This is a genomic window from Pannonibacter carbonis (assembly GCF_003012935.1).
Taxonomy (GTDB): Bacteria; Pseudomonadota; Alphaproteobacteria; order Rhizobiales; family Stappiaceae; genus Pannonibacter; species Pannonibacter carbonis.
In genome coordinates this window covers 1-115,343 of sequence record NZ_PUDR01000010.1, presented here as the reverse complement: position 1 = coordinate 115,343, position 115,343 = coordinate 1, and the positions used below count along the sequence as shown (strand labels likewise).

Sequence of the window (115,343 nt, the reverse complement as noted above, 5' to 3'; positions counted from 1 at the left end):
TTTCGCTGCACTGTCGACGGCTATCTTTTGCGCAATCTCATTTTCGCTGATTTGGAAAGCAGATTATTTATTCTTTGCGGTTGTAGTCGCTACATATTTTCCGATTAGCTTGATTGGTTGGTACTTAATGGCACGGAAGGTCAAGTCACAACAATAAATGTACGGGCTGCCGTGACGCTTGACTAATCCGCCCCTTCAATGAACGCGCCATAGCGCGCTCGGAAGTTGCCGCGCTGCTTGTCGGAGACGCGGACGGTCAGCTCGATGCCCTCGTCCCCGTCCTCGCGCGCCAGAACCTCGGAGATCTGGTAGAGGCCGGCCAGCAGGTGACCGTCGGTGACGGGCAGAACGAGATCGAACCGGTCATCGCCAAGGGCAACGAAATTCTCGATCCGCTCCAGCAAGGCGTCGACACCGTCGCCGGTGAGGGCTGACAGGGCGATGGCGCCCTCAGGGCCATTGGCGGCGAGGAGCTTGTCGCGCCGCTCACCGTCCAGGCAGTCGATCTTGTTCCAGACCTCGACGATGGGCGCGCCAGTCTGCGGGCTGACGCCAAGGGCCTCCAGCGTCCGCGAGACGTCGACGGCCTGCGCCTCGGTGTCGAGATGGCTGATGTCGCGGACATGCAGGATGAGATCGGCTTCCAGTACCTCTTCCAGCGTCGCGCGGAAGGCGGCGACCAGATGGGTCGGCAGTTCCGAGATGAAGCCCACGGTGTCGGAGAGGATGACCTCGCGGCCATGCGGCAACTTGATCCGGCGCAGGGTCGGGTCAAGGGTTGCGAACAGCAGGTCCTTGGCAAAGACCTCGGACGAGGTCAGCCGGTTGAACAGCGTCGACTTGCCGGCATTGGTGTAGCCGACGAGCGCCACCACGGGCTGGGGGATCTTCTTGCGCTTCTTGCGATGCAGGTCGCGGGTGCGGCGCACCTGCTCCAGTTCGCGCTCCAGCCGCAGGATCTTGTCCTGGATCTGGCGGCGGTCGGCCTCGATCTGGGTTTCGCCCGGGCCGCCCATGAAGCCGACACCACCGCGCTGGCGTTCAAGGTGGGTCCAGGAGCGCACGAGCCGGCTTTTCTGCCAGCTGAGATGGGCCAGATCGACCTGCAGCCTGCCTTCCTTGGTGCGGGCACGATCACCGAAGATTTCCAGGATCAGACCGGTCCGGTCGATCACCTTGGTCTTCAGCTCCTTTTCCAGGTTGCGTTGCTGGATCGGCGTCAGCGCGTGGTCGACGACGACCACATCGACCTCATGCGCCTCGACCAGGGCCGCGATCTCCTCGACCTTACCTGTGCCGAGCAGGGTTGCCGGGCGGCGCTTGGGGATCTTGACGATGAGGGCGTCGACGATCTCGAGTTCAATGGCCGCGCACAGGCCAACCGCTTCCTCGAGCCGAGCTTCCGGCGTGCGGACGGCAGAGGCATCGGTCTCGCTGCCGCGTGCCGTCTTGTCGGCCGTGATCGGCTCGATCACGAGGGTGCGGGAAATCGGCGTGCGCCGGTCCATGTCCGGCCCACGTTCGCCCGGCGCAGTCTCGCCGCGCCGGCGTTCGCCCGATGGGCCCTCAGATCTGGGAGTTTGCGTCAATCAGGCGCCCGCTTTGTCGGAGCCTTCTTCGCCCGGCTCGAACAGCTGAACCGGACCATTGGGCATGATCGTCGAAATTGCGTGCTTGTAGACCAGCTGCGAATGTCCGTCACGGCGCAGCAGGACGCAGAAATTGTCGAACCAGGTCACAACACCCTGCAACTTGACACCGTTGATCAGGAAGATTGTAAGCGGGATCTTCTGCTTGCGAAGATGATTGAGGAAGGTGTCTTGGAGATTCTGCGCACGCTCAGCCATGAGTCTTCTTATCCTGTATCTGCCACATGCGGCCGGGGCATCTGGCAATTGCTTTTTTTACGCAGGGGAGCGAGGCCTTGAACACAAACGCTGCCGCCTCTCCCGGCTGCACCGGGTCCGCCTTGAGACTATATCAAGTCAGCTATGCTGCCCCACTACTATTTCACACGTTTAGCGGATTTCTTCCAGATGGCTCGCGGTGTGAAACGCCTGCCGCAAGCCGGTCGCAACGCTGCCCGGATGCCCGTTGCCGATTGGCCGGCCATCCAGTTGAACAACCGGCATCACAAGCGTGGACGCTGCCGTGACAAAGGCCTCCCGCGCCTCGAATGCCTCATCGAGCGTAAAGGCCCGTTCCTCGAAGCGGATGCCCTCGCGCGCGACCAGATCCAGCACCACCGCCCGGGTGATCCCTTTGAGGATGCCGCTCTCGGCCGGCCGAGTCACCAATACGCCGTCCTTCGTCACGATCCAGGCATTGGTCGAACCGCCCTCGGTGACATGACCGGTTGCATCCACATACCAGGCCTCCTTCGCGCCCTGTTCCCGCGCGTATTGCTTGGCCAATACGTTGGGGAGCAGGCCGACAGTCTTGATGTCGACACGCGGCCAGCGGTTTTCCGGATGGCTTACAACAGCAATCCCGGTCTCGGCCTGCTTGTCGCCCGCGCGGGGGTTGGTCGACTTCGATGTAATCACAAGCGATGGCGCGACATCATCGGCCGGGAAGAAGTGATCGCGCCGGGCCACACCGCGGGTCACCTGCATGTAGACAAGGCCATGACGGACCCGGTTGCGCCGGATCACTTCCTTCATGACAAAGGTCAGCGCGCGTCGCGACATCGGCATGGCGATGCGCAATTCCCGCAAGGACCGCTCAAGGCGGTCCAGATGGCGCGGGCCATCGACCAGATTGCCCTGCCAGACCTCGCAGACCTCATAGACACCGTCGGCAAACTGATAGCCACGGTCCTCGATATGCACTGAAGCGGAAGCGTGGGCGGCGTATTCGCCGTTCACATAAGCAATTCGGCTCATGATCTTGTCCCTGAAACACTCTGAAAGGGGCGAGCCTTGCGGCTCAGAAAAACTCGAGGCTGACGCGGAACATCTGTTCGACCTGGCGCACGCGATTGGCCATGGCAAAGATGACGATCCGGTCGCGCGCCTGGATCTGCATCCCGCCATTCGGCATCAGCACCTTGCCGGCGCGGAACACCGCACCGATCCTGATCCCGTCCGGAAGGTCGATGTCGCGCAACGGCCGGCCGACCAGCGGCGAGGTCTCAAGCGCCTCGGCCTCGATCACCTCAGCCGCACCATTCTGCAGTGAATGCACGCCGCGAATACGGCCGCGCCGGACATGCTGCAGGATGCGCGAGATCGTGACCGTGCGCGGGCTGATATAGGCATCAATTCCGAGCGCATTGGCAAAGGCCGGATAGCTCGGGTTGTTGAGCAGCGACAGATTGCGCCGGCAGCCCATCTTTTTAGCCATGACGCAGGACAGGATGTTGACCTCGTCATCATTGGTCAGGGCCACCATTGTATCGGCGGCCGAAACGTCGGCTTCCTCGAGGATGGCCTGGTCAAGGGCCGAGCCATGCAGGATGACCGAACGCTTCAGCTCGTTGGCGATGCCGACTGCCCGTTCACGCGAGGATTCGATCACCTTGATGCGTGTCTTCGACTGTCGCTGTTCCAGCGCCTTGGCAACATAAAGGCCGATGTTGCCGCCGCCGGCGATGACGACACGATTGGCCTCAGGCTCCTCGTGCCCGAAAATACCAAGGGTCCGGCGCACCTGATCGCGCCGGGCGACCACATAGGCAAGGTCATCGACGAGAAGCTGGTCGGAACTCTTGGGAACGAACAACTTGCCGCTACGAAACACGCCGACAACGACCGCGCCAAGGTCCGGGAACAGGTCGGTAAGTTGCTGCAGAGGTGTATCGACCACGGGGCAGTCTTCCTGGCAGACGATGCCCACCATAACCACCTGGTCATCGGCGAAACGCACGGTTTCCGCAGCGCCCGGCAGGGCCAGACGGCGCAGCACCATGTCCCCCACCTCGATTTCCGGCGAGATGATGACGTCGATCGGCAGATGCTCACGGGCGAACAGGTTGCTCCAGCGGCCCTGCAGGTAGCTCTGGGCGCGCACGCGGGCGACCTTGGTCGGCACGTTGAACAGGGAATGGGCCACCTGGCAGGCGACCATGTTCACCTCGTCATAGAGAGTGACGGCGATGATCATGTCGGCCTGGTCGGCACCGGCCTGCGCCAGCACGTCCGGATGGGCACCGTTGCCGACAAAGCCGCGCACATCGAGCTGGTCACTGATGGCGTTGACGAGCTTGGGCGAGGAATCGATCACCGAGACATCGTTCTGCTCAGCCGCCAGACGCTCCGCAATGCCGTAACCGACCTGCCCTGCCCCGCAAATAACGACCTTCATCGGACTGAACTCCGGATAGACTCACCGCGCCAAGACGCGCTTCACGATAGCCCTAGCGACTTCAGCTTGCGATGCAAGGCCGATCGTTCCATTCCAACGAATTCGGCCGTGCGCGAAATGTTGCCGCCAAAGCGCTTGATCTGCGCCTGCAGATAGTCCCGCTCGAAGATTTCCCGCGCCTCGCGCAGGGGCACGGACATCAGGTGATCCCCGCCACCATTCGACGGCAGGTTGGGCAACATCGCACCCACTTCCGCTGGCAACAGATCGGCCGTGATGACCGCAGCCGGATCGGCGCGGGTCAGGATCATCAGTCGTTCGACATTGTTACGCAACTGGCGGATGTTGCCCGGCCAGTCGTGGGTCTGCAGCACGGCCATGGCGTCCTCGCCGATCCGGCGCATCGGCAGGCCGGCGCTGGAGGATATCTGTTCCATGAAATGCCGCACCAGCACGGGCACGTCCTCGCGCCGTTCGGCAAGGCCCGGCACCCGGAGCGGCACGACACCGAGACGGTGATACAGGTCCTCGCGGAACGCGCCGTTGGCGATCTCATGTTCGAGATTGCGCGCAGTCGATGACAGGATGCGGATGTCAACCTGGACGCGGGTGGCCCCGCCGACACGGGTAAAGGTCTGGTCCACGAGCACGCGCAGGATCTTGCCCTGGGTCTCGCGTGGCATGTCGGCGACCTCGTCGAGGTAGAGCGTGCCGCCATGCGCTTCTTCCAGCGCGCCAACCTTGCGCAGGTTGCCCTTGTCATCCTCGATGCCGAACAGCTCTTCTTCCATGCGCTCGGCCGTGATGGTGGCGGCGTTGAGGGCGACGAAGGGGCCTTTCGCGCGCGGTGACAGGTCATGGATCATGCGCGCCGCAAGCTCCTTGCCCGCGCCCGACGGTCCGGAAATCAGGATGCGGCTGTTGGTGCCGGCAATGCGCTCAATGGTCTGCCGCAACTGATGAATGGCATGGGACTCGCCGATCAGCTTGGCTGTATCGCCGGAGCGCTGCTTCAGGTCGCGGATTTCCCGGCGCAGGTTCGAGGCCTCGAGCGCCCGCTCGGTGATGAGGAGCAGACGGTCGGCCTTGAACGGCTTCTCGATATAGTCGTAAGCGCCGCGCTTGATCGCTGAAACGGCCGTCTCGACATTGCCGTGGCCGGAGATGATGACGACCGGCAGATCCTTGTCCTGCGCCTTGATCTCGTCGAGGAGCGCCAGTCCGTCCAGCCGGCTGCCCTGAAGCCAGATGTCGAGGACCACCAGGGACGGACGGCGGTCCTTGATGGCGGCAAGCGCCGTGTCGCTATCGGAGGCCGTCCGCGTTCCGTAGCCTTCGTCGTCGAGGATGCCCGCGATCATCTCGCGGATGTCCGTCTCGTCGTCCACGATCAGGATGTCATAGGCCATGGCCGGTCACTTCTTCTTTTCTGATGTCCTGGTTTGGCGAACTGGCAGGCCCCTCAACTGCCAGTTCCTGCGGTCCGATGATCAACCGGACCAATGCCCCGCTTTCGCCCTCGCTGGTGCCCGGCGCATCGAGCAGTTCGATGCCACCCCCGTGGTCTTCCATGATCTTGCGCACGATCGCAAGTCCGAGCCCGGTGCCCTTTTCCCGGGTCGTCATGTAAGGCTCCAGGAGCCGCTGGCGATTTTCTGTCGGCAGGCCGACACCATTGTCGATCACGTCGATCACCTGCCGGTCGCCCTCGGCCCGCAGAACGATGCGGATCCGGCCCTTGGGCAGGTTCTCCCCGGTACGGCCCGTGACGGCTTCGGCTGCATTCTTGATCACGTTGGTGAGCGCCTGCCCGATCAGGCGCTGGTCGACAAAGCCCTCGATCGGACCTTCGGGAAGCTCGGTACGGATCTCGATCTCCGGGTTGCCGACCGTCTGCAGGAAGGCGGCCTCGCGCACCATGTTGCGCAGATCCGCCCGGGCCTTGGCCGGCTTGCGCATGCGGGCGAAGGACGAAAACTCGTCGACCATTTGCCCAATGTCACCGACCTGTCGGATGATCGTGTCGATGCACTGGTCAAAGACGGAACGGTCGTCCTCGACCTTCTTGCCATAGCGGCGCCGGATACGTTCGGCCGATAACTGGATCGGCGTCAGCGGGTTCTTGATTTCATGCGCAATGCGGCGGGCCACGTCCGCCCAGGCCGAATTGCGCTGCGCCGAGACAAGGTCCGTAATGTCGTCGAGCGTCACCACATAGCCATGCTCGCGGCGGGTCGACTGCTCGGTGGTAATGCGCACATTGACAGTGCGCTCGCGGCCGCCACGCACCAGCGTGATCTGGGTTTCCTTGAAACGCTCGGTCTCCTTGTGGATCGCGACGGCGACGCACTCGGCCAGCTCCGGAATGACCTCGGCAATGGGCAGGTCGAGCGCATCGCTCTCCTCGATCTGCAACAGGGCACGTGCTGAGCGATTGACCAGCGTGATCGCCCCCTCGTCGTCTATGCCGATGACAGACGCCGTCACGCCGGACAGCACGGCCTCGGTAAAGCGGCGGCGGCGGTCGATCTGTTCGTTTGCGGCCAGAAGCGCATCGCGCTGGCCGCGCAACTGCCCCGTCATGTTGTTGAAGGTTGATCCGAGATTGGCCAGATCGCCTTCAGATTTTTCGGTTACGACCTCGACATAGAGATTGCCCTTGGAGACCTGGTCGGCGGCCGAGATAAGCCGGCGGATCGGTGCGACCAGACGGCTGGAGAAGCCGAAGCCGATCCAGATGGCCGACAAAAGCAGGATCAGGGCGACACCAAGATAGATCAGTGCAAAGGCCACCTGCGCCCCGAAGCGTGTCTCTTCCATCTTGCTGTATTCGGTCGCCCCTTCTTCGGCGAGGCGCAGATACTCAGTGACCCGCGGATCCATGCCACGCGTCACATAGAGATACATGCCCTCAAAGGACTCCAGTTTCATCACACCGCCGACCAGGTTGGAGGTGCCCGGCGCAATCAGGATCGGCTCGCCATCGGTCGCCTTGGCGTAAATGTCCTTGGGGGGCAGCAGGATGTTGGCGCGCGGATCCAGCACGACACGGGTCACCACCGTGCCGTCTTCCTTCATCACGAAGGCCGCAAGCAGGCCACGCACCTGGGCCTGGGCCGTGAAGAACGAATCAAACCGGGTCGGTTCGTAGTCATAGATGCCTCGGGCCCTGTCGACATCGCTGACCATCGCGGTCAGGTCGGCTCGCAGCACATGGGCATGTTCCTGAAGATAGGCCTGGGCCACAGTCAGCGCGTTGTCGATGATCTGGCGGGTGCGCTGTTCGAACCATCGATCCAGCCCCTGGTCCAGGGTAATCGTGGCAACGACGGCCATCAGCAGCGCAGGGACTGCGGCGATCAGGCTGAACATTGCGACGATGCGCACATGCAGCCGGGCGGCCGCCCTGCCCTTGCGCCGCGCCTGCAGCAATTTGTAGATCTCGAGAAGAATGGCGGCAACCAGCCCGCTGGCGAGCAGGCCATTGACCAGCATCGACAACTTGACGACCTGCTGTGTCGGCTCGATCGGAGTTGCACCGGTGAGCACCATGAAGGTGATGCCGATCGAGGCCAGCGACAGGATCATCACCGCCAGACCGATCCGCCGCCCGATCCGGCCACGCCGGCTTTGATCCACATCCGCGCGCGGATCACGTTCCAGTATCATCCGTCCTCATCGCGTTTCGGCTGAAGGGTCATCGGGTGGCGAGACCGGGGCAATTGCGGCGCCAGCAAGTCAATCTGACGCGGGCAAGCCACCGGAAGCGACATGGTTACCACACCTTGTTGCCAAATTGCGACAGGATTGCGACCAGACACCCGGCAAGGACCGCCATGATCCGCAGCACTACGGAGGGTATGTTGCATTGCAAGCTGTTAGCACCCGCCGCATAACTCTCCAAGGAGATCCTGAGGTTGAGGGGCAGACAAGATGACCGCACGCGGACGGATTTTAGCTCTGGTGGCACTGGTTCTCATCGCCGGAGCAGCTGGCGGGTGGTGGTGGTGGCAGGGCCGTTCGACCTTGCCGGAGAGCATTGCCACGGCGAATGGACGAATCGAGGCGGAAACCGTCCAGATCGCGACCCGCACCGGTGGTCGCGTGATGGAGGTGATGGTTGCCGAAGGCGATCTGGTTGCGGCCGGTCAGGTCCTCGCCCGGGTCGATACGTCGGAACTGGACGCCATGCGGCGCGGGGCAATGGCACAGGAGGCGGCATCACGTGAGGCCGTGAACACGGTTCTGGCCCAGATCATCCAGCGCGAAAGCGAACTGAAATACGCAGACCAGGCGCTGGAACGCGCCCGCACGCTGCTCGGCAATGGCCATATTTCGCAGCAGGAAGTGGACCAGCGCCAGACCGCCCGCGAAACAGCTACTGCTGCCCTTACGGCCGTCAAGGCCCAGCTTGCCAATGCCGAAAACACCGTACTTGCGGCGGCAGCGGAAGTTGGCCGGATTACGACCCTGATCAACGACAGCACGCTGACCGCCCCGATTGCCGGACGCGTTCAGTACCGGCTGGCAGAACCGGGGGAAGTGGTCGCGGCCGGTGGACGGGTGTTGACGCTGCTCAACCTTGGCGATGTCTACATGACCGTCTTCCTACCGACCGGCAGCGTCGGGCGTGTGCTGATCGGAGCCGAGGCGCGGATCGTGCTGGATGCGGCCCCTGAATTCGTCATCCCGGCCTCTGTGTCCTTCGTTGCCGCCGATGCGCAGTTCACCCCGCGCGAGGTGGAGACGCGGTCCGAACGGGACAAGCTGATGTTCCGCGTCAAGCTGAAGATCGATCCGGCCCTGCTCGCCCAGCATATCGACAAGGTCCGCACCGGCCTGCCCGGTGAGGCCTATGTCATGATGGCGCCGCCCGTACCGTGGCCGTCGACGCTCGAAGTTCGCTTGCCGCAATAGCCGTGAGGCAACCATGACCCCGTTCACGGACACCCCTGCCCCGGTTCTTGTCGCCCAGCTGATCGATGTCACCCATCGTTATGGCAAGGTTCTGGCCCTCGACGCCGTATCGCTTGATGTGCCAGCCGGTCAGACCATCGGACTGATCGGACCCGATGGCGTCGGCAAGTCGACCTTGCTGGCATTGCTGTCAGGTGCGCGCAAATGCCAGGGTGGCAAGGTCCAGGCACTTGGCGCCGACCTGTCGCAATCGCGCGCGCGCCGCAAGGTGCTGCCGCGTATTGCCTACATGCCGCAAGGCCTCGGCAAGAACCTCTACATGGACCTGACGGCGGCCGAAAACCTGGAGTTTTTCGGGCGCCTGTTCGGACAGGACCGGGCCGAGCGGCAACGCCGGATTGCCGATCTGACCCGGGCGACTGGATTGTTATCCTTTCTGGACCGACCGGCAGGAAAACTCTCCGGGGGCATGAAGCAGAAGCTCGGGCTGTGCTGCGCCCTGATCCATGACCCCGATCTCCTGATCATGGACGAGCCGACCACCGGCGTCGATCCGCTGTCACGCCGCCAGTTCTGGACGCTGATCGAGACCATCCGCGCGGATCGGCCGGGCATGACCGTGATCGTCGCCACCGCCTATATGGACGAGGCCGAAGGGTTCGAGCATCTGGTGGCCATGCATGCCGGACGGATCCTGGCTGAGGGCACGGCAGCGGAGCTGAAGGCGCAAGGCCAGGGGGCAACGCTCGAGGAAGCCTTCGTCAACCTCCTGCCGGAGCGCGCCGGCCGGCCGCATGAGGCACTGATCGTGCCGCCCTTTACCGGCACTGCCGACAAGCCGGCCATCGTTGCCCGGGATCTGGTGCAGCGTTTCGGGACCTTCACAGCCGTCGATCACGTCAGCTTCGAGATCCGCAAGGGCGAGATTTTCGGGTTCCTGGGGTCGAATGGCTGCGGCAAGTCAACAACGATGAAGATGCTGACGGGCCTTCTGCCGCCGACGGAGGGCGAGGCTTTCCTGTTCGGCGAAAAGGTCAACGCGGCCAACCTGGAGAGCCGAAAACGGGTCGGCTACATGTCGCAGGCCTTCTCGCTCTATGGCGAACTGACCGTGCGCCAGAACCTGACGCTGCACGCGCAGCTCTTCCACATGCCGGCCGCCGACGTGATGACCCGTGTCAGTGAGTTGCTCGACCGTTTTCGCCTCGCTGAACATGCGGACACGCTGCCCGATGCGCTGCCGCTTGGCGTGCGCCAGCGCCTGTCGCTGGCGGTGGCCATCGTGCACCGTCCGGATGTGCTGATCCTTGACGAGCCGACGTCGGGCGTCGATCCGGTGGCGCGCGATGAATTCTGGCAGCTGCTCATCACCCTGGCCCGGCAGGACCAGGTGACGATCTTCCTGTCGACGCATTTCATGAATGAAGGCGAACGCTGCGACCGCATTTCGCTGATGCATGCCGGCAGGGTCCTCGCCTGTGACACGCCGCAGAACCTGATCCGAGACCATGGTGCCGCCAATCTGGAGGATGCCTTCATCGCCTGCCTTGAGGCGGCAAGCCCGGAGGAACCGGCAGCCGAGGCAGCGAGGGCCGGTGCGGTTCCGCCTGCCACAACTACGGCGTCAACGCCCGCAACGGCCACCGCCCCTGCCCGCAAACGCCGGGCGCCGTTTTCGTTTCTGTCGCGCCGCCGCCTGATGGCCTATTCGCTGCGCGAGGCCAAGGAACTGCGCCGCGATCCCGTCCGGCTGGCGGTCGCCCTCATGGGAACTATGCTGCTGATGCTGGTGTTCGGCTATGGCATCACCACCGATGTCAACGAGCTGACCTATGCCGTTCTGGATCAGGACCAGACGCGCGAGAGCCGGCAATATGCCGAGAGCTTTTCCGGCTCACGCTATTTTGCCGAACAGGCGCCGATCCGGTCCGAGGCGGAGATCCTGCCGCGCCTCAGATCCGGCGGCATCTCGCTCGCCATCGAGATCCCGCCCGGCTTCGGTAAGGCCCTGCTCAGGGGCGAAACACCGCAGGTCGCGGCGACCATCGACGGGGCCATGCCGTTCCGGGCCGAGACGATTGCCGGCTATGTCGAGGGGCTGAACCGGGCCTATCTGGTCGACCAGTACCGGCAACAGCAAGGCGAAGCCCCGCCGCTCGGGGTTGCGACCATCGAACCCCGGTTCCTCTACAATCAGGATTTCAAGAGCATCAACGCCATGGCACCCTCCGTCATGGCGCTGCTCCTGGTCTTCATACCGGCGATCCTGACTGCCGTCAGCGTGGTGCGCGAGAAAGAGCTGGGCTCGATCACCAATCTCTATGTCACGCCGGTGACGAGCCTTGAGTTCCTGATCGGCAAACAGGCACCCTATGTTCTTGTGGCGCTGATCAATTTCGTGCTGATGACGCTGATCGCCGTGTTCGTGTTCGGCGTGCCGATCAAGGGCAGCCTCGCAGCGCTCACGCTCGGCGCGGTGCTCTACATCCTCGCCACGACGTCCATCGGCCTCCTGTTCTCGACCTTTACCTCGACACAGGTCGCCGCAATCTTTGGCACGGCCATCGGTACGGTTCTGCCGGCGGTGCAATTCTCCGGAATGATGCAGCCGGTGTCGTCGCTTGACGGAGCCGGGGCTTTCATCGGCGCGATCTATCCGACAGCGCATTTCATGACCATCGCGGTCGGCACCTTCACCAAGGGACTGGGCTTTGCGGAGCTGTCAGCGAGCTTCCTGGCGCTGCTGCCGGCAGCCCCCTTGCTGCTTATTGCCTGCGTCCTCCTGCTGCCGAAACAGGAGCGCTGAGCCATGCGCCGTCTTGCCACCATCTACCGGCTGGGCCTCAAGGAAATCCTGTCGCTGTGGCGCGATCCGGTGCTGCTGATCCTGATCCTCTGGGCCTTTACTGGCGGCGTCTATATGGCCGCCGAGGGCATGAAGAGCGATCTCAACAACGTCTCCATCGCAGTGGTGGACGAGGACCGCTCACAGCTGTCCCTGCGGCTCGTGGAGGCGCTGCGACCGCCAGAGTTCCTGCCGCCGGAGCGGATCTCCTATGGCGACATCGACGCAGCGCTCGACAGCGAGACCTACTCTTTCGTGCTGGTGATCCCGTCGCGCTTCGAGGCGGATGTGCGGGCCGGAAAGACGCCGGCAATCCAGCTCGACATCGATGCCACCGCCATGATGCAGGCCGGGATCGGGGCCAATTTCATTGCCAATGCGCTGGGGCAGGAGTTGAACCGCTTTGCGGGCAGCCTCGGCCTGGCGCAGGACATGCCGCTCGACCTGGTGCTGCGCTATGCCTTCAACCCCAACCTGACCGGCGCCTGGTTTTCCTCGGTGATGGAGATCATCAACAACGTTACCATGCTGACCGTGGTGCTCACCGGCGCGGCAGTCATCCGCGAGCGCGAGCATGGCACGCTGGAACACCTCCTGGCGATGCCGCTAACGCCCTTCGAGATCATGATGGCCAAGGTCTGGGCCAACGGGCTGGTGATCGTCGCCGTCGTCGCCTTTTCACTCTGGATTGTCGTCGAGGGGCTGTTGAAGGTGCCGGTGGCGGGCTCGATCCCGTTGTTTCTTGCCGGAACCGTGCTCTACCTGTTCTTCGCTTCGGCCCTCGGCATCCTGCTTGGCACGCTGGCCCGAACCATGCCGCAGTTCGGCCTCCTGTTCATCCTCATCGTGCTGCCGATGAACCTCCTGTCCGGTGGCGAGACCCCGCTCGAAAGCCAGCCGGAGGCCTTGCAGATGGTCATGAGCCTGGTGCCCTCGACCCAGTTCGTGGCGATGGCACAGGCGGTGCTCTACCGGGGTGCGGGCGCTGCCATCATCTGGCCGAAGCTGGTGATGATCACCATCGTCGGCCTGACGCTGTTCACCCTCGCCGCCGCCCGCTTCCGCCGCTCCATCGCCGCTGCGCGGTGAACCATCGCAGCGGCAGGAAGCGTTGCCGGGATCAGCGGCTTGAGCGAAGCACCTGGACGTCGAGGTCGCGGATTTTTTTGCGCAGCGTGTTGCGGTTGACGCCGAGGAGTTCTGCCGCCTTGATCTGGTTGCCGCGCGTGGCCGCCAGAGCGGCGCCGATCAAGGGATACTCGATCTCGCGCAGGATGCGGTGATAGAGCCCCGGAGGCGGCAGTGCATCGCCGTAATTGGCGAAATAGCCGTTGAGGTAACGCTCGACCGCCTGGCTGAGGTTGATCTCGCCGGACTGTTCCTCGGAGGCCTGCGACACGACTGGCGTCGACAGTTCCTGCTCGAGCAGCCCTTCGCCGATCACGTCCTGCGGGTAGAGCGCTGCCAGCCGGCGAACGAGGTTTTCCAGCTCGCGCACGTTGCCCGGCCAGCGGTAGCGGCGCAACAGGTTCATCGCGGCGGCGTCGATCTGCTTGGCCGGCAGGCCTTCCTTCTCGGCCAGCGCGAAGAAGTGGCGCACCAGATCCGGAATGTCCTCGACGCGCTCGCGCAGTGGCGGAAGGCGGATCGGCACCACGTTCAGACGGAAGAACAGGTCTTCGCGGAACAGGCCCTGGTTGATCGCCTGGCGCAGGTCCTTATGGGTGGCAGCGATGATGCGCACGTCGGTCTTGATCGGGGTGCGACCGCCGACGGTGGTGTATTCGCCCTGCTGCAGCACGCGCAAGAGCCGGGTCTGCGCCTCCATCGGCATGTCGCCGATTTCGTCGAGGAACAGCGTGCCGCCGTCCGCCTGCTCGAACCGCCCCGAGGAGCGGGCCTGCGCGCCGGTGAAGGCGCCCTTCTCGTGGCCGAACAGCTCGGCCTCGATCAGGTCGCGCGGGATCGCGGCCATGTTGATGGCGACGAACGGCCCGTTGCGGCGCTTGCCATAGTCATGCAGCGCGCGGGCGACCAGCTCCTTGCCAGTGCCGCTCTCGCCGTTGATCATGACGGTCAGGTCCGTCTGCATCAGGCGGGCCAGCACCCGGTAGATCTCCTGCATGGCCGGCGAGCGGCCGACCAGCGGGATGTTCTCGCCCATGTCCTCGGTCTCGACAGGGCGGCGCTGCTTGGGCTCCTCCAGCGCGCGGGCGATGATGCTGGTGAGTTCCTTCAGGTCGAAGGGCTTGGGAAGATATTCATAAGCCCCCTTCTCCGACGCCCGGATGGCGGTCATGAAAGTGTTCTGCGCGCTCATGACGATGACCGGCAGGTCAGGTCGGAGCTTCTTGATGCGCGGCAGAACGTCGAAGATGTTCTCGTCCGGCATGACCACGTCGGTGACGACGAGATCGCCGTCGCCGGAACTGACCCAGCGCCACAGGGTGGCAGCGTTGGAGGTGAGGCGCACCGTGTAGCCGGCCCGGGACAGGGCCTGGTTCAGCACCGTGCGGATTGCTGCATCGTCGTCAGCAACAAGAATGGTCCCGGTCGGCATGGTCAGGCGGTCCTGTCGATGAAGGGGGTTTCGGGTTCAATGAAGGCAGGCATGAGGATGCGGAACACCGTGCGGCGCGGCACGCTTTCGCATTCGATCACCCCGCCATGATCGCTGATCATCTTGGCCACCAGCGCCAGACCGAGGCCCGAGCCGTTGGTCTTGGTGGTGATGAAGGGCTCGAAAATATGCGGCATCAGGTCGTCCGGCACGCCGGGGCCGTTGTCCTTGACGCAGAACTCTAGCGGCAGGCTGACCTTGTCGCTGGTGCCGGGCACCGACAGGCGCACACCTGGCCGGAAGGCAGTGGTGATGCGGATCTCGCCGTCCGGATCATTGCCGATGGCTTCGCTGGCGTTCTTGACGAGGTTCAGGAACACCTGCACCAGCTGGTCGCGGTTGGCATAGACGAAGGGCAGCGAGGGATCGTAATCCTCGACGATGCGCTTGCCGCGGGCAAAGCCGCTGTCGGCGAGCCGCTTCACGTGGTCGAGCACCACATGGATGTTGACCGGCTCGCGCTCGATCGGCCGTTCGTCCGAGAAGATCTCCATCCGGTCGACAAGTTTTACGATCCGGTCGGTCTCGTCCATGATCAGACGGGTCAGCGCGCGGTCGTCCTCGCTGGCGGACTGCTCCAGGAGCTGCGCTGCGCCTCGAATGCCGGAGAGCGGGTTCTTGATCTCATGCGCCAGCATGGCGGCAAGGCCCGTGACGGTGCGCGCCGCGCCGCGCGAGGTAAGCTGGCGGTCGATCTTCTCCGCCATGGTGCGTTCCTGGAACATCAGCACCACCGCACCCGGCCGGTCAGACACGGGCGCGGCATGGATGTCGACGACCCGGTCGGAGCCGATGCGCGGCGAGCCGATGTCCACCTTGTATTCGTTCACGGGCGCGCCGCGCTCGCGCACCTGCTCGATCAATGTGAGCAGCGGGCTGCCGAAGGGCACGAAATAGTCGATCGGATGCCGGCGCAGCACCGAGACGGAGGAGCGCAGGAAAATCTCGGCCGCCATGTTGGCCGCCTCGATCACCCCGTCCGGGGCCACCAGCAGCACCGGATGCGGCAGGGCATCGAGAATGGTCGGGCCATCCGTGGTCAGGGCGGCCGTCCGGCCGTCCTGGGATCTGGGCGCAGGCGTCGTCATGCGGCGCTCCTTGAGGGCTGCGAGGAAAACCAGGACCGCGCCAGATCCCGCACCAGGGCCGGACTGTCGCTGGTCATCATCTCGGCGCGCAGGGCGCCGGGCACGTTGTCGGTCTGGTCGAGATACCAGCCCAGATGCTTGCGGGCGATGCGCCGGCCGAGCTCCAGTCCGTAGAGCGAGAGCAGCGCGTCATAATGCTCGAGCGCGAGGTCCGCGAGCGCGGCCCCCTCGGGAGCCGATGGCACAGGCGTGCCGTTGAGATGGGCACCGATCTGACCGGGCAGCCAGGGCCGGCCATAGGAGCCGCGCCCGACCATCACGCCGGCAGCCCCTGATTGCGCCAGCATGTCCTCCGCGGCAGCGATGGACACGCAGTCGCCGTTCGCGATCACAGGAATGGTGACGGCCTCGACGACGGCGCGGATCGCCTTCCAGTCCGCCTCGCCCTTGTAAAACTGGTTGCGCGTGCGGCCGTGCACCGTGACGAGCTGGACGCCGGCATTCTCGGCCCGGCGGGCAAGATCGGGTGCGTTCAGGCAGTCCCGGTCCCAGCCCAGCCGCATCTTCAGCGTCACCGGCACCTTGACCGCCTGCACGGTTGCCTCGATCAGCGTCAGGGCATGGTCGAGATCGCGCATCAACGCCGAGCCGGAATAGCCGGTGGTCACGCGCTTGGCCGGGCAGCCCATGTTGATGTCGATGATGTCGGCCCCGGCGTCCTCGGCGATGCGGGCCGCCTCGCCCATCCAGTGGGCCTCGCGGCCGGCAAGCTGCACGACATGCAGGTCAAGGCCATCGCCCTCGGCGCGCGTCCGGGTTTCGGCATCGCCTTCGACAAGGCTCTCGCAGGCGACCATTTCCGAGACGACGACGCCAGCGCCAAAGCGGGCGGCGAGCCGGCGGAACGGCAGGTCGGAGACGCCGGACATCGGCGCAAGAAACGCCCGATTCGCCAGGCGATGCGATCCGATGACCAAGGGGTCAGTTGGGGAAAAGGCGCTGATCGTGCTCATATCGTGTGCAAGTTTCATTCTGCCTACAGAGTAGTCATTTTTTGCGCTGCGGCAAGCGTCATGTTTCCGGTAGAGCGGAAGTGCGGCAAATAACCGGTTGAGCGCTCCGGGTGAAAGCCTTTATCTGCAGGCAGTTCACTGCAACCCCGCAGCTTTGCCTCTCTTCCTGGACAAAAACGCCATGACAAGCCCTCCCCTCGTCGATGCGCTCGTCGTTGCTGCAGGCCGCGGCACACGGCTTAAGCTTGCCGACGACAGCGCCCCGAAACAGTACCTGCCGCTTGCAGGCCGACCGGTTCTGACCTGGACGCTGGAGGCGCTGTGTGCGTGCCCGGAAATTCACCGTGTCCAGGTGGTGATCCATGTGGATGACGATGCGCTCTACGATGAGGCTCGCAGGGCGTTGTCTCCAGGAGCAGCCGCGCGCCTGCTACCGGCTGCAACTGGCGGCGACACCCGCCAGGCGTCGGTACGTCTGGGGCTGGAGGCGATGACCGCCGGTCGTGATGATGTTCGCCACGTGCTCATCCACGATGCGGCGCGGCCATTCTTGCCGGCCGAGGTGGTGGCGCGGCTGGTGGCCGCGCTGCGGGCAGGCGACCTTGCCGTGCTTGCCGCCCTCCCCGTCCACGACACGCTGAAACGGGCCGGACCGGACGGCTTTGCCACCGGCACAGTTGACCGCAGCGGATTGTGGGCAGCGCAGACACCGCAGGGCTTTGGCCTTGCAGAGATTGTCTCCGCCCACCGCGCGGCCCTTGCCGCAGGCGAAACCGCCTTTACCGATGACACATCGCTTGCCGAATGGGCCGGCCTGAAAGTGAGGCTGGTGGAAGGCGCCGCCGAGACTTACAAGATCACCACGAGAGCCGATCTGGACCGGGCCCGCATGGATGTGGACCGGTTCGCGGCAACACTGAACAGGAACGCCCCCGCATGACCGACTGGTCCAACTACCCCGATATCCGTGTGGCCACCGGCTATGACGTGCATGCCTTTGAAGCCGGTGATGCGGTCATCCTTGGCGGGATCGCCGTGCCGCATGAGCGCAAGCTCGCCGGCCACTCCGATGCCGATGTGGTGCTGCATGCGCTGACCGATGCCATCCTGGGTGCAATTGCAGACCGCGACATCGGAGCCCATTTCCCGCCCTCCAATCCGAAATGGAAGGGCGCGGCCTCGGACCAGTTCCTGATCCACGCCATGGATCTCGTGGCCGCGCGGGGCGGCAAGGTCGCTCACCTCGATGTGACCATCGTCTGCGAGGCCCCCAAGATCGGGCCTGTGCGTGATGCGATGCGCGAAAGGATTGCCGAGATCTGCGCCCTGCCGCTTGGCCGGGTCTCGGTCAAGGCAACCACCTCGGAGCGTCTGGGATTTACCGGGCGCAAGGAGGGCATCGCCGCCCTCGCCACCGCAACCGTGCGTCTGCCCGCCGGGCAGGACGAGGCCTGATCCATCCCCCGCAAGCAGGAGCCCTGGAATGACAGAACTTGATCCCCTGCTGGCGGAGACCGCCGACCTGGTGAAGTGCATGGCCGAGGCCGGTTTGAAACTGGCAACGGCCGAATCCTGCACCGGCGGTCTCGTTGCCGGGCTGGTGACCGAGGTTCCGGGATCTTCGGCCGTGCTGGACCGAGGTTTCGTGACCTATTCCAACGAGGCCAAGGCCGAGATGCTCGGCGTGCCGATAGCACTGATCGCGGAGCATGGGGCGGTCAGCCGGCCGGTTGCCATCGCCATGGCAGAAGGCGCGCTCGCCCGCTCAAGGGCCGATATTGCGGTTGCCATCACCGGAATTGCCGGCCCGGGCGGTGGCTCGGCGGCAAAGCCGGTCGGAACCGTGCATTTCGCCTGTGCCGCACGAGGCCAGGACACGGTTGCAGAGATGCACCAGTTCCCGGACACCGGCCGGGCGGCGATCCGTGCCGAGGCGGTCCGCGTCGCCGTTCGGCTTGTTTCAAATTTTACCGATGTTCTGAAGGCATCTTCAAACAGTTGCCCGTAAAACCGTAGCCTTGTGCGAGGCTGTGTGAGGCTTCGCACCGGATACAGAGGGTACCATGCGCGCAATGATTGCGTCGCTCTGGCTGGCCATATTCGGTCAGACCGTATGGGCAGATGAACTGCCGGTCGAGGGAGAGTACTTCCTCATTGCCCGTCAGAATGACGGCAGCTTTTCCGGGAGCCACAAGGTTCTGGACAAGCCCGGAGAGGGCTATGTCGAGGCAACCTATTGCGGCCGCGTATTCTGGGTCCGGCCGACGACCGTTGCCTGGACGCAGATGGAAGTCTCCGAATATCGCCGCCGTGTCGCGCTGGAGTTCAACGCCGGCCGCGGTTGGCGTCCGCTGTGCCAGGAGGCGCACAAGGAAGTCCAGCTGGCAGATATTGGCATCACGGAGGAGGACTTCGTCGTTGCCAATGGCGGCGACTACTCCCGTCCGACCAGTGAGAGCCGCTTCAAGGCCATCAGCGACCGCTTCAACACGAAGCGCGGCCCCTCGCACAAGAGCAGCAGCTATCATCAGAATTGACGGGCCCACGCCCTCCTGTACCCACGCCTTTCCGCGACGCTCATATTTTATTAAATATTGAGCGCCGATACTCATTCTTAAGAAACAGTTATTGTTCACACTGGCATCGATCAGTACCGACTGACAGACGGTTGGCCGGGCAACTCGATGGGATCCTGTCGTGAAGTGGTATGTCGTCCTGATGATCGCCTTGGGCCTGGTTGCGCCGCCATCGGCTGCAGAGGCTTATCGCTATCCCGAAGAGTTTCACATCATATCCCGGGACAACATGAACCGGTTCCGGGGCAGCCATCAGCTGTTGCGGCGTGCCCAGGACGGCTTTGCCGCCGTGATCTACTGTGACACCACCTACTGGGTCCGCCCACGCACGGTTGCCTGGACCGAACAGGAAGCCGAGCGCGGCTATACGCTTGCCATCGAGACTAACAGCGGCAGTGGCTGGGCGCAGGTCTGCCTCAATCCACAAAACCAGGTCCGGCTGCAGGATCTCGAACTGAACCGCCAGGAAGAGCGGGCTGCCACCTCCGAGCCCGCGCCGCGCAAGTTTCGCTTCCAGGAAATCAGACGCGCCTTTGAATCGCGCTGACGTTCAGGCCGGAGTCATGCCGGAGTCATGCCGGAGTCAGGCCGGTGTCGCCGGGCCGTAGACGTCATCCGCCCGCGCCTCGAAGGCGCCGGCAAACTTGCGGAAGGCCATGTCGAACATGGCCCCCATCAGCGATGCAAGGGTCCGGCTCTTGAAGTCATAGGTGATGAAGAACTTCACCTTGCAGCGCCGGTCATCGACGGCGGCAAAGCTCCAGCGGTTTTCCAGATGCCGGAATGGCCCGTCGAGATACTCGACGAGGATCTCGTTCTTTTCCCGGTCGAGGGTGACCTTGCTGGTGAAGGTCTCGCGGAACAGCTTGTAGGCCACCGTCATGTCGGCGATCAGCACTTCCCGTGCCGCATCGAGCTCCTTGCGTCCGCGCACGACCAGATTCTGGCACAGCGGCACGAACTGCGGATACTTTTCCACATCAGCCACGAGATTGAACATGTCGTCCGCAGAGTGGCCGACATCCCGGGTCGTATCAAAGGACGGCATCGTTTCCTGTCCAGCTCCAGTCCGCTTGCAAGGCCCGCGTCAGTGACCGAGCTTGGCCGCGCGCGCCGCACGCAGGTCCGCGAAATCTTCACCCGCATGGTGTGAAGACCGCGTCAACGGGCTTGCGGAAACCTTGAGGAAGCCCTTCGCATAGGCAATCTTCTCATAGGCCTTGAACTCCTCCGGCGTGACGAAGGACAGCACCGGGTGGTGCTTTTTCGAGGGCTGGAGATACTGGCCGATGGTGAGGAAGTCGACGTCGGCGGTGCGCAGGTCGTCCATGAGCTGCAGCACTTCGTTCCGCTCCTCGCCGAGACCCACCATGATGCCCGACTTGGTGAACATGGTCGGGTCGAGTTCCTTGACCCGCTGCAGCAGGCGGATGGAGTGGAAGTAGCGCGCACCGGGGCGCACCTTCAGATACTTCGAGGGCACGGTTTCCAGATTGTGATTGAACACATCCGGCTTGGCGCGAACGACGATCTCCAGCGCGCCTTCCTTGCGCAGGAAGTCGGGCGTCAGAACCTCGATGGTGGTCTTCGGCGCCTTGGCGCGGATCGCGGCAATGACGTCAGCGAAATGGTTCGCGCCGCCATCGTCCAGATCATCCCGGTCCACGGAGGTGATGACCACATGCTCGAGGCCCATGGTGGCGACGGCCGTGGCAATGCCCTCGGGCTCATGCGGGTCGACGGCGGTGGGCATGCCGGTGCGCACGTTGCAGAAGGCGCAGGCGCGGGTGCAGGTGTCGCCGAGGATCATGAAGCTGGCATGCTTCTTCGACCAGCACTCGCCGATGTTCGGGCAGCCCGCTTCCTCGCAGACGGTGACGAGCTTGTTCTCGCGCACCACCTGATGCGTCTCCCGGTAGACGGGCGACGTCGGCGCCTTGACGCGGATCCACGCCGGTTTGCGCGCGACCGGATTGTCCGGGCGATGCGCCTTTTCCGGATGGCGGGGTTTCTGGGCGTCAGTGTCCGGCTGCGGCCGGTTCAGGGTGTCGAGGATCGTGACCATGTGCACCAGATGTAGCGGTTCTGCGCGAAGGTCAAGAGCTGCCTTCGCCGCGGGCCTATGCGTTGTCGTTTGAACTGATGAGCTGCGTCAGCCGCGCGACGGCGGTTGGAGACAAGGGACATGACTTGCGTGTCGTCTCGTCCATCTGGACGATGACGGAAACGGCGCGCGCGGCGCAAACGTCATTCTGGAAAACGGCCTGTTCGAGCGTCATCGAGCTGGTGCCGATCTTCAGGACACGCGTGCCGATGGCAACTTCGCCGGGCCAACGGATCTCGGCCATAAAGTCCAGCTCAAGACGGGCGATGACGAAGGCGGCCCCTGCATCTGCCAGATCGATACCCGTGCCAGACGCCGCGCCGAACAGCGCCTCGACCCGGCCGGTCTCCAGAAACGTCGCAAAGACCGCGTTGTTCACATGGCCCTGACGATCGGTGTCGCCGTAGCGCAGCTTGTCACGGGCGACGCTCGGGTAGTCTTCCAATCTGACGGCCTTGGCGTCCACGCCCCTCTCCCCTGCCGGCAAGAACGCGGCTCAGCGCCCGCGGATCTTGCGCCAGAGAAACAGGAACAGGATTGCCCCGACAGTTGCCACCACCAACTGGTCGAGTATCCCGCCCGTAATGTTGAGCTTCAGCATTTCGGACAGCTTGCCACCGACAAGTGCGCCGATGAGCCCCACGATGAGCGAGCCAAGAAACCCGCCCCGGCTGTCGAGCACCCGGTGGGCGACGGCACCGGCGATCAAACCGATGATGATCCAGTAGAGAAAGCCCATGCCGTCTTCCTTCAGTTCGTGTCTCAGGCCAGCATCCGCGCGATCAGCACGACGACAATCGCACCAATTGCCGCCACCAGGATTTCATTGACCAGCGGATGGCCGATATTGATGGAAATCCCTGTCGCCTTGACCAGGAAGCCACCAACGAAAGCTCCGATCAACCCGGTCAGCAGGTATCGGAACAGACCGCCGCCGCCGACAATGAAACTTGCAATCCAGCCTGCCAGCAGACCGATGATGCACCAGATGACAATCGCCTTGACGTCCATGACAACACCTCAACCTTCAATGAAACAAAAATGAAAGCCGCCGCCCGGGACGACGGCTTTCCGATCAAGCATTGAGGGCGCGGCCATAGGCGTCAAGCACACTTTCCTTCATCATCTCGGAAAGCGTCGGATGCGGGAAGATCGTGTGCATCAGGTCTTCCTCGGTCGTCTCCAGGTTCATGGCGACGACGAAGCCCTGGATCAGCTCGGTCACTTCCGTGCCGACCATGTGCGCGCCGATCAGCTCGCCGGTCTTCTTGTCGAAGATCGTCTTGATGAGGCCGTTGTCCTCACCCAGCGCAATCGCCTTGCCGTTGGCGCCGAAGGAGAAACGGCCGACGCGGATGTCGCGGCCGAGTTCCTTGGCCTTGGCTTCCGTCAGACCAACAGAGGCAACCTGCGGGTTGCAATAGGTGCAGCCCGGGATCTTGCCCTTGTCCATGGGGTGGACATTCGGCAGGCCGGCGATCTTCTCGATGCAGATGACGCCTTCATGCTCTGCCTTGTGGGCGAGCATCGGAGGACCGGCCACATCGCCAATGGCGTAGAGACCAGGCACATTGGTGCGGCCATAGCCGTCGATCACGACGCAGCCGCGATCGGTCTTCACGCCGAGGGCCTCAAGGCCGAGGTTCTCGATGTTGCCCTGCACGCCGACAGCCGAGATCAGGCGGTCAGCGGTGATCTCGGTCACCTTGCCGTCCTTGGTTTCCACATGGGCGGTGATGGAGTTGGCCCCCTTCACCACCTTGGCAACCTTGGCCTCGGTCATGATCTTCAGGCCGCGCTTTTCCAGCGCCTTGCGGGCGATCGCCGAAATCTCGGCATCTTCCACCGGCATCACCTGCGGCATGACCTCGACCACGGTCACGTCCACGCCCATCGAGCGGTAGAAGGACGCGAACTCGATGCCGATGGCGCCAGAGCCCATGACGACCAGCGACTTCGGCATGAAGTCCGGCTTCATCGCCTCGAAATAGGTCCAGATCAGCTTGCCATCCGGCTCGATGCCCGGCAGCGCGCGCGGGCGGGCGCCGGTGGCGATGATGATGTGCTTGGCCGTGTAGGTGCCTTCACCCTTCACACCCTTGGGTGCGGGGTGCTGCGGCTCGACGGCGGGTTTGGACGACTTGCCGACGACGATTTCACCTGGCTTGGTGAGCTTGGCTTCACCCCAGATGACGTCGATCTTGTTCTTCTTCATCAGGAAGCCGACGCCGCCGTTGAGGCGGGCCGAAACGCCGCGCGAACGGGCGACCACGTCCTTGATGTCAGCCGTCATCTTGCCTTCCAGCTTCAGCCCGTAGGACTTGGCATGGTTGGCGTGATCGAGAATTTCAGCGGAGCGCAGCAGCGCCTTGGTCGGAATGCAGCCCCAGTTGAGGCAGATGCCGCCCAGATGCTCGCGCTCGACAATGGCAGTCTTGAAGCCGAGCTGGGCCGCACGGATCGCGGTGACATAACCGCCCGGGCCCGAACCGATGATGAGGACGTCATAGCTGTCGGCCATGGAAGTTCCCTCGCCTGTTTCGCAGGAATTTTGCGTGTGCCAAAAAGGAAGAAAGGCCCCGGACCAGCCGGGGCCTCGCTGAGGTCACTCAGACCAGCATGCTCATCGGGTTCTCGATGTAGCCCCGGAAGGCTCCGAGAAGTTCTGCGCCGAGTGCGCCGTCGACGCAGCGGTGGTCGGTCGAAAGCGTGACAGTCATGACGGTGGCAACCGCCAGGGCGCCGTTCTTGACGACAGGACGCTGTTCACCCGCGCCGACGGCCAGAATGGTCGCATGCGGCGGGTTGACGACGGCCGAGAAGCTCTTCACGCCCATCATGCCCATGTTGGACACGGCGGTGGTGCCGCCCTGGTACTCTTCCGGCTTCAGCTTGCGGTCCTTGGCGCGCTGGCCCAGGTCCTTCATCTCGTTGGAGATGGTGGACAGGGCCTTCTGCTCGGCGCTGCGGATGATCGGGGTGATCAGGCCGCCCGGGATCGACACGGCGACGCCGACATCGGCGTGCTTGTGCTTGACCATGGCATCGTCCGTCCAGGAGACGTTCGCATCCGGCACATCGCGCAGGGCCAGAGCCATGGCCTTGATGACCATGTCATTGACCGAGAGCTTGTAGGCCGGCTTGCCGTCCTTGGACTTCGGAGCTGCGTCGTTGAGCTGGGTGCGCAGGGCCAGGAGCGCGTCGAGTTCGCAGTCGACCGACACGTAGAAGTGCGGGATCGTCTGCTTGGACTCGGTGAGACGCTTGGCAATGGTCTTGCGCATGCCGTCATGCGGCACGAGCTCGTAGGAGCCTTCGGCGAAGAGCTTGAGCACCTGGTCCTTCGACGGACCGGTGGCCAGCGCCGGTGCCGGGGCAGCAGCAGCCGGTGCGGGCGCAGCAGCCGGGGCAGCGGCAGGAGCCGCCTTGCCGGTGCCCGACTTCAGGGCCGCTTCGATGTCGCGCTGGACGACACGGCCATGCGGGCCGGAGCCGGCGATGGCCTTGAGGTCGAGCCCGTTCTGGGCCGCAAGACGCCGGGCGAGCGGCGAGGCGAAGACCCGTGCCCCACTGGACGCCGGCGCTGCGGCGGGAGCAGCAGCGGCCGGAGCGGCGGCGGCAACCGGTGCTACAGCCGGGGCAGCAGGTGCTGGAGCAGCAGCCGGAGTTGCAACGGGTGCAGCCGAAGCCTTGGACGCATCCTCGCCGTCAGCGGCCAGCACGGCGATCACTGTGTTGACCTTGACGCCCTGGGATCCGGCCGGAACCAGGATCTTGGCGATGGTGCCTTCGTCGACGGCTTCCACTTCCATGGTCGCCTTGTCGGTCTCGATCTCGGCGATCACGTCGCCGGAGGAAACCTTGTCGCCTTCCTTGACCAGCCACTTGGCCAGATTGCCCTCTTCCATGGTGGGAGAGAGGGCCGGCATGGTGATGTTGATCGGCATCTGTGCCTCCCTCGCCTCAGGCCTTGTAGGTGACGGCTTTCACCGCATCGATGACTTCCTTGACCGTCGGCAGCGCCAGCTTTTCAAGGTTGGCGGCGTAAGGCATCGGAACGTCCTTGCCCGTGACGCGCAGGATCGGGGCGTCGAGGTAGTCGAAGGCCTTTTCCTGGACCTGGTAGCCGATTTCCGAGGAAACGGAGCAGACCGGGAAGGCTTCCTCGACGGTGATGCAGCGGCCGGTCTTGCGGACCGAGGCCAGAACCGTGTCGATGTCGAGCGGGCGGATGGTGCGCAGGTTCACGACTTCCGCCGAGATGCCCTGGGCTGCCAGTTCGTCCACGGCCTTCATGACATAGGTCATGCCGATGCCCCAGGAAACGATGGTCACGTCCGTGCCGGCACGCTCGATCTTGGCCTTGCCGATCGGCAGGACAAAATCGTCGACCTTCGGCACTTCGAAGGACTGACCGTAGAGGATCTCGTTTTCCAGGAAGACGACCGGGTTCGGATCGCGGATGGCAGCCTTCAGCAGGCCCTTCGCATCGGCGGCCGACCACGGCTGGATCACCTTCAGGCCCGGGATATGGGCATACCAGGAGGCATAGTCCTGGCTGTGCTGGGCGCCGACGCGGGCGGCAGCGCCGTTCGGACCGCGGAAGACAATCGGAGCACCCATCTGGCCGCCGGACATGTAGAGCGTCTTGGCAGCGGAGTTGATGATGTGGTCGATCGCCTGCATGGCGAAGTTGAACGTCATGAACTCGACGATCGGCTTCAGGCCAGCCATCGCAGCGCCGACGCCGAGACCGGCAAAGCCGTGCTCGGTGATCGGGGTGTCGATGACGCGGCGGGCGCCGAATTCATCCAGCAGGCCCTGCGTGATCTTGTAGGCACCCTGGTATTCGGCCACTTCCTCGCCCATGACGAAGACGCGGTCATCGGCGCGCATTTCCTCGGCCATCGCGTCGCGCAGGGCTTCGCGGACGGTCATGGTGACCATCTCGGTGCCAGCCGGTGCGTCGCTGTCGGCAGACCCGGAGGTAACGGGAGCAGCCGGAACCGGAGCTGCAGCAGCGACCGGCGCAGGCACGGCAGCCGGGGCCGGGGCAGCGGCGGGCGCCGCTGCGGGTGCAGCGGTTGCTGCGGAGGCATCTTCGCCTTCAGCCAGGAGAATGGCGATGGCGGTGTTCACCTTCACGTTCTCGGAGCCTTCGGCGATCAGGATCTTGCCCAGCACGCCCTCGTCGACGGCTTCCACTTCCATGGTTGCCTTGTCAGTCTCGATCTCGGCGATCACGTCGCCGGCCTTGATGGTGTCGCCCTCGGCCTTCAGCCACTTGGCGAGCTTGCCCTCTTCCATGGTCGGAGAGAGAGCCGGCATCAGAATGTTGATCGGCATGGTATCCCCCGGCCTTAGAGCAGAATGTCGGTGTAGAGCTCGGACACATCCGGCTCCGGATCGTTCTGGGCGAATTCGGCCGCCTCGGCGACAATCGCACGCACATCGCGGTCGATGGTCTTGAGATCGTCATCCGATGCCCAGCCATTCTCGATCAGACGCGCGCGGACCTGCTCGATCGGATCGTGCTCGGTGCGCATCTTCTGCACTTCGTCCTTGGAGCGATACTTCGCCGGGTCGGACATGGAGTGACCACGATAACGATAGGTGATCATTTCCAGGATGTACGGGCCCTTGCCTTCGCGGCACCAGGCCAGCGCCCGGTCGGAGGCTGCCTTCACGGCGCGCACGTCCATGCCGTCAACCTGCTCGCCCGGGATGCCGAAGGACAGGCCGCGCTGGGACAGGTCGGTCATGGCGGAGGCGCGCTCGACGCTGGTGCCCATGCCGTACTTGTTGTTTTCGATCACGTAAATGACCGGCAGCTTCCACAGCTCGGCCATGTTGAAGCTCTCGTAGACCTGGCCCTGGTTGGACGCGCCGTCGCCGAAGAAGGCCATCGAGACGTTGCCGTTGCCGGTGTACTTGTTGGCAAAGCCGATGCCGGTGCCAAGCGCGACCTGCGCGCCGACGATGCCGTGGCCGCCGTAGAAGTGCTTCTCCTTGGAGAACATGTGCATGGAGCCGCCCTTGCCCTTCGACAGGCCGCCCCGGCGACCGGTCAGCTCGGCCATGACGCCCTTTGGGTCAAGGTCCATGGCCAGCATGTGGCCGTGGTCGCGATAGCCGGTGATCATCTGGTCACCGTCCTTCTTGGCCATCTGCATGCCGACGACGACAGCTTCCTGACCAATGTAAAGGTGGCAGAAACCGCCGATGAGGCCCATGCCATAGAGCTGTCCCGCCTTCTCCTCGAAGCGGCGGATCAGAAGCATTTCGCGATAGGCATGGAGTTCGTCCTCTTTGGAGAACTCTGCGATGGCGGGCGCGGCCGTATTGGCGGCGCCGCTGGACCGGGTGGCGCCTTTCGCGCGCGTACCGGCGGAAGACTTGTTCGTTGCGGCCATGACCCTCGTCTCTGCGTGACGTTTCCCCTAGGAAAGCAAGCGGAAGGTAACCCGCGATCCTTGTCAATCCAAGAGGAGGTGCGTTGGGAAGGAAAATCGGATAACTAATTGAATTAAATGAAAAAAAAGAAATAAACTAATATATGGTTATTTCGGCAAAATGAACTGATTTTCGGTTACTTTTTCATCTTGCAGCCGGACGCAGGATGGCAAGTTCATTGACATGAACAACATTGAGATTTGCCCGGGCCCGCTCGTCCACCATGTCCGGATCAAGGCTCTCGGGACGCAGCAGGCTGACACGGGTGGCGATGTGTTCACGCTCGTCCGTCAGCACGCGCAGTTCCGCTTCGAGCGCAGCAACCTGATGTTCGATCCGCTCGCGGCCAGCCATCCCGAATTCGCCATTCACCGCATGATAGGCGAAATAGGCCAGCACGGCGCTGGCCGCGACCGGAATAATGAAACGGCGAAGGACTGACTTCTTGCGCTGACGGGTGGTAGCAGACACGCGGGACGACCTACACGGGACAATGGGCCTTTGAGATCAACTGTGCCCGATCTGCCTTAACAGACCCTTTCACCTGATATGAACACGGCGGGAAAAAGCCTTGAATATCAGGTGCCGGTTCGGCGAAGCGCGTCCGTCAGGCAGCCTTGAGGGGGGCCGCCAGACGGGCCAGTTTCGTCATGATGGTCGCCGTGCCCTTGAGCCGGTCGTCCGCCTTGTCCCAGTCGCGCGACAGCACGACCTTCTGGTCCGGCCTGATCTTTGCGAGGGAGCCCTGCTCCGCGATATAGGCGACAAGCCCCGCCGGATTGGCGAATTGCTGCCCCCGGAACGTGATGACGATGCCCTTCGGCCCCGAATCGACCTTTTCCACATTCGCCTTGCGGCAGAGGCCCTTGATGTAGACGATCTTCAGGAGATGCCCGACCTCTTCCGGCAGCGGGCCGAACCGGTCGATCATCTCCGCGCCGAAGGCATCGATCTCCTGGGCTTCCGTCAGATCCGCCAGACGGCGGTACAGCGACAGGCGCAGCTGCAGGTCCGGAACATAGCTTTCGGGAATCAGCACGGGCGTGCCGACATTGATCTGCGGCGACCACTGGTCCTCGCCGATCTCGTCGCCGCCATCCTTGAGCTGGGCAACCGCCTCTTCCAGCATCTGCTGATAGAGTTCGTAGCCGACTTCCTTGATATGGCCGGACTGTTCCTCGCCCAGCAGATTGCCGGCCCCGCGAATGTCGAGGTCGTGGCTGGCGAGCTGGAAGCCGGCGCCCAGATTTTCGAGCGACTGCAACACCTTGAGCCGCCGTTCGGCGGTTGCTGTCATCGGCTTGTTGGCCGGAACGGTGAAGAGCGCATAGGCCCGGGTCTTTGACCGGCCAACGCGGCCGCGCAGCTGGTACATCTGGGCAAGGCCGAACACGTCGGCCCGGTGCACGATCAGCGTATTGGCGGTCGGGATGTCGAGACCTGATTCGACGATTGTGGTCGACAGCAGCACGTCATATTTGCCCTCATAGAAGGCGTTCATCACGTCCTCGAGCTGGCCCGGCGCCATCTGGCCGTGGGCTGTGGCCACCTTCACTTCCGGCACGCTGGCGGCCAGGAACTCTGCCTGTTCGGCGAGATCCGAAACGCGCGGGCAGACATAGAAGCTCTGGCCACCGCGATAATGCTCGCGCAGCAAGGCCTCACGCACGACCAGCGGATCAAAGGGCGAGACGAAAGTGCGCACGGCAAGCCGGTCAACCGGCGGCGTGGCGATCAGTGACAGTTCGCGCAGGCCCGTCAATGCCTGCTGCAAGGTGCGCGGGATCGGCGTTGCCGACAGGGTCAGCACATGCACGTCCGACTTCAGTTCCTTCAGCCGTTCCTTGTGCTTGACGCCGAAATGCTGCTCCTCGTCGATGATGAGCAGGCCAAGGTCGCGGAACTTGACGCCGGCACCCAGCAGGGCATGGGTGCCGACGACGATATCGACGGAACCGTCCTCGACGCCCTTCTTGGCCGCCGACAGCTCTTTCGGGCTGACGAGGCGCGAGGCATGGGCAACATTGATCGGCAGGCCATGGAAGCGGGTGGCGAAGGTGCGATAGTGCTGGCGCGCCAGCAGCGTTGTCGGGACCACCACGGCCACCTGGCGCCCCGACATGGCGGCAACAAAAGCGGCGCGCAGCGCCACTTCCGTCTTACCGAAACCGACGTCGCCGCAGACCAGCCGGTCCATCGGCCGGCCGGCCGCCAGATCCTGGAACACCGCATCGATGGCGGTCAGCTGGTCTTCCGTCTCCTCGTAGGGGAAACGGGTCGAGAATTCATCGTAGACCCCTTCCGGCACCTCGACCACCGGCGCGGTCTTCAGCGCACGGGCAGCGGCGGTCTTGATCAGGCCGTCGGCGATCTCGAGGATGCGCTTCTTCATGCGCGCCTTGCGCGCCTGCCAGGCCCCACCGCCCAGCTTGTCGAGCATGACGTCGGTGTCTTCCGAACCGAAGCGCGTCAGCAGCTCGATGTTCTCGACCGGCAGGTAGAGCTTGTCGCCGCCCTGATACTGCAGCTCCAGGCAGTCATGCGGCGCGCCGAGCGCCTCGATGGTCTTGAGGCCGATGAAGCGGCCGATGCCGTGATCGACGTGGACGACGAGGTCGCCTTCCGAGAGGCTGGTTGCCTCGGTCAGGACATTGGCGCCCTTGGCCTTGCGCCGGCCCTTGCGCACCAGACGGTCGCCCAGGATGTCCTGCTCGGAGATGAAAACCAGCCGGTCGACCTCGAAGCCCTGCTCGAGGCCGAGAATGCTGAGCGCCGTGGCGCGCGGCGGCAAGGCGTCGAGATCAGCAACCCGTTCGGCCGGCATCGGCAGGTCGAGCCCGTGATCGCCGAGGATCTGGCCGAGACGGTCGCGCGAGCCCTCGCTCCAGCAGGCGATGACCACCCGGCGCTGGTCCTTGTGCAGCGCCCGGACGTGTTTCACCAGCGCGTCGAAGATGTTCACATCGCCCGCCGCGCGCTCGGCGGCAAAGCTGCGGCCCTGACGGCCGCCGAAGTCGATCACCGTCCGGCCAGACCCCGGCGGCGGCGTGAAGGGATCGATCTGGCAGCTGGCACTGTCGGCAAGCCGGACGGTCCATTCCGTCCCGACCGGATAGAGCGCCTGCGGCTCCACCGGCATGTAGGGCACCGCGCCGGCCAGGTGGCCGTTTTCAAGCGCGTCCTTGCGGGCCGCGTGGTGCTCGGTGATCTGGTCGAGGCGCTCGCGGATGGCATCGCCCGACATGGCATCAAGCACCACCGGTGCGTCGCCGATATAGTCGAACAGGGTTTCGAGGTGTTCGTGGAACAGCGGCAGCCAGTGCTCCATGCCGGCATAACGGCGGCCGTCGCTGACAGACTGATACAGGACATCCTCGCGCCGGGCCGCGCCGAAGCGGGCGAGATAGTTGCGGCGGAAGCGCGAGATCGCCTCCTCGCTCAGCACCACCTCGCTCATCGGCACCAGCTCCAGCCGCTTCAGCTGCTTGGTCGTGCGCTGGCTTTCGGTATCGAAGGCGCGGATCGATTCCAGCGTGTCGCCAAAGAAGTCCAGACGGACCGGATCTTCTGCGCCGGGGGCATAGAGATCGATGATGCCGCCGCGCACAGCATACTCACCGGTCTCTCGGACCGTTGGCGTGCGCGAGAAGCCGTTGAGTTCCAGCCAGGCGGCAATCTTCGTCAGGTCGATGCGGTTGCCAGGCGCCATGGAGAAGGTCTGGGCGGCGACCCAGGCCCGTTCCGGCAGGCGCTGCAGCGCCGCGTTGACCGTTGTCACCAGAACCTTCTGGCCAGACCCAGCAGGAATGCCCCGCGCCAGCTGCCCAAGCACAAGGAGGCGGCGGGCGCTGATCGCCGGGTTCGGCGAGACGCGGTCATAGGGAAGGCAGTCCCAGGCCGGCAGGGACAGCGCCTCGACGTCGGGCGCAAAATAGCTCAGCGCCTCGATGACGCCCTGCGCCCGGCCAGCGTCCCGTGCGACGAAGACGGCAGCCAGCCCGTCCTTCGGTGCCTGCCCCAGGATGCGCGCGAGCGCCAGTGCCTCGGCTCCGTCCGGCACGCTGGCAAGGGTGATGTTGGCACGGTCGCGGAAGAGCGTCTCGAACACGGCTTGGGTTCCCGGGCGGTTTTGACTGGATCAGCGCAGAGTGATGTTGTGGAAGGCCAGCATCTTGCGGAACAGCGGCCGGTTCCATTCCTCCGGCAGCGGCTTGCGGCCCGTGATCCAGGCGTAGAGATCCTGATCGTTGATCGGAATGATCTCTTCCAGCTCGTCCAGCTCCGCCTCGCTCAGCCGCGCGATCTCGGCCTTGGTGAAGCCGCCGAGCAGCATGTCCATTTCCTTCATGCCCCGATGCAAGGTGCGGAACAGGATGCGCTTGCGGCGGGTGTCGAGTTCACCATCGCCGGAGGGATCGGCGGGAGCGTTGGAGCTGTCGGTCATGGCGGATCCTGACGAATCGAGCGGGTGCCGGATGCGGGTTGCATGCCGGAGCGGAGAATGTCTGAGGGCTTATAGCGCCGCGCCAACGAGAAGTCAGTCCCGAACACTTGACTGATTGCCGGAGGTACGGCTTGGCCGGGTGGACCGGACTGACCTTCCCGCGTTGCAAGGCTGCGGTAAAGGGTGCAGAACGCTGGTCTGACCCATCGCGACCGACTGAAGACAGATCCTCGCCCATGCGCCCGTCCCTGCTCGATCCCCTGTTTGCTCCTGTCTCGGTGCTGCCCGGCATCGGGCCGAAGATCGCCAAGCTGCTGGAAACGCTGCTGGGGACAGCGCCGGGACGGGAGGCCACCGTGCTGGACCTTGCCTTTCACCTGCCCCATGCCGTCATCGACCGCAGCCGCCGTCCGGGGATTGCCTATTCCGAGAACGGCGACACGGTAACCCTGGACGTGCGTGTCGAACGCCACATGCCCACCCCGCGTGGCAGCCGGGCGCCTTACAAGGTGATTGCCGCGGATGCGACCGGGAGCATTGCGCTGGTGTTCTTCCATCCGCGGCAGGACTGGCTGGAAAAGGTGTTGCCCGTGGGCGGCCGGCGGATCATTTCCGGCAAGGTCGAATGGTTCTCCGAGCGGCCGCAGATGGTCCATCCAGACTATGTGCTGACGCCGGAAGAAGCCGAGACCATGCCGGCCATCGAGCCGGTCTATCCGATGACCGCAGGGCTTGCGCAGCGCACCTTGCTGAAAGGCATCGCCGGCGCGCTGGATCGTCTGCCGGTGTTTCCGGACTGGCTCGATCCGGAGTTCCGCGCCCGCCAATCCTGGCCCGATTTCGATGAAGCTCTGAAGCGCGTGCACCGGCCGGAAGGCGCGCGCGATCTTGATCCCGCCTCCCCGGCCCTGTCGCGCCTTGCCTATGACGAGTATCTCGCCAACCAGCTGGCGCTCGCGCTTGTCCGCGCGACCATGCGCAAGCTGGATGGCGAACCGCGCGTGACGACCGGTGAGCTGAAGGCCCGGATCCTTGCGGCCCTGCCCTATCAGCTGACCGGCGGCCAGGCCCAGGCAGTCGCAGAAATCGAGGCCGATCTGCGCAGCCCGCAGCGCATGCTTCGCCTGCTGCAGGGAGACGTCGGCGCGGGCAAGACCATCGTCGGCCTGCTCGCCATGGCCGCCGTGATCGAGTCCGGCGCACAGGCGGCAATGATGGCACCGACCGAAATTCTCGCGCGCCAGCATTTTGCCTCGATGGCGCCACTGTGCGAGGCTGCCGGCATCCGGATTGCGCTCCTGACCGGACGGGACACGCCGAAGCAGCGGCGCGAGACCCAGGCAGCGCTGTCGAACGGCGAAATCGACCTTGCCGTCGGCACCCACGCCCTGTTCCAGGGCGCGGTCGAGTTCGCGAATCTTGGCATTGCCGTGGTCGACGAGCAGCACCGCTTCGGCGTGCATCAGCGCCTGGCGCTGTCCTCCAAGGGCAAGGGCGTCGACGTGCTGGTGATGACCGCAACTCCGATCCCGCGCACGCTGGTGCTGACCTATTTCGGCGACATGGACGTCTCCCGCCTGACCGACAAGCCGAAGGGGCGCAAGCCGATCACCACGGTCTCGGTGTCGCTCGACCGGATGGGCGAGATGGTCTCCCGCATCAAGGCCGCGGTTGCCGAAGGCCAGAAGGTCTACTGGGTCTGCCCGCTTGTCGAGGAGAGCGAGAAGATCGACCTTGCCGCCGTCGAGGACCGGCATCGTCACCTGTCCCAGGAGCTGAAGGTTCCGGTCGCCCTCGTTCACGGCCGGATGAGCGGCGAGGACAAGGACACGGCAATGATGGCCTTCAAGGAGGGCCATGCCCGGGTGCTGGTGGCCACCACTGTCATCGAAGTTGGCGTTGATGTGCCCGATGCCACGATCATCGTCATCGAGCACGCCGAGCGGTTTGGCCTTGCCCAGCTGCATCAGCTGCGCGGCCGGGTCGGGCGCGGCGACAAGCCGTCCTCCTGCGTGCTGCTCTACAAGGGACCGTTGGGCGAGACCTCGGCGGCGCGCCTTGCCGTGATGCGCGAGACCAACGACGGCTTCGTCATCGCCGAGGAAGACCTGCGCCTGCGCGGCGAGGGAGAAATCCTCGGCACGCGCCAGTCCGGCGCCCCCGGGTTCCGTCTGGCACGCGGCGATGCCCGCACCGACCTGATGGAAATCGCCCGCGACGACGCAAGGCTCATCTTGGAAATGGACCCCGAACTGAAGGGCCCGCGTGGTCCAGCCTTGCGGACGCTGCTCTACCTTTTCAGCCGCGACGAGGCCATCCGCCTGCTTCGCGCAGGGTGATTTTTTACATTAGATATTTTATATAAACAATTGATTTTGAACAATAAATTGACACCCTTAAAGTACTTTATTAGCTTTCAGGCCTCCGCACCATGATGCAATTTGTCGCCGGGGCTGCGGCGCTTTGGACAGCGCGGAGCAAATCGGCTATGCCAACAGGAAACCGCTGCATCGCAGCGGTGTGAACCGGCGGCGTCCCTCCCAGACCCGCCGCCCAGTGGAGCCCAGCACGTGCGACGGACCGCCTACAAGCTCGCGGGCCTGGCCTTTGTCGCCACCGGCCTTGTCGGTGCAGTGCTGCCGCTGCTCCCCTCGACGATTTTCTTCATCCTCGCCGCCGCCATGTTCGCCCGCTCCTCGCCGGAGCTCGAAGCCCGGATCCTTGCCCATCCTGTGGTCGGGCCGCAGGTGATCGCCTGGCGCGATCACGGCGTGATCCCGCCGCGCGCCAAGGCTCTCGCCCTCGGTGGCATGGCAGTTGGATATGGGGTGTTTCTGGCCACAAGCGGGGCCGGGCTTGTACTTGCGCTGATCGTGGCAGGCATCATGATCGGATGCGCCGCCTATGTCCTGACGCGGCCATCGCGGCCGCAGGCCTGATCAGATTTACGCTCGATTTCGGCCCGACCAGGCGCGCGCTTACGTGTCCGGGATGAGCCGTTTGCCAAGCGAGATCACGTCGTCCTGCGCATAGCCGATACGGTCGTAGAACGCCTTCACCGGAAGGTTGGAACTGCGAACCAGCAGGTTGAGTTTGGGGCAGCCACGGGCGAGCAGCAGTGCTTCACAATGATCCATCAGGCGGCGGGCGTGGCCTTGCCCCTGATGGTCCGGGTGAACGCAGAGATAGTACAGCGAGCCGCGATGACCGTCATAGCCCAGCATGGCGGATCCGATGATGCCATTGCCCTGGCGCAGCACAAGAAAGCCCCAGGGGCTGTCGGCCATCTTGCGGTCAATGTCCTTGTCCGGATCGTTCCAGGGCCGCGTCAGGCCGCAGTCGGTCCAAAGGCGCACGACCCGGTGCCGGTCGCCTTCGGTGAACGTATCGATGACGGTCTCGAAGATCAGGCTCATTCCACGGTCACCGACTTGGCGAGGTTGCGCGGCTGGTCCACATCCGTGCCCATGAAGACGGCCGTGTGATAGGCAATCATCTGGATCGGGATCGAATAGACGATCGGCGCGACGATATCGGCAACGGCCGGCATGATCACCCGGTCCTTGTCGGTGAGACCTGAGGCCTCGGCGCCCTGCGCGTCGGTGATCAAGAGGATGCGCCCGCCGCGCGCAGCCACTTCCTGCATGTTCGACACGGTCTTCTCGTAGACGCTGTCATGCGGCGCGATGACGATCACCGGCAGGTTCTCGTCGATCAGCGCGATCGGTCCATGCTTCAGCTCTCCGGCTGCATAGCCTTCGGCGTGGATGTAGGACAGTTCCTTGAGCTTCAGCGCGCCTTCCAGGGCAAGCGGGTAATTGGTGCTGCGGCCGAGATAGAGCACATCCGAGGCCCGCGACAGGCTGGGGGCGAGCTTCTCGATGCGCGGCTCAAGCGCTAGCGCGGTCAGGGCAAGACCCGGCGCCTCGGCCAGCGCCTTGACCAGTTCTGCTTCCTGGGCTTCGGACAGGACGCCGCGCTGGCGACCGGCCAGAATGGCGAGAGAGGCCAGCACCGCCAGCTGGCAGGTGAAGGCCTTGGTGGAGGCAACGCCGATTTCCGGACCGGCGATGGTCTGGAACACCACGTCGGATTCCCGGGCGATGGTCGATTCCGGGACGTTGACGACGGCGCCAATCGTCAGGCCCTGCGCCTTGCAGTAGCGCAGCGAGGCCAGCGTGTCGGCCGTCTCGCCGGACTGCGAGATGAACAGCGCCATCTCGCCCGCATTGACGGGTAGTTCGCGGTAACGAAACTCGGACGCGACATCGATCTCGACCGGCAGGCGCGCGTATTTCTCGAACCAGTATTTGCCAACGAGACCGGCGTAATAGGCCGTGCCGCAGGCCGACATGACAAGGCGCGTCAGCTTGGAGAAATCAGCGCTCGCGCCTTCCGGCAGCTTGGCGCGGTGGTTGGCCAGATCCAGATAGCGCGACAGCGTGTGGCCAATGACCTCCGGCTGCTCGTGGATCTCCTTGGCCATGTAATGGCGGTAGTTTCCCTTGTCCATCATGGCCGCGCCGACGCTGGAGCGGCTTTCCGGCCGGACGACTTCGCGGTTCGCGCTGTCGCGGATGCTGCAGCCCTTGCGGCTGATGACGGCCCAGTCGCCTTCCTCGAGATAGGTGATCCGGTCAGTGAAGGGGGACAGGGCAATGGCATCGGAGCCGAGGAACATTTCGCCCTCGCCGTGACCGACGGCAAGCGGCGAGCCCTTGCGGGCACCGATCAGCAGATCGTCCTCGCCCTCGAACAGGAACACCAGCGAGAACGCGCCCTTGAGGCGCGGCAGAACAGCGGCAACCGCGTCCGCCGGGCTCTTGCCGGAGCGCAGTTCAAGGTCGGTCAGGAGCGCGACCACTTCCGTGTCCGTATCGGTCACCGGGGACAGGCCTGCCGCAACGGCCTCGGCGCGCAGGGCGAGATAGTTCTCGATGATGCCGTTGTGAACGACGCAGACGCGGCCACTCTGGTGCGGATGGGCGTTGGTGACCGTCGGCGCGCCATGGGTGGCCCAGCGGGTGTGTCCGATGCCAATGGCCCCACTGAGCGGGCTACCATCCAGGACCGCTTCGAGGTTGCGCAGCTTGCCGCTGGCCCGGCGCCGGGTGAGGACGCCTGCCTCCAGGGTGGCGACACCGGCGGAATCATAGCCGCGGTACTCAAGGCGCTTCAGCGCGTCCACAAGCTGCGGCGCAACGCCCGACTTCCCGACAATCCCGATGATGCCGCACATCTCCATCCATCCCTTGTAATGAAACTCGCCTGCCTCCCTTAGACGACGCAGGCTGGCGGATTGAAATAAAACCTTGTTTCAGACCGTGACAGGGAAATGCCCGGTCACGACTTTTCCGCCTTGCGCGCCGCGAACCGCGCCCGCAATTCCTTGGCGCGCTCGGGCTTCACCGACTGATGTGCCCGGCCGATGGCCAGCGCATCCACCGGCACGGCTTCAGTGACCGTGCTGCCAGCCGCGATATAGGCGCCATCGCCAATCTGGATCGGCGCCACCAGTGTGCTGTTGGAGCCGATGAAACAGCCCTCGCCGATCTCGGTCTTGTACTTGCCGTAGCCGTCATAATTGCAGGTGATGGTGCCCGCGCCGATGTTGGAGCGCGCGCCAATGCTGGCATCGCCAATGTAGCTGAGGTGATTGACCTTGGCCCCTGCCCCGACCTTGGCGTTCTTGATCTCGACGAAATTGCCCACATGCGTGTCGGCGGCAAGGTCTGCGCCGGGACGCAGGCGCGCATAGGGACCGATAAGCGATCCGGCCCCCACATAGGCCCCCTCCAGATGGCTGAAGGCCCGGATCCGCGCCCCTGCCTCGACCGTGACACCCGGCCCGAACACCACATTCGGCTCAACCGTGACATCAACGCCCAGTACCGTGTCATGCGAAAAGAACACGGTCTCCGGTGCCTGCAGCGTCACTCCGGACAGCATGACGTCCTGCCGCATCCGCTTCTGGAAAATTGCTTCACATTCAGACAGTTGCGCGCGATTATTGATGCCGCGCACATCGTTCTCGCTGGCCGAAACGGCGATGACCTTGAGCCCGCGCGCATTGGCAAGTTCGGCCGCGTCCGTGAGGTAATATTCGCCCTTGGCATTGGTGTTGCCGATGGCCGAGATCAGCTCAAGCGCGATGGCGCCGCGAAAGCCCATGATGCCGGAATTGCAGAAGGTGATCGCCCGCTCAGCCTCGGTCGCGTCCTTCTCCTCGCGAATGGCGAGGAGCGCGTCGCCCTTCATCACCAGACGGCCGTAGCCGAACGGATTGACGGCCTCGAACCCCAGCACGACCACATCAGCCCCAGAAGCCAGTCCGTCGCGGACCCGGTCAACTGCGGCGTTGCTGACGAGTGGCGTATCGCCGAAGAGGACAAGCACGTCGTCCTTCGGTTCCTTGAGAACATCGCGTGCAGCCAGCACGGCATGGGCGGTGCCAAGGCGGTCGACCTGCTCATGGCAGCTCGCTCCCGGAGCCAGCTTGCCGACCAGCTTGACCAGCTCCGGCATCTGCGGCCCGACGACAACGGCGATCCCTGCCCCATCGTAGCGCTGCACGCGCTTCAGCACATGCCCGACCATTGGCAGATTGCCGATCTCATGCATGACCTTCGGGGCGGCGGACCGCATCCGTGTGCCAAGCCCGGCGGCCAGAACGATTGCCTGCAGGGTACGATCGGACATCAGCTTAACCTCTTCACTCGGTCGGCGCTTGCGCCATGTCCGGGACATAGCCCGCACGGCGTCTGTTCAGGCCGGCACTGTTTCGATCCGCGCGCCGGCACGCAAGAGGGGTTTCACGCGGAGATCCACAGGTCAATAGCCTACACATCCATGCGTCAGTTCGGGTTTCTTGTTCGTTAACCATATTTGCGCTGTGATGACAGCGTCGCGATACCAGATTCGTTTCAGGGCAGGACACAACCGCCGTGCGCAGCCGTCAGAAGGACGCCGAGATGCCGGAGGCCGGAGCATCCTTGCTCCGGTCGCGCTATCTTCTGGCCGGCTGGTCCTTTGCGGCCGTGTTGTTTGGTGTCGTGGGGGTGTCAGCCGTCCACTTTGCTCCAACGCCGGATATCGAGCGCAACAGCCGCACCTTCGCCGGATTGCCGCTTCCGTCGGGAGGAGCCGACCGTGTCGGCCCGACTGGCAGCATCGTGGCTGACGACGAGACCGTGACCATGGGCGTGTTGCCCTCCGCCGGCGGCATGGCCAATGCCGAGGCCATGCGGTTGATGGAAGCACAGGTGGACACGCTGCGGCGAGAACTTGTTGCCCTGCGCCGCCGCTCCGAGATGCTCGCGGAACAGAACAGGGCCCAATCCGACCGGATCGCAGCACTGGAAAAGTTGGGAGCGACCGTCCCGGCAGAGGTCGAACGCACACCGCGCCCTGCTGTCCCCCAGTCCCAACCTGACGCAAAGGCGGTCGATACACCCAAGCCGGAGAAGAAGGTCAGCGCTGTCCCTGCTCCGCGGCCAGTTCCGGTCGAAACCATGCCGGCGCCCGAGACACGCGCCGGTATCGAGCCTCCGGTTGTCGCTGTGCACGACCGCGGCAACCCTGAGGCGATGACAGCGGAGCCTGTCAAAGTCGCCCGCACACCGGCAACACCGGTCCGGATCGTTGATCTGCCGAAATCCGGCGCGGCCGAACCTGTAGCGACGGGATCCATTCCGCAGACCGAATCTAGCCCCCAGGCGCTCACCCGCGATCTGGCCGCTGCCATGATCATTCGCCCAGCCAACCCGTCCGGTCGAACCCTTGGCTCCAGCACGGCGATTGGCCGCAGCGATTTTGCCATCGAGATCGGGCGCTACGTCAGCCGCGCCGAGGCTGACGCCGCCTGGACCGGTTTCCGTGATGTGCATCAGGACCGGATGGCTGACCTGCGGGCGTTGACGGCCCCGGTCGAGGGCGCAGACGGCGTGCGGCTTCTGGCCGGCCCTTTTGCCAATGCCGCGCTGGCTGCCGTTGCCTGTCTTCGCCTCAGTGAAGATGGCAGCACGGGCTGCAAGCCGACCTTCTTCGTTGGTGAGCCGCTGGACGACCAGTAGGCTCAGCCGATCTGGCTAAACACCGGGAATGTATCGAGGAGCCAGAATGAGGCCTGCTGCATCCAGCCCCCGAGAAACAGGATCCCGGTCAGGATCATCACCACGCCCATTGCCTGTTCCACTCGGCTGATATGCCGGCGGAACCGCGTCATGAAGCGGAGGAACGGTCCGGCAAACAGCGCTGCTCCGAGAAACGGAATGCCCAAGCCAAGGGCATAGGCGGACAGCAGCAATGCCCCTTGCGCAGCCGTATCCTCGGCCCCCGCAACAAACAGGATTGCCGCTAAGATCGGCCCGATGCAGGGCGTCCAGCCAAAGGCAAAGGCAAGGCCGAGCACATAGGCTCCCGGCAACCCGGCCGGCTTGCGCTCCACCTGCACCCGCGCCTCCCGGTACAGCAAGGCAATGCGGAACACGCCGAGGAAATGCAGCCCCATAACGATGATTACGATGCCCGCAATGGTGCTGAGGATACCGACATATTGCGAGACCGCCTGTCCGATCAGCGAGGCACTTGCCCCCAGCGCCACAAACACCGTCGAAAAACCCGCAACAAAGGCAAGCGACGTCTGGAACACCCGGCGGCTGGCGTCCGATGGAGCGCTGCCATCGGCCACTTCCTCAAGACTGGTTCCGGCGAGATAGCCCAGATACGGCGGCACGAGCGGCAGGACACAGGGCGAGACGAAGGAAAGAAGGCCGGCAAAGACGGCTCCAACGAGCGTTACGTCCTGCATCATTGTGTTGGAATTCCCTGGCTGTGCGTGCGGATCGGCGACGTCGCCGAGAAAAGGTCCACCTCTTTTACCGGCATTGCGGTGAAAGCTAAAGGTGCCGCCGTGTCACAGGTTCGGCACCAAACACAGGCACGCCGTGAAGCGAAAGCCATCCCGGACGAGCGAGCAAGGAATTGAGGTAGGTCGAAAAGACAACTCTTATGTCAGGCGTCGTTCTTGAGACCGCCCCTGACGACTTCAAAGACACGGCGGTTCAGCTGTGCCACATCATGCCCGTCGCGCAGGCCCTGGCGCCATTGTTCCAGCACGGTGCGCAAAGCCAGTGTCTGGCGATTATGCGGCAGCTGGTGCATGAAGCCGGCAAAAAAACTGTCCAGCGCGACCCTGTCCACCGCGCCCTGATCGATCAGCGCATGGATCAGCGTCATGGTCGCTGCGATGTGCCCCTTCAGGAAGTCGAACTCCGCGCCAAGGGCGGCATGATCTGCAGTTGCGTCCAGCATGTCCTCAACCCATCTGCCGGCCATCCCGGCCAATTGGCACCACGCCTGTCTACCGAAGCTGACACATCTTCCTTTACGTCCGGTATCTCACGCCGCAGCTCGATCTAGGTACATTTCCTAGCAAAGACCCACTAGTTTGCCGAACTGTACACAATCCGACCGGATTTGAAATGGAATTGATGTCCGTCTTTCCCCGAAGTTGCAGAAGCGGCCGACTTGTGCGTTGCCACTGCAGGGCGTCAAGCTGACCTTCGGCCAGCGCTCTGGTCTGCAACAAGACTTCCCTCGGCCAACAGGTAGCGAGAGATACCGGTTACCCGGTCCGTGCCCAGAACACACAAATGCCCAGACCAGATTGGCCTGGGCGTCGTCGTCAAAAAGGGAAGGGAATGGTGAGCGAGCGGGGGCTCGAACCCCGGACCAACTGATTAAAAGTCAGTTGCTCTACCAACTGAGCTACTCGCTCCCACTTAAGGGACCGCAGAGCCAGGCTCTGCGTTGGCGGTGTGTTTATGTCCAAGTTGCGCAAGGCGCAACCCAGAAAATGACAGACAGGACAAGCTATCCACGATCCATACCCTGACATGCAAGCCATGAAGAGCCCGTAAACCGGCTGCGTCACCGGCTTGCGGGCTCCGATCTTCTCAAGTTGGGTCGAGGATCAGGCCAAGGCCGAAATTGTCGGTCGCAGAAATGACCTTGCGCGTGCGGATTGACGGCCCAGCCAGGCGCACAGCGGCAATGCAGGGCAAGGTGCCAGCCCCGTCGACCTTCATCCCGTACAGCCCTTCAAAGGCGACCGGCGACAGGATGGTGATCAGGCCGCGCGCAGTCCGGCATTCAATGCCCAGACTGGTCGAACGCAATTCACGCACGCCTGTGAAGGCCTCCAGGAACACATGATGATCGGCCGGATCCCGCGCCACCAGAATCACTTCCGCCAGATCCACCGCGCCGTTTGCATGCGCCTGGTACTCTGGCTTCCAGAAATTCTCCGGATAGCGGTTGCGGCAGGTGAAGAAACCGATGCCCGGCGCATCCGGGTCGGCGGTAAAGGTCAGATCGAACCCGACCTTGCGGGCACTGCCGTCCGGGGCTGTCGCTGTCCGCTCGAACCCGAAGGGCTCGAAAAGGCTCAACCCGGCAGTGGCAAGGACGGCCCGGTCCGCCTCTGGATCGACGCTGTCCAGAACCAGCATCGAAGCCCCCTCGCCGCGGGCGAGAAAGTCCCGGTTGAACGCACCGAAGGAAAACACCCCCTGACCTGGAACCGCGAGTTCGACACCGGCGGGAACCGTCAGCAACTCAAGGAAGGCCCCCTGGAGCTGGACCAGACGGTTCTCGGTGCCCCAGGGATGCCGGGCCTTCGGCGTGACGGTAAAGCCCAGTGCTTCATAATGTGCCGCAGCCTGATCAAGATCACGCACGGCCACAACGACATGATCGAGACCCCGGATCATGCGTCCCTCCCCGCCCGGCTTAGACAAGCCGGCTGCGCTTGACGGCGGCGCCAATGAAGGACGCAAACAGCGGATGCGGCTCGAACGGACGCGACTTCAGTTCCGGATGATACTGCACACCGATGAACCACGGATGATCCGCGATCTCGACCGTCTCCGGCAGCACGCCGTCCGGAGAAGTGCCGGCAAAGCTAAGGCCGCAGTTCTCCAGCGTCGGGCGATAAGCGATGTTCACCTCGTAGCGGTGACGATGGCGTTCCGAAATCGTCGTAGAGCCATAGATCTCGGCAATGCGTGAGCCCGGCTTCAGCGCGGCCTGATAGGCACCGAGGCGCATGGTGCCGCCAAGGTCGTCGCCCTCGTTCCGTGTCTCGGTCTCGTTGCCACGCACCCACTCGGTCATCAGGCCGACGACGGGCTCCGACGAAGGGCCAAACTCGGTCGAACTGGCCTTGGCAATACCGGCGAGATTGCGGGCAGCTTCGAGGACGGCCATCTGCATGCCGAAGCAGATGCCGAAATACGGCACCTTGCGCGTGCGGGCGAAATGCGCCGCAGCGATCTTGCCTTCGGCACCGCGCTCGCCGAAACCACCCGGAACCAGGATACCGGCGACACCCTCGAGATAGAGACCTGGATCTTCCTTCTCGAAGGTCTCCGATTCGATCCATTCGAGGTTGACCTTGACGTTGTTGGCGATGCCGCCATGCACCAGCGCCTCGATCAGCGACTTGTAGGCGTCCTTCAGCACCGTGTACTTGCCGACGACGGCAATGGTCACCTCGCCTTCCGGATTGGCGATCCGGCGCGAAATTTCCTCCCAGCCTTCCAGCTTCGGTGCCGGCGCTCCGGTGATGCCGAAGGCCTTCAGCACTTCCTCGTCGAGGCCTTCCTTGTGGTAGGCGATCGGCACGTCATAGATCGAGGAGACGTCATAGGCCGGAATGACCGCGCTTTCCCGCACGTTGCAGAACAGCGACAGCTTGCGCCGTTCGGTGTCCGGAATCTTGCGGTCGCAGCGGATCATGAGAATGTCCGGCTGGATGCCGATGGAGCGCAGTTCCTTGACCGAGTGCTGCGTCGGCTTGGTCTTCATCTCGCCGGCGCTCGGGATATACGGCATCAGGGTGAGATGGATGTAGATCACCTGGCCGCGCGGCAGGTCGTTGCCGAGCTGACGAATCGCCTCGAAGAACGGCAGCCCCTCGATGTCGCCAACCGTGCCGCCGATCTCGACCAGCACGAAGTCGACGTCCTCGTTGCCGTCCAGAACGAAGGCCTTGATGGCATCCGTCACATGGGGAATCACCTGCACCGTGCCGCCGAGATAGTCGCCGCGGCGCTCCTTGGCGATGATGTCCTGATAGATGCGGCCGGTGGTGATGTTGTCCTGCTTGGTCGCCGGACGGCCGGTGAAGCGCTCGTAGTGGCCCAGATCAAGGTCGGCTTCAGCGCCGTCGTCGGTGACGAAGCACTCGCCATGCTGATAGGGGCTCATCGTGCCCGGATCGACATTGAGATAGGGATCGAGCTTGCGAAGGCGGACGGAATAACCGCGCGCCTGCAGGAGTGCGCCGAGGGCTGCCGAGGCAAGGCCTTTGCCGAGGGAGGAAACCACGCCGCCAGTGATGAAAATGTATCGCGCCATGGAGCAACACCTTAACGGGACCTGGGCCGGGTCGGCCACACGGGTCTTGCGGTTAGACACAATAAAAATGCCCTGCGATTGGTGCCGCAGGGCAAATTCAGACTGATGAGCCGGCTGGGCCGGGGCGCATTACTGCGCCGCCGGAACCTGCGGACCGGTCGGTTGCGGGCTCTGCTGCTTCAGCGCATCCAGAACGCCACCGCCCGTAGCCGGCGCATCGCCGCCCAGCGGCGCCGCAGGGGACTGCGAGGTCGGCAGGCTGTCGAGCACCGAGGCCGGGCTGTCATTCATCTTGGCGATGAGGGTAAGCGAGATGGACGTGACGAAGAAGGCCACGGCGAGCAGCGAGGTCGCGCGGGTCAGCACATTGGCCGTGCCACGTGCGGTCATGAAGCCGCCGCCACCGCCGCCGCCCATGCCAAGCGCGCCGCCTTCGGAGCGCTGCAGAAGGACGACCAGCACCAGGGCCAGCACGACCATCAGATGAATGACGATGACCACCGTTTCCATTTGGGACCGAAACTCTGTTGTACGATTGGCGCCTTCTACACCACTCGTGTCTGGCTTTCCACCCTTGATGCAAAAGAGCTGCCCTGCGCCTGTGGCAAAGCAGCCCTCCGCTCACGGATCAGCGATAGGCTGCAATAATGCCGAGGAAATCCGCCGCTTTCAGGCTGGCGCCGCCAACAAGCGCGCCGTTGACATTGGGAACAGCCATCAACTCGGCGGCATTAGCCGGCTTCACAGAGCCACCGTAGAGAAGCCGCATCGCGGCTCCTTCCGCGCCAAAGCGGGCACCAAGCCGGGCCCGCAAGTCGCCGTGAACCTCTGCAACATCATCGATGGTCGGCGTCAGACCCGAGCCGATGGCCCAGACCGGTTCATAAGCGATGACCGTGTTGGCCGCCGTCGCGCCATCGGGAATGGACCCGGCAATCTGGCCGGCGACGATCTCAATCGTCTTGCCCGCCTTGCGTTCCGCTTCGGTCTCACCGACACAGATGATTGCAATGAGGCCGGCGCGCCAGGCGGCTTCCGCCTTTGCGCGAACCGCAGCATCACTCTCGCCATGATCAGCCCGCCGCTCCGAATGGCCGACGATCACCGCTGTGGCTCCGGCATCCTTCAGCATTTCAGCCGAAATATCACCGGTGTGGGCGCCCTTGGCATTGGCATGGCAGTCCTGGCCACCCATGGCGATCTTTGTCGATGCCGCATCAGCCACCAGAGGCGCCAGCAGCGTTGCCGGGGGGCAGATCATGACATCGACCTTCTGGGTCAACGAGGGATAAAGCGCTGCAGCAAGCGCCTTGAACTCGGCGCGGTTGGCGTTCAGGCCGTTCATCTTCCAGTTTCCGGCGACGAGCGGACGGATCGGATGTGGGTTTGCTGCGGTCATATTGCGCTCCTCCGGTCTGCCAACTGGGGCAAGTCAAGCTGCTTTGCCGTCTTGGCTAGCGGGGTGCGGGAGAAAGCGCAAGAGCTGCAGCGGTGACAGCTTGTCCCTTGCCCCTATTGTCCGCTGCCCTGCAACGGGCTATGCAGGGGAAATCGCCCGGCGGCAACGCCAGGCCGCATGCATATTGACCAGTGGAGACAACATGCTCGACGCGCTGCGCAAGGGCGCCGGCACCTGGGTTGCCAAGATTTTCCTCGTCCTCCTCGTCCTCAGCTTTGCAGCCTGGGGCATTGCGGACGTCTTCCGTGGCTTCCAGACGACGACCGCTGCCAAGGTCGGCGATGCCGAAGTATCCCTGATCGACTTCGAGCGAAGCTATCGCCAGGAGCTCGACCGGATTGGCCGCCAGATCGGACGTCCGCTGTCGACGACCGAAGGCGCGCAGTTCGGCATCCCGCAACAGGTGCTGGCACGCCTCATCGCCGATGCTGCGATGAATGACGAAGCCAGGGCCATGAACATCGGCCTCTCGAAAGAGGAACTGGCCAAGGCGATCCAGGCCAACCCGGCCTTTCAGCGCGGCGGCAAATACGACCGCAACCTGCTGCTGGAACTGCTGCGCAGCAACGGCATCCGCGAGGAGCAGTTCGTGACTGACCAACAGCTCACGTTCCAGCGCATGCAGATCGCAGAGGGCATTTCCGGTGGCATGAGCGCGCCGAAGACGATGCTTGAAGCGGTCAACGCCTATCAGAATGAAAGCCGTAGCGCGCGCTATCTCGTTCTGACGCCGCAGAGCGTCGGCGTTCTGGCGGATCCGGATGAGGCCGCCCTCACCGCGTTCTATGACGAACGCAAGACTGACTTCCGGGCTCCGGAACTGCGTGCCCTCACGGTTCTGGAATTGACCCCCGAGAACATGGCCAAGGCCGAGACCATCACGGACGAGGCCGCGCGCACCGAGTATGAGCGCACGATCAACCGGTACCGCACGGATGAGCGACGGCGCGTCCGGCAGATCCCCTTCACCGATCCGGCTGAAGCGGAAGCGGCGGCGGCGGATATGGCTGCCGGAAAGACGTTTGCCGACCTGATGGCGGCGCGCAATCTCAAAGAAACCGATGTTGACCTCGGCCTGCTCGCGCGGGACAAGTTCCTCGATCCGGCCATTGCAGAGGCGGCTTTCTCCGCCGCCCAGGGTATCGTTGCGCAGCCGGTCAAGGGACGTTTCAGCACAGTGATTCTTGAGGTCGCCGAGATATCGCCGGCGGCGACCCGGCCGTTCGAGGACGTTCGGGACGAGATCAAGGCATCGCTGGCACTCGCTGCCGCAGAAAAAGATGTCATGGACCTGCATGACGAGATCGAGGATGCCCGTGCCGGCGGTACGACGCTCGCGGAGATCGGGACCCGCTTCAATCTTTCGCCGCTCACGATTGCCGCTGTCGACAGCACCGGCAAGGACGCAAACGGCAATGCCGTCACCCTCCCCGGCACCGGCGACCTGCTCGCCAAGGCCTTCGACAGCGATGTCGGCGTGGAAAACGACGTACTGGCTTCCGGCCAGCGCGGCTATCTGTGGTTCGAGGTGGCCAGCGTGACCCCTGCCCGCGACCGGGACCTGTCGGAAGTGCGTCCCGCCGTCGTGACGGCGTGGCTTGCAGCCGAACGCGAGAAGAAGCTCGCGGACCTGGCCCTGGCTACCGCAGAGCGTCTGCGCAAGGGCGAGACACTGGAGGCGGTTGCCACGGAACTCGGTCTCGAAATCAAGACGGATCCGGCCCTGAAGCGCAACCTTGCCACCGCAGACCTTCCTGCGACCACCGCGAATGAGGCCTTTACCGGCCCCGTTGGCACCGTGGTGGAAGCTGCCGGAACCGCTGGCAACCGGGTGGTTCTCGTCGTCGACAGCATTGCAACCCCGGCCTTCTTCCTTGAAGCCGAGGAAATCAAGCCGATCGACGAGCAGATCACGCGCCAGCTGCAGGATTCGCTGCTGAACCAGCTGATCTCGCAGGTCGAGAAGGACAAGGGCGTCGAGATCAACCAGGCCGGGATCGCCCAGATCATCGGAACCAGCCGGACCCAGTAGCCGCCTTGTAACGGCAGCGCGCGCCCCTCCCCCGCGAAGAGACAACCCATGAGCAACTTCAAGGCCTATATCGCCAGGATCGCCGACGGGGAGCCGCTTTCCCGCGAGGACGCCCGCGCTGCCTTCGACATCATTTTGTCGGGCGAGGCCACGCCGTCGCAGCTCGGCGGGTTCCTGATGGGCCTCAGGATGCGCGGTGAGACCATCGACGAGGTCACCGGGGCGGTCGCGTCCATGCGCGCCCGCATGCTGCCGGTCGCGGCTCCAGACGATGCCATCGACATCGTCGGCACCGGCGGCGATGCCACCGGCAGCTACAACATCTCCACCTGCGCCGCGCTCGTCGTCGCCGGCTGCGGCGTGAAAGTGGCCAAGCACGGCAACCGCTCGCTCTCCTCCAAGTCCGGCTCGTCGGAAGCCCTCGCCCAGCTCGGCGTCAACATCGATATAGGCCCGGAGCGGATCTCGGCCTGCGTCGCGGAGGCCGGCATCGGCTTCATGTTCGCCCCGCTGCACCATGCAGCCATGAAGCATGTGGGGCCGACCCGCATCGAGCTGGGCACGCGCACCATTTTCAACCTGCTCGGCCCCCTCTCCAATCCGGCTGGCGTGAAGCGCCAGATGACGGGGGTCTTCGACGGCCGCTGGGTCGAGCCGATAGCCCATGTGCTAAAAAACCTCGGCTCCGAGCATGTCTGGATCGTGCATGGTTCCGACGGCATGGACGAGATCACCACGACGGGCCCGACTGAGGTGGCCGAGCTGAAGGACGGCGTGGTCCGGACCTTCACCATCTCCCCGGCCGATGCCGGCCTGCCGACCGCCCGCTTCGAGGACCTCAAGGGTGGCACGCCGGAGGAAAACGCGGCAGCGCTTCGCGCCGTGCTCGCCGGGGCCAGAAACCCCTACCGCGATGTGGTGCTCATCAACGCCGCCGCCTCGCTGATCGTTGCCGGCAAGGTCGCGACCCTGCCCGAAGGCGTGGCGCTGGCCGCCCGCTCGCTCGACAGCGGCGACGCGCTCGACCGGCTTGAGCGGCTCGTTGCCGTCTCCAACGGATAAGATCCCATGGCCGATATTCTGACCCGCATCGAAGCCTACAAGCGCGAGGAAATCGCCGCCGCCAAGGCTGTCCGCCCTTTGAGCGATGTTCTAATGGCGGCAAAGGCCCAGTCGGCGCCACGCGGCTTTGCCAATGCAATCCGGGCGAAACATGCGGCAGGCGACTATGCCCTGATCGCCGAGATCAAGAAGGCAAGCCCGTCGAAAGGCCTGATCCGTGCCGACTTCGATCCCCCAGCCCTCGCCCGCGCCTATGAGGCCGGCGGCGCGGCCTGTCTCTCGGTGCTCACCGACACGCCCTCCTTCCAGGGCCACCCGGACTTTCTCACCGCTGCCCGGGCTGCCGTGACCCTGCCGGCGCTGCGCAAGGATTTTCTCTACGACACCTATCAGGTGGCCGAGGCCCGCGCCTGGGGTGCCGACTGCATCCTGATCATCCTCGCCGCCGTCGATGACGCGCAGGCGAAGGATCTCGAGGACGCGGCCTTTGACCTTGGCATGGACGTGCTTTTGGAAGTCCACGACGAGGCGGAGCTGGAGCGCGCGCTGAAGCTTGCCTCGCCGCTGATGGGCATCAACAACCGCAACCTGAAGACCTTCGAGGTGTCGCTGGAGACAAGCGAACGCCTGGCGCCGATGATCCCGGACGACCGGATCATCGTCGGCGAATCGGGTCTGTTCACCCCTGCGGACCTTGCCCGCATGCAAGCGGCGCGCATTTCCACCTTCCTCATCGGCGAAAGCCTGATGCGGCAGGAGGACGTGGCAAGCGCCACCCGCACGCTGCTGGCCCGCAGCCCGGAAGCGGCCTGACCCATGGCCGGCGACCAGGATCACCTTACCCATCTTGACGCGGCCGGCACCGCCAACATGGTCGATGTGGCCGACAAGGCCGTGACCCGGCGCGAGGCGCGGGTGCAGGGCGAGATTCGCATGGCGCCGGAAACCCTGCAGCTCATCCTCGACGGCAACGCCAAGAAGGGCGATGTGATCGGCACGGCGCGGCTTGCCGGCATCATGGCCGCCAAGCGCACGCATGAGCTGATCCCGCTTTGCCATCCGCTGCTGATCACCAAGGTTGCCGTCGACATCGAGCCGGATCCCTCCCTGCCCGGCCTCGTCGTCACCGCGTCGGTCCGCGTGACCGGCCAGACCGGCGTAGAGATGGAAGCACTCACCGCCTGTTCCGTCGCCTGCCTGACGATCTACGACATGGCCAAGGCCGTCGATCGCGGCATGGTCATCGGCAACATCAAGCTGTTGGAGAAGAGCGGCGGACGCTCCGGCGACTGGCGCGCCAGCGACACCCAGCCAGACGCCTGAACCCGCGCAAGGATCCACTGCCATGAGCCTGATGCCGGTTGAGGACGCCAGAGCCAAACTCCTCGCCGGCGTTGAACCGCTTGGCCGAGAACAGGTGCCACTCAAGGCGGCCAATGGCCGCGTGCTGGCCGAGAACCTGATCGCTCGGCGCACCCAGCCGCCCTTCCCGGCCTCTGCCATGGACGGATATGCGCTGCGTGCAGCCGATGCTGCGGCTCAGGGGCTGAACCTCAGGATCATTGGCGAGGCACCGGCCGGCCATCACTTTGCCGGCAAAGTTAACCCGGGCGAAGCCGTGCGCATCTTCACTGGTGCCCCAGTGCCCGCCGGCGCAGACGCCATCCTGATCCAGGAAAATGCCGTGAGAACCGGTGACCGGTTGACGGTGCTGGAACCCGTGCAGCCGGGCCAGTTCGTCCGCCCGTCAGGGCTCGACTTCCGGGAGGGGGATCTTCTCCTGCGCGCTGGAGACAGCCTTGACTACAAGGCCCTGGCCTTGGCTGCAGCCATGAACCACGCAGACCTGCTCGTCTGGCGCAAGCCGCTGGTGGCGATCATCGCCACAGGCGACGAACTTGTGCCGCCGGGAGGCACGCCCGGACCGGACCAGATCATCGCCTCCAACCACTGCGGGGTAGCGGCACTCGTCGAGGATTGCGGCGGCACCCCGCTCGACCTCGGCATTGCCGCCGATGATCCGACCGCCATCGCCCTCAAGGTGCGCGAGGGCATCGCCGCCGGGGCCGATGTGCTGGTGACGCTCGGCGGCGCCTCGGTCGGCGATCATGATCTGGTGCAGTCGGTGCTGGGCAGCGAGGGCATGGAGCTGGCCTTCTGGAAGATCGCCATGCGGCCGGGCAAGCCGCTGATGGCCGGTCACCTCGGCCGCACGAAAGTGCTTGGCCTGCCGGGCAACCCGGTGTCGAGCCTTGTCTGCGCCCTCCTGTTCCTGCGCCCGCTGCTCTATCGCCTGACAGGCCAGCCGGACGGCACGGGCCAGACGACGGCAACGCTGACCGCGCCTGTGCCAGCGAATGACCAGCGCCAGGACTATCTGCGCGCCCGTCTCACCACCCATCCCGACGGCACCCGCAGCGTCACGCCCTTTGACCGGCAGGACAGTTCCATGCTCGGGCTTCTGGCCGCCTCCGGCGCCCTCATCATCCGCCCGCCACATGCTCCGGCGATGGTCGCGGGTGAGAAGGTGGATATTTTGGTGGTCTAAGCGGGGTTTTCAACCGGAAAGATACTCCCGCCATATTCCGGACACTGTGCAAGGTCTATAGGTCTGGCGCCCCACCTTGGTGCGTCTCAAGATAGTCCTGATCGCGTGGATGCTTGAGGCGACTAACGTAACGTTACTTATTTGTTTGAGCATGAGACTAAAAAGATCGTTCTTGAAGCGGACAAAGCATATCCGCGCCCGCCTGTTCGACTATCCACTTTCTCCACTTCTAGACGCCGAACATGCTATCACTCCGGAAACTTCTCGATCAGCTATCCCCCCGGTCGTCTATCAAACCTGGGAAGAGAACCTGTTCGGCAAGCGCCATCTGGCTGCCCTGCAGGCCTTCAGGGCCAACAATCCAGACCTGCAGTTCGTCCTGATGGATCGCAAGGTGCGGGATGACTACATGGCAAGGACCTGGGGGGAGCATCCGGTATACCCGATCTACTGCGGGGCACAGTTTGGGCCGATGCGCGCCGACATTTTCCGCTACTGCCTGCTGCATGACAGAGGTGGCTACTATTTCGACATCAACAAGGCCGTGACGTGTCCGATCCGCGCCCTCCATCCCGCAGGCGCAACCGCCGTGCTTTCGCATGAACTGAGTGAATGCAACATCCTGCCGGACCGGGAAATCCTCGGCTTCTTCCCGCATCCTGGGCAGAACATCATCCAGTGGTCCTTCGGCTTTGCAGCCGGGCATCCGTTCCTGAAGCGCACGATTGACTACATCTGCGACTATGCAGACACCTACGCAAACCGGGTGTTTCACAATCCGAAATCGGCAATCCTGCAATTGACCGGCCCCGGCGTCTTCACCAAGGCCGTGCGGGATTGCCTGAAGGCCGATCCGTCGCTCGCGTCATCCCTCTGCATCATCGGCGAGAATTACGGCGGAAGAGCAGAGACCAACCTCCCGGGCTCGGAAGTCCGCTATCTGCGCCAGCCGCCCTATTTCCAGAGCCGGAACCAGCCGATTCTGGTCTTGCGCGAGACGCATGCTGCACACCCGATAGTCGCCGCCTCGCCGGACTGCCAGCCCGTGGCGTGACGCAAGGCCGCCGCCCCGAGGACCTCTGCAGCGTCAACCACATAATCATTTCACATGAATTGCAATTATTTCGCGTCCTGTGAAACTATATCGCTGGCCGGATCCAGACCGCCGTATCGTGGAATGCTGCCCCGCCGTAAGGGGCGACCGGGTCGGCGCCGGTCAGCGTGTTGATGCCGCAGCCGGTCTCGAAGGCGGAGTTGGGCCACAACCCTTCGGAGATCACCGTCCCCTGCACCAGCCCCTCGATCACCCGGGCGTGCAGGACGACCTCGCCGCGCGCGTTGCCCATCACCACCTTGTCGCCGTCGGCCACGCCGGCCTTCGCGGCGTCCTGTGCCGTCAGCCAGACCTCGGGCCGACCGCCTTCCTTCTTCACCGAGCCAGCGGTCTCGGAGAAGGTTGAATTGAGGAAGGATCGCGCCGGCGCTGTCACCAGGCGGAACGGATGGTCCTTGTCCGCCTTCTCGACGGCGTCCCAGTAGTCCGGCAATTCCGGCATTGTGGCAACGGGCCCAAAGGCCTTGCCGTGCTCTGGCCGGTTCGGGGCCAGGGTCTCAGCCCAGTCGACGCGGAAATGGAACTTGCCATCCGCATGTCCGAAGCCGTCAAGGAAATGCGCCTGCTCGAATTCAGGCTGCATGTCCTTCCAGCGCCCGGCCTCCAGGTCGTCGAGCGTGCCATAGCCGGAATTGACCAGCATCCAGTCGACATGCTCGCGCGCGGTCATGTGGAACCCAGGATGATCCTTCGCCCCGAGACGGCGGGCCAGTTCATTGATGACGAACAGGTTCTCGCGCGCCTCGCCGGGGGCCTCGGTCAGCTTCGGACCGAAGATCAGATACTGGTGGCCGCCGCCCTTGTAGATGTCGTCATGTTCGAGGAACTGCGTCGCCGGCAGCACGATGTCGGCATGGCGCGCGGTATCCGTCATGAACTGCTCATGCACGACGGTGAAGAGATCCTCGCGGGCGAATCCTGCGGTCACAAGCCGTTGCTCGGGAGCAACCGACGCGGGGTTGGTGTTCTGGATCAGCATGGCCGTCACCGGCGCGCCACCGGCCAAAGCTTCTGGATCACCTGTCAAAACCCGGCCAACGAGGCTCTGGTCGAGGAGGCGCGTTGCCGTCTTCAGCTCCGGGGCTTCCACCATCGCCTTGTTGAGCTGGTAGATCGCCCCGTTGTTGTGGAAGGCGCCGCCGCCCTCATACTGCCAGCAGCCCGTCACCGCGGCGATGCTGGCCGCCGCATGCATGGACACCGCGCCGTTGCGCGTGCGGGTGAAGCCGTAGCCGAGACGGAAGAAGGTCTTTTTCACGCTGCCGATCATGTGGGCAAGGCTGACGATGTCAGCCGCAGGCACACCGCAGATGGCCTCCGCCCACTCCGGTGTACGGCTCGCCAGATGCGCTTCCAGCGCATCCGGACAGTCGGTGTAGCGGGCGAGATAGGCCCGGTCGGCAAGACCGTCGCGGAACAGCACATGCATGACGGCGCAGGCGAGCGCCGCATCGCTGCCCGGCTTGACGATCACGCCCACATCCGCCTGTTTCATCGTCTCGGTGCGGTAGACGTCGACGACGATGATCCGCGCGCCGCGCTGCTTGCGGGCGGCAATCGCGTGGGTCATCACGTTGACCTGCGTCGCCACCGCATTGGTGCCCCAGATCACCACCTGGTCGGCGCGGGCGATCTCGCGCGGATCGGGGCCTGACAGCCGGCCCGTGCCGGCGACATAGCCGGTCCAGGCCATGTTGGTGCAGAAGCTGTCGAACTGGCGCGAGGTGCCCTTGGCGTGGCGGAACCGGTGGATTGCGTCACGCTGTACCAGCCCCATGGTCCCGGCATAATGATAGGGCCAGATCGTCTCGGTGCCGAAGCGGGCCTCGGCGTCGAGGAACTTCTCAGCGATGAGATCGAGCGCCGCGTCCCAGGAGATGGGCTCGAAGCGCCCCTCGCCCTTGGCTCCGACGCGCCGGAGCGGGCGGGTCAACCGGTCGGGATGATACAGCCGCTCGGTGTAGCGGGCCACCTTGGCGCAGATGACGCCGGCCGTGTAGTCATTGTCCGGCGCCCCGCGCAGGCGGCCAATCCGCCCCTCCGCCGTCACCTCCACCTCGAGCGCGCAGGTCGAGGGACAGTCGTGCGGGCAGGCGGAGAAGGCAGTGATCGTGGCGGGCTTGTTCATGAAACACTCGCTGGCTGGTGCCTGAGCGGACGAAAGCTCCGATCAGGCGACGTTGACCGAGGTTTCAGACCTTGCGCCAGCGAAGTCAAGCAACAGACGGCGCAGAATCGAGGTGCCAGTTTGGCCCCTGTGCCAGGACACGAAAAAAGCCGGCCCCTCGCGGAGCCGGCCTTTGATTTTGCGTGATGGTCAGCTGATTAGCCGACGATCTCGTTGCCGGCGAACCAGAACGCGATTTCTTCTGCAGCGGTTTCCGGAGCGTCGGAACCATGCACCGAGTTCTCGCCGATCGACAGGGCAAACAGCTTGCGGATGGTGCCTTCTTCGGCGTTGGCCGGGTTGGTGGCGCCCATCACTTCACGGTTCTTCAGGATGGCGTTTTCGCCTTCCAGAACCTGAACAACGGTCGGTCCCGAGGACATGAACTCGGTCAGTTCGCCGAAGAACGGACGGTCCTTGTGGACGGCGTAGAAGGCTTCAGCCTGACGCAAGCTCATCCAGACGCGCTTGGATGCAACGACGCGCAGGCCGGCTTCCTCGAGCTTGGCAGTGATGGCGCCGGTCAGGTTGCGCTTGGTTGCGTCCGGCTTGATCATGGAGAAGGTGCGTTCAATGGCCATGGGTCGTCTTTCCTGAAAGTGTCAAATCCGCTTGAAAAGCGGCGGGCAGCTTATGGCCCGGGCAGATTGCCCCGGGCCGGAAACTCGCGCGTTCCTATAGCTTTGCCCCGCACGCCCTGCAAGGGCCCGTGGAGATTTCTCGCCACACCTTGGCAACTCCGTGCAGGGAACAGCCAAAGTCCTGTGCGAGATGCTTGCAAACGCTGCAAAGCTCCCCCAAAGATCCGCCCATGCTTCAGATCAATGACCTCACCTATCGCATCGCCGGCCGCCTTCTGATCGATGGCGCCAGCGTTATCCTCCCAGCCCGCACCAAGACCGGTCTCGTCGGGCGCAATGGCGCTGGAAAGTCGACGCTTTTCAAACTGATCACCGGCGACCTGACGTCGGAAACCGGCTCGATCAGCATTCCCAAGTCATCCCGCATCGGACAGGTCGCCCAGGAAGCGCCGGGCACGGAGCAAAGCCTGATCGAGGTCGTTCTGGCAGCCGACACGGAACGCGCCGCCCTGCTTGCGGAAGCCGACACGGCCACCGATCCGAACCGCATTGCCGCCATCCACACACGCCTTGCCGATATATCTGCTCATACGGCAGAAGCCCGTGCCTCCTCGATCCTGTTCGGTCTGGGCTTTGATGCCGAGGCACAGCGCCGGCCCTGTTCGGCCTTCTCGGGCGGCTGGCGCATGCGCGTGGCGCTGGCTGCGGTGCTGTTTTCCGAGCCCGACCTGCTGCTGCTCGATGAACCGACCAACTACCTCGATCTTGAAGGTACGCTGTGGCTGGAGACCTACATCGCCCGCTATCCGCATCAGGTTCTGCTGATTTCGCATGACCGCGAACTGCTCAACAAGGCGGTGGATTCCATCGTTCATCTCGACCGTGGCAAGCTGACCTTCTATCGCGGCGGCTATGACAGTTTCGACCGGCAGCGGCGCGAGACCATGATCCTGCAGCAGAAGGCCAAGGAAAAGCAGGACACGCAGCGCAAGCACATGCAGGCCTTCGTCGACCGCTTCCGCGCCAAGGCCTCGAAGGCCCGCCAGGCCCAGTCGCGCCTCAAGATGCTGGAGCGCATGGACACAATCGTGCCGCTCACCGAGGAAAGCGCCAAGCCGATCCACTTTCCCGCGCCCCAGGGCCGGCTCGCTCCGCCGATCCTGAAGCTGGAAAATGTGTCGGTCGGCTACGACGCGCGCGTTGTCCTGTCACGCCTCACCCTCAACATCGATACCGATGACCGCATCGCCCTGCTCGGCTCCAACGGCAACGGCAAGTCCACCTTCGCCAAGCTCATTTCCGAGCGTCTTGCTCCGAAGGGCGGCGAAATCACGCGCGCATCCAAGCTGAAGATCGCCTTCTTTGCTCAGCATCAGCTCGATGAACTGCGCCCGGCCGAAAGCGCGGTCGCCCATGTGCGCAGCCTGATGCCGCAGGCGGCCGAGGCACAGGTCCGCGCCCGCGTTGCCCGTTTCGGCCTGCCAACCGACCGCATGGAAACCCCGGCCAAGGACCTGTCCGGCGGCGAGAAGGCCCGGTTGTTGCTGGGCCTTGCCACGTTCGATGGACCAAACCTGATCATCCTCGATGAACCGACCAACCACCTCGATATCGACAGCCGCGAGGCGCTGGTTCAGGCCCTGAACGAATTCGAGGGCGCCGTCGTGCTGATCTCGCACGACCGCCACCTGGTGGAAGCCTGCGCCGACCAGCTCTGGCTCGTCGCCGATGGCGGCGTGAAGAATTTCGACGGCGACATGGAAGACTACCGCCGCTACATCCTGCAAGGTCCGGACGCCGTCCGAAAGGCCCGCGAAGAGGAGGCCCGCGCCGCCAACGCGCAGGAAAAGCGCCGCGAGGCGGCCGTAAGACGGGCCCAGAACGCGCCCCTGCGCAAGAAGCTGGAAGCTGCGGAAGCCGAAATGGCCAGGCTTCAGGAAAAGATCGCCAAGATCGACGCCATGATGGCCGATCCTGACTTTTTCACCCGTGATCCCGAACGGGCCTCCAAATTCGCCAAGGAACGCGCCTTCTGCGAAAAGAAGCTGACGTCGACCGAGGAGGATTGGCTGGCCCTGTCTTCGGAACTGGAGGCAGGGTGAATTGATAGCGTATCGCGTTTGAGATACAGTCGGCAGGAACCAGACGCGCGGCCAACAGCCCAGGAGACTTCTCATGACCTCCAAGACCGGCATGCTGCATGTCCGGATTGAAGACGAGACGAAGGCACGTGCCGCAGCCGCACTGGATGGCACCGGGCTATCCCTGTCGGATGCGGTGCGTATCCTCGTGACCCGGATCGCACAGGACGGTGTCCTTCCCCCGAAGCTGTTGCTGGATACGGAAGCCCATGACGCCTGGTTTCGGGACAAGGTGGCCGAGGCGCTGAACGACCTTTCGGCCCCCGTGTCGCATGAGGACGTCATGGCGGCAGCAGACCGGCGGATTGCACGCGGCCGACTTGACAGCGGCGACTGAGGGTGTCTGCGGTGCGGCTGGCGTGGCACCCATTGGCAGCGCAGGACTTTCTTGCGATCATCGACTACATCGCGGCGGACAATCCAGCTGCCGCAACGGCGTTCAAGCAAGATGTGGAAGCCCGCGTCGCAACACTGACGCGTCATCCTGACCTCGGCCGCCCGGGCCGTGTCGCATCAACACGGGAGCTGGTCGTTCGGCAGACCTATATCGTTGTCTACACCGAACAGGCCGGTTCGATCCTCATCCTGCGCCTGCTTCATGGCGCCCGGCAATGGCCCTGAGCCCACCCGTCACCCCCACCAGAAAGCCTGTCCATGCCGCTGCTGCAGTCTCCCGCCGTGATCGCCTTCGATGCCGATGACACGCTCTGGCACAACGAGAGCTTCTTCAAGCTGACGGAAGCCCGCTTCGCCGAATTGCTCGCGCCCTATTGCGAGAAGAACCGCATCGAGGAACGGCTGGTGGCCGCCGAACGGCGCAACGTCCACCACTATGGCTACGGCATCAAGGGCTTCATCCTGTCGATGATCGAGACGGCCATCGAGGTCACCGATAGCAAGGTGCCGGCGACGGTGATCGGCGAGATCCTGGCGGCGGGACAGGACATGCTCGGCCACCCGGTCGAGCCGCTCGTCGGCGTGCGCGAGGCCCTCGCCGCCATCCGGGGCATCGCCCCGCTGATCCTCATCACCAAGGGCGACCTGTTCGACCAGGAACGCAAGATCGCCGCCTCGGGCCTGCAGAAGCACTTCACCGCCGTCGATGTGGTCAGCGAGAAGTCGCCGGAGGTCTACGCCCGGGTTTTTGCCCGCTACACCGACGACATGTCGAAGGTGATCATGATCGGCAACTCGGTGCGCTCCGACATCCTGCCCGTCCTTGAACTGGGCGCCACCGCCATTCACGTCCCCTACCCGCTGCTCTGGGCGCTGGAAGCGGCCGACTTCCCCGATGACCATCCGAAAGCGATCCAGCTCAAGAGCCTCACGGACCTGCCGGCGCTGTTCGGGCGGGCCTGACTGGCGTTTGCGTCAGGGTGCCTTCACCGGATGCAGCGGGGCACCGGTTGAGAGGAAGCTCGTGACATTGGCGATGGTCGTCTCGGCGATGGCCGTCAGCGCGTCCTCGGTGAAGAAGCCCTGGTGGCCGGTGATGAGCACATTCGGGAAAGTCAGGAGCCGGGCAAAGAGGTCATCCGGGATGATCCGGTCCGACAGGTCCTCGAAGAACAGCTGGCTTTCCTCCTCATAGACATCGAGACCGAGGGCGCCGATCTGGCCGCTCTTCAGCCCCCGGATCACGGCGGCCGTGTCGATGACCGCCCCGCGCGAGGTGTTCACCAGCATGACGCCGGGGCGCATCTGCGCAATCGTTTCATCATTTATGAGATGAAACGTGGCTGGCGTCAGCGGGCACTGCAGCGACAGGATGTCAGCGGCGGCGAAGAGTTCGGCCAGCGGCAGATAGGTGACGCCAAGCGCGAGGCAGGCAGGGTTTGGCACCGGGTCATGCGCCACCACGCGGCAGCCGAAACCGGTCATGATCCGCGCCAGCACCTCGCCGATGAGACCGGTGCCGATGATGCCGACCGTGCGCCCATGGAAGTCGAACCCCATCAGCCCGTCCAGCGCGAAATTGCCGTCCCGCACCCGGTTGTAGGCGCGGTGGGTCTTGCGGTTCAGCGTCAGCATCAGGGCCACCGCGTGCTCCGCCACCGCATGCGGCGAGTAGGCCGGCACGCGGGCCACCTGAATGCCGCAGGCCTCTGCGGCCTTGAGGTCAACATGGTTGAACCCGGCCGAGCGCAGCGCAACGAGTTTCACCCCGTAATCCGACAGTCCGTCGAGCACCGGCGCCGACAGCGTGTCATTGACGAAGGCGCAGACCACATCCGCCCCGCGCGCCAGCGGCATGGTCCGCTCCGTGAGGCGCATGTCGTGATAAACGAGGCTGACCGGCGCCTCCACCCTTGCTGCCGCCGCATCCAGAAACCGGGCGTCATAGGGCTTGGCGCTGAACACATCGACACGGTAGCGGGCATCGGACATTGTCGGGCTCCGGATGGGATGATGGCATGATTGGCTGCGTGCCCCGTCTGAGGGGGCGTTGCCGACAGTGATACACATCGCCGCGCAACAGCCCATGACATGGCGCATGGCCCCGTAACGAAATCCATGCCTCCCCTCCTCCCCGTCATTCCGGACAAGGTGAGCGGCAGTGAACCGCAGATCCGGAATCCAGCGAGCCCGTGCGAGCGGCAGCGAGCGCAAATGCAATTTCGCCTGACAGGCGCGCGCTGGACCAGTGTGTCGCGCTCCGCGCGGCTGATATCTGGATCCCGGCTCGGCGCTTCGCTGGCGCTCAGCTGGTCCGGGATGACGCCGCATAAAAAGTCGCCCGCAAACGAAAACCCCGGACCTTTCGATCCGGGGTTTCCAACACTCATGCGCAGTTCAGGTCAGCCAACAAAGGGCCGGGTTCCGGAGGCGTCCTTGATCTCGGTCGGCAGGCCGATGCGGTTGAGGAGCGCGAGGAAGGGCTTGGGGTCAAGCTCCTCGACGTTCTTCATCGCACCCACATCCCACGTGCCGTCGGCAATCAGCATGGCAGCGGCGACCGGCGGCACGCCGGCGGTGTAGCTGATGCCCTGCGAGCCGACTTCGTTGTAGGCGTCCTTGTGATCGGCGATGTTGAAGACCAGAACTTCGGCCGGCTTGCCGTCCTTCTTGCCCTTCACCAGCGTGCCGATGCAGGTCTTGCCGGTGTAATCCGGGGCAAGCGACGAGGGATCCGGCAGCACGGCCTTGACCACCTTTAGCGGCACCACTTCAAGCCCTTCGGCCGTCTTGACCGGCTGTTCGGACAGAAGACCGAGGTTCTTCAGTACGGTGAAGACGTTGATGTAGTGATCCGAGAAGCCCATCCAGAAGCGCACGTCCGCCTGCGGATAGTTGGCCGACAGGGAATGCACTTCGTCATGGCCGGTCAGATAGGTCTGCTGCGGGCCCACGAGTGGCATGTCCCAGGACTTGCCGACCTCGAACATCTTGTTCTCCTGCCAGCCACCGTTCTGCCAGGAATAGACCGTGCCGGTGAACTCGCGGAAGTTGATTTCCGGGTCGAAGTTGGTCGAGAACCAGCGGCCATGCGAACCGGCGTTGATGTCGATGATGTCAATCGACTCCGGCTCAGTCACGTATTCGTCGATGGCGAGGCGCGCATAGGCATTGACCACGCCCGGGTCGAAGCCGACGCCGAGGATGGCGGTGATGCCCTTGTCGGCGCAGGACTCGCGGCGCTTCCACTCGTAATTGCCGTACCAGGGCGGCGTCTCGCAGATCTTCTTCGGATCTTCGTGGATGGCCGTGTCCATGTAGGCCACGCCCGTCTCGATGCAGGCATCCAGAACAGTCATGTTGACGAAGGATGAGCCAACGTTGATGACGATCTGACACCCGGTCTTGCGGATCAGCGCGGCGACTGCCGCCGTGTCCATTGCATTCAGGGCATGGGCTTCAAGAGCGCCCTCGACCTTCAGGCTGCCTTTCTCGCGGATGCTGTCGATGATCCGCTCGCACTTCGCGGGATTGCGCGAAGCAATGTGAATGTCGCCGAGCAGGTCGTTGTTCTGCGCACATTTGTGCGCGACAACCTGCGCTACGCCACCGGCGCCGATGATGAGTATGTTGCGCTTCATTTCGCCCATAGTCCTCCTTGAGTCATAAAGGGGCAGTCAAACGATGGGCCACCGGGCCCTTGATCACGACAGGGCAGCCGTGAAATCGTCATAGGTGAAGTCACGGGCAAGGCGCACGGCCCCGTCCAGTTCCTTCACCGCTATCGCCGGCATCTTCACGCCGTTGAACCAGTTCTTCTTGACCATCGTGTAGCCGGCCGCATCCTGCATGGAGAGCCGGTCGCCGGCCTTCAGCGGCTCGGGGAAGCGGAACTCGCCGAAGATGTCCCCGGCCAGGCACGACTTGCCGCAAACCATCCATTCATGGTCGCCGGCATTCGGCTCCATCTTGGCGTTCAGCCGGTAGATCAGCAGGTCGAGCATATGCGCCTCGATCGAGCTGTCGACGATGGCGAGGTTCTTGCCGTTGTAGAGCGTGTCCAGCACGCTCACTTCCAGCGTGGTGGACTTGGTGATCGCCGCCTCGCCCGGCTCCAGATAGACCTGCACCTCGTTTTCGCCGGCAAAGCGCTTCAGCCGCTCGGCGAATTTCTCCAGCGGATAACCTTCGCCGGTAAAATGGATGCCGCCGCCCAGGCTTATCCATTTCATCTGCCGGATCAGGAAGCCGAAACGCTGCTCGATATGGCCGAGCATGGCGTCGAAGCGGTCGAAATCCTCATTCTCGCAGTTGTTGTGGAACATGAAGCCGGTGATCTGGTCGGCCACGGTCGCGATCTTATCCGGGTCATGCTCGCCAAGGCGCGAGAACGGCCGCGCCGGGTCGGCGAGGTCAAAGTCAGAGGTCGACACGCCGGGGTTGACGCGCAGCCCCCGCACATGTCCTGCAGACTGCGTCTCGAACCGCTGCAACTGGCCGATGGTGTTGAACAGGATCTTGTCCGACACTGCGACGACTTCATCGATCTCGTCATCGGCATAGGCAACCGAATAGGCATGGGTCTCGCCCGGGAACTTGTCGCGGCCAAGCTTCACTTCATAGAGCGATGAGGACGTCGTGCCGTCCATGTACTGCGACATGAAATCGAACACGGACCAGGCTGCAAAGCATTTCAGGGCCAGGAGAGACTTGGCACCAGAGGTCTCGCGCAGCCACGCGATCTTCTCCATGTTCGGAAGAAGCTTCGACTTGTCGATGAGATAATAGGGAGTGGGAATCATCATTAGCCCTTCCGCCATCCTGAACAAAACAGGGAGGGAACCCAGTCAGGGGGGCCTGTTACCCCCTTTACCCCCCGGGCACAATGAAAATCGGCCGCCTTGCTTAAAATTTCGCGCTTGACCGCCTCTTGCGGCACAGCGTTCGCATGTGCGGCAACAGCAACGCACAACTGCAAACGTAATGTAGGACGGCCGAGCGATAATGGAAGGACAAGGGCTGTTGTCAGGCGATGATTTACAGCCGCACGGCTATTGCAATGGCGGCGGCCCTCAGCCGGCTTAGCTAGACCATCATCTCACAGCAATAACTTGAAAGCTGCAAACGGCATCCTTGAACATTTCAGAAAGTACTCGCATCCAGACCAGCCTAGGCCTTGCGCTCCCAGCCGCCATTGGCTTTCTGCTGCCAGTAGGTCACCTCGGCGCCCTGCCCCTTGAACATCTTCCAGTGACTGCGCGCCTCGGCGAGCGCATCGGGGTTCTCACCGTCGAACATGACGACGATCCGGCTGTAGCCATCGATGCTACCGGGGCGCGCCCGGCCGACCAGAAAACGCACCTCTGCGCCGTTGGGGTTTTCCTCGCCGTCCGTCAGATAGATTGGCTGGTGTTCGGCAAGGCCGTCTGCGGCCGTGCCGTGGGGCAGAAAGCTGTCGTCGGAAAATGACCAAAGATGTGCATCCAGCGCGGCGACCCTGTCTTGCGACCCGCATTGCACCACCACGGTCCAGTCTCGCTCCAGGCACTTCAGCAGCAGCCCGGGCAGCACCGCTTCAAGAGGCTGGCTCATCAGGTGGTAGAACAGGACTTCAGTGGCCACGTGGCTTCCTCTCCGGTCTCGACGTTTCTTTGTGATGCGACACGGCAACAATCCCTGGCAAAGATGTGCGACGCAAAAATAACGCATAGACAGATGCCCGGACTCCTAGCATTAACCGGACACAAATTTGCAGGCCCTATTTTCTGATGATGTGCGCAGCGACTCGTTAACCCGCGTCGCGCGCGACAAAGTTTCACATGCAGGGTTCTCGGGGGTTGATGATGGTTGTTCGCGTTGCGCTGTTTTTCACGCTGGTTCTCGGGCTTGCTGGTGCAACCGCAGCCCTCGGCCTTATCGTGACGGAGCCTGCAACCGCCTGTCAGGCCTATAAGGCCTGCTAGGACCGGGGAAAAGTGCTGGTTCCGGCACTGAACAAACTGTTGAAAACCCGCTGGATAACCGGCGGGTTTTTTGTTGGCGATCAGTGGATCGGCAACTCCTGCTCCCAACCAGAGCAACGGATCATGGAGAAACGACGGGCGCGCAAGGCGCACCCGTTGCTGTGTCGTGGTCAGTCCTCGTAGTGGGCCCGCACCAGCTCGTCGAGCAGACGCACGCCGAAGCCGGATGCCCAGCCCTGGCTGATCTCGTCCTTGTCTGAGCCCATCGCCGTGCCTGCGACATCGAGATGCGCCCAGGGCAGATCGTTGACGAAGCGCTGCAGGAACTGCGCCGCCGTGATGGATCCTGCCGTGCGGCCACCGGTGTTCTTCACATCGGCATTCGGCGTGTCGATCAGCTTGTCATAGGCCTTGGACAAGGGCAGCCGCCAGACAGTCTCGCCGGTGCTGAGGCCCGATTCCGTCAGCCGCTGGGCAAGTTCGTCGTTGTTGGAGAAAAGGCCAGCGTTCTGCGTGCCGAGGGCAATGATCACGGCGCCGGTCAGGGTCGCCAGGTCAATCATGAACTTCGGCTTGAAACGGTCCTGCGTGTACCAGAGCGCATCGGCCAGCACGAGGCGGCCTTCGGCATCGGTGTTGAGGATCTCGATCGTGGTGCCGGACATGGCACGCACGATGTCGCCCGGACGCTGCGCGTTGCCATCGGGCATGTTCTCGACCAGACCGATGACGCCGATGGCGTTGACCTTGGCCTTGCGCGTGGCCAGCGCATGCATGAGACCGGTGACAGCGGCGGCTCCGCCCATGTCGCCCTTCATGTCTTCCATGCCTGCAGCCGGCTTGATCGAGATGCCGCCGGTGTCGAAGACAACGCCCTTGCCAACGAAAGCGACCGGTGCCTCGTCCTTCTTAGCCCCGTTCCAGCGCATGATGACCAGACGCGGCGGGCGCACGGAGCCCTGGGCAACGCCGAGCAGCGCGGCCATCTTCAGCTTCTTCATTTCCTTCTCGGTCAGGATCTCGATCTCGACGCCGAGTTTCTCCAGCTTTGCGGCGCGATCGGCGAACTCGACCGGTCCCAGCACATTGGCCGGCTCGTTGACAAGATCCCGGGCAAGAAGCACGCCCTCGCCGAGCCCTTCCTTGACGGCCCAGGCCTTCTTGGCCGCCTTCGGGTCGACGCCAGCGATGTTCAGCGTCACTTCGGACGGAGTTGCATCCTCGTCCTTCTTGGTCTTGTAGGTATCGAACGTGTGGCTGCGCAGGACCGCGCCAAGCGCAAAATCGGCCGCATCATCGGCACTGACCTCACCCGCTGCGGTCTCCAGATAGACAAGGGCATGTTCGGCCTTGGCTGCAGCAACAGCTGCCTGAACTGTGCCGCCAAGCTTCATCCAGTCGGTGCCCTTCAACTCTGCCGCCTTGCCGAGGCCAATCACGATCAGACGGTCAAGGTCGAGACCTCCCGGGGCGATCAGGTCGAGCTTGCTGCCGCGCTTGCCTGCAAAGGCTCCAGCCTTTGCAGCGCGGGCCAGACCGCCTGAGAGGCTCTCAAGGACACCTGTGCCGAGGGCACCGCTGGCCAGGGCGTCATCGGCCAGGATCACCACAACGCCCGGCTGGGATACGGCCTTGCCGAACTGGATCTTTGTGAGCTTGCTCATGATTTGTATGGGTTCCATGTGTTGTTGCTTGTCTGTTGCGGCACCATGGCGTGCCGGCGTTGCGCTCGCAAGCCTTGCTAAAATTATTGTCAAATTCATCCGCTTGTTTGCGTGCTGTTCATTCCCTTCCATGCTAATCGGAGATCGGGGGCGTGCAGCGGGGCATGGATTTTGGACAACTCGTGCCTGAAAGGGCGCTTCGGCTGATCGAAATGAAGACGCTTGAACGATACATCATCCGGCGTGCCCTGTTTGTGTTTGTCATGACACTGACTGCCATGACCGGCGTCGTCTGGGCGACCCAGGCCCTGCGTCAGTTGGACCTCGTGACCTCCAAGGGGCAGACGATCGTCCAATTCATCTCGATCACCATGCTGGCGATGCCGTTCCTGGTCGTCATCGTTGCGCCCTTTGCGCTGATGATCGCCCTGATCCTGGTGCTGAACGCCCTGTCCAGCGACAGCGAACTAATCGTCATAAATGCCACGGGCGGGTCACGCTGGCTGGTGCTGCAGCCGGTGCTGTTGTTTGCCCTGGGCGTGACATCGGCAACGGCGCTGTTCTCGCTTTATGTCGCGCCACAGGGCCTGGCGCAGTTGCGCGACGAGATTGCGCGCGTGCGCGTTGACCTTGTGGCCAACATCGTGAGGCCCGGACGTTTCATCACGGTCGAGGATGGCCTCACCTTCCACATCCGCAACCGCAGCGGCGACGGCAAGCTGGACGGCCTGCTGCTGCATGACACGCGCGATCCGGAAACGATTTTCACCTATCAGGCACACCAGGGAAACATCGTCGAGGCGGCCGGCCGCACGCTGCTGATCATGCAGAACGGCACGATCCAGCGCCGGCCGAAGCGTCAGGGCGACATCTCCATCGTCCGTTTTCAGTCCTACGCCTTTGATCTCTCGAGCCTGATGCCGCAGGCCAGCGAACCGGTCTACAAGGCGTCGGAGCGCTCGACCTATGCCCTGATCTTCGAACGCGGCATCGACGACTATGCGCGCGGCAACCGCGAGCGGCTGATCGGCGAATTGCACAACCGCATGAGCCAGCCGCTCTATCCCTTGGCCTTTTCCTTGATCGTCTTTGCCTTCCTAGGTCAGGCACGCACCACACGGCAAAGCCGTGGCATGGCCATTCTGGGGGCTTTGACCGGCTGCATCCTGCTACGGACGGCCGGCTTTGGGGTAACATCACTGACCGCCGGCGATGACGCGATGATGATCAGCTACTATCTGGTTCCGCTCGGCGGCATGGGGTTGGCGATCTGGAGCATCCTGCAATCCGAACATTCCGCTCCGCTCTGGCTCAGCCGAAACCTGGAACGCATCACCGACGGGTTTGAGGCGATCCAGCAGCGCCTGCAGGGCCGCACCAATGGCAGGGGCGCCTGAGATGCTCGGCAGAACCCTCACGGTCTATCTCTCCACACGGTTCCTGAAGGCGATCCTTGGCCTGTTCCTGCTCGCTGCGGTCCTGATCTATCTGTTCGATGTGCTCGAATTGTTGCGCCGCGCGGGGGAACGCGGTGACGTTTCTGTCCTGCGCGTCAGCCTCATTTCGCTGTTGCGCGTACCTCTGTTGCTGGAACAGGTGATCCCCTTTGCAGTGCTGTTCGGTGCGATCCTTGCCTTTGTCACCCTCAGCCGGGCGCTCGAGCTTGTGATCACTCGCGCCGCCGGCATCTCGGTGTGGCAGTTCGGGGCACCTGCCGCGCTTGTGGCGCTGCTTCTCGGGGTGCTTTCGGTGGTGGCCTATAACCCGCTCGCCGTCTGGATGCAGCAACGTTCGGACACCCTGGCCGCAGGCATCTTCGGGGCGGAGGAAACATTCCTGCTGCAGACCACCAACTCGGTCTGGCTGCGGCAGGATGGCGTCGATGGCGAATCGGTTCTTCATGCCGAACAGTTGCTGTTCCAGGGCACCGTGCTGCGCGGGGTGACCATATTCACCTTTGATCACACCGGCACATTCCAGGAGCGCATCGAAGCCCGTGAAGCGCGTCTTTTCGAAGAGTACTGGAACCTGACGGACGCAACCGTCTACACAACGCAGGCTGACCCGCAGGCCTATGGTGCCTACAAGGTGTCGACGTTCCTGACCCCGACGGAAGTGCGCGAGAGCATCGGTGCGCCCGAATCAATCTCTTTCTGGGACCTGCCCCGCTTCATCGAACTTGCCCGTCGAGCAGGTCTGCCAGCCTACCGATATACGCTTCAATATCAGTCGCTTCTCGCCCGTCCCCTGCTTTTGTTGGCGATGGTTCTGATCGCGGCGGCTGTTTCGCTAAAGGTTTCTCGATTTGGCGGGCTCGGCCAGATGATTCTGGGTGGAATCCTTGCTGGCTTCGTGCTTTACGTTCTGTCGGAGCTCGCGCGCGATTTCGGTGGTGCAGGTATTGTACCGCCACTTGTCGCCGCTTGGGCCCCGGGTGTGTTTGGAGTTCTCATGGGATTGACGATCCTGCTCAATCAGGAAGACGGCTGATGGCGCTTGCTTCGCGTTTCGCCCCCTCTTTCCTGAAGCAAGGTGCTGTGCGCCCGGCGCGTGGATTGTTCATCCGCGGCCTAGGTCTCGTCATTGCCACCAGTCTGGTTGCCGCCACTACCGGAACCGCACCGGTCCACGCCCAGGATTCGCTTGCCGGCGCCCTCCAGGCCCGCATCAAGCCAGATGCGCAGATGCTGCTGGAAGCCGGTGAACTCACTTATGATTTTGACCGCGACCTGATCTCTGCCATCGGCAAGGTCGAGATTTTCTATGACGGCTTCACGCTCGAGGCCGAGCGTGTCGATTTCGACCGCAAGAACGGCAAGATGGTCGCCCGCGGCTATGTGCGCCTGACCGAGCCGGACGGAAACGTCGTCACGACCAATGAAATGCAGCTCTCGGATGACTTCGCCGAGGGCTTTGCCAATTCGTTGCAACTCGACACGCCCGAACGCACCCGGTTCATTGCCGATCGTGCCACCCGCAGCGCCGGCAATGTGACGACCTTCGAGAATGGTCTCTATACGGTCTACACCAATGCCGGGCGCCCTGCGGACAAGCCGCCGCTCTGGCGGCTGCGCGCCCAGAAGATCATTCACAACCAGCAGGAACAGGTTGTCCAATTCGAGGACGCCTCGCTGGAGTTCTTCGGGCAACCGATTGCCTACATGCCCTATCTCTCGATGCCGGATCCGACCGTCAAGCGGAAGACCGGTTTCCTGATGCCTTCAGGCGTTTATTCCCGCCGGCTGGGTGTCGGCGTGGCGCTGCCCTACTTCTGGGCGCTGGATCCAAGCTATGATCTCAGCGCCACCCTGACGCCGCTTTCAAAGCAAGGTGTCCTCAGTGAGGCGGTATGGCGCCAGCGCCTTGTTTCGGGCTCCTACCGGGTGGCCGCCGCGGGCCTCTTCCAAGCCAAGCCTTCAGAGTTTCGGGGCACATCGGGAGACCGCCGCTGGCGCGGTGCAATCCACACCGATGGCGAGTTCCGCATCTCCCGCGACTGGTACTGGGGCTGGGACCTCACCCACAAGACCGACCGTGCATTCCTGCGCGACTATGACAGTGTCAGCTTCGCCAAGAGCGACGAAGTCTCGCAGATCTATCTCGCCGGTCAGACCGAACGCAACGCGCTCTCGGTGAAGGCCTATGCCTTCCAGATCTCGCAGGAAGACTATAATTCCGCGCCTGACGGACATGATCCGGTCGGCCCCTTCGCCAAGGTCGGCAGCAGCTTGCAGGACAAGCAGCCTTACGTACTGCCGGTCGTCGATTACAATTATGTCTTCGAGAACCCGGTCGCCGGTGGCGAGCTGTCGCTGTCCAGCAACTTCACCAGCCTGACCCGCAGCAAGACCGACGCCTTTGCCTTCAACGGCGTCGACCGGTTCCGCGGGATCGATGGAACTTTCAGCCGCCTCAGCGTCCAGACTGACTGGCGCCGGACCGTGATCGACCCGATCGGCCAGGTCTTCACCCCGTTTGCCTATGTCCGCGGCGACCTGTTCTTCCTGGCCTCGCAGGACAAGAACGTCACCGAGCTGACAGACGATGCGTTTGCCGGCCGCTTCATGCCGGCAGCCGGACTTGAATACCGCTATCCCTTCGTCGCGGCATTCGATGGCGGCAACCAGATCATCGAGCCGGTGGCGCAGATCATCGTCCGTCCGGATGAACAGCGGATCGGGCAGCTGCCGAACGATGATGCGCAGAGCCTCGTCTTCGATGCTTCAACCCTGTTTGATTATGACAAGTTTTCCGGCTTTGACCGTGCCGAGGGCGGTACCCGCGCCAATATCGGCTTGAACTACAAACTGCAGTTCGATAGCGGCGAGTATCTGAGCGCCATGTTCGGCCGCTCCTTCCACCTGGCAGGCCGCAATTCCTACGCCAGGCCCGACCTTCTGGGAGCAACCCAGAATTCGGGTCTCGAGACCGGGCGGTCGGACTATGTCGGCAGCGCCTATTTCGATACGCGCCACGGTGTGAAGCTTGGAGCCCAGGCGCGGTTTGACGAAAGAAGCTTTGCCGTCCGACGGATGCAGGCCCAGGCGACAGCGACCTATGGCCCCGTCGTCAGCAGTCTTGCCTATGCCTTCCTCGGAGCACAGCCGGACCTTGGCATCGACAAGCCCCGTGAAGAAATGCTCGGAGCCTCCAGCCTTCGGCTGAGCGACAATTGGCGCATATTTGGCTCGCTGCGTTACGACATGCAAAACCGCAACGTGGTTCAGAATGGTTTCGGCATCGGCTACGACGACGAAGGGTTCTCCCTCTCCGTCGCCTATCAGGAAGACCGCAGCCGCAACAACAACGAGTCTGTCGATCGGACAGTCTTCTTCCGCTTTGGCCTGCGCACGATTGGCGATACGCAAGTTTCGACAGGTTCGTTCTAGCCCGGTTCATTTGCAAAAATGGGCAACCGCAGATCGGAACAGGCCTGACTTCCAAACTTTGGCCATGGTTTGACGTCATGGGCTGATAGGAGAACTCTTGAAAGTTCTTGGAAGTTCTGGGGAATGAGGGTGAAGATCGGGGGACAGCACGGCACGGCTGGTCCGAACGGCAACAGGGAGGCGCCGGGCATCAAGGCCCGGCAGGTCTGAACATGAAGAAGTCATTTCGCCTCGCATGCATGGCCTTGTTTTTGGCAACCGCCCCTGCATCGCACGCCGTGGCGCAGTCCGCCATCAAGGTCATCGTCGCCGACCAGGCTGTCACGTCCTATGATATCAGCCAGCGTGCCCGCCTGATCAGCCTGACCCAGCGCAAGAGCAGCGGTGCCGCAACCCGCGAAGCGCAGGAAGAACTGATCGACGAGGTCCTGAAGCTCCGCGAAGCCCGCCGCATGGGCATCAATGTCTCGAAATCCGAGGTCGATGGTGCTTTTGCCAGCATCGCCAGCCGCGTCAAGCTGACCCCGGCAAACCTTGCTGCAGCCCTGCGCCAGGCTGGCGTCAATCCGGACACACTGCGCAACCGGCTAAAGGCCGAACTGGCCTGGCAACAACTCGTCCGCATGCGCTTCCGCACTGAAGTACAGATTAGCGAATCTGACATCGTCAACGCGCTGCAGAAGCAGCAATCAAACGAAAAAGACAAGCAGCAACAGGCAATCAGCATCGAGTATGAACTGCAGCAGGTGATCTTTGTCGTTCCGGCAAAGTCGAGCGGCGCCTTCAAGACCCAGCGCAAACGCGAGGCCGAAAGCCTGCGCAAGAGCTTTACTTCCTGCGAGCAGGGTGTACCCCAGGCCCGCGCGCTGTCAGAAGTCGTGGTAAAGTCTGTAGGATTCCGTCTTGAAACCGAACTCCCGCCCAACATGAAGGACGAGATCGGCAAGACGGAAGTTGGCCGCCTGACCGCTCCGCAGGATGGCGATCGCGGGATCCAGATGATCGCCGTCTGCAAGAAGCGCGAGATCAAGTCCGATATTTCCGCCCGCACCGCCATTGAGGACGATCTGCGCCAGAAGGAAGGCGATCAGCTTTCCAGGCGCTACATCCAGGAACTGCGCCGCGCGGCGGTCATTGTCTACAAATAACACAGGCCAGCGCCATGACATCCTTCCGCCCTGCCCTCGCCGTCACCTGCGGCGAGCCCGCCGGAATTGGTCCCGATGTCACGCTTCTGTCCTGGGACCAGCGCGCGGCATTCGAGTTGCCGCCCTTCTATCTGCGCGGGGATCCAGAGTTTTTCCGTGCAAGGGCCGCCCGTCTCGGGCTTGATATTCCGGTTGTCATCTGTACGCCGCAGACCGCAGCACATGTGTTTGATGACGCATTGCCCGTAGTCCCGACCGGCAGGGCAATCGAAGACCATCCAGGCGCGCCGGCGCAGACGACCGGAGCAAGCGTGATCGCATCCATCGATGCCTGTGTCGACGATGTGAGACAGGGCCTGGCCGCCGCAGTTGTCACCAATCCGATTTCCAAGAAGGTGCTCTACGACGCGGGCTTCCGCCATCCCGGGCATACGGAGTATCTCGGTGAACTCGCAACCCGGTTTGCGCCCGGCCCCTTTTTGCCGGTCATGCTGCTTGCCGGGCCCAAGCTGATGGTTGTGCCCGTCACCATTCACGTGCCGCTGATGAGCGTGCCGCAACTGCTGACCGCAAAACTAATCGCGGACACCGCCCGGATCGTCCACGCCGACCTCGTCACCCGCTTTGGACTGGACCATCCACGCATTGCCGTTGCCGGCCTCAACCCCCATGCCGGCGAAGGTGGCAGCATGGGAACCGAGGACCGTGACCTGATCGCGCCGGTGCTCGAAGTGCTGAAGGATGAAGGCCTGAACGTCTCAGGTCCCTGGCCGGCCGACACGCTGTTCCATGAGGCGGCCCGGCAAACCTATGATGTGGTTCTCGGGATGTATCACGACCAGGTGCTGATCCCGGTCAAGACCATCGGCTTTGACGACACTGTCAACGTGACGCTTGGCCTGCCTTTCGTGCGCACGTCGCCCGATCATGGCACAGCTTTCGACATAGCCGGAACCGGCAGGGCGCGGCCCGACAGTTTTGCCGCAGCCGTCCGCATGGCAGACGCCCTTGGCCGGAACGACACGCTCAACAAGGATGACAAGGCCGCATGAGCCAGATCGACGACCTGCCGCCACTGCGCGATGTCATCCGCACCCATGGCCTTGATGCCAAGAAGTCGCTTGGCCAGAACTTTTTGCTCGACCTGAACCTGACCTCGCGCATCGCCCGGGCCGCCGGCGACCTGACGAATGCAACAATTGTCGAAGTCGGACCAGGGCCGGGCGGCCTCACCCGCGCCCTTTTGGCCAATGGTGCGCGCAAGGTCGTCGCCATAGAGAAGGACAGCCGCTGCCTTCCCGCCCTTGCCGAGATCAGCGCCCGCTACCCGGGCCGGCTTGATGTCATCGAGGGCGACGCGTTGAAGGTCGATGTCGCTTCGCTCAGTGAAGGCTACCCGATCCGGATCGTTGCCAACCTTCCTTACAATGTCGGTACCCAGCTTTTGTTGAACTGGATCACGACGGACGACTGGCCGCCGTTCTGGTCGTCATTGACGTTGATGTTCCAGAAGGAAGTCGGCGAGCGGATCACAGCAACCGTCGGCGACAACCACTATGGCCGGCTCGGCGTGCTGGCCGGATGGCGCACCCGCGCCCGCATCCTCTTCGACATCGGCCCGCAGGCCTTCACGCCGCCGCCGAAGGTCACCTCCGCCGTGGTCCACCTCGAGCCGAACCTGGCCCCCCTGCCGGGCAAGCTGAAAGACCTCGAACGCCTGACCGCCTGCGCCTTTGGCCAGCGCCGCAAGATGCTGCGCGCTTCCCTGAAAGCGCTGAAGCCGGATGCAGAACAACGCATCACCGACTGCGGCATCGCCCCCACCGCCCGCGCCGAAGAAATCGACATCGCCGGCCTGGTGCGGCTCGCCACACGGTTTGCCGAGACTTAGCAAGTTCAGGCGGGGACCTCGGCAGCGTTCAACCCAGGGAAACAGTTCCCTCACCAAGGCGCAGCACCATTCCGTCATGCGCCGGAATGACGCCCTTGGGCAATTCCTGCGTCAGCGCCGCATGGTCCATGTCGTTGTGCATGTTGGTCAAGACCGCCTGCGCCGGCTGCAGGTCGGCGATCCAGCCGAGCGCATCAGCGAGCGAGAAATGGCTCGGGTGCTGCGTCCGCCGCAGGGCGTCAATGATCCAGAGCCTGAGCCCGGCAAAGCGCGTCACCGCCGCCTCCGGAATGCCGGAAACGTCGGGCAGGTAGGCCACATCGTCGAAGCGGAATCCGAGGGCATCGATGTCGCCGTGATGCACTTCGATGGGCAGGAAGCGGATGTCGCCCCCCTGCCCGCTGACCACCGTTTCCACGTCCTTCACCAGCCGGAATTCGTCGAGGATCGGCGGATAGGACGAGCCCGGCGGCGTCTCGAAACAATAGCCAAAGGCCTCGCGCGAGCGGCGCGAGGTTTCAGCGTCCATGTAGACGGGAATGCGCCGGCGCTCGCGGATGGCAAACATGCGCAGGTCATCGATCCCGTGCAGGTGGTCGGCGTGGGCGTGGGTGTAGAGCACGGCATCGACGTGATCGACCCCGGCGTCCAGCAGCTGTTCGCGCATGTCCGGGCCGGTGTCGATCAGCACGGTCGTGACCCCGGCCTCACCGATCCGGCGCACGAGGATCGAGCAGCGCCGCCGCCGGTTCTTAGGGTTGCGTGGATCGCAGCTGCCCCAGTCGTTGCCGATCCGGGGCACACCGCCGGACGAGCCGCAGCCAAGGATGGTGATTTCCAGCTCTGCGCTCATGCAGCCTCCGGGCGCGGCACCTTGGAAAAGAGACGGAAGAAATTCTCGCTCGTCTGCCGCGCCATCTCCTCCGGCGACACCCCGTGCACCTCGGCCAGCGTCTCGTTGGTGAAGGCGGTATAGGCCGGTTCGTTGCGCTGGCCGCGCCGGGGCTGCGGCGCCAGATAGGGGCTGTCGGTTTCCACCAGCAGCCGGTCACGCGGCACGCTGGCGGCAATCGCGCGGATCTCGTCGGAGCGCTTGAAGGTCAGGATGCCGGAGAAGGAGACGTAAAGCCCCAACTCCACCCCGCGCCGGGCAAGCTCGGGCCCCGACGAAAAGCAGTGCAGCACCGCCGGGAAAGCACCCTTTTCCATCTCGGCGCTCAGGATGGCGATCATGTCGTCATCGGCGTCGCGCGAATGGATCACCAGCGGCAGCTGGGTCCGGCGCGCCGCCTCGATATGGGTGACGAGACCTGCCGCCTGCGCCTCGCGCGGCGACTTGTCGTAGAAATAATCGAGGCCGCATTCGCCGATGGCGACCACCTTCGGGTGCGCCGCCAGACGCTCCAGCTCATCGGCCGTGATGTCCAGTTCCTCATGGGCATTGTGCGGATGGGTGCCGACGGAGCAATAGACGCTGTCGTAATGTTCAGCGATTGCAAGCACTTGCGGGAATTTCCGCACGCGGGTCGAGATTGACACCATCAGCTTCACCCCGGCCGCATGCGCGCGCGCGATGACCGCATCGCGCTCCTCGGCAAAGTCGGGGAAATCCAGGTGGCAATGACTGTCGACAAGCATGGGACATCCTGTGGAAAACGACTGTAAAACCAAAGGACAGGTTGTGGACGTTTCCGGGTTCCCCGAGACCTGCCCTGCGCCTGTCGTTCCTGTTCCGGATCTTGCTTCCCCGTATCGTCTGGCTCCCTCTCCCCCCTTGAGGGGGAGATGTCTGCGACAGCAGACAGAGGGGGGTGTCAGCCTGTCGACACGAAACCACGTCCCGGATGATCGGAGGGACCGTTACCCCCCTCTGCCCCCTATCGGGGGCATCTCCCCCTCAAGGGGGGAGAGGGATGCTGCGGTAACGGACGATCTCCTCGCTCAAGGATCTTGCTCAAGGGGCCAGACCCGGGCTTTCGCTCCTCTCCGCTCAGCCCTCGCCCGCCTCTGCCTCCGGCTCGACATAGCGCGGGAAGGCCTGTTCCGGCTTGGTGATGGCAACACCCGGCGCCAGCCGCCCGGCCGCGCCAAGCGTTGCAAAGCTGCGCTGGCCCGCCGGAACCTGCAAGCCATCCAGCAGCTTGGAGGCCGCCAGCGGCGTCACCGGCTGGGCCAGGATCGCGATCTGGCGGATCACCTCGGCCGTGACATAGAGCACGGTGTTCATGCGCGCAGGGTCGGTCTTCTTCAGCGCCCAGGGCTCTTGCGCGGCGAAATAGCGGTTGGCCTCGGCCACGCACGCCCAGACGCAATTGAGCGCCTGATGGATCTCCTGCTTGCCGAAAGCCGCGCGGCAGGTCTCCAGCATGGCGTCCGCCTGATCCAGCATTGCCTGGTCGGCCTCCGAGAACGCCCCCGGCTGCGGCAGCGCGCCGTCACAGTTCTTGGCGATCATCGACAGCGAGCGCGAGGCCAGGTTGCCAAGGTCATTGGCCAGATCCGCATTGATGCGGTTGACGATGGCCTCGTGGCTGTAATTGCCGTCCTGGCCGAACGGCACCTCGCGCAGGAAGAAATAGCGCGTCTGATCAAGGCCGTAATGCTCGACGAGGTTGAACGGATCGATGACGTTGCCGACCGACTTCGACATCTTCTCGCCGCGGTTGAACAGGAAGCCATGCGCGAAGACGCGCTTCGGCAGCGCGATGCCAGCTGCCATCAGGAAGGCGGGCCAGTAAACCGCGTGGAAGCGGATGATGTCCTTGCCGATGACATGCACATCCGCCGGCCAGTAGGCCCACTTCGGATCGCTCTCATCCGGGAAACCGACGCCGGTGATGTAGTTGGTGAGCGCGTCCACCCAGACATACATCACATGCCGCTCGTCGTCCGGCACGGGGATGCCCCAGTCGAAGGTGGTGCGCGATACGGAGAGGTCTTTCAGGCCGCGGCTGACGAAGCTGACGATCTCGTTGCGGCGCTCCGACGGGCCGATGAAATCGGGGTTGGCCTCGTAATGGGCCAGCAGGCGATCCTGATAGGCGCTGAGGCGGAAGAAGTAGCTCTCCTCCTCGACCCATTCCACGGGCGTGCCCTGCGGGCCGTAGCGCACCCCGTCCGGGCGCAGCTCCGTCTCGCCTTCCTGGTAGTAGGCCTCGTCCCGGACAGAGTACCAACCCGAATAGCTGTCCTTGTAAATGTCGCCATTGGCCAGCATCCGGCGCCAGATTTCCTGGCTCGACTTGTAGTGCCGCTCCTCGCTGGTGCGGATGAAGTCGTTGTTGGTGCAGCCGAGCGTCTCGACCATCGCGCGGAACCGGGCCGAGTTGCGGTCAGCCAGCTCGCGGGGCGTGATGCCCTCCTTGCGCGCCGTCTGCAGCATCTTCTGGCCGTGCTCGTCCGTACCGGTCAGGAAGAACACGTCCTTGCCGTCCAGCCGCTGGAACCGCGCCATGGCGTCCGTCGCAATCGCCTCATAGGCATGGCCGATATGCGGCACGCCATTGGGATAGGAGATCGCGGTGGTGATGTAGTAGCGGGGCTTGTCGGTCATCAGGGTCGGGCGCTTTCAGCGAGGGGCGGACAGGGATCGGAGTAGGGACCGGGCAAAGATCAGCGGCGGCGACGCGTTGGAGGAACGCTCAACCCGGCATTCGCATGACTTCGGAAAGGCTCCGGAACACGTCGATCACAACCTGTTTCTTGTCGAGATTGAGCGCTTCGGCATCGGCCGCCGCGCGGCCCATCTTTTCCCATACCTCCGTCCACCTGACAAGCCGGGAGGGGCTGGCAAGATCAGCTCCGGTCAGGCGCTTGTGCAGCCAGTCACGGGCCACGACAAGGAATGCATCCCAGTTGTCGGACTGGCCTCGCGCCGCCACAAGATCGGCGAAGGCATGCAGCTTGATGACGTCGATCTGCGGCAGACGGTCGGTGAGCGCCAGGAAGCCGCGGTTGACGGCCAGCCCCTCCCCGCCCATCAGCAACAGGGCAGACCGCAGGCTCCCGTCGGCAAAGCGGGCAACATCGGCCTGCGTCGCCGCGTCCGGGCGCTCGCCCGTTACAGCCGGCAGCGCCTGTTCCAGCACGGCTTGCGGCAAGGGCATGAGGTCCAGCCGCCGGCAGCGCGAGCGGATCGTCGGCAGCAGGCGTCCGGGGGCATGCGAGAGCACCAGGAACACGGAGTTGGCCGGCGGTTCCTCAAGGATCTTCAAGAGCGCATTGGCCGAGGACGCATTCATGTCGTCGGCCGCATCCACGATACAGATGCGCCAGCCTGCGCCCGAGGCCGTGGTGCCGAAGAACGACACGGTGCGGCGCACCTCCTCCACCGGCAGCGCCTGCTTGAAGCGCTTGCCCTTGTCGTCCCAGGGACGGCGCAGATGCAGGATGTTGGGGTGGGCTCCGGCCGCCACCTGCCGCGCTACCGGATGCTCCGGCGCCACAGCCAGGCTTTCGGCCGCCGCCACCGCCGGTGAGAACCGGTCGGGATGGGCCAGCGCGAAGCGGGCAAAGCGGAACGCCAGCGTTGCCTTGCCAATGCCCTTCGACCCGCCGATCAACCAGGCATGGTGGAACCGCGACGAGCCATAGGCCCCGATCAGTTCGCGCTCGGCCGCCTCATGGCCAAACAGGTGCATCTGGGCCCGGGGCAGATCGACACCATCGATGTCGTCGATTTCGGGCGCGGCCTCGATTTCCTGCACCCTAGCCATGTCCGGCCAGTCCCAGCCGCGCTTCCACCGTCTGCCAGATCGCGGCTTCCACCGTGACCGCGTCGCCTGTGCCGTCAACGACGGCAATCCGGTCGGGCTCTCTGTCGGCCAGCTCCAGGAACAGCGCCCGCCGCCGCTCGTGAACGGCCAGCGTGTCGGTTTCAAAGCGATCCGGTGCGGCACCGGCCGGATTGTAGCTGCGCGCCTCCACCCGCTTCAGCCCGATCTCGGCCGGCACGTCGATCAGGATCGTCAGATCCGGCTTCAGCCCGGCGGTCGCCGCAAGTTCCAGCAGATCCAGCATCTGCCGGTCGACCCCGGCCTCGCCTTGATAGACCCGGGTGGAATCGGCGTAGCGGTCACACAGGACCCAGGCTCCGGCCTCCAGCGCCGGGCGGATGGTGGCATCGACATGATCGGCGCGGGCGGCAGCAAACAGCATCGCCTCACCGCGCGGCCCGAGGCTCTTGGCCTTGCCGGACAAGAGCACCTCACGGATCATTTCTGCGCCGGGCGACCCGCCCGGTTCACGCGTTACTGTCACGGCCAGCCCGGCCTTCTCCAGCCGCTCGCGCAGCCGGCGGATCTGCGTCGACTTGCCTGCGCCCTCGCCGCCCTCAAAGGTAATGAACCTGCCGCGCACCCTGACCTCTTGCCTGACGCAGCCCGAAAGCCGCCGGTTTCCTTACATCCAGCCAAACAGAAGTTCGGTCACGCCATTCAGCGCGCGCTGGCTCAGCGTGCCCTCGGCAATGCCGTCACCCGTGACCAGCGGTGCCTTGTAGACCACCGCGTCGTCCGGGCCAATGACCCTCAGCTCGCCCGCCGGCGCACCGGGCGCAACCGGGGCAAGCAAAGGCCCCGAATAGACGAGCCGCAACCGGTAGCTCATGCTGGCGCCGAGCGGCAGCAACACCGCGATCCGGTCCCGTGCCACCAGCGGCACAGCGGTCTCAACACCGCCGAACACCCGCGCTTCGCCCACCCTCGCGCCGGGCTCATAGAGCACCACCGTCGCAAAGCTGTCCCAGGCCGTATCGGCAAATTCCTTCAGCGCCGTCAACCGGGCCTTGTCCGTCGGCAATCCGGCGAGCACGCCGACAATCCGCCGTCCCTCCCGTTCGACCGTGATCAGTCCGGAAAACCCGTCCCGCTCAGACTGGCCGCCGCCAAAGCCGTCCAGCCCGCGGATCTCGCCCAGGAACGGGTTCTTGTTGCGCTGGAAGATGTTGTTCCAGGTGAATTCCGGCCGGGTGAACAGCTCCAGCCTGTCCCGGTGCTGTCCCAGGAGGTGCCGCCCGAGCAGAGCCATGTCGCGGGCCGTGACGCTCGAGCCGTCGCCATCCTGTCCGGTCGAACTGGCAAAGCGCGAATTGGTCAATCCGATCGCCTTGCCGAAGGCCGTCATCCGCTCGGCAAAGGCCGCATCGGATCCAGACAGTCCCTCGGCCAGAATCAGCGCCGCGTCATTGGCGTTGTGCACAATCAAGCCGGCCAGCAGATCCGACACGGCAATCTGGCTTTTCACGGCGGCAAACATCGTTGCTCCGCGCGACGGCGCACCGCCCGTGCGCCAGGCGTGTTCGGACACCGTGTACAGCGTGTCGGCGCTGATCTCGCCCTTGGCCAGCGCATCGAACACCACCGCAGCCGTCATGATCTTGGCAAGTGACCCCGGCGAAAACGGCTTGTCGGCCTCCTTGGCGAACAAAAGCGTGTCGGCAGTGGTGTCATAGAGATAGGCGATGGGCGCCTTGGTCGCGACGACTTCGGCGGCCGCAGCAGGGAACGCCAGCAGTCCGGCCACCAGTAGCCAGAGGCTCAGGCCAACCGCCCGGAACCAGTCGAGGAAACGCTCAGACGCCACGCGGCACACCCTCCCCGCCAAAGACCTCCGCCGCAGGATTCGGCAGGCCAGTCAGAGGCCGGACAAGTCTAGCGATTCAGGCTGCTGAGGGGAACAGAAGTTGCCTCGAAGGCGGAGAAGGCCGAATGCGCGCCGGAGATGCGGGTGTTGGCCGCATAGGACGAGATCGCGCCGCCCAGAAGCAGGTTGCGCGGGCCATTGCCAGCTGGCTGCAGGCCGTCAAACGGCGAGGAGACAGGCTGGGGGGCGTAGGCTGCCGGCTGCGACAGGCCCTGCGCCGGAAGACGGACCGGCAACGTGCCGAGGCTCTGCGGCGGCGTGCCAATGGCCGGTGCGGCGGCCGGGGTGCTGCCGTAGGACACGGGCTGGACACCGCCAGTCGGAAGTGTGGCAGCGGGCGCGGCCGGAAGGCTCGCCGGAGCTGCAACTGGCTGGAACTGGCCGCTGGTCGTGACTGTCGAGGCGGAGGCCACCATGACCGACGCAGCGCCGGCCTCGAAGGCGGCAGCCGGATCGAAGGCGACCTGATAGGCCGGATTGGATACCGGGGTGGACCCCGAAGTGCTTGCAACCGTCAGGGTCGCCATCATCAGGAATGGCCGCGGAGACGGAGCACGTATGCCGCCTGTAGAGGCCGCGGCGCCAAGCGTATCGGCCGCCGATGCCATCATCACGGGCGCTGCCACCGCTGAAGCTGCAGGCGCTGCAGTAGCCGGTGGCGGCGTTGCCTGGGCAATCATCGTGCCCGGCATCGTGCCGCCCGGCGTCACGGCATCCGGGCCACTGTAGGAGGCCATCAGGAAGGCTTCGTCCCGGCCGTGCAACGGCGCGCGGCCGACATACTCGACCTTGACCTTGGCAACGCCCGCAGCCTTTGTGCCGAGCATCTTGGCGACACGCTGCGACAGGTCGATCTCGCGGTTGCCATGGAACGGTCCACGATCATTGACACGCACGATCATCGAGCGACCGTTGGCGACATTCGTCACCCGCGCATAGGAGGGCAGCGGCATGGTCGTGTGCGCTGCGGTCAGCGCGTTGCGATCATAGATCTCGCCATTGGCCGTCTTGCGGCCATGAAAGGCCTCGCCATACCAGGAGGCAAAACCCGTCTTCTTGTAATTCGGATCTTCCTTGGGATGATACCAGCGGCCGGCAACCTTGTAGGGCTTGCCGGTGATGTCGCGGCCACCGCCCTTCGGCACGGCCTGGCCATCGGCGACAACGCGCGGGCTGGCCTTCACACCATATTTGGATTCCGGAAAATACTCGCTGGAGCGCTTCTTCGGCGGGGTCGAGGCGCAGCCGGCCAAAGCCAGCGCTGCTGCAACCGCCACCAGGATCCCGGATGTCAGCCGACGGGAAGAAGAACGACTGGACGCAGCACAGCTCGGATCGATCGGGGAAACGGATCCGGAAACGCAGCCACCTGCGGCGGCATTCGTCAGATCGGTCCCGGCTTTCGGGCTCAGTCGGCTCACGCCATTACCTTGCATACTGCCGTCCCACTCATCACGCGTCTGGCGGCCCCAGGCTCACGCGGTCCAGTTCACCGGTTGTCCGGCTCTTGTCTCGCGATCGTGGCGCAGTCGCCGTTCTGATCACATCCCGATGGACGTATCCCTGAACGACTGCGCGCACGCAACAGCCGCATCCCGCCCCCGCAGAATGCCGCTGATCGCAGTTAACGCTATAGTCGTTACCCGATCCTTACCGCGCCGCCAAGTGCCCAAATCACCGCAAGGTCCTGACCTGCGGCAGCCGGCCGGCAGAAACCTGTTCAACGTGCCACCAAATCCGGGTTCGGGAGCGCCAGTCTCCCAGGCGTTCCAGCCCGTATGGCCGTCTTGCGCCCCGGTCCACCGACTCAGATACCAAGGCTTGTCGCAACTGTCAGCCAGTCCGCCAGCGGATCTACCAGGCCGCCCCGCGACGTGATCCCGAACCGCCCGGAGTGTGATGGCCGTCACACTTCGGTTTGGCCTGGCAATGCTACCTAGATGTCACTGCAGCAGGCCGCCCCGCCGCGCTGCAGGCTGGGGCCCTCCCGGCACCGGCCGTCGACCCGACCCCTGCCCACAGTTCATGGGTCGACGGCCCCCTCCCCTTTTGCCGCCTTTCCCATGTCACGTCGTCCCCTGCCAGGCAGCCCGGTCAGCGCGGCAATTGCGGGCCGTGCTATCCTCGCGATCGGATCATGTCAGGCCTCCAGCGAGCGCGGTCCCCATCTTAAGCCCGGCGCTGCGCTTGACATTCCCGCGCAAAGGCGAGAAACGGAAAACAACGGAGGGGTGGCCGAGTGGTTTAAGGCACCGGTCTTGAAAACCGGCGAGCGTGAGAGCGCTCCGTGGGTTCGAATCCCACCCCCTCCGCCATTATTCTGCTTTCTCAGATAACTTTCTCCCCATATCTAAAGCTGAGTGTTTGTGGACATGTGCTGTGAGAGCCCAATGGCATATCTGCGAGCTGATACCCACTCGTCATAGGTGATGGTTGCGCCGCCTCTCCACCTTGAACAGAAGGATGAGGGAAGCCGTAAGCAGGAGAGCCGCATTGAACGGATGAAAGGCAAGTGCCGCTGGTCCCCCCGCGCCGAGCAGAACCTGCAGGATATACAGCCCCGCGATCAGGGCGGCCCACCAGCCGAACCCGCGCAGATGACGAAAAGCTGTGGCCCCGGCGGCAAGAACAATCACGGGCAGAGCAGCAAGGCCACCCAACGTGCCATGCATCTCCCAGGAATGGCCGCCGAAGAGGGCTTGCCCGGCAAGCAGGAACTGACCTGCAATCACTACAGGCAGAAGCCGCGCCGACCAGAGATAAACGGCAGGTGTGCCACGGCCGAGGTGCTGAAGTGTATCGTGCGACAGTCTGGTCATGGCTCAGACTCCCTCATTTTGCAGGATTGAAGGTGAAACCGCGACCGGTGCCGGAGCCCACGCGGCAAAACGCTTCAGCGCCGTGACGTAATGTGCGGCAGCGTCCGCCAGGGCACCGTCCGACAGGTGCCCCGCTGCAAACAGGATGTGAGGCGCGTGCCAAGGCAATCCGCACCGATGGGCCATGGCTTTCAGCGGCGTCAAAATTTCGCCGATCGTATAGTGGTTTTGGCCATCGGACCCATAGGCTTCGGCGACATTGCCGGCAGTCGCCGCAATCATCAGCGGCGTCCCGGCCAGCCGGGCTCCCTCTGTGCTGGCCTTGACATAATACATACGTGTCAGAACTGCATCCTGCCATGCCTTGAGGAGCGCAGGGGTCGAGTACCACTGGATCGGGAACTGCAGCACGATGCGGGAGGCGCTAAGCAGCATCTTAGCTTCTACGGCGCCATCGGTGAACATGTCGATCTGACCGCTGGGATAGCGCGCCTGCACATCGACGACTTCAGTATCGGCCAACGGCTGTGCCGCCGCCGCTAGGGCTGCATTTGCCTTTGATCTTCTGATGTCCGGGTGAAAGAGAAGAATGAGGGTCTTGTTCACGTCTGCCTCCTGCTTGTCTGTGATGACCGAAGGCTAGATGCTGGATAAAAATCACTCCAATCAATGATCGATATATGTCATTATCTGTTTCATGAATTTAAGATCCATCGACCTCAACCTTCTGGTTATTCTCGACGCCCTGCTTGATGAGGCGCATGTCTCGAGGGCGGCGCAAAGGCTGAACCTGTCGCAGCCAGCCGTTTCGAGTGCGCTGCAGCGTTGCCGGCATCTCTTTGGGGATGACTTGCTGGAACGGGGCCGGGGCGGAATGCTGCGCACGGCGCGCGGAGAAGCCCTGCGTGCCCCGCTCAAGTCGGTTCTTGCGGGGATACAGGGTCTGACCGGCCCAAAGGATGTCCCCTTGCAGGAAATCGAGCGAACAGTCCGCATCGTGACCGCCGATCTTCCGGCCTGCATCATGACCGGTCCGCTTCTTGAAACATTACGGCAATCCGCCCCGGGGATTACAGTCATCATCCAGCCCTGGCATGGATCGGGCGCGGCAGTGTCAGCGCTGATCAATGGCGATACGGATCTGGCGATCTCCGTATTCGTGTCCGAGCCCGACGACATCATGCGCGTCACGCTGCTGCAGGAGACTTATGTTGTTGCCATGCGCAAGGGGCATCCGGCTCAAGGCCATCTGGATCTGGAAACGTGGCTAGCCTGGCCACATGTCATTGTCTCCGGGCGTGGCGATCAACGCACCCCGGTCGATGTACAATTGGCGACCATGGGGCTGAGCCGCCGGGTCGGGCTCGTTGTTCCAACCTTCCAGCTTGTTCCGGATCTGCTGATGCGAACCGATTTTCTGGCACTGCTGCCCAGCCACAGTTTTGCCTGGCAGAAAGATGGCAGCCTCGTCAGCGCAACGCCGCCGATTGCCGTTGATGGCTTTCCGCTTCATCTCGCCTGGCACAGGCGGCAGACCAGCGATCAGGTGCTCTCACACGTAACGTCAACGATCCGCCAGATTTTCCGCGGGATTGCTGCCGGCTGAAGCAGGGGCACACCGGCTCGGGCGGCTCACGCATCTCCCCTTATCTGGCCCGCTCCATGCCATCCGTATCCAGCCGCAAGGCCGCCTGCCACAGGGGTGTTTTCGTGAACACGGCCTCGCTAACGCGGAAGTTTCCGGCGTCTTCTGTTTTCTGCAAAAGCCCTGCCCAGCAAAGTGGACGCAGAACATTAATGTAGAGGCCGCTCATCATGCAGTCGTGCTGCCAGACGGGGCCTGATTCCGGTTCGCCGAAAAACACGCGGCGCAGCTCGCCGCCGGTGGTACCATTTTGTGTCTCGACATTCAGAACGTTCAGAAACACATCCCAGTTGACCAGAGGAACAGCCTCTTCATTGCGGGCGGACAGACTGGCGTGATTGAGGTGGAACAGGAAGACCGGAACCATGGTGCTGAAGATCAGCCCCGACCGGCCCGTGAGATCCTGACCGGCCTTCGTCAGCCTGAATTCACCCTTGTAACGGCGGCCAAGCCGCATGGAGAGCATGAGACCGTGCAGCATATGCAACGGCATGAAATCGGCCTCATTCAGCACCTTGCAGACGGCAAAAAGCTCATCTGCCGTGTGCCCCGGCCAAGCAAACTCAGCCGCCGCCCAATGCACGAAGGAGCGCTTGAAGGCCTTGGCCGGCGTCAACGGAATGCCGCCATGCTCCGCCATCCACCCAAGCGTCTTTTCCACCCCGCGCACCAGCGGCGACAGGCTGAGCGCCGGGTTCTGATCGTCCAGATCGCAAAACGTGATCATGCCCGATGCCTCCCCTGCCTGCTTTCCGCAGCATTCAGCATACCCCGAACCGAAATGGGAACCGCGCAAATGAAAAGCGGCCCCCGGAGGAGCCGCCTTATTTGGTGCTGTCTAGAGCGTGTTATCGACCAGACCGCGATTTCCGAACTGATATACGCATAGGTTGCAGCATAACCAGCCCTCCGTCAATCCAGCCGGAACGCACTCCGAGCGCGACCTGTTCCACCTTGGCAGCTTATCAGTTCAGAAATCGCGGTCCAGCCGGAGCTTGCACAGGCTCGTGAATGGCGATTGATATCGCCCCGTGTTGGCCGCGCGGCGACCGAGACCGAATGGACTTGTCAGGCCGCCAGCCGCTCTTTTGCCTCGCGCGGGTTGGATGGCCTGAGCGCGGGTTGAACCAGCCACGCCGATCCATGATCCTGAGCCGATGCAACCGCTGGCGAATGTGCGGCGCATAGTTCTGCGGCGGGGTCGGAGAGCCCTGCCGCAACGGGCCGGATCATCCATTCCGAGGGAGTTCCTTGAAAAATCCGCCATAAGTGCAATCGGGGTTTCATCTACCAAGCACTGTATTCCGCTTGGGAAGGGACCCGACAGGGCAGATGCGCAAGCAGCTGACACCAAACCGTCACACAAAAGAAGTGGAACATTTACCCCTTGTCTGCGATCTTTTGGAACGAATGCCACCGGATTCCCTGAATTTTGTTATGACCCGATCCAATGACTACGCGGCAGACTTTGTGGATGTCGCCATCAGCATGGAGCAGGCGCTGGATGAGGCGGGGATATTCACCGCACTCCATGCCGCGTGCGAGCGAATGCTGGGGCCGACACACCTGTCCGGCTATGTCGCTGCGCTGAACAGGCGCACGGTTCGGCGAGCCTTTGCAACCGGGATGGAAGAATTCCCGGTTGAAGCGATCAGGGACTGGCTTGCCGGCGCCGATGGCCCGCCGCCTGTGTCCCCTGCCCGGCCCGGCAGCCACCCGTTGGTCTTTCACAGGCTGACCAGCAACAATCAGCCCGTCGGCGGTTTCGTGCTTGAAACCGCAACTCTCGCGGCAGAGGGCAAGACGGTCGTCGATCAACTGGCAAGGCTGACAAGCAGCAGCCTCCTGACGCTGCAGCGCCGCAAGCTGTCACAGCTGGTTCTGGAAGCGCTGGAGCAGAGTGAAGAGGCAATTTCCTTCTACGACGAGGAAGATGGAGTCGTCTTCAGCAACCCGGCCTATCACCGCGTCTTTCCGTATTATCCGGACCGCCAGGGGCTGCTTGGCGCCCGACACCTCGACCTCTACAAGCTCGACCTCGAAGCAGGCGTAATCGACGATCCCCTCGCCCGCAGTGACCCGGACGCCTATCTCGCGGAGCGGGCCCGGCTCGCCGACCGGCTTGTCGACAGCCACCGGGAAATCCAGCCGCTCGGTGGCCGGGTTTATATTTATTCCAGGGTCAAGTCGAAGACCGGGGCGACCATGTCGCGCCGGATTGATGTGACCGAGCAGTGGCAGGCCACGGCCCAGTTGCGTGAGCGCGAACGTGAACTGAAGGAACTGGTTTTCCGTGATGCCCTCACCGGCCTCCACAACCGTGCCTTTCTGCGTGAACATATCGCCGGGATCACCGCAGCGATCGAGGCCGGCGCCGTCGATGGTTTTGGTGTCCTTCTGATCGACCTCAATGATTTCAAGGTCGTCAATGACGGATATGGTCACGATGCCGGCGACCAGGTGTTGCGGGTGGTAGCGCAGCGCATTTCCGGGACAGTCGGGACGGACAATGTTGTGGCGCGGCTTGGCGGCGACGAGTTTGTCGTCGTCCTGCAGAACCAGACCGCCCGCCCGGTGCTCAGTTCGCTGGCGCGCAAGCTGATTGCAACCATCGGCCAGCCAATCGAGACCAGCGCACGGATCTTCCGGATGGGGGCGAGCATCGGGATCGCGATGTCACCGGGGACGGGCGGCGCGGGCATCCCGGAGAGCGGCACACGCGATGTCCTGGTCGATGCGGATGTCGCCATGTATGCGACAAAGAGCCAGCGGCCGAAGACAAGCGACTATGCCTTTTTCCGCCCGGCCATGCTTGATGCGCTGACACAGCGGCGCAACATGGTCGACGCACTGCGGACGGCGGTTGCAGAGCAGAACTTCGAACTGCACTATCAACCGCGTTTCTCAACCCATACCCGCGAACTGCTCGGCTTCGAGGCCTTGCTGCGCTGGCGTGACGACCAGGGCCGCCCCGTCCCCCCAAGCCGGTTCATTCCGCTTCTGGAAGAAGCAGGCCTGATAGAACAGGTTGGCGAATGGGTTCTGGCCACAGCCTGCCGGCAGGCACAATCCTGGCCCGCACACCTGTCGATTGCCGTCAATGTGTCACCGCTTCAGGTCTGCAATCCGCGCTTCTCCATGAAAATCGTGGAGACCTTGGCCCATACGAGCCTGTCGCCGCACCGCCTGGAACTGGAGATCACGGAATCGGTGTTCCTGGAAAACGAACAGATCGCGATCCAGCGTCTCACCGAATGGCGCAATCTCGGCGTCCGCGTCGCGCTGGACGACTTCGGCAAGGGCTATTCATCGCTGGACTATCTCAGCTGGGTTCCGGTCGACATCATCAAGCTTGACCGCACGTTCATCGCCCGTTTCGATCCGAACGCACCGGATGAACGGGTGAAGGCGATCCTCCGGAGTGTGATCGACCTCGGCAAGGCGCTCGGCATGATCGTGATCGCGGAAGGCGTTGAGCGCGAGGACCAGTTGGACCTGCTGCGAAGCATCGGCTGCCCCCAGGTGCAGGGCTTCCTGCTGGGACGTCCGATACCGCTCTCCGCCCTGCCCTTGCTGCTCAGCAAAACCGGTTAGAAATCCCGGCTACCAAACCCGCTGCCGGAACTGATGGTGCGATGTGCATCCGTTGCCAGACAATGCCTGGAAAGCCAAGTGGTCTGAAGGCACCCTTGCGATTGGTCTCAAAGGTGTCACTCGCGCTCGTCTGGCGGAAGGAAACTATGGCACCACCAGCCGTTGACGCTCAGCTACAACTTGTCAACGACGAAGGCCAGACAGGCCCCTAGCCTCGGAGCCAGGTAAGGCAACATCGATCAAGCAAAGGGCTTTACACGCGCTCGCCCTTCATTGCGCATTGCAGGATCTGCGCCAGCGTGACCTGCTTCAGTCTCGTTTCGACGACAAGATCGAGATCGGTGTAGAGGTCAAAGACGACACGGTCGATTGCACGGCCCTCATCACAATTTGATTCTGGCATTCCGTGACGCTTGCGAAATGGACCGGACCCCTGGACAGCATAATAGATGTCCCAAAGCGTCACCTGGTCCGCCGCACGAGCGAGACGATATCCACCACGCGCGCCCAGCACAGCTTCTGCCAGACCGGCCTTGACCATCGAGCCGATGATCCGCTTCACGATAAGTGGATTGACCGAAATATTTTCACCAACGAAGACCGCGTTGGACAAATCAGGCGAGCGAAAACTGAGGACACACATCGCGTGCACGGCAACAGAGAAGCGCTGATCAACCCCTCCGGTCAAAGCATCCTTTACAACCATAGGGTATTACCCTTCCCATATACGCAAACACCTGAATGCAGACATTATCAGCTACCAATGGCATCTAACAGCAGTGGCGATTTTATCAAGGATCGACGAACAATCAGCCATACACAACCTGAAATTACATTCCGTTGCGACATAAACACCAATTTCAGTTACATAAAATACTTATATATTGATCACATCAAATTTCGTGTAAATCGCACGCTTTAGCCTATCAATCGAAAAGAAATTACAATAGCACTGTAAAATTATCTTCAACATTAGAAAGTATAATACTTTAAAATTACATTCAATACAGAGCGTTAGCAGAATTATATTTCTAATTTTCCTCTAGTTATTTGGATTTTACGCTAAATGATCGTTATAGTTTTGTTTGTTTTAATGGCGGTGGATGACCACTGCGCCGCACACTCCCCGTTCAAGCCCGCTTGACGCATTAACGAAACGGAAATAGGAATGGATAGTGTAACCATTATTTTTAGGAATAGAGAGTTCCATGGCGACTTTTTCTCGCGCTGGCGTTTTCAACTATAACGCGAATTCATTCTTGTGGGGCTTTGGAGGAACTTACGAAACCGCGACCACCCTGAATTTCCTTGGCAGCATGACGATTGATGCACCGGCCGCCCTGGCGGTTGCTGCGGTCTCCCTTGAAAGCGCAACCGTCAATGTCACCGGAACGATCAGCAGCACTGCCCGCAGCGGTGCGATCGTCACCCTGCCCGTGCCGGTGCCGCCCGGCGAGCCTCAGCCCGCCGGACCGGTCGACGAGCTGATTGCCGCCGGCGCGATCCTGGGCGATGCCCGGGTCACATTCGCCGGCTCCGTTCGCGCCCAGATCGAGGGCGGCGGCACCATCGGGGCCTTCTCGGCGCTGGCTGACGCCTATGTCACCGCGACCGGCGTGATGATTTCCGAGCGCGGATTTGCCCTGCGGACGCAGGCAGCCTCCGGTGATGCCCATTCGGTGACAAACGGACTGATCGAGGCCCGTGGCGGCGAATGTGCGATCATGGTCGAGGGCCGTGAAAACAGTTTCGTCACCAACCGGGCAGCCGTGCTGACGGGCGGTGACCATGTCGACGGGATACTCGCAACCGCCCGCGTCGATCTTACCTTCTCCGGCGACCGGGTCGCCGCGCTTGCCAATTCCAATGTCACCGTCACCAACAGCGGCGCGCTGTGCACGAGCGGCGACGGCATCCGCGCCGAAGCCCAGAGCACCATCGAGATCCGCAACACCGGACGCATCGACGCCGATGGCATCGGCATCCATGTCCGTGACATCGACGGTAGCGACGGGATCGGCCGGGCGATCATCCACCAGAAAGGCCTTCTGGAAGGCGCTACCGGCGGAACTATCGTCACAGGCGATTTCGCCACAACAACCATCGACGTCTCTGGCGTGGTCAAGGGCGGCAGCGGCGCGGCGATCTCGACGGATGCAAGCAACGACAGCATTCATGTGAGAAGCGGAAGCAAGATCTTCGGCGACATCCTGACGGGGGCGGGCAATGACGTGATCCGCATCGATAATGGCGCGCAGGTTTACGGCGTGATCGATACAGGCAGCGGCAATGACACGGTCTTTCTTGGCAACGCCGGTTATGTGGTCAATGGCGGTGCCGGCGATGACATTTACTATGCCGGAAGCGGCCGCGACGTGTTTCGCTACAGCGCCGGCGATGGTGGCCATGACCTGTTGTTCGGCTTCGATCTGCGCCGTGACGTGCTCGCCTTCGACGTTGGGCCAGTCGACATCCACATCACAGGCCGCGACACGCTGATCACCTGGTCGGAGGGCAGCCTGCGCCTTGTCGGCGTTGCCAGTCCCGACCTTGATCTCTCCGGCGCCTGGATCGCCTGACATGGCGGGCGATCTCACCGCCGAACGCAAGGCGGCCCTGTCGCGCGGCGAAATTGCCGCGTCCAACCTGGGCGAGATCCTGGCGATCGACTTCACTGACCTGATGGAGACGCTCGCACCGGGTGCCGGACTTCCGGCCTTTCAGAAAGAAGGCATCTCGCGGCGGATGGCCCTGTGCGGCGAGGCGTTGCTCGCCCACTTCGGCGCTGACGTCCTTGCCACCTGGACAGACCATGCCAGCGACACCGTGCGTGGGTTGGCCCTGTTTGGCCTTGCGCGTCACAACGATGATTCGGCGGTGGCGGATGTGCTGACCATGGTCCGGCCTTTCGCCGCGGACGGACATTTCGGCGTCCGCGAATGGGCCTGGTTGGCGGTTCGGCCGCGTCTGGTGCGCGATCTCGACCTGTCGATTGCCGCGCTCGCCGGCTGGACGGGCGACGCTGACGAGAACATCCGGCGTTTTGCCGTGGAGGCGCTGCGGCCGCGTGGCGTCTGGTGCAAGCATATCCCAGCCCTGCGCGAGGACCCGGCCAGGGGCTTGCCCCTTCTGGAGCCAATGCGACGCGAGGGCGAGAAATACGCGCAGGACTCCGTCGCCAACTGGCTCAACGACGCGGCCAAGGACCGGCCCGACTGGGTCAGGAGCCTGTGTCAGCGCTGGCTGCGTGAAACAGACGATTGTCCGCCGACCCGGCGGATCACCACTCGGGCCCTGCGCTCGCTGACATAGTGGTTGGAGACAAGCCATGAAAGACCGGCTCGGCCGCTTCAAGAATGCTCACTTCGCATTGTTGCCACCACAACTTATGCGTTCATTTGCCATGCGACGCATCCGTGCCAGCGACATCTCCTTTCCGGACGTGACCTTCAAGATCGTCTCGACGGAAGAGGAAATGGCAGGCGCCTTCGCGCTGCTGGAGGAGAGCTACGTGCGCCGCGGCATCGTCGCCGAAGGTCAGATGCGGCTGCAGGTCATCAGCCTCCTGCCGTCGACAACAACTTTCATCGCCAAGCGGTGCGACCAGATTCTCGCCACGCTCTCGCTGATCGAGGATTCCGATCTGGGCCTGCCCATGGAGAAGGTTCACGGCCCGGAAGTCGCCGGCGTGCGCCAGCTGTTCCGCAAGGTCGCGGAAGTGGGGGCGCTCGCAGTGCGCTCTGATCAACGCCGGACCGGCCTTTCCATCATGCTTTACAACATGATGTACCGCTGGGCCCGCTACTGGCGGCATGTCGATGACCTCATGATCGCGGTGCATCCTTCGGCGCGGTTCTTCTACTCGAACCTGCTGCTGTTCCGCCCGCTTGGCCGGGTCCAGAACTACGCCGGCCTGCGCGATGCCGCCTCGCTGCCAATGCGCCTCGACATCCCGGGCGTGCAGATGCGCTTCCACCGCATCTACCGTGGACAGATCGTCGATCAGCGCTCAGGGCTCGATTTCTATGATTTTTTCTGCGCCCCGTCTGACCGCTTCGACTTTTCCGCCCACCCGGATTTTCGCCGGCCGATCGCCGTTGAAGGCCCCTTGGAAGACCGCGCAGTCAGTGGCCTTCTGCGGCGGTTCTCGCTCTGCCCGACAGCCATGGAGGACCAGGAGGCTGCTGCCCTGCGCCGCCATTTCCCTGCCCTCTCCCTCTCGATGGATGGTGCCGCATGACACTCGACCTTCCCCGCGCCGTGTTCCATGAGATGACGGCGCGCAAGCAATTGCCGCGTACGCCGGAGACCGAGCTGGTCATGAACGGCGTGCAGACGGTGGAGGACTACTCCAGCTGTGGCGAGGAAGGCGGCGCGCTGTTCGGGCCTTACCTTTACAACGCGTTGCAAGTCTCTGCCCGCGTTGCACCGGGCAATCAGGTGATCGATCTGGGATGCGGCTCCGGGCGCCTTCTGAACCTGATTGCCAGCTGGAATCCGGAGGTGTCCTTCATTGGCACTGACCTCGCTCCCGTGATGCTCGAGACCGCGCGTCAGCAGGCCGAGCTGCTTGGATTGCGCAATGTCACCTATCTTGAGGCCGACTTCTCGCGCCTGGACGATTTCGGGCTGCATGAGGCGGATGCCATCATGTCCTCGATGGCACTGCACCACCTGCCGGACCGGGTCAGCCTGTCGCGCTGCTTTTCGTCAATCGTCCGGGTGCTGAAGCCGTCAGGTCAGCTTTACCTGATGGACTTCGGACGCCTGCGCTCCCGCCAGGCGGTCGAGATCTTTGTCGGCAAGGTCGCCCGGACGGAAACGCCCGCGCTCAGTCAGGACTATCGCGCCAGCCTCTATGCCGCCTTCACCCCGGAAGACTTCGACCAGGAGATCCTGCGTCTCGGCCGCATGGACGTAGCCTTGCACCGCAGCGTGATTGCCCCGCTCCTGATGGTGGCCTGCACTCCGGCCCCCGGTCCGGCGGGCCAGCGCGCGGTCGATGCCTTTACGCGTGCGCAGCGCCAGCTGTCGGCGCACCGCCGGGCCGAGCTGGCGCAGATGCGGCTGTTCCTGAGGCTGGGTGGTCTGGGGTTCCCGTTGTGACGCAACACTCCCCTCGGGCCGATTTGGCGTTGGAGCGGTTCCGCGAGGCGGTCCGGACCAGCGGCACAGCGGGTCGCCTTGCCGGCACCGAAAGGTCCGCCGCGCGCGGTCACGACACGCTGGAATGGCCGCACCCCGCCGCCGCGCCGCTCGTGCTGCTGCTTGAGACCGAGGACGAGATCCGCGCGGCCCTCGACCTTGCGCGCCGCGAAAAGCTCAGCATTCACCCCGTCTCGAGCGGGCACAACTGGGGCTATGGCACCGCGCGTCCGGCCAGCACTGAAACGCGAGTGCTGTTCGACCTCAGCTCCATGACGCGCATTCTCGCCTTCGATCCCGACCTCGGCGTGATCACCGTCGAGCCCGGCGTCACCCAGGGCCAGCTGGAGGCCTATCTGGCCGGGCGAGGCGCAGAGTTTATGGTGCCGACCACCGGCGCGGGACCGGACTGCAGCCTCGTCGGCAACGCGCTGGAACGCGGCTACGGCATGACACCGGTTACCGACCATTTTCAGGCCGTGCTGGGCCTGACCGCCGTTCTTGCCGACGGGTCGCTCTATCGCTCGCCCTTCCTCAGCGTCTCCCCGAACCAGACCAGACCCACCGGATACCGATGGGGCAGCGGGCCCTATCTCGACGGACTGTTCAGCCAGAATGGCGGCGCGGTGGTGACCAGCGTGACGTTGCAACTGATGCCGCGTCCGGCAGCCGTCGAAATGTTCGTGTTCTGGCTCAAGGATGACGCGGATCTGGAACGCACCATCGCTGCCATGCGCGGGCTCCTCACCCGCAGCGGTCTCACCATCGGTGGCATTAATCTCATGAACGCGGCCCGGGTCGGCGCCCTGGCTGGCGACCAAGCCCTGAAAGGCGCGCCCTGGATCGGAACCGGCGTTGTCTACGGCGACAAAGACGTCGTCCGGGCTGGCCGCAAGGTGTTGCGCCGGGCGCTGAAGCCCGTTGCCGCGCGGCTGGCCTTCGTCAACAGCCAGCGTCTGCGTCTGGCCGAAACGCTCGCCCGTCTGCCCTTCATCGGGCGGTCGCTGTCCCCGCTCGTCGCCCCTGTCAGGTCCGCCTATCGCATGCTGGCCGGCCACCCGGGCGAATTTGCCCTGGCGCTTGCCTATGGCGGCGCGCCAGAGGCGATGCCAGACAGCGGACGGGATCCGGCCCGCGACGGCTGCGGTCTGCTCTGGTACGCCCCGATCGTGCCGATCGAGGGCCGCGCGGCCCGGCGCTACATCGACATGGTCGCAAGGGTCTGCGGCGCGCATGGCTTTGCCGCGCCAATCACCTTCTCCACCCTGTCCGTTTCGGCCTTTGACAGCACGGTGCCGCTCTTGTTCCCGCGCGACCGGAACAACAGCGACAGGGCGCTGGCATGCCTGCGCGCGCTCATAGCCGAGGGGCGCCGTCTCGGGTTTCCCCCATACCGGTTCCACAGCGGCCTCATGGACGAGGCCACGGCCGGCAACGACGCCTACTGGCAGCTCGCCGAGAGGGTCCAGAGCGCGCTCGACCCGAACGGCCTCATCTCGCCGGGGCGCTACCGCCGCCGGGCCGCAACCGATGCCGTTGCCCCCCTTCTGCAGGAGACTTTCGCATGACCCGTATCGCGATCATCGGCCGCGGCCTCGCCGGCAAGATGGCGGCCCTGTACCTCGCGCGCGATATGGCCGACGCGGAAATCACGGTGATTGACCCGGAAGCTGAGGGATTGCCGGTTGTGGGCGAATCCACCGTCGAGGTGACGGCCCAGTTCATGAAGGCACTTGGGCTCGGGGAACATCTCGAGGAAGACCACCTGCACAAGTATGGCCTCACCTATTACTTCCGCCTGCCCCCCGGCGAAGATCCGGATGCACCGGACTACATCCAGCACGAGGCCCCCGGCATCATCCGCCTGCCCTCCTACAACCTCAACCGCCACAGCTTCGACGCCGAACTCGATGCCCGGATCGACCCGCTGGTGACCCGTGTCACCGGCCGCGTCACCGGTGTCGATCTGTCGGACCAGCCCGGCGCGCCGCAACAGGTCAACCTGCAGCTTGCGGATGGCTCAAGCCGGCAGATCGAAGCCGATCATGTCATCGACTGCTCGGGACGCATGCGCGTCCTCACCAAGCAGTTCGGCCTGCACCAGGACCCGCCCTACCAGCGCTGCAGCTACTGGTTCCGCCTGCAGGGCTTCGACCGGCGCATTCTTGACGGGTTGCGGCTGGCCAAGCTGAAACAACACTGCTTCGAGTCCTATTACGTGACCCACCACTTCTACGGCGAGGGCTACTGGATCTGGATCATCCCGATGCGCAGCGACACCGGCGAGGACATGGTGAGCTTCGGCATCACCTACCGGCCGGAGGTCATGGGCGAGAAGCGCATGGGCTTCGAGCGCCTCTGCGAGGTGCTGGAGCGCGACCATCCGCAGCTGAAGGCGCTGATCCTGAGCGGCCGCAAACTCGATGACAGCCGCTACTTCAACTACATGTACGAAGCCAGCAGCTACTACGACCGCAATGGACGCTGGTTCCTGCTGGGAGACGCCGGCTTCACCTTCGACCCGGCCAACAGCGCCGGCATTGCCTATCTGGCGCATCAGATCCCGCAAATCACCGGCATGATCCGCAAGGCGCGTGGCGGGATGCTGTCCCCCTGCTATGTCGAGGCGCTGGAAGGCCACCTGCGGGCCCAGCTCGCCCTGCAGGACCAGTGGAGCCACTGGTACGAGGTCATGAATGACCCGGTGAAAATGGCCTGGACGCTGATCGTCGCCAACATGGGCTATTTCCACCTCGTGGTGCCGAACTACATGAGCGGCGCCTTTCTGAACGCCGGTGTCGCCAGACAGGTCGCGATGCTGCTGCCCCGCTACAAGCGCGGCATGCAGCCTGCGGTCTATCCGTTCCCGAAGCTGCTCGACGCCCTCGCCATGACCATGGACCCGCAGGAGCTGATCCGCCGGGCGCCGGCGCTCTACGAGACAACGGTGCCTTTCAGCTACTACCGGCCGGATGACATTCCCCGTGGCCGCCTCATCAGCCGCTATTTCCGCAAGCGCGCCTATTTGCGGATGAAGGCACTGGCCCTGCTGGCCCCGCTCGGCAAGCCGCAGCATTGGTTGCTCGCGATCGGACAGACGCTGCTTGCCGGCGGCGATCTGCTGCGATCGGGCCTGATCGGCCTCGTTCCCTGGACCTATGAGCGGGCTGCTTCCCGCAAGCCTGCCGACCAGAGCCCGTTCTCGCCGACCCACGCCTTTCTCTTTGCGCCGAACAAGCACATCGGCATGGCCCAGTCGCGGCTCGTCCAGCGCCGGCAGGCCGCTGAGCGGGCCCGGCAGCTTCCGCCTTTGCTGGCGGCGGACGATGCCGTTCCGGCAAAGTCCCCTGCCCATTCCCCGGACCTGATGCGCAAGCCCACGGCGGACGCTGCAGCATGACTTCAGCCAACCAGCCAGCATCCTTGCTGCCTCCCGCAGCTCAGAGGGGGGCGGCCGCACCGCTTGCGGTCGCGGTCGCCCTCCAGGAAGTGTCAGCCAGCGAACTGACGGAACAGGCACTGCAGCGCCTGTCCTCCGCCGGGCGCCGGTTCGGTGCCTTGGCTGGACTGCTGCCGGATCAGGCCCGCCGCGCGGCCCGGGCCGCCGACAGGATGGCCCGGGCGCTTGGCCCAGAAGCGCTGGTCAGCCAGCCGTTGCTTGGGTTGCCGGTCACGGTCAAGGAAGGCCTGAAGGTTGCCGGCGCTCCGTGGATGATGGGCGCCGCCCGTCACCGCGACCGGATCGCTGAACGGGACGGCACGGTCGTACAGCGCCTCCGGTCAGCTGGTGCTGTTATCGCCGGTGTTGGCAGCATGGCCGAAATGGCGCTCTGGCCGGAAACGGTGAACCGCATCACCGGACGCGCCCGTCACCCCATGGACAAGTCCCGCACCCCCGGCGGCAGCTCGGGCGGTGATGCCGCGCTGGTCGCCGCAGGCGCGGTGACCGTTGCCGTCGGCACGGATGGCGGCGGCTCGGTGCGCATCCCGGCCGCCTATTGCGGCCTCTACGCGCACAAGCCAACGGCCGGAATGGTTCCGCTCACGGGGCATGTCCCGCTGGACCGGGGCCCCGATACGGCTGCCGCGCCCCTGGCCCGCTTCTTTGCCCCCGGACCAATGTGCCGCGAGGCGGCAGACCTCTGGCCGCTGCTGTCGGTGATGGCAGGTCCGGACGGGATCCATCCGGGCCTGGAGGCTCCCCTTCCCTCCGACTTGCCACGGCCCACCCCGGCCCAGCTGCAAGGATGCACCGTCTTTGTGTTGCCCGCGCCCTCCATAGCCGGCAGCGAGCGGACGGACCCGGCGCAGGTTGCAGCGGTCGAGCGGGCCGCAAGTCACCTGCAATCGGCGGGCGCGCGTTTGCAGACTGTGCGAACGGATCTGCTCAAGGGCGCCTTCTGGATCTGGATGGGCACGCTGCATTGTGCCGCTGACGTAACAATGGAACAGCTGGTTGGTGACGGCACTCGTCTGCCGCTTCTCCGCCAATCCATACGCCATTTGACTGGCCGCGGCGAGCACACCACTGCCGCGCTGCTGCTGGCCTGGAGTGCAAGGCTTGATCCAACCGGCCCCAGGCTCTGGCGGCGCTGGCGCGACCAGGGTCAGGCTCTCTCAGACGAGCTGGCCGATATGCTTGCCGGAAATGCGCTGCTGCTATGCCCCCCGGTGCCAGGACCTGCGCCGCACCATGGCCACGCCTTCCGCCATCCCTTCAACATCGGCGCAACCGCCGTGTTCAACGTACTCGGCAACCCCGCCACCATCGCCCCGGTTCTCCTCGGGCCGGAGGGCTTGCCGCGTGCCGTCCAGATCGTCGCGGGCCCGGGTGCCGACCACCTTGCCGTGTCTGCCGCCCTTGCCCTCGCGCGGACGGAAATCTTCCCCCAAGACAGGACAGTTCGATGAAGAAGACTCTGCTCTCCTTGAGCTTTTCACCCCGCGTCGATTCAACCAGCGCCGCCCTAGCTGACGGGTTCATTGCCGACTGGCACAAGGCAAATCCGGACGCCGACCTGCGCCAGCGTGCCCTGGGCCGGGATGTGATCGCAGGGCCGGACGAGGCCTGGATCGCCGCCAACATGACGCCGGAGACGAATCGCACGCCGGATCAGGTCCAGCGCCTCGCTGCCTCGGATCAGGCCATCGCCGACCTGCATGCGGCGAGCCACATCGTCATCGCCACCCCGATGTTCAATTTCGGCCTGCCCTGGACGCTGAAGTCCTATGTCGATCTCATCATCCGTGTCGGCAAGACCTTCTCCTTCGACCCGGCCACCGGCTTCGGACCGCTCCTGTCGGCCGACAAGAAGCTGATGATCGTCTGGTCCAGCGCGGGCGAGTACCAGCCCGGCACTCCAACTGAGCCCTTCGATCACCTGACGCCGTATCTGCGGCAGATCTTCGGCTTCATGGGCGTCACCCAGTCGGAGGCCGTCTCGGCCGGCAACATGTGGGGTGGCCCGGAGGCTGCGGCAGCTTCGCTAGCTTCCGCCCGCGCCCGGTTGGCTGCGCTGAGCCCGAGCTGGTAGGCCGCAGGTCGACAGACAGTTCGTCCCGCAATTCGGATGCCGGGGGATACCCGGCATCGCGCTTCCCTGCCCGGAGTCAGACATGCAGATCCCGATCACCGAACTGTTTCTCATGGCCCTGCTGGTGATCTTCACCCTGCCCTATCTGGCCTGGCGCCTGCTCGGGCAGCGCAGCTGGGCGCCGCTGGTCGTGGTGCAGATCGTCGGCGGCATCCTGCTCGGGCCCGGCGTTCTGGGCGCGGCACTGCCGGAGGTCTACACGCTGGTCTTCACGGACAAGGTCATCACCGCCCTCAACGGCATCGCCTGGTGGGCTGTGATGATGTTCATCTGGATTGCTGGTATCGAACTCGACTTGCACGAAGCCTGGGCAAAGCGGAGGGAAACAGGCACAGTCGCCTTGCTCGCGCTCATCGTTCCGCTGGGGCTTGGGGCCGGGGCTGCCGCCATGCTGCTGGCCACGGACGGCTGGATCGGACCCGGCGGAGCCTACTGGCAGGTGCTGCTCGGCATCGGAATGGCCTGTGCCGTGACCGCGCTGCCGATCCTGGTCCTGTTCATGGAGAACATGGACATCCTGCGCTCGAACCTTGGCCAGCGCATCCTCAGGTATGCCAGCCTTGATGACGTGGCCATCTGGGCCGTTCTGGCCTTGATCCTGCTCGACTGGGAGCGGGTAACGCGACAGGCCGGCTTCCTGCTCGTCTTCATCCCCGCCGCCCTCCTCGCCCGCAGGATTATTGCCGCGTCCGGAGAGCGGGACCGCTGGATCCTCGGGCTGATCTGGCTGATTGCCTGCGGCCTTGCGGCCAACTGGGCCGGGCTGCATTACATGGTCCGTGCCTTCCTCTCCGGCGCCGTGCTGGACAGCCGCTGGTACAAGCTGGAGCACATGGACGCCTTCCGAGGGACGGTCCTGATGACGGTGATGCCGGTGTTCTTCCTGTCGACCGGCCTGCGAACGAGCTGGGACATGGGCGGCGTCGGCGTGCTGGCCGCCGCAGGGCTCCTGCTCGTCGCCTCCGTCTCCGGCAAGCTGATCGGCGTGCAGATCGCCGGCCGGCTGCTGCGCTGGGAACCGGGCGAAGCGTCGATCATAGGCTGGCTGCTCCAGACCAAAGCCCTGATCATGATCATCTTCGCCAACATCCTGCTCGACAAAGAGATCATCACCTCGACGACCTTCACCGCCCTGCTACTGATGGCCGTCGGCTCGACCATGCTGACGATGCCGGTCGTCTCCCCCCTGCTCTCCCGCTACCGCAACATCCGCGGCAAGACCGAAGATCTGGTACCCGTAGAAGCCGGCGCGCCGGCAGCCCGGCCGCTCGCGATCCAGCAGGGCAACGGCTAAGGCTACACCGGACAGAAATCCTTTCATTCGGCGGCAAACGTGCGCTGCCGGATGGGGATAATGACCGCAATCACAGCGTCAACCGCCACGGCCCACGGTCCTGTATAACTTGTCTTTTGATTTCAGCGCTTTGATGACGGCATCCGCGCCCGCCAAATCGGTCAAAATTGACCGGAGGGCGCCCCATTACAATATCAGGCCCCAAATGGACCTACCGGCAGGCGTTTTCTAGCTTTCTCAGCATGTTAAGCGAAAAATAGACCGTCAGACGCTCACTAGCGTCTGACGGTCTATGCGGTTTTCGGCGGAGACAAGGTGCACCATAGCATCAGCCACACCGACACTCCGGAGGCAAACCCGGCGATAGATGACAAAAGGCTGCGAGATCCTCAGCTATACATTTCGGCTCGTGTTCCGCATTCCGGCATAAGGTCGGATACCCCCCGATAAGCCTGAATCATTCCCACTCGATGGTGCCCGGGGGCTTCGAGGTGATGTCGTAGGTGACGCGGTTGATGCCTTCGACCTCGTTGATGATGCGGGTCGCGGTTTCGCCGAGGAACTCGTGCGTGAACGGGTAGTAGTCCGCCGTCATGCCGTCGACGGAGGTCACGGCCCGGAGCGCGCAGGCAAAGTCGTACGTGCGTCCGTCGCCCATCACACCAACGGTGCGCACGGGCAGGATCGCGACAAACGCCTGCCAGATCTCGTCATAGAGACCGTGCTTGCGGATCTGGTCGATATAGACCGCATCCGCCTTGCGCAGGATGGCGAGCTTCTCGCGGGTGATCTCGCCCGGGCAGCGGATGGCGAGGCCCGGCCCCGGGAACGGGTGACGGCCGATGAACTTCTCCGGCAGCCCCAGCTCGCGGCCAAGCGCACGAACCTCGTCCTTGAACAGCTCGCGCAGCGGCTCGACCAGTTTCAGGCCCATCTTTTCCGGCAGTCCGCCGACATTGTGATGGCTCTTGATCGTCACCGACGGGCCGCCCGAGAAGCTCACGCTCTCGATCACGTCCGGATAGAGCGTGCCCTGCGCCAGGAACTCGGCGCCATCAATCGAGTTGGCGTGTTTCTGGAACACGTCAATGAACAGCTTGCCGATGGTCTTGCGCTTCACTTCCGGGTCCGACACGCCTTCCAGCGCGCCGAGGAACAGCTCCTGCTCATCCGCGTGAATGAGACGGATGTTGTAGTTGTCCCGGAACATGGTGACGACTTCTTCCGCCTCGCCCTGGCGCAGAAGACCGTGATCGACGAAGACGCAAGTCAGCTGGTCGCCGATGGCCTCATGGATCAGCACGGCCGCAACCGAGCTGTCGACGCCGCCGGAGAGGCCGCAGATCACTTGTCTGTCGCCAACCTGGGCGCGGATCTTGGCAATCGCGTCCTCGCGGTAGGCGCCCATGGTCCAGTCGCCGGAGAAGCCGGCCAGACGGACGAAATTCTCGTAAAGCTTCTTGCCATTCGGCGTGTGGTGCACCTCCGGGTGGAACTGCACCGCATAGAAATTGCGCGAGGTATCGGCCGTGATGGCATAGGGCGCGTTCGGCGACACGCCATAGACCTCGAAGCCCGGCGCGATCTTGCTGACGTGGTCGCCGTGGCTCATCCAGACCTGTTCGCGCTCGCCTTCGAACCAGCCGTCGAGCAGCGGCAGCTTGTCGCCAGCGGGCGTGACGAAGGCGCGGCCGAATTCAGCCGTGCCGCCACCGCCGGAGATCTTGCCGCCTTCGACCATGCCGCCGAGGTCCTGCATCATGGTCTGCTGACCATAGCAGATGCCGAGGATCGGCACGCCGAGTGTGTAGACCGACTGCGGCGGGCGGGGCGAGCCCGCGCGGGTCACCGAATCCGGCCCGCCCGAGAAGATCACGGCCTTCGGGGCGAACGCGGCGAGAAAGGCGTCGGTGACCTTCTGATACGGATGGATTTCGCAGTAGACATTCAGCTCGCGCAGACGCCGGGCGATGAGCTGCGTCACCTGCGAGCCAAAGTCGATGATGAGGAGGCGATCATGCTGTGTCATGGGCAGCTTCTACTCTGACATCTGACGGATTTGAACCGGATTCTTGACGTCTGCAACAGGCAAACCGCGCAGGCGCGCCTGCCCTGGCCTGACCTGTCGCGTTCAGGCGCCATCCTTGGTCTGCAAGGCCGCCAGCAGACTGGCCAGCCGGATGCGATCCGACGCGCCCAGCCCTTTGAATATCTCGCCTTCGAGCGGCCCCAGCTTGTGTCCGATTTCCCCGGCCAGATCCCGCCCGGCCTTGGTCGGCTTCAGCACGACCAGCCGGCGGTCCTGCCGGTTTTCGGTTTTCTTCAGCAGCTTTCGGTCCGTCAGCCGCATGGCCGCGCGGCTGATGGCGACCGCATCCAGCCCGGTCCGCGCGCCCAGGTCCCGGACAGACCCCTCCCCTGTCTCGATCAGTGCCGACAGGACCAGCCATTCCGGCAAGGCGATGCCATGATCGCCCTGCAGCGCCTTCACCAGGCGCCGCTCGACGAGGCGAGCCGTGGCCAGGATCTTCAGCGGCAGGAAATTGTCGAGCCCGATCGCCGGCTCGCTGTCGAACAGGCTGACCTGTGCCGGGGCGCTTGTCGCCCCCGCTGCCGATTTGCCGCCCTTGGCCGCCATCCTTGTCTCCCCCGGGCTGTCCCGGTTACCATCCTGGTCACATTTCCGGACATCACGCCTGCCCAACGCAAGCAACCAAGCCGGATACAGCCCATGTCATATCAATTTCACTTCAAGTGAAAAGATCTTGCGCGTCGCAGTTCCAGCTCCTCCACAGCTTTCACGGGCATCGCGAGCCACCGACTATCCCATAGCGAGGGCAGCTTTTGACCCGGGGCACCAGACTGGATATGGTTACCGCACACGCGGCAAGGACGATTCGGTCTGAGTTCCAGGGCAATGCACAGGCACTCGGGGCAGGCACACAGCTGCGGTCAGGTGTAGTACCGCCGGCAGACCCGGCTCTGCAGACAGGTCCCAGGCCCGATTAAGAGGGGAAACGGTCCTTCGCCATGACTACGGCCGACATGTCCACAACAGAGGTTGCGCGCGCAGCGGACAGCGCTGCCGAGACGTGTCCGTCAAAAGGCCGGACAGATCCAGAAACTCGGACTGCTGCCGAACTTGCCTTGGAAGCTCAGGCAGCGACCATACCTCCCGTGCCGAGCCTCGAAAGCGCGCGCCGATCCCAGGAGGAGGTCGAGGACGCCTATCTTCAGGCGACCGAAGCCATGCGCAATGGTCAGCTCGAGGACGCTGCGGCGCAATTGCGCAAGATCCTCTTTGCCCATCCCGATCACACCCGCGCCCGCGCCAACCTTGGCAACTGCCAGTTCCTGCTGGGAGATCTGACCAATGCGGAGGCTGCATTTCGTGCCGCTCTTGCAGAGGATGCGGACAATCACAATGCTCTTTACGGCCTGGCCAGCATCCTGATCCGGCAAGACAATCTGGACGAGGCGCAGGGACTTGCGGCGCGGCTCGCTGCCTTGATGCCGGAAAGTGCGCCGGCGCTCACCCTGCTCGGCGATGCAACGACGACCGATCCTCGTCCGGGCACCGCCATTGCGGCCTATCGAGCAGCCCTGCGCATCGACGAAGGCTATGCCCCTGCCCTCACCGGCCTGTCGCGTCTCATGCTGAAACGCAGTCGTCTTGACGAGGCGCGCGACCTGGCCGAGCGGGCCACCCTGTCCGGAGCCGTTTCGGCCGAGGCCTTCACCTGCCTGGCGGACGTCCTGGCAGCCCAGGGCGATCTCCTTTCGGCCCGCAATGCCTATGAGACGTCGCTGCGCCTCGAGCCCGGGGATGCCGGGGTCAAGGTTCGACTGTCGCTGCTTGCCCGCAAGGCGGGCGACTTGCGCGCGGCCTTGCGACATGCCGACGACGCCTGGACCGATCAGAGCGACAACCGCGATGCCGGAAATGCGGTCGGGGCGGCTCTTGCCGCCATGGGCGAACGCCTGGCCGCCCGTGAAATCCTGACTGCCATTGCCAATGGCCGCAGCGTGCCGGACTGGGTTCGCGATGTCATTGAACGTCACCGCACCGTGCCCATGCCGGACCTTGTCTGGTCGCCGCATGCAACGGCTCCCTCGGTTCTGGGGAATGATCCTGACGACGACGGGGTAGAACTGCCCCCCTTGCAGTCCGAGGCCCATATGGCAGCGCCAGACACCGCTGAGGACGAAGGCGCTACAGGTATCGACGCGGCTGAGACGCATCAAGGCTGATCCGGGTCAAACCGGAGCGACAACCGGCACCTCAGTTCATGACGTGCCATCGACCGCAGCTTCTGCCGCCTGCGCCGGCTTCGTGCTTGCCTCACAAGTTCCAAAATCGAAACGCGGCGTTCAAGGCCGCGCTCGCTCGTCAAAAATCAGACCGTCCGGGCCACAACCGAAAGGAAGAAGCCGTCCGTATCTGTGGAGGCAGGTGTCAGCAGGACATGACCTTCCGGGCTGACGTGAGCAGGCATCGGCTTGCCCGGCAGCGCTGCAGCAAATGCACTCGCCGCAGACCTCCGGGCAAAGCGCGCGTCCCGGGCAAGGAAGGCCTCGATCTGGCCGCGGTTTTCCGCATCCAGGATCGAACAGGTGGCATAGACCAGCCGGCCGCCCGGCTTGACGAATCGGGCCGCCGCATCCAGCACCCGTGCCTGTTCCTCGATCCGGTCAGCAAGGGCCTTCTCGCTGAGACGCCACTTGGAATCCGGCCGCCGGCGCCAGACGCCGGTTCCCGTGCAAGGCGCGTCGACGAAAACGAGGTCCATCTGACCTTCCAGATCCTCAAGCGTTCCCGTTCGCGGATCGCGGACCTGCACATTGCGGGCGCCGGCGCGGGCCAGCCGCTCATGGATCGGGGCCAGCCGCAGACGATCATTGTCATAGGCATAGATCTGGCCGCGGTTTTCCATCAGGGCTGCCAGCGCCAGCGTCTTGCCGCCGCCACCAGCACAGAAATCCAGCACCTGTTCACCCGGCTTTGCCCCAGCCACCAGGGCCGCGATCTGGCTTGCCTCGTCCTGCAGTTCGAACCAGCCCTTGCGATAGCCTTCCTCGGCCTGCACATGCGGCAGACGCGCCGCACCCGGCTTCGGCTCGACCCTGAGGCCGAACGGCGACAGCGCCGTTTCCTTCAGCTCGATATGGGCGAGGCGCTTGAGGACCTTGTCCCGTGACGCCTTCAGCGTGTTGGCGCGCATGTCGATGGGGGCCCGGCGCGCCAGTGCCTGGCCTTCGGCGACGGCGTTGTCGCCAAGCGCGGCGGCAAAGGCCGGCCAAAGCCATTCCGGCACGTCTGCGGCGATGGCATCGGGCGCCGCGTCCGCACGCGGCGTGGTCAGCGCGGCCTTTTCGGCTTCGCTCAACGCCTCCGGCGCATGCCGGTCATCGGCCATCACCTCTTCCAGCCGCGCCAGACCCTGCTGCCAGTTGAGCGCGTAAGTCGCCAGCGCCAGCGCACGGGCACTGCTGTCCTGCATCTGCCAGCCGAGGCTCTGCTTGTGCCGCAGGGCATCGAACACCAGGTTGCCGATGATCGTACGATCTCCAGACCCGGCAAAACGGTGGGCGTTGCCCCAGTCCTTCAGCGCATCCTGCACCGGGCGGCGGCGGCTTTCCACCTCGCCCAGCACTTCGATGGCCGCGGCGATCCGTCCACCATCTTTCATGTCATTGCTCCAGTGTTTCAGGCGGGCACCACGGCGCCCATCCCGGTCACCTGTGGCTCTACCCGTCAGATATTTGTCGGATAGTTCGGGCTTTCACGCGTGATTGTCACGTCATGGGCATGGCTTTCCCGCAGGCCAGCGCCGGAGATGCGCACGAACCGCGCCTTCTCCTGAAATTCCGGCAGCGTCTTGGCGCCAACGTAGCCCATCGCCGCCCGCAGGCCACCGGCCAGCTGATGCAGCACGCTGGACAGCGGGCCCTTGTAGGGCACCTGCCCCTCGATGCCTTCGGGAACCAGCTTCAGGGCATCGCGCACTTCCGCCTGGAAGTAGCGATCCGCCGAGCCGCGCGCCATTGCACCGACCGAGCCCATGCCGCGGTAGGACTTGTAGGACCGGCCCTGGTGCAGATAGACCTCGCCCGGGCTTTCCTCGGTTCCGGCCAGCAGCGATCCGATCATGGCACCGGCAGCGCCGGCCGCCAGGGCCTTCGCCAGATCGCCGGAATACTTGATCCCGCCGTCGGCGATGATCGGCACGTTATGCTTGGCCGCCTCGTCGCAGGCTTCGAGAATGGCAGTGAGTTGCGGCACGCCGACACCGGCCACAATGCGGGTGGTGCAGATCGAGCCCGGCCCGATGCCGACCTTCACGGCGTCAGCCCCAGCATCAATCAGCGCCTTGGTGGCCTCACGGGTGGCGACATTGCCGGCAAGCACCTGCACGGTGTTCGACATCTTCTTCACTTCGTTGACCATCGCCAGCACGCGGGCCGAATGGCCGTGAGCGGTGTCGACCACCAGAAGATCGACGCCAGCGTCCATCAGGCGCTCGGCGCGCTGCATACCCTCGTCGCCGACGGAGGTCGCGGCGGCAACGCGCAGGCGGCCTTGGTCGTCCTTCGAGGCATTCGGGTTCAGTTGCGCCTTCTCGATGTCCTTCACCGTGACCAGGCCGATACAGGTGTACGTATCATCGACCACCAGGAGCTTTTCGATCCGGTGCTGGTGCAGCAGGCGCTTGGCCTCTTCCTGGCTCACCGTGTCCCGCACGGTGATAAGGTTCTCGCGGGTCATCAGTTCGAAGACCGGCTGATCCGGATTGGTGGCAAAGCGTACGTCGCGGTTGGTCAGGACACCCACGAGCCGGCCGGTCAACTGGCCGCCGAGGCCGCCGTTCTCGACCACCGGGATGCCGGAAATGCCATAGGCCTTCATCAGGTCCAGCGCATCCTTCAAGGTCGCGTCCGGCCCGATGACGACCGGGTTCACCACCATGCCGCTTTCAAACTTCTTCACCTGGCGCACCTGCTCGGCCTGCTGGTCAAGGCTGAGATTGCGGTGAATGACGCCAATGCCGCCGGCCTGCGCCATCGCAATGGCCAAACGCGCCTCGGTGACGGTGTCCATGGCGGAGGACAGGATCGGCAGGTTCAGCTCAATCGACCGGGTAACGCGGGTGCGCAGGTCGGTATGCGCCGGCATGACCTCGGAGTGCCCCGGGATCAGCAGCACATCGTCGAAGGTGAGCGCCTCTGCGCCTGTTGCCGGAACGAAAAAAGTGGCCATTGCCAAATCCCCTGTTGAGAAAGCCCGAAATCCGCCATCCCTTGCCGGGGATGACGGCGACGAAGTGTGCTTCGGCGTTGCCGGAGAAGTTGGCGCGGGTGAATAACACGCAGGTGACACCTTGAAAAGATCAAAGCGCCATCAGTCCCGGATTGCAGTTAAGACCCCGCCAATTGGACAGGCTCACATGTCCTCGTCGTCGCCGCGTCCAAAGACAGTGCCAGGGGCACTTTTACCGCGGAAACCCTTGGCAACGACGTAAAGTTCCGGGCTTTCCTTACGACTGGCGGGCGGCTTGAGATGGGCGACCGAAACGAAATCGCGCTTCAGCAGCGCCAGAAGCTGCCCCTCTGTCCCGCCCCGGAACACCTTCGCCAGGAACGCGCCACCAGGGGCAAGGTTCTCCAGCGCAAACTGGATCGCCACCTCGAACAGGTGAGTCGTGCGCAGGTGATCGGTCTGCCGGTGCCCCGTCGTCGGTGCCGCCATGTCTGACAGCACCACATCAGGCTTGTGCCCGCCAAGCGCGGCGAGCAGAGCATCCGGCGCATCTTCGTCAAGGAAGTCCTTCTTGAGAAAGGTCACGCCCGGAATATGGTCCATGTCGAGATAGTCGATGCCGACGACGGTGGGGGTGTCCGGCGAGGACACGACCCGGTCGACTGCGATCTGGCACCATCCGCCGGGCGCTGCCCCAAGGTCAACAACCCGGGCGCCAGGCTTCAGGAGGCCCAGCTTGTCGTCGATCTCGATCAGCTTGTAGGCCGCCCGCGAGCGGTAACCGTCCATCTTGGACCGGCGCACATAGGGGTCGTTGAGATGGCGTTCGAGCCAGCGGGTCGAGGACACCGTCCGCTTGGCCGCCGTCTTGACGCGCACATGCAGGCCGCGCTCGCCTGAACCGCGTTTGCCGTCGGTCATGTCTTTCCTTTCTGCCCCCGCTGGGGCCGGTTGCCGCGCGACCAGACGCCGTCGGCAGCCATCAGTTCCGTCAGAATTCCCTCGCGCAGGCCCCGGTCCGCAACCCGCAGCCGCGAGCAGGTCCAGCGCCGACGGATGGCCTCGAGAATGGCGCAACCGGCCAGCACCAGATCGGCCCGGTCCGCCCCGATGCAAGGATTGTCGATCCGCTCGTCATAGGACATCGCCCTCAGCTTCTCGATCATCGCCGCGACATCCTCATCGGCCAGCCAGGCGCCATCCACCCGCCGCCGGTCATAACGCCTGAGACCAAAATGTACCCCGGCCAGCGTTGTCACCGTGCCGGAGGTGCCCAGCATATGCACCTGTCCGGCATCGATCGCCTCATTCAAGGCAGACCCGACGGCAAAGCCCTGCAGATGCTCGGAGACATCATTGACCATGTCCTCGAAGATCTCGTGCGTCACATGCATGCCGCCATGGCGTTCGGCGAGATTGACAACACCCACGGGCAACGAGGTCCAGGCCCGGATGAAACGAGTCAGCGCATAGCCTCGCGCGTTGCCCCGGTTGCGCAGGTCCAGCCAGACGATTTCAGATGAGCCGCCGCCGATATCGAACAGCAGCACCCCCTCCGCCTCCCGGTCGACAAGCGTCGCACAGCCGGCGACCGCAAGCCGCGCCTCGGTCTCGCGGTTGACAATCTCCAGCGCCAGCCCGGTTTCCCGCTGTACCCTGGCAATGAATTCTTCGCCGTTGCCAGCAGCCCGGCAGGCCTCGGTGGCGATCAGCCGGAACCGCGAGACGCCCCGCTCGACCAGCTTGCGCTGGCAATTGTCGAGTGCATCGATGGCCCGGTCCATCGCCGCATCGGACAGCAGCCCGCTGGCGCCAACGCCCTCGCCAAGCCGCACGATGCGCGAGAAGGCATCAACCACCTTGAAGCCGCGCTCTTCCGGGCGGGCGATCAGCAGGCGGCAATTGTTGGTCCCAAGGTCCAGCGCAGCATAAAGCCGGTTGTCGGGCGCGCGGCCAGAAACAGTGGACACACTGCCGGAACTGGCGCCTGGAACGGCACCGGAACCGCGCCACATGCCGTGATCGGGCGCATGCTCCCGGGTGACGTTCCGTCCACCTGCGCCCGCCCGGACCGGCAAAACGGACGACCTTGAGCCGGCGTCCCCCTGAAAACCAGGGGCATGAAAACCAGGGGCCTCAGAACCAGGGACCCGGGAACCAGGGGCAAGAGAACCCTCGGCTTGGTTACCCGGGGTGCCAGGCGCAGCGCTGCCCCCCGCGGGTGCCCCGCCCTGGGAATCGGCGCGAAAATGACCGCTTGGCCGCCCGCGCGCCCGGCGACGCCGGTTGCCCGGGGTATTGTGGCCGGATCCGCCCGAACCGGCGTCCGATGACCGGATCGCCGCGACGCCCAACACCGCCGGATCAGGTCCGGCGAGCAAGGAGACGCCACCAGACCCAGAGGCACTGCCAGAACCAGAGCCAGAGCCAGAAACCGAGCCAGCCGGCTGGGCATGGGCCGATCGCCCCTCGCCCCTGTGCGAGCCAGCCTGCTGCGGACGTTCCGGCTGCTCCTGCCGACCAGTCACAGCAAACGACTTCGCGCCGCCCCGGCGTTTGCCCTGGCGACGTCCTGGCCCGGTTCGGGCTTCTGCGGGCGGCGCAACAGCGCCTGGATCCCCCAGCATGTCGGCCCGGCGCTCCGCCCTGTTGGGTCGGTTGCGCCGTTTGCCCTTCTTTTGCGCCGGACGCGGCGCCGAAGACGTTTCCGCCTGCAGCTTCGGTGCCGGAGCACCGGATTCGCCTCCCCGTCCGCCGCCGGCAGGTCCCTTGCCCTGGCGACGACGCTTCTTGGAACGCGGCCGCCCATTGGCTGCCACGGGAGGCGACGCCGCGCCAGCCTGCCCCCGTCCTGTGCCGGGGGCGTCCTGACCCGAGTCGTCCACTTCGATGTCCTTTTCGCGCAGCCTCAGCCGGATGGGCCGGGCGCGCCTGATCGTGTTGTTGACGAAAGTGTAACAGGTTGCCCCCGCGCACGCAAAGGACACCTGCGGGCCAGCGCTTGCTGCACCGCGAGACAGCGCGGGCCGGCATCTGCGCGAAATGGCGTCACCCGGCTTGCACCGCAAAGCGAGCCGCCCCTTGCGGCGGTCTGGCACCTCACGACTGTCATCCCTCAGTCATCCACAGGCGACAAAACTTTTTGCAAGAGCCTGTTGATCCCGTCCGAACCTGCAGCTATAAGCCCCTCACATCGCGGCGCGGACAGCAGCCGCAGCGTCTACTGGGGAATAGGTTAACGGTAGACCCACGGACTCTGACTCCGTTAGTCCTGGTTCGAATCCAGGTTCCCCAGCCAACGCCCTTCCAAGTTATTGATATCATTGAGATAATCGGATCAAGAAATCCGCATTCTCAGTCGATTTGACCAAGTGATGCCCAAAACTGGTCCCCAGACGTGATGCCCATGAGCGCCGTCTGGCTCAAGGATACTGGGCTATGGCTCGTCGACACGACGTTCAAAATCTCCTTCGCCGTGGAAATATCTGGTACTGGCGCCCTCGCCTCCCGAGTAGCCTTTCTCAATCCGACCTTAACCAGAAGCTGTCATTCAGCCTGAGACAATCGGATCACCACCGGGCACGGTTCATGGCACGCCGCCTGAACACCATGCTCTCAGAAATGAGGTTTCGGCGGAACTTGGGGACATCACGACAAGACGCTCTGAAGGCGCTGTTCAAGGCGGAAATCGATCGCATGTGCGAGATGATGGACGATCTCGTCACCGCGTCAAAAGCGACCGGCACCAGTCACAAGTCCTATCATCTCGAAGCAGACCTGATGAACGGCTGGGCGTTCCGCCTGCTTGAGGTCTTTGGCACGGCGACTGATCTGTCGTTCGACGTTGATTGCCCTGGACGACGACACCTCCTCCAGCACAATGTCCCCGTCGATTTCATTCCGGTCATTGCGGAGACCTACCGACAGGAGCGGCAGTTCGCCCGCACGCACCTGTTCGAAAAACCACTTAAGGACGACATGGGCGACGTCGGCCTCGACGTCACAAGACTCAATATCGAGCGCGCCCGGAGTGAGATCTTCCGTGCCAAGGCGGACGTTCTCCTCAACACGCAATCGCTTTATCCATCGACAGAAAAACCAGAACCGGAGCCAATCGCGCGCGAGCTAATCCCTTGCGATGAGCCACTTTCTCTTCAGCCTGTGCTGGAACCCGCGGCGGTTCATGCCGCAGCTCGGCAAGAGGCTTTGCCCGCCACGTCAGAGCCGCGGACGGTTGAAACCAAGATCATCGAAGACGGGGAAATCGTCGCCGATGAAAGTCCTGCAAATCTGCCTGTCGCCGACTTCCTCGAGAAATTCGACATTCTTCTGCGCAACAAGCGCAAGGAATGGAGACCGGAAACCGCGAGTGACGTCGGTGTTGTCGTACGGATGTTCATAGACATCCTCGTCGAAAACGGTGTTGAGCACTCCGGCCAGATCCGTCAGGCACATCTTGCCGCCCTGCGTGACTATTTCAGCCTTGTTCCGACCAATTACGGCCAGAGCTCAAGACTGCGGTCCTTGTCCGTGCCGGAACTCCGCGCCCTGGGCCAGAAGATGCTTGAAGAGGCGGACGACGACAGCGGCGCCAGGGTCGGTCTGGGTGCGCAGACGATCCGCAAGCATCTGGGCAACCTCCAGACCTTCCGTGACTTTCTGGCCGCACGCGGTCACTCCATTGTTTCATTTGAAATGAAGGGCTTGCGCCCATCGAAGAAGCGCGCCTCGGAACTGGCGTCTCTCACGCCGAAACCCGGGCCGGACAAAACCGAATTGATGTTCCAGATGCCGGTCTTTTCGGGCTGCGTGTCAGAGGTTGAAATGGCTCTGAGCGGCTCCGAGACAATCCATAACTCGCTCTACTTCCTGCCGATGATGCTCGTCTATCTGGGAACGCGCCGGGCCGAAGCCGCCGGACTGACGGTCGACGATGTGGTCAAGACGGCGTCAGGCTGGGCCATCGATATCAAGAGCAATGAAATCCGCAGCCTCAAGACGCCGCAATCAGCCCGCATGCTTCCAGCTCCTCCCGAGATGCTCCGCCTCGGATTTCTGGACTATGTCGAAAAGGTCCGGTCGCTCGGCTATCGGCCGCTCTTCCCCGAACTCTGCAATCCATTCGATCGCAAGAATGCCGATCCGGGCGATCGCTTCTACAAGAATTTCAATCCGCTCTTTGTCGCCAATGCCGCAAAAGGCGGGCCACACTGGCTCCGCGTCCTTCACGCCCTCCGTCACGGGCATGCGGATACACTAAAGCAGAACGGCGTCTCTCCTGAACTGATCGAGGACATTCACGGCCGCGACGGCGCGAGCCAGACAACCATCCGCTACACCAACCCTGCCGGGCTTCCGCTTCTCAAAGACCTCTTGTCACGATATCCGGTCGTGACCGGGCATCTGGAACCAAAGCCGATCCGGCTGCTGAGCTTCGTTGACGCGAAAGAGCCTGCACCTTGGTACGAGGATCCAGTTGGGAAAAGGGGAATGAGGGGGAAGCGGGCTTAGTTCGTGCAATTGCCCGGGTGCTCATTGAGCGTCACTAAGCCCCACTCCGTACGCGGCTACCAGGCCCTTGCGGCCTACATCGCCTAGTTCGCTGCGTCGGGCGATCATCTCCACGAAACGAAGACGTTCCGACGATCGCCCATTGCTCGCTCCACTCATGCGAGCATTTATCGCCCGTCGACCTTGGTTTCAGCTGCATAAAAGTCAAGGATCAGCGCATTAAGCAACGCCGGGGGTGCCCCCCGGCGCTTGTTTTTGTTTTCAATGTCGAGGCCTCGCCGAGCCGGAACGATCACACTGCCGTCCGGTAGTGCTGTTTGGCCCCGGAAATAATCTCCAACACCTCGCTTCCCTGAAGGTCATGACGCTCCAGCAGCGCCTCTACCAAAGCCTGATGGGTCGCTCCCTTCTCCACGAGAATTGTCCGGGCGCCCTCGAAGGCCTTTTCCAGCGTCTCCTCCACCCGGCGCCGCAGTACGCGGTCTCTCAGCAGGAGATCGGGCACGCGGCTCGACCCGCAATTCAGAAGCTGGACGAGACTGTCGCCCAGGCCGACGCTTGCCTCCATTTCGGTTGCCAGCTGTGTTGCGAAGGCAAGATCCGATTGCGGCACACCACCACCACCGTCGGAAAAGGCGCCAAAGATGAGCTCCTCCGCTGCGAGGCCTGCCATATGCACCATCAGCTGCGCTTCATGATCCTTTCGGGTGCTGCATTTCGGCTTCATGATCCGGATTGAAAGTGCTCCGGCCTCTCCGCGGGAACGACTCGGTACGTAATCGGGATAGATCGACAGCCGAACGATTTCACCGTCCCCTACAGCCGCATGTACGACGGCATGTCCAGCTTCGTGCACGGCCATACGTCTCAAGTCCTCAGGATCAAACTGGATCCTCTGCGGCAGAAGAACTGTCAGATCATCAAGGTACAGTGCCCGGCCATTCCTGCGAGCGATCCTCTTAGCGTCACGCACCAGCTTTTCAATATCCGCGCCAGAGCAGCCCTCCATCCGATCAGCGATATCCCGGATCGGCTCGCCGCTGAGACAGCCATTCAAATGCCATTTCAGGATCTGCTCCCTGGCGGCGGCATCCGGCAACGGAATACGGACGGTGCGCTCCAGCCGCCCCGGCCGCAGGAGCGCCGGATCGATCAGGTTAGGGTGATTGCATGCACCGACCACGACGACACCCTCGCGACCGTCGATGCCGTCGAGACATTCCAGCAGACCATTGATCTTCTCGATGATGTAAAGGGCGTTGTCTCCGCGGGCCGTGGCCCGGTCGCCGACAGCGTCGAATTCGTCGATGAAAAGGATGCATGGCGCTTTCTTCTTGGCTTCCGCGAATGAACGGCGCATGGCTTTCAACAGATCGCCCAGATGACCTGCCGCCTGCCATTGAGCCAGCGAGGCAGCTACCAGATTGACGCCGCAACTGTTCGCGAGGGCCTTGGCAAAGGTCGTCTTGCCGGTTCCCGGAGGCCCGGCAACAAGGACGCCACGGTCCACCTCGGACCAAGGCAGCTTTCCGCCTCGCCAATCAGCAAGATCACGCGCCAGCTCCCTGCCCCAGTCTGCGGCCTCACCGAGACCTGCCAGATCCTCCAGACGGAACTCCAACTTGGCGCCCGACTTTTCATCATGAGCCGTCTCTGTCGAAACCGCCTGGAGAACACGGCGCCAGCCTTTTCCCCGAGAAGCGGCGAGCGTCAGGTCAAAGAGCGAGTAGCCGGTGAGCCCCTCAGCTTCATCGAGGCCGACATCCACTCCAACACAATATCTGAAGGCCGCGCGGATATGCTGCGGCGTAGGGATTCCGAGATGAACGACAGCATCCGCAATGATCCGAAACAGGTCCGGGAGATCCTCCTCGGTAAGCGGTGTGCCGGTCACACCTCTGCAGCGAAGTTCCATGGAAGCAGTTCAACGACCTTACCCTGCTGATGGCCGTTGGCGACGGCACTGAGGGTTGAGCTCAGCCAAGCGTGAGGATCCACAGC

At 63.6% G+C, this 115,343-nt stretch carries 96 protein-coding genes and 3 tRNA genes; 42 read left to right on the top strand and 57 right to left on the bottom strand.

The features are described from left to right. Nucleotides 1–182: 182 nt before the first annotated feature. The 6 genes from hflX to C8348_RS14940 form a co-directional block, all read right to left on the bottom strand. Nucleotides 183–1,508, bottom strand: coding sequence for a GTPase HflX (gene hflX / locus C8348_RS14965; protein ID WP_106754156.1), 1,326 nt, complete (start codon nt 1,506–1,508; stop codon nt 183–185). An 81-nt stretch (nt 1,509–1,589) separates the two neighbouring features. Continuing rightward, the gene (gene hfq, locus C8348_RS14960) at nt 1,590–1,847 is read right to left on the bottom strand and encodes an RNA chaperone Hfq (RefSeq protein ID WP_106754155.1); all 258 of its coding nucleotides are present in this window, start codon (nt 1,845–1,847) and stop codon (nt 1,590–1,592) included. Nucleotides 1,848–2,018: 171 nt separating this feature from the next. After that, nucleotides 2,019–2,885 carry a D-amino-acid transaminase gene (locus tag C8348_RS14955; protein WP_106754154.1) on the bottom strand — a complete coding sequence of 289 codons (867 nt, stop codon included), beginning with the start codon at nt 2,883–2,885 and terminating at the stop codon, nt 2,019–2,021. Between the two features lie 43 nt (nt 2,886–2,928). After that, entirely contained in the window at nt 2,929–4,305 is a 1,377-nt protein-coding gene (trkA, locus tag C8348_RS14950) for a Trk system potassium transporter TrkA (RefSeq protein ID WP_106754153.1), read from the bottom strand. Between the two features lie 41 nt (nt 4,306–4,346). Further along, nucleotides 4,347–5,714 carry a nitrogen assimilation response regulator NtrX gene (ntrX, locus tag C8348_RS14945; RefSeq protein WP_106754152.1) on the bottom strand — a complete coding sequence of 456 codons (1,368 nt, stop codon included), beginning with the start codon at nt 5,712–5,714 and terminating at the stop codon, nt 4,347–4,349. After that, entirely contained in the window at nt 5,704–7,974 is a 2,271-nt protein-coding gene (locus tag C8348_RS14940; protein WP_106754151.1) for a sensor histidine kinase NtrY-like, read from the bottom strand. Before C8348_RS14940 ends, ntrX begins: the two co-directional genes overlap by 11 nt. Nucleotides 7,975–8,238: 264 nt before the next feature. Here C8348_RS14940 and C8348_RS14935 point away from each other — a divergent pair, with 264 nt between their 5' ends. Genes C8348_RS14935 through C8348_RS14925 form a run of 3 tightly spaced genes read left to right on the top strand, consistent with a single transcriptional unit; the run spans nt 8,239 to nt 13,156 of the window. After that, nucleotides 8,239–9,222, top strand: coding sequence for an HlyD family secretion protein (locus C8348_RS14935; RefSeq protein ID WP_106754150.1), 984 nt, complete (start codon nt 8,239–8,241; stop codon nt 9,220–9,222). A gap of 13 nt (nt 9,223–9,235) precedes the next feature. Continuing rightward, nucleotides 9,236–12,028 (top strand): ribosome-associated ATPase/putative transporter RbbA, encoded by a 2,793-nt coding sequence (gene rbbA, locus C8348_RS14930; RefSeq protein WP_106754149.1) that lies wholly within the window; start codon nt 9,236–9,238, stop codon nt 12,026–12,028. A gap of 3 nt (nt 12,029–12,031) precedes the next feature. Next, nucleotides 12,032–13,156, top strand: a complete 1,125-nt coding sequence (locus C8348_RS14925; protein WP_106754148.1) for an ABC transporter permease — start codon at nt 12,032–12,034, stop codon at nt 13,154–13,156. 31 nt (nt 13,157–13,187) lie between these two features. Here the strand turns inward: C8348_RS14925 and ntrC are convergent, their stop codons facing one another. From ntrC to dusB, 3 genes are read right to left on the bottom strand one after another with little or no spacing between them, the layout of a single operon-like run. After that, nucleotides 13,188–14,627: a nitrogen regulation protein NR(I) gene (ntrC, locus tag C8348_RS14920; protein WP_106754147.1), complete on the bottom strand. Its 1,440-nt coding sequence runs from the start codon at nt 14,625–14,627 to the stop codon at nt 13,188–13,190. Between the two features lie 2 nt (nt 14,628–14,629). Next, complete coding sequence (locus C8348_RS14915; RefSeq protein ID WP_198647070.1) at nt 14,630–15,775, bottom strand: two-component system sensor histidine kinase NtrB; 1,146 nt, start codon at nt 15,773–15,775, stop codon at nt 14,630–14,632. Then, on the bottom strand, nt 15,772–16,788 hold the full coding sequence (dusB, locus tag C8348_RS14910; protein WP_106754146.1) for a tRNA dihydrouridine synthase DusB: 1,017 nt from the start codon (nt 16,786–16,788) through the stop codon (nt 15,772–15,774). Before dusB ends, C8348_RS14915 begins: the two co-directional genes overlap by 4 nt. 181 nt (nt 16,789–16,969) lie before the next feature. Between dusB and ispD the strand changes: the two genes are divergently transcribed. The 5 genes from ispD (at nt 16,970) to C8348_RS14890 (ending at nt 19,911) form a co-directional block, all read left to right on the top strand. Then, nucleotides 16,970–17,728: a 2-C-methyl-D-erythritol 4-phosphate cytidylyltransferase gene (gene ispD / locus C8348_RS22575; RefSeq protein WP_198647069.1), complete on the top strand. Its 759-nt coding sequence runs from the start codon at nt 16,970–16,972 to the stop codon at nt 17,726–17,728. After that, nucleotides 17,725–18,243, top strand: coding sequence for a 2-C-methyl-D-erythritol 2,4-cyclodiphosphate synthase (gene ispF / locus C8348_RS22570; RefSeq protein WP_198647068.1), 519 nt, complete (start codon nt 17,725–17,727; stop codon nt 18,241–18,243). The genes ispD and ispF overlap by 4 nt, the downstream gene beginning before the upstream one ends. A gap of 28 nt (nt 18,244–18,271) precedes the next feature. Continuing rightward, nucleotides 18,272–18,796 carry a CinA family protein gene (locus C8348_RS14900; protein WP_106754145.1) on the top strand — a complete coding sequence of 175 codons (525 nt, stop codon included), beginning with the start codon at nt 18,272–18,274 and terminating at the stop codon, nt 18,794–18,796. 55 nt (nt 18,797–18,851) lie between these two features. After that, a complete protein-coding gene (locus C8348_RS14895) occupies nt 18,852–19,325 on the top strand; it encodes a hypothetical protein (RefSeq protein ID WP_106754144.1) in 474 nt (157 codons plus the stop codon). 160 nt (nt 19,326–19,485) lie between these two features. Next, nucleotides 19,486–19,911 carry a hypothetical protein gene (locus C8348_RS14890; protein ID WP_106754143.1) on the top strand — a complete coding sequence of 142 codons (426 nt, stop codon included), beginning with the start codon at nt 19,486–19,488 and terminating at the stop codon, nt 19,909–19,911. Between the two features lie 36 nt (nt 19,912–19,947). On the opposite strand, the gene C8348_RS14885 is transcribed toward C8348_RS14890, so the two are convergent. The 12 genes from C8348_RS14885 to C8348_RS14830 all read right to left on the bottom strand — a co-directional run bounded on the left by C8348_RS14885 (nt 19,948) and on the right by C8348_RS14830 (nt 32,365). Beyond that, nucleotides 19,948–20,412 carry a type II toxin-antitoxin system RatA family toxin gene (locus tag C8348_RS14885; RefSeq protein WP_106754142.1) on the bottom strand — a complete coding sequence of 155 codons (465 nt, stop codon included), beginning with the start codon at nt 20,410–20,412 and terminating at the stop codon, nt 19,948–19,950. Nucleotides 20,413–20,451: 39 nt separating this feature from the next. Next, nucleotides 20,452–21,429, bottom strand: coding sequence for a lipoyl synthase (lipA, locus tag C8348_RS14880; RefSeq protein WP_106754141.1), 978 nt, complete (start codon nt 21,427–21,429; stop codon nt 20,452–20,454). A 55-nt stretch (nt 21,430–21,484) separates the two neighbouring features. Beyond that, the gene (locus C8348_RS14875) at nt 21,485–21,934 is read right to left on the bottom strand and encodes an acyl-CoA thioesterase (protein WP_198647067.1); all 450 of its coding nucleotides are present in this window, start codon (nt 21,932–21,934) and stop codon (nt 21,485–21,487) included. A 30-nt stretch (nt 21,935–21,964) separates the two neighbouring features. Continuing rightward, entirely contained in the window at nt 21,965–22,207 is a 243-nt protein-coding gene (locus tag C8348_RS14870; protein WP_106754140.1) for a GlsB/YeaQ/YmgE family stress response membrane protein, read from the bottom strand. Between the two features lie 23 nt (nt 22,208–22,230). After that, nucleotides 22,231–22,479 (bottom strand): GlsB/YeaQ/YmgE family stress response membrane protein, encoded by a 249-nt coding sequence (locus C8348_RS14865; protein WP_106754139.1) that lies wholly within the window; start codon nt 22,477–22,479, stop codon nt 22,231–22,233. A 64-nt stretch (nt 22,480–22,543) separates the two neighbouring features. Further along, entirely contained in the window at nt 22,544–23,989 is a 1,446-nt protein-coding gene (lpdA, locus tag C8348_RS14860) for a dihydrolipoyl dehydrogenase (protein ID WP_106754138.1), read from the bottom strand. An 88-nt stretch (nt 23,990–24,077) separates the two neighbouring features. Continuing rightward, nucleotides 24,078–25,415 (bottom strand): pyruvate dehydrogenase complex dihydrolipoamide acetyltransferase, encoded by a 1,338-nt coding sequence (locus C8348_RS14855; protein WP_106754137.1) that lies wholly within the window; start codon nt 25,413–25,415, stop codon nt 24,078–24,080. Nucleotides 25,416–25,431: 16 nt separating this feature from the next. Then, a complete protein-coding gene (locus C8348_RS14850; protein WP_106754136.1) occupies nt 25,432–26,814 on the bottom strand; it encodes a pyruvate dehydrogenase complex E1 component subunit beta in 1,383 nt (460 codons plus the stop codon). A gap of 14 nt (nt 26,815–26,828) precedes the next feature. Further along, on the bottom strand, nt 26,829–27,881 hold the full coding sequence (gene pdhA, locus C8348_RS14845) for a pyruvate dehydrogenase (acetyl-transferring) E1 component subunit alpha (RefSeq protein ID WP_106754135.1): 1,053 nt from the start codon (nt 27,879–27,881) through the stop codon (nt 26,829–26,831). 184 nt (nt 27,882–28,065) lie between these two features. Further along, on the bottom strand, nt 28,066–28,392 hold the full coding sequence (locus tag C8348_RS14840) for an FtsB family cell division protein (protein WP_208983780.1): 327 nt from the start codon (nt 28,390–28,392) through the stop codon (nt 28,066–28,068). Nucleotides 28,393–28,528: 136 nt separating this feature from the next. After that, on the bottom strand, nt 28,529–32,029 hold the full coding sequence (gene mfd / locus C8348_RS14835; RefSeq protein WP_106754134.1) for a transcription-repair coupling factor: 3,501 nt from the start codon (nt 32,027–32,029) through the stop codon (nt 28,529–28,531). 30 nt (nt 32,030–32,059) lie between these two features. Beyond that, entirely contained in the window at nt 32,060–32,365 is a 306-nt protein-coding gene (locus C8348_RS14830; RefSeq protein ID WP_106754133.1) for an FAD assembly factor SdhE, read from the bottom strand. Nucleotides 32,366–32,601: 236 nt separating this feature from the next. Here C8348_RS14830 and recG point away from each other — a divergent pair, with 236 nt between their 5' ends. Beyond that, nucleotides 32,602–34,704, top strand: a complete 2,103-nt coding sequence (gene recG, locus C8348_RS14825; RefSeq protein WP_106754132.1) for an ATP-dependent DNA helicase RecG — start codon at nt 32,602–32,604, stop codon at nt 34,702–34,704. A gap of 231 nt (nt 34,705–34,935) precedes the next feature. Next, entirely contained in the window at nt 34,936–35,304 is a 369-nt protein-coding gene (locus tag C8348_RS14820) for a YbaN family protein (RefSeq protein ID WP_106754131.1), read from the top strand. Nucleotides 35,305–35,343: 39 nt separating this feature from the next. Here the strand turns inward: C8348_RS14820 and C8348_RS14815 are convergent, their stop codons facing one another. The 3 genes from C8348_RS14815 to glmU all read right to left on the bottom strand — a co-directional run bounded on the left by C8348_RS14815 (nt 35,344) and on the right by glmU (nt 39,064). After that, nucleotides 35,344–35,781, bottom strand: a complete 438-nt coding sequence (locus C8348_RS14815) for a GNAT family acetyltransferase (RefSeq protein ID WP_106754130.1) — start codon at nt 35,779–35,781, stop codon at nt 35,344–35,346. Continuing rightward, the gene (gene glmS, locus C8348_RS14810; RefSeq protein WP_106754129.1) at nt 35,778–37,604 is read right to left on the bottom strand and encodes a glutamine--fructose-6-phosphate transaminase (isomerizing); all 1,827 of its coding nucleotides are present in this window, start codon (nt 37,602–37,604) and stop codon (nt 35,778–35,780) included. Before glmS ends, C8348_RS14815 begins: the two co-directional genes overlap by 4 nt. 104 nt (nt 37,605–37,708) lie before the next feature. Next, entirely contained in the window at nt 37,709–39,064 is a 1,356-nt protein-coding gene (glmU, locus tag C8348_RS14805; RefSeq protein WP_106754128.1) for a bifunctional UDP-N-acetylglucosamine diphosphorylase/glucosamine-1-phosphate N-acetyltransferase GlmU, read from the bottom strand. Between the two features lie 245 nt (nt 39,065–39,309). Between glmU and C8348_RS14800 the strand changes: the two genes are divergently transcribed. Continuing rightward, nucleotides 39,310–40,437, top strand: a complete 1,128-nt coding sequence (locus tag C8348_RS14800) for an SPOR domain-containing protein (protein ID WP_106754127.1) — start codon at nt 39,310–39,312, stop codon at nt 40,435–40,437. A gap of 2 nt (nt 40,438–40,439) precedes the next feature. Here the strand turns inward: C8348_RS14800 and C8348_RS14795 are convergent, their stop codons facing one another. From C8348_RS14795 to tpiA, 7 genes are all read right to left on the bottom strand, one after another. Continuing rightward, nucleotides 40,440–41,177: a cytochrome c biogenesis CcdA family protein gene (locus C8348_RS14795; RefSeq protein ID WP_106754126.1), complete on the bottom strand. Its 738-nt coding sequence runs from the start codon at nt 41,175–41,177 to the stop codon at nt 40,440–40,442. A gap of 200 nt (nt 41,178–41,377) precedes the next feature. After that, the gene (locus tag C8348_RS14790; RefSeq protein WP_106754249.1) at nt 41,378–41,677 is read right to left on the bottom strand and encodes a hypothetical protein; all 300 of its coding nucleotides are present in this window, start codon (nt 41,675–41,677) and stop codon (nt 41,378–41,380) included. 390 nt (nt 41,678–42,067) lie between these two features. Then, nucleotides 42,068–42,143, bottom strand: a tRNA-Lys gene (locus tag C8348_RS14785). A 178-nt stretch (nt 42,144–42,321) separates the two neighbouring features. Continuing rightward, nucleotides 42,322–43,137 (bottom strand): VOC family protein, encoded by an 816-nt coding sequence (locus C8348_RS14780; RefSeq protein WP_106754125.1) that lies wholly within the window; start codon nt 43,135–43,137, stop codon nt 42,322–42,324. Between the two features lie 19 nt (nt 43,138–43,156). After that, entirely contained in the window at nt 43,157–44,785 is a 1,629-nt protein-coding gene (locus tag C8348_RS14775) for a CTP synthase (RefSeq protein WP_106754124.1), read from the bottom strand. A 129-nt stretch (nt 44,786–44,914) separates the two neighbouring features. Continuing rightward, nucleotides 44,915–45,295 (bottom strand): preprotein translocase subunit SecG, encoded by a 381-nt coding sequence (gene secG / locus C8348_RS14770; RefSeq protein ID WP_106754123.1) that lies wholly within the window; start codon nt 45,293–45,295, stop codon nt 44,915–44,917. Nucleotides 45,296–45,413: 118 nt separating this feature from the next. Continuing rightward, nucleotides 45,414–46,184: a triose-phosphate isomerase gene (gene tpiA / locus C8348_RS14765; protein ID WP_106754122.1), complete on the bottom strand. Its 771-nt coding sequence runs from the start codon at nt 46,182–46,184 to the stop codon at nt 45,414–45,416. A gap of 202 nt (nt 46,185–46,386) precedes the next feature. Between tpiA and C8348_RS14760 the strand changes: the two genes are divergently transcribed. The 6 genes from C8348_RS14760 (at nt 46,387) to C8348_RS14735 (ending at nt 52,940) form a co-directional block, all read left to right on the top strand. Then, the gene (locus C8348_RS14760; protein WP_106754121.1) at nt 46,387–48,276 is read left to right on the top strand and encodes a peptidylprolyl isomerase; all 1,890 of its coding nucleotides are present in this window, start codon (nt 46,387–46,389) and stop codon (nt 48,274–48,276) included. Nucleotides 48,277–48,324: 48 nt separating this feature from the next. Beyond that, nucleotides 48,325–49,338: an anthranilate phosphoribosyltransferase gene (gene trpD / locus C8348_RS14755; RefSeq protein ID WP_106754120.1), complete on the top strand. Its 1,014-nt coding sequence runs from the start codon at nt 48,325–48,327 to the stop codon at nt 49,336–49,338. Nucleotides 49,339–49,344: 6 nt separating this feature from the next. Further along, a complete protein-coding gene (gene trpC, locus C8348_RS14750; protein WP_106754119.1) occupies nt 49,345–50,151 on the top strand; it encodes an indole-3-glycerol phosphate synthase TrpC in 807 nt (268 codons plus the stop codon). Nucleotides 50,152–50,154: 3 nt separating this feature from the next. Further along, entirely contained in the window at nt 50,155–50,661 is a 507-nt protein-coding gene (moaC, locus tag C8348_RS14745; protein ID WP_106754118.1) for a cyclic pyranopterin monophosphate synthase MoaC, read from the top strand. A gap of 22 nt (nt 50,662–50,683) precedes the next feature. Further along, nucleotides 50,684–51,886, top strand: a complete 1,203-nt coding sequence (locus tag C8348_RS14740; protein WP_106754117.1) for a molybdopterin molybdotransferase MoeA — start codon at nt 50,684–50,686, stop codon at nt 51,884–51,886. A gap of 172 nt (nt 51,887–52,058) precedes the next feature. Continuing rightward, a complete protein-coding gene (locus tag C8348_RS14735) occupies nt 52,059–52,940 on the top strand; it encodes a glycosyltransferase family 32 protein (protein WP_106754116.1) in 882 nt (293 codons plus the stop codon). 85 nt (nt 52,941–53,025) lie between these two features. On the opposite strand, the gene C8348_RS14730 is transcribed toward C8348_RS14735, so the two are convergent. Continuing rightward, complete coding sequence (locus C8348_RS14730) at nt 53,026–55,128, bottom strand: molybdopterin-dependent oxidoreductase (RefSeq protein WP_106754115.1); 2,103 nt, start codon at nt 55,126–55,128, stop codon at nt 53,026–53,028. Between the two features lie 197 nt (nt 55,129–55,325). Beyond that, nucleotides 55,326–55,748, bottom strand: coding sequence for a nucleoside-diphosphate kinase (ndk, locus tag C8348_RS14725; protein ID WP_106754114.1), 423 nt, complete (start codon nt 55,746–55,748; stop codon nt 55,326–55,328). A gap of 230 nt (nt 55,749–55,978) precedes the next feature. On the opposite strand from ndk, the gene C8348_RS14720 reads away from it, so the two are divergent. The 4 genes from C8348_RS14720 (at nt 55,979) to C8348_RS14705 (ending at nt 59,248) form a co-directional block, all read left to right on the top strand. Beyond that, nucleotides 55,979–57,850 (top strand): ABC-F family ATP-binding cassette domain-containing protein, encoded by a 1,872-nt coding sequence (locus C8348_RS14720; RefSeq protein WP_106754113.1) that lies wholly within the window; start codon nt 55,979–55,981, stop codon nt 57,848–57,850. 73 nt (nt 57,851–57,923) lie between these two features. Then, nucleotides 57,924–58,226 carry a type II toxin-antitoxin system RelB/DinJ family antitoxin gene (locus C8348_RS14715; RefSeq protein ID WP_106754112.1) on the top strand — a complete coding sequence of 101 codons (303 nt, stop codon included), beginning with the start codon at nt 57,924–57,926 and terminating at the stop codon, nt 58,224–58,226. Between the two features lie 32 nt (nt 58,227–58,258). Beyond that, the gene (locus C8348_RS14710) at nt 58,259–58,510 is read left to right on the top strand and encodes a type II toxin-antitoxin system RelE/ParE family toxin (RefSeq protein ID WP_244294024.1); all 252 of its coding nucleotides are present in this window, start codon (nt 58,259–58,261) and stop codon (nt 58,508–58,510) included. 33 nt (nt 58,511–58,543) lie between these two features. Further along, the gene (locus C8348_RS14705; RefSeq protein WP_106754111.1) at nt 58,544–59,248 is read left to right on the top strand and encodes an HAD family hydrolase; all 705 of its coding nucleotides are present in this window, start codon (nt 58,544–58,546) and stop codon (nt 59,246–59,248) included. A 12-nt stretch (nt 59,249–59,260) separates the two neighbouring features. Here the strand turns inward: C8348_RS14705 and C8348_RS14700 are convergent, their stop codons facing one another. From C8348_RS14700 to C8348_RS14680, 5 genes are all read right to left on the bottom strand, one after another. Continuing rightward, nucleotides 59,261–60,277, bottom strand: coding sequence for a 2-hydroxyacid dehydrogenase (locus tag C8348_RS14700; RefSeq protein ID WP_106754110.1), 1,017 nt, complete (start codon nt 60,275–60,277; stop codon nt 59,261–59,263). A 410-nt stretch (nt 60,278–60,687) separates the two neighbouring features. After that, the gene (locus C8348_RS14695; protein ID WP_106754247.1) at nt 60,688–61,926 is read right to left on the bottom strand and encodes a saccharopine dehydrogenase family protein; all 1,239 of its coding nucleotides are present in this window, start codon (nt 61,924–61,926) and stop codon (nt 60,688–60,690) included. Between the two features lie 63 nt (nt 61,927–61,989). Further along, nucleotides 61,990–63,087, bottom strand: a complete 1,098-nt coding sequence (locus C8348_RS14690; protein ID WP_208983784.1) for a carboxynorspermidine decarboxylase — start codon at nt 63,085–63,087, stop codon at nt 61,990–61,992. 367 nt (nt 63,088–63,454) lie between these two features. Continuing rightward, nucleotides 63,455–63,907 (bottom strand): DNA polymerase III subunit chi, encoded by a 453-nt coding sequence (locus C8348_RS14685; protein WP_106754109.1) that lies wholly within the window; start codon nt 63,905–63,907, stop codon nt 63,455–63,457. A 511-nt stretch (nt 63,908–64,418) separates the two neighbouring features. Then, complete coding sequence (locus tag C8348_RS14680) at nt 64,419–65,912, bottom strand: leucyl aminopeptidase (protein ID WP_106754108.1); 1,494 nt, start codon at nt 65,910–65,912, stop codon at nt 64,419–64,421. A gap of 164 nt (nt 65,913–66,076) precedes the next feature. Between C8348_RS14680 and lptF the strand changes: the two genes are divergently transcribed. The 6 genes from lptF to rsmA all read left to right on the top strand — a co-directional run bounded on the left by lptF (nt 66,077) and on the right by rsmA (nt 73,840). Then, entirely contained in the window at nt 66,077–67,309 is a 1,233-nt protein-coding gene (gene lptF, locus C8348_RS14675; RefSeq protein WP_208983779.1) for an LPS export ABC transporter permease LptF, read from the top strand. 1 nt (nt 67,310) lies between these two features. After that, nucleotides 67,311–68,402, top strand: coding sequence for an LPS export ABC transporter permease LptG (lptG, locus tag C8348_RS14670; RefSeq protein WP_106754244.1), 1,092 nt, complete (start codon nt 67,311–67,313; stop codon nt 68,400–68,402). Beyond that, nucleotides 68,402–70,801 carry an LPS-assembly protein LptD gene (locus tag C8348_RS14665; RefSeq protein WP_106754107.1) on the top strand — a complete coding sequence of 800 codons (2,400 nt, stop codon included), beginning with the start codon at nt 68,402–68,404 and terminating at the stop codon, nt 70,799–70,801. The genes lptG and C8348_RS14665 overlap by 1 nt, the downstream gene beginning before the upstream one ends. Nucleotides 70,802–71,013: 212 nt before the next feature. Next, complete coding sequence (locus tag C8348_RS14660) at nt 71,014–71,949, top strand: SurA N-terminal domain-containing protein (protein WP_208983778.1); 936 nt, start codon at nt 71,014–71,016, stop codon at nt 71,947–71,949. A 14-nt stretch (nt 71,950–71,963) separates the two neighbouring features. Next, nucleotides 71,964–73,001, top strand: coding sequence for a 4-hydroxythreonine-4-phosphate dehydrogenase PdxA (gene pdxA, locus C8348_RS14655; RefSeq protein WP_106754106.1), 1,038 nt, complete (start codon nt 71,964–71,966; stop codon nt 72,999–73,001). After that, entirely contained in the window at nt 72,998–73,840 is an 843-nt protein-coding gene (gene rsmA / locus C8348_RS14650; protein ID WP_106754105.1) for a 16S rRNA (adenine(1518)-N(6)/adenine(1519)-N(6))-dimethyltransferase RsmA, read from the top strand. Before pdxA ends, rsmA begins: the two co-directional genes overlap by 4 nt. A gap of 28 nt (nt 73,841–73,868) precedes the next feature. Here rsmA and C8348_RS14645 read toward each other — a convergent pair whose 3' ends face one another. The 7 genes from C8348_RS14645 to C8348_RS14615 all read right to left on the bottom strand — a co-directional run bounded on the left by C8348_RS14645 (nt 73,869) and on the right by C8348_RS14615 (nt 81,903). After that, complete coding sequence (locus tag C8348_RS14645; protein WP_106754104.1) at nt 73,869–74,693, bottom strand: MBL fold metallo-hydrolase; 825 nt, start codon at nt 74,691–74,693, stop codon at nt 73,869–73,871. Beyond that, nucleotides 74,690–75,478, bottom strand: a complete 789-nt coding sequence (locus C8348_RS14640) for a TatD family hydrolase (protein ID WP_106754103.1) — start codon at nt 75,476–75,478, stop codon at nt 74,690–74,692. The genes C8348_RS14645 and C8348_RS14640 overlap by 4 nt, the downstream gene beginning before the upstream one ends. 352 nt (nt 75,479–75,830) lie before the next feature. Then, nucleotides 75,831–77,393, bottom strand: a complete 1,563-nt coding sequence (gene metG / locus C8348_RS14635; RefSeq protein WP_106754102.1) for a methionine--tRNA ligase — start codon at nt 77,391–77,393, stop codon at nt 75,831–75,833. An 88-nt stretch (nt 77,394–77,481) separates the two neighbouring features. Next, nucleotides 77,482–78,555 carry a DNA polymerase III subunit delta' gene (locus tag C8348_RS14630; RefSeq protein ID WP_106754101.1) on the bottom strand — a complete coding sequence of 358 codons (1,074 nt, stop codon included), beginning with the start codon at nt 78,553–78,555 and terminating at the stop codon, nt 77,482–77,484. Beyond that, on the bottom strand, nt 78,548–79,198 hold the full coding sequence (gene tmk, locus C8348_RS14625; protein ID WP_106754100.1) for a dTMP kinase: 651 nt from the start codon (nt 79,196–79,198) through the stop codon (nt 78,548–78,550). The genes C8348_RS14630 and tmk overlap by 8 nt, the downstream gene beginning before the upstream one ends. Nucleotides 79,199–79,240: 42 nt before the next feature. Beyond that, nucleotides 79,241–80,422 (bottom strand): D-alanyl-D-alanine carboxypeptidase family protein, encoded by a 1,182-nt coding sequence (locus C8348_RS14620; protein WP_208983777.1) that lies wholly within the window; start codon nt 80,420–80,422, stop codon nt 79,241–79,243. Nucleotides 80,423–80,490: 68 nt separating this feature from the next. After that, nucleotides 80,491–81,903 carry a septal ring lytic transglycosylase RlpA family protein gene (locus C8348_RS14615; RefSeq protein WP_425270825.1) on the bottom strand — a complete coding sequence of 471 codons (1,413 nt, stop codon included), beginning with the start codon at nt 81,901–81,903 and terminating at the stop codon, nt 80,491–80,493. Nucleotides 81,904–82,707: 804 nt separating this feature from the next. Here C8348_RS14615 and C8348_RS14610 point away from each other — a divergent pair. Continuing rightward, nucleotides 82,708–82,797 (top strand) — tRNA-Ser (locus C8348_RS14610). 105 nt (nt 82,798–82,902) lie between these two features. Here the strand turns inward: C8348_RS14610 and C8348_RS14605 are convergent. Then, nucleotides 82,903–83,301 carry a DUF6220 domain-containing protein gene (locus C8348_RS14605; RefSeq protein WP_106754098.1) on the bottom strand — a complete coding sequence of 133 codons (399 nt, stop codon included), beginning with the start codon at nt 83,299–83,301 and terminating at the stop codon, nt 82,903–82,905. Nucleotides 83,302–83,304: 3 nt separating this feature from the next. Further along, nucleotides 83,305–83,907 (bottom strand): NAD(P)H-dependent oxidoreductase, encoded by a 603-nt coding sequence (locus tag C8348_RS14600; RefSeq protein WP_106754097.1) that lies wholly within the window; start codon nt 83,905–83,907, stop codon nt 83,305–83,307. A 91-nt stretch (nt 83,908–83,998) separates the two neighbouring features. Here C8348_RS14600 and C8348_RS14595 point away from each other — a divergent pair, with 91 nt between their 5' ends. Beyond that, nucleotides 83,999–84,907, top strand: a complete 909-nt coding sequence (locus C8348_RS14595; RefSeq protein ID WP_106754096.1) for a LysR family transcriptional regulator — start codon at nt 83,999–84,001, stop codon at nt 84,905–84,907. Between the two features lie 40 nt (nt 84,908–84,947). On the opposite strand, the gene C8348_RS14590 is transcribed toward C8348_RS14595, so the two are convergent. Continuing rightward, a complete protein-coding gene (locus C8348_RS14590; RefSeq protein ID WP_106754095.1) occupies nt 84,948–85,673 on the bottom strand; it encodes a hypothetical protein in 726 nt (241 codons plus the stop codon). Between the two features lie 710 nt (nt 85,674–86,383). Here C8348_RS14590 and C8348_RS14585 point away from each other — a divergent pair. After that, nucleotides 86,384–88,540 carry a putative bifunctional diguanylate cyclase/phosphodiesterase gene (locus tag C8348_RS14585; RefSeq protein WP_198647065.1) on the top strand — a complete coding sequence of 719 codons (2,157 nt, stop codon included), beginning with the start codon at nt 86,384–86,386 and terminating at the stop codon, nt 88,538–88,540. A 253-nt stretch (nt 88,541–88,793) separates the two neighbouring features. Here the strand turns inward: C8348_RS14585 and C8348_RS14580 are convergent, their stop codons facing one another. Beyond that, nucleotides 88,794–89,246, bottom strand: coding sequence for an Rrf2 family transcriptional regulator (locus C8348_RS14580; protein WP_106754093.1), 453 nt, complete (start codon nt 89,244–89,246; stop codon nt 88,794–88,796). A 502-nt stretch (nt 89,247–89,748) separates the two neighbouring features. On the opposite strand from C8348_RS14580, the gene C8348_RS14575 reads away from it, so the two are divergent. The 9 genes from C8348_RS14575 to C8348_RS14535 all read left to right on the top strand — a co-directional run bounded on the left by C8348_RS14575 (nt 89,749) and on the right by C8348_RS14535 (nt 100,573). Beyond that, the gene (locus C8348_RS14575; protein ID WP_106754092.1) at nt 89,749–91,119 is read left to right on the top strand and encodes a hypothetical protein; all 1,371 of its coding nucleotides are present in this window, start codon (nt 89,749–89,751) and stop codon (nt 91,117–91,119) included. A 1-nt stretch (nt 91,120) separates the two neighbouring features. Continuing rightward, nucleotides 91,121–91,852 (top strand): DNA alkylation repair protein, encoded by a 732-nt coding sequence (locus C8348_RS14570; protein ID WP_106754091.1) that lies wholly within the window; start codon nt 91,121–91,123, stop codon nt 91,850–91,852. 16 nt (nt 91,853–91,868) lie between these two features. Further along, on the top strand, nt 91,869–92,780 hold the full coding sequence (locus C8348_RS14565; protein ID WP_106754090.1) for an N-acyl amino acid synthase FeeM domain-containing protein: 912 nt from the start codon (nt 91,869–91,871) through the stop codon (nt 92,778–92,780). After that, the gene (locus C8348_RS14560; RefSeq protein ID WP_106754089.1) at nt 92,777–93,646 is read left to right on the top strand and encodes a class I SAM-dependent methyltransferase; all 870 of its coding nucleotides are present in this window, start codon (nt 92,777–92,779) and stop codon (nt 93,644–93,646) included. The genes C8348_RS14565 and C8348_RS14560 overlap by 4 nt, the downstream gene beginning before the upstream one ends. Further along, nucleotides 93,643–95,253 (top strand): FAD-binding oxidoreductase, encoded by a 1,611-nt coding sequence (locus C8348_RS14555; RefSeq protein WP_157950439.1) that lies wholly within the window; start codon nt 93,643–93,645, stop codon nt 95,251–95,253. The genes C8348_RS14560 and C8348_RS14555 overlap by 4 nt, the downstream gene beginning before the upstream one ends. Then, nucleotides 95,250–97,085, top strand: coding sequence for an NAD(P)/FAD-dependent oxidoreductase (locus C8348_RS14550; protein ID WP_198647064.1), 1,836 nt, complete (start codon nt 95,250–95,252; stop codon nt 97,083–97,085). The genes C8348_RS14555 and C8348_RS14550 overlap by 4 nt, the downstream gene beginning before the upstream one ends. Beyond that, a complete protein-coding gene (locus C8348_RS14545; protein WP_106754086.1) occupies nt 97,082–98,596 on the top strand; it encodes an amidase in 1,515 nt (504 codons plus the stop codon). Before C8348_RS14550 ends, C8348_RS14545 begins: the two co-directional genes overlap by 4 nt. After that, entirely contained in the window at nt 98,593–99,219 is a 627-nt protein-coding gene (locus C8348_RS14540) for an FMN-dependent NADH-azoreductase (RefSeq protein WP_106754085.1), read from the top strand. The genes C8348_RS14545 and C8348_RS14540 overlap by 4 nt, the downstream gene beginning before the upstream one ends. Before the next feature lie 82 nt (nt 99,220–99,301). After that, nucleotides 99,302–100,573: a cation:proton antiporter gene (locus tag C8348_RS14535; protein WP_106754084.1), complete on the top strand. Its 1,272-nt coding sequence runs from the start codon at nt 99,302–99,304 to the stop codon at nt 100,571–100,573. 457 nt (nt 100,574–101,030) lie between these two features. On the opposite strand, the gene guaA is transcribed toward C8348_RS14535, so the two are convergent. Then, entirely contained in the window at nt 101,031–102,602 is a 1,572-nt protein-coding gene (gene guaA, locus C8348_RS14530; RefSeq protein ID WP_106754083.1) for a glutamine-hydrolyzing GMP synthase, read from the bottom strand. A gap of 102 nt (nt 102,603–102,704) precedes the next feature. After that, entirely contained in the window at nt 102,705–103,211 is a 507-nt protein-coding gene (locus C8348_RS14525; RefSeq protein WP_106754082.1) for a MarR family winged helix-turn-helix transcriptional regulator, read from the bottom strand. A 539-nt stretch (nt 103,212–103,750) separates the two neighbouring features. Between C8348_RS14525 and C8348_RS14520 the strand changes: the two genes are divergently transcribed. Continuing rightward, entirely contained in the window at nt 103,751–104,824 is a 1,074-nt protein-coding gene (locus tag C8348_RS14520; RefSeq protein WP_198647063.1) for a tetratricopeptide repeat protein, read from the top strand. A 146-nt stretch (nt 104,825–104,970) separates the two neighbouring features. Here the strand turns inward: C8348_RS14520 and C8348_RS14515 are convergent, their stop codons facing one another. From C8348_RS14515 to C8348_RS22290, 4 genes are all read right to left on the bottom strand, one after another. Further along, entirely contained in the window at nt 104,971–106,263 is a 1,293-nt protein-coding gene (locus C8348_RS14515; RefSeq protein WP_106754080.1) for an RsmB/NOP family class I SAM-dependent RNA methyltransferase, read from the bottom strand. 65 nt (nt 106,264–106,328) lie between these two features. Next, on the bottom strand, nt 106,329–107,831 hold the full coding sequence (gene guaB / locus C8348_RS14510) for an IMP dehydrogenase (RefSeq protein WP_106754079.1): 1,503 nt from the start codon (nt 107,829–107,831) through the stop codon (nt 106,329–106,331). A gap of 183 nt (nt 107,832–108,014) precedes the next feature. Beyond that, nucleotides 108,015–108,752, bottom strand: a complete 738-nt coding sequence (locus tag C8348_RS14505) for an RlmE family RNA methyltransferase (RefSeq protein WP_106754078.1) — start codon at nt 108,750–108,752, stop codon at nt 108,015–108,017. After that, on the bottom strand, nt 108,749–110,359 hold the full coding sequence (locus C8348_RS22290) for a Ppx/GppA phosphatase family protein (RefSeq protein ID WP_425270824.1): 1,611 nt from the start codon (nt 110,357–110,359) through the stop codon (nt 108,749–108,751). Before C8348_RS22290 ends, C8348_RS14505 begins: the two co-directional genes overlap by 4 nt. Nucleotides 110,360–111,055: 696 nt before the next feature. Between C8348_RS22290 and C8348_RS14495 the strand changes: the two genes are divergently transcribed. Then, nucleotides 111,056–111,129: transfer RNA gene (locus C8348_RS14495), tRNA-Gln, on the top strand. A 140-nt stretch (nt 111,130–111,269) separates the two neighbouring features. Further along, on the top strand, nt 111,270–113,342 hold the full coding sequence (locus tag C8348_RS22145; RefSeq protein ID WP_341871592.1) for a DUF6538 domain-containing protein: 2,073 nt from the start codon (nt 111,270–111,272) through the stop codon (nt 113,340–113,342). Nucleotides 113,343–113,634: 292 nt separating this feature from the next. On the opposite strand, the gene C8348_RS14485 is transcribed toward C8348_RS22145, so the two are convergent. Beyond that, the gene (locus C8348_RS14485) at nt 113,635–115,257 is read right to left on the bottom strand and encodes an AAA family ATPase (RefSeq protein ID WP_106754077.1); all 1,623 of its coding nucleotides are present in this window, start codon (nt 115,255–115,257) and stop codon (nt 113,635–113,637) included. After that, the gene (locus C8348_RS22630; RefSeq protein WP_482811895.1) at nt 115,233–115,340 is read right to left on the bottom strand and encodes a hypothetical protein; all 108 of its coding nucleotides are present in this window, start codon (nt 115,338–115,340) and stop codon (nt 115,233–115,235) included. Before C8348_RS22630 ends, C8348_RS14485 begins: the two co-directional genes overlap by 25 nt. Nucleotides 115,341–115,343 lie beyond the last annotated feature (3 nt).

What these genes read in the sequence shown, in the direction of transcription:
- C8348_RS14955 (WP_106754154.1), bottom strand. Translation starts at nt 2,885, where the DNA reads ATGAGCCGAATTGCTTATGTGAACGGCGAATACGCCGCCCACGCTTCC.
- ispF (WP_198647068.1), top strand. Translation starts at nt 17,725, where the DNA reads ATGACCGACTGGTCCAACTACCCCGATATCCGTGTGGCCACCGGCTAT.
- guaA (WP_106754083.1), bottom strand. Translation starts at nt 102,602, where the DNA reads ATGACACAGCATGATCGCCTCCTCATCATCGACTTTGGCTCGCAGGTG.
- trpD (WP_106754120.1), top strand. Translation starts at nt 48,325, where the DNA reads ATGAGCAACTTCAAGGCCTATATCGCCAGGATCGCCGACGGGGAGCCG.
- recG (WP_106754132.1), top strand. Translation starts at nt 32,602, where the DNA reads ATGCGCCCGTCCCTGCTCGATCCCCTGTTTGCTCCTGTCTCGGTGCTG.
- C8348_RS14720 (WP_106754113.1), top strand. Translation starts at nt 55,979, where the DNA reads ATGCTTCAGATCAATGACCTCACCTATCGCATCGCCGGCCGCCTTCTG.
- rsmA (WP_106754105.1), top strand. Translation starts at nt 72,998, where the DNA reads ATGAGCCAGATCGACGACCTGCCGCCACTGCGCGATGTCATCCGCACC.
- C8348_RS14760 (WP_106754121.1), top strand. Translation starts at nt 46,387, where the DNA reads ATGCTCGACGCGCTGCGCAAGGGCGCCGGCACCTGGGTTGCCAAGATT.
- hflX (WP_106754156.1), bottom strand. Translation starts at nt 1,508, where the DNA reads ATGGACCGGCGCACGCCGATTTCCCGCACCCTCGTGATCGAGCCGATC.
- C8348_RS14525 (WP_106754082.1), bottom strand. Translation starts at nt 103,211, where the DNA reads ATGGCGGCCAAGGGCGGCAAATCGGCAGCGGGGGCGACAAGCGCCCCG.
- secG (WP_106754123.1), bottom strand. Translation starts at nt 45,295, where the DNA reads ATGGAAACGGTGGTCATCGTCATTCATCTGATGGTCGTGCTGGCCCTG.
- C8348_RS14595 (WP_106754096.1), top strand. Translation starts at nt 83,999, where the DNA reads ATGAATTTAAGATCCATCGACCTCAACCTTCTGGTTATTCTCGACGCC.
- C8348_RS14545 (WP_106754086.1), top strand. Translation starts at nt 97,082, where the DNA reads ATGACTTCAGCCAACCAGCCAGCATCCTTGCTGCCTCCCGCAGCTCAG.
- C8348_RS14900 (WP_106754145.1), top strand. Translation starts at nt 18,272, where the DNA reads ATGACAGAACTTGATCCCCTGCTGGCGGAGACCGCCGACCTGGTGAAG.
- C8348_RS14705 (WP_106754111.1), top strand. Translation starts at nt 58,544, where the DNA reads ATGCCGCTGCTGCAGTCTCCCGCCGTGATCGCCTTCGATGCCGATGAC.
- C8348_RS14940 (WP_106754151.1), bottom strand. Translation starts at nt 7,974, where the DNA reads ATGATACTGGAACGTGATCCGCGCGCGGATGTGGATCAAAGCCGGCGT.
- dusB (WP_106754146.1), bottom strand. Translation starts at nt 16,788, where the DNA reads ATGAGCACGATCAGCGCCTTTTCCCCAACTGACCCCTTGGTCATCGGA.
- C8348_RS14795 (WP_106754126.1), bottom strand. Translation starts at nt 41,177, where the DNA reads ATGATGCAGGACGTAACGCTCGTTGGAGCCGTCTTTGCCGGCCTTCTT.
- pdhA (WP_106754135.1), bottom strand. Translation starts at nt 27,881, where the DNA reads ATGGCCGCAACGAACAAGTCTTCCGCCGGTACGCGCGCGAAAGGCGCC.
- rbbA (WP_106754149.1), top strand. Translation starts at nt 9,236, where the DNA reads ATGACCCCGTTCACGGACACCCCTGCCCCGGTTCTTGTCGCCCAGCTG.
- C8348_RS14590 (WP_106754095.1), bottom strand. Translation starts at nt 85,673, where the DNA reads ATGATCACGTTTTGCGATCTGGACGATCAGAACCCGGCGCTCAGCCTG.
- C8348_RS14775 (WP_106754124.1), bottom strand. Translation starts at nt 44,785, where the DNA reads ATGGCGCGATACATTTTCATCACTGGCGGCGTGGTTTCCTCCCTCGGC.
- C8348_RS14575 (WP_106754092.1), top strand. Translation starts at nt 89,749, where the DNA reads ATGGCGACTTTTTCTCGCGCTGGCGTTTTCAACTATAACGCGAATTCA.
- C8348_RS14580 (WP_106754093.1), bottom strand. Translation starts at nt 89,246, where the DNA reads ATGGTTGTAAAGGATGCTTTGACCGGAGGGGTTGATCAGCGCTTCTCT.
- C8348_RS14850 (WP_106754136.1), bottom strand. Translation starts at nt 26,814, where the DNA reads ATGCCGATCAACATTCTGATGCCGGCTCTCTCTCCGACCATGGAAGAG.
- ispD (WP_198647069.1), top strand. Translation starts at nt 16,970, where the DNA reads ATGACAAGCCCTCCCCTCGTCGATGCGCTCGTCGTTGCTGCAGGCCGC.
- metG (WP_106754102.1), bottom strand. Translation starts at nt 77,393, where the DNA reads ATGACCGACAAGCCCCGCTACTACATCACCACCGCGATCTCCTATCCC.
- ntrX (WP_106754152.1), bottom strand. Translation starts at nt 5,714, where the DNA reads ATGGCCTATGACATCCTGATCGTGGACGACGAGACGGACATCCGCGAG.
- C8348_RS14885 (WP_106754142.1), bottom strand. Translation starts at nt 20,412, where the DNA reads ATGCCGTCCTTTGATACGACCCGGGATGTCGGCCACTCTGCGGACGAC.
- C8348_RS14565 (WP_106754090.1), top strand. Translation starts at nt 91,869, where the DNA reads ATGAAAGACCGGCTCGGCCGCTTCAAGAATGCTCACTTCGCATTGTTG.
- ntrC (WP_106754147.1), bottom strand. Translation starts at nt 14,627, where the DNA reads ATGCCGACCGGGACCATTCTTGTTGCTGACGACGATGCAGCAATCCGC.
- C8348_RS22145 (WP_341871592.1), top strand. Translation starts at nt 111,270, where the DNA reads ATGGCTCGTCGACACGACGTTCAAAATCTCCTTCGCCGTGGAAATATC.
- trpC (WP_106754119.1), top strand. Translation starts at nt 49,345, where the DNA reads ATGGCCGATATTCTGACCCGCATCGAAGCCTACAAGCGCGAGGAAATC.
- C8348_RS14535 (WP_106754084.1), top strand. Translation starts at nt 99,302, where the DNA reads ATGCAGATCCCGATCACCGAACTGTTTCTCATGGCCCTGCTGGTGATC.
- tpiA (WP_106754122.1), bottom strand. Translation starts at nt 46,184, where the DNA reads ATGACCGCAGCAAACCCACATCCGATCCGTCCGCTCGTCGCCGGAAAC.
- C8348_RS14540 (WP_106754085.1), top strand. Translation starts at nt 98,593, where the DNA reads ATGAAGAAGACTCTGCTCTCCTTGAGCTTTTCACCCCGCGTCGATTCA.
- C8348_RS14895 (WP_106754144.1), top strand. Translation starts at nt 18,852, where the DNA reads ATGCGCGCAATGATTGCGTCGCTCTGGCTGGCCATATTCGGTCAGACC.
- lpdA (WP_106754138.1), bottom strand. Translation starts at nt 23,989, where the DNA reads ATGGCCGACAGCTATGACGTCCTCATCATCGGTTCGGGCCCGGGCGGT.
- C8348_RS14815 (WP_106754130.1), bottom strand. Translation starts at nt 35,781, where the DNA reads ATGAGCCTGATCTTCGAGACCGTCATCGATACGTTCACCGAAGGCGAC.
- C8348_RS14665 (WP_106754107.1), top strand. Translation starts at nt 68,402, where the DNA reads ATGGCGCTTGCTTCGCGTTTCGCCCCCTCTTTCCTGAAGCAAGGTGCT.
- C8348_RS14855 (WP_106754137.1), bottom strand. Translation starts at nt 25,415, where the DNA reads ATGCCGATCAACATCACCATGCCGGCCCTCTCTCCCACCATGGAAGAG.
- guaB (WP_106754079.1), bottom strand. Translation starts at nt 107,831, where the DNA reads ATGGCCACTTTTTTCGTTCCGGCAACAGGCGCAGAGGCGCTCACCTTC.
- C8348_RS14680 (WP_106754108.1), bottom strand. Translation starts at nt 65,912, where the DNA reads ATGAGCAAGCTCACAAAGATCCAGTTCGGCAAGGCCGTATCCCAGCCG.
- C8348_RS14485 (WP_106754077.1), bottom strand. Translation starts at nt 115,257, where the DNA reads ATGGAACTTCGCTGCAGAGGTGTGACCGGCACACCGCTTACCGAGGAG.
- C8348_RS14645 (WP_106754104.1), bottom strand. Translation starts at nt 74,693, where the DNA reads ATGAGCGCAGAGCTGGAAATCACCATCCTTGGCTGCGGCTCGTCCGGC.
- C8348_RS14740 (WP_106754117.1), top strand. Translation starts at nt 50,684, where the DNA reads ATGAGCCTGATGCCGGTTGAGGACGCCAGAGCCAAACTCCTCGCCGGC.
- C8348_RS14560 (WP_106754089.1), top strand. Translation starts at nt 92,777, where the DNA reads ATGACACTCGACCTTCCCCGCGCCGTGTTCCATGAGATGACGGCGCGC.
- C8348_RS14925 (WP_106754148.1), top strand. Translation starts at nt 12,032, where the DNA reads ATGCGCCGTCTTGCCACCATCTACCGGCTGGGCCTCAAGGAAATCCTG.
- C8348_RS14690 (WP_208983784.1), bottom strand. Translation starts at nt 63,087, where the DNA reads ATGATTCCCACTCCCTATTATCTCATCGACAAGTCGAAGCTTCTTCCG.
- moaC (WP_106754118.1), top strand. Translation starts at nt 50,155, where the DNA reads ATGGCCGGCGACCAGGATCACCTTACCCATCTTGACGCGGCCGGCACC.
- C8348_RS14715 (WP_106754112.1), top strand. Translation starts at nt 57,924, where the DNA reads ATGACCTCCAAGACCGGCATGCTGCATGTCCGGATTGAAGACGAGACG.
- C8348_RS14730 (WP_106754115.1), bottom strand. Translation starts at nt 55,128, where the DNA reads ATGAACAAGCCCGCCACGATCACTGCCTTCTCCGCCTGCCCGCACGAC.
- trkA (WP_106754153.1), bottom strand. Translation starts at nt 4,305, where the DNA reads ATGAAGGTCGTTATTTGCGGGGCAGGGCAGGTCGGTTACGGCATTGCG.
- C8348_RS14630 (WP_106754101.1), bottom strand. Translation starts at nt 78,555, where the DNA reads ATGGCTAGGGTGCAGGAAATCGAGGCCGCGCCCGAAATCGACGACATC.
- hfq (WP_106754155.1), bottom strand. Translation starts at nt 1,847, where the DNA reads ATGGCTGAGCGTGCGCAGAATCTCCAAGACACCTTCCTCAATCATCTT.
- C8348_RS14640 (WP_106754103.1), bottom strand. Translation starts at nt 75,478, where the DNA reads ATGCTTGTCGACAGTCATTGCCACCTGGATTTCCCCGACTTTGCCGAG.
- C8348_RS14915 (WP_198647070.1), bottom strand. Translation starts at nt 15,775, where the DNA reads ATGACGACGCCTGCGCCCAGATCCCAGGACGGCCGGACGGCCGCCCTG.
- C8348_RS14780 (WP_106754125.1), bottom strand. Translation starts at nt 43,137, where the DNA reads ATGATCCGGGGTCTCGATCATGTCGTTGTGGCCGTGCGTGATCTTGAT.
- lptF (WP_208983779.1), top strand. Translation starts at nt 66,077, where the DNA reads ATGGATTTTGGACAACTCGTGCCTGAAAGGGCGCTTCGGCTGATCGAA.
- ndk (WP_106754114.1), bottom strand. Translation starts at nt 55,748, where the DNA reads ATGGCCATTGAACGCACCTTCTCCATGATCAAGCCGGACGCAACCAAG.
- C8348_RS14505 (WP_106754078.1), bottom strand. Translation starts at nt 108,752, where the DNA reads ATGACCGACGGCAAACGCGGTTCAGGCGAGCGCGGCCTGCATGTGCGC.
- C8348_RS14605 (WP_106754098.1), bottom strand. Translation starts at nt 83,301, where the DNA reads ATGACCAGACTGTCGCACGATACACTTCAGCACCTCGGCCGTGGCACA.
- lipA (WP_106754141.1), bottom strand. Translation starts at nt 21,429, where the DNA reads ATGGTCACGATCCTCGACACCCTGAACCGGCCGCAGCCGGACACTGAC.
- C8348_RS14515 (WP_106754080.1), bottom strand. Translation starts at nt 106,263, where the DNA reads ATGAAAGATGGTGGACGGATCGCCGCGGCCATCGAAGTGCTGGGCGAG.
- glmS (WP_106754129.1), bottom strand. Translation starts at nt 37,604, where the DNA reads ATGTGCGGCATCATCGGGATTGTCGGGAAGTCGGGCGTTGCGCCGCAG.
- C8348_RS14790 (WP_106754249.1), bottom strand. Translation starts at nt 41,677, where the DNA reads ATGCTGGACGCAACTGCAGATCATGCCGCCCTTGGCGCGGAGTTCGAC.
- C8348_RS14870 (WP_106754140.1), bottom strand. Translation starts at nt 22,207, where the DNA reads ATGGGCTTTCTCTACTGGATCATCATCGGTTTGATCGCCGGTGCCGTC.
- C8348_RS14570 (WP_106754091.1), top strand. Translation starts at nt 91,121, where the DNA reads ATGGCGGGCGATCTCACCGCCGAACGCAAGGCGGCCCTGTCGCGCGGC.
- C8348_RS14550 (WP_198647064.1), top strand. Translation starts at nt 95,250, where the DNA reads ATGACCCGTATCGCGATCATCGGCCGCGGCCTCGCCGGCAAGATGGCG.
- C8348_RS14830 (WP_106754133.1), bottom strand. Translation starts at nt 32,365, where the DNA reads ATGACCGACAGCTCCAACGCTCCCGCCGATCCCTCCGGCGATGGTGAA.
- C8348_RS14660 (WP_208983778.1), top strand. Translation starts at nt 71,014, where the DNA reads ATGAAGAAGTCATTTCGCCTCGCATGCATGGCCTTGTTTTTGGCAACC.
- pdxA (WP_106754106.1), top strand. Translation starts at nt 71,964, where the DNA reads ATGACATCCTTCCGCCCTGCCCTCGCCGTCACCTGCGGCGAGCCCGCC.
- C8348_RS14585 (WP_198647065.1), top strand. Translation starts at nt 86,384, where the DNA reads ATGACCCGATCCAATGACTACGCGGCAGACTTTGTGGATGTCGCCATC.
- C8348_RS14700 (WP_106754110.1), bottom strand. Translation starts at nt 60,277, where the DNA reads ATGTCCGATGCCCGCTACCGTGTCGATGTGTTCAGCGCCAAGCCCTAT.
- glmU (WP_106754128.1), bottom strand. Translation starts at nt 39,064, where the DNA reads ATGTCCGATCGTACCCTGCAGGCAATCGTTCTGGCCGCCGGGCTTGGC.
- C8348_RS14695 (WP_106754247.1), bottom strand. Translation starts at nt 61,926, where the DNA reads ATGAAGCGCAACATACTCATCATCGGCGCCGGTGGCGTAGCGCAGGTT.
- C8348_RS14865 (WP_106754139.1), bottom strand. Translation starts at nt 22,479, where the DNA reads ATGGACGTCAAGGCGATTGTCATCTGGTGCATCATCGGTCTGCTGGCA.
- C8348_RS14935 (WP_106754150.1), top strand. Translation starts at nt 8,239, where the DNA reads ATGACCGCACGCGGACGGATTTTAGCTCTGGTGGCACTGGTTCTCATC.
- lptG (WP_106754244.1), top strand. Translation starts at nt 67,311, where the DNA reads ATGCTCGGCAGAACCCTCACGGTCTATCTCTCCACACGGTTCCTGAAG.